Source organism: Mycobacterium sp. (assembly GCF_035633495.1).
GTDB lineage: Bacteria > Actinomycetota > Actinomycetes > Mycobacteriales > Mycobacteriaceae > Mycobacterium.
Window position 1 is genome coordinate 1 of record NZ_DASQEU010000001.1, and the last position, 91,133, is coordinate 91,133.

The following is a 91,133-nucleotide window of genomic DNA, read 5'->3' on the forward strand; positions in this document are numbered from 1 at the left end:
CGTCCACCGGTCGCACGGTTCCGCGTGCCCCGGGGAGCGGCTGGAATCGGCTGCATCCGAACCGCGCGGCTGGGATTCCTGTTTGGGTCGCGGATGTCGATGCTCGAACACATTGCGCGACGCTCCGGCGCCAAACGTCACCTCGTCCTGGAGGTCTTCGACCATCCTGCGTCGGGCGACTAATTGGTGGTCTCCGGGTTCGGCACCCGGGCCCAGTGGTTCGGCAATGTGCAGGTCAACCGGCGAGCGCGCGTCTTCCTCGCTGGGCATACGCCCGCACCCGCGCTGGCGCGCACGCTCACCCAGCCCGAGCCGGACGCGGCGATGGCGGCCTACACGCGGCGACACCGCCGGGCCAACGGTGACGGGTGGCCTTAGGTGAACGCCGCGCTGCGGAGGTGCGTGCCGTCAGTCGCCACGTCCTAGTAGCTGGCGACACCCCTCCAGAAGCACAGGCTCTTGGCCTTGTTCGCGACCAGTACGCCGTCGGCGACGTCGTGTTCGGAGAAGTACACATTGCCTTCGACGACGACGGGGTCGTCGGTAGACGCGATCACGGTGTCTCCCACGCGGGCGTTGTCGGGGCGTAGGCGAGGACTGCGGACAGGCTCCCGCCCCGCCCCGGGCAAGGTGGCAAGGCGGTTGCTCGGCGTGTGAACGGCAACATGGCCAGCGCTGTCGCGAGACCGAACATGATGTGCTCGGTGACGAAGGTGCCGTAGCCGACCATGGACGCCATGTTGGCGATCTGGTCGCCACTCGCGAGGATCGCCGCGGCCAGCGGCAGTCCGATCCACGTGCTGACGGCGAAAACGATTGCACCGTAGATCATTCCGGCGATCAGCAGGTTGACCCCGCGTAGTCTGGCCATCCGCACGATCACCGCGAAGACGATCCCGTACATGGCCCCGACCATCATGTGCACTACGGCGCCGACGACGGCGGGACCGAATGCGAAGTAGAAGTTCGAGCCGGCCATCGCCTGCTGCATGGACGCCATCATGGTCGAGGGATCGATGAGCACCGATCCGATGTGATACAGCGGGGTGAAGAATCCCGAATGCTGATAGGTGGCGGCGGCGATCATGGCGAACATCGCCATGACCAGGGACGCGATCACTCCGGCGATGGCGCCGACGACCAGGGTGCGTCCGAAGCCGGCCTTTGTGTCGGTGTGCGCAGTGGTGCTAGATGACATGGTTCTGCTCCTCGCGGTGCCGTGTCGGGGGAATCCTTGCTCCCCCTCACTGCGGAAACCCGGTGATTGGCGCCAAGCCTTCCCGGTCGGGTCCCCGAGTCGGAACTATTTGTCCTGCAACCGAAGCCAGGACCTACGGACGCGGGCGAGCGCCGCGATGAGCCGCGATGTCGTGGGACGCGCTAGTTGGGTTCGGACGTCGGCGATCGAGGCGTTCCAGGGCCCGTCGTTGTAGGTAGGGTAGGGGTGGGTTGCGCCGGCCAGGTCGCGCGTGCGCATTCCGTGCTTGACCGCCAACACCAATTCGCCGATGGTCTCGCCCGCGTGTGGGCCGACGATGCTCGCCCCCACGATGCGGTGCCGACGGTCGAGGACGAGTTGTGTGTGGCCGCCGGTGTCGGCTTCGGTGACCGCGCGATCGAGGTGGCAGTGGGACAGGGTCTGTACGTGCAGTCCGGGTATCCGCCGGGCGGTTCGCGGGTCGATCCCGACCACGGCGATCTCGGGGTCGGTGAACGTGACGCGGGGTTCGCCGGTCTTGTCGAAGGTGCGGCGCAGTCCGAGGATCGCGTTGGTCGCGGCAATGCTGCCGTGCATTCCCGCCGTGTGCGTGAACTGTGGGTGACCGGTGAGGTCGCCTGCTGCCCAGATTCTCGGGTTCGAGGTGCGCAGATGGTCGTCGACTTTGACGTAGCCGCGGTGATCGAGAGTGACCCCGGCGTTCTCGAGTCCGATCGAGTCGGTCCGCGGGGTGCGGCCGACACTGACGAGCACACGATCGAACCGGACCAGGCGACCGTCGGCGAGCGTGAGCGTCTGCTCGGTGATCGACTGTGCGGTGGTAGCGGTCACCACGTCGACTCCGTCGGCGATCATCGACGCGGTGAGTGCGCGGGCCGCGGCCGGATCCTCCTGTGGGACCAGGGAATTCGCGGATTCTACAATCGCGACCGCGGAGCCCAGCCGGGCGAATGCCTGGGCCAGCTCGCAGCCGATGCTCCCGCCGCCGAGAACGAGCAGACGCCGTGGCAGCTCGACGAGGTCCCAAATCGTTTCGCTCGTCAGGTAATCGACGGTCTCCAGGCCTGGAAGGTCGGGTAAGGCGGGGCGGGCGCCGGTGGCAATCACGGCCTGGGCGAACGTGAGTGCGTCGTCGCCGACGGCGAGCGTGCGCGGACCGGTGAAGCGGGCGGCGCAGTCGAGCACCGTCACTCCCGCCTCGGTGAGCGCCTGCGGGGAGTCGACGGGGGCGATGGTCGCGATCGCGCCCCGAACATGCTCCATCACGCGGGGGAAGTCGACGGTCACGGTCGAGGCGGTGATCCCGAATGTGCGTCCATCACGCATCGCGGCGGCCGCGGATGCCGCGGCGATCAACGCCTTCGACGGCACACAACCGGTCCACAGGCAGTCTCCGCCGGTGCGATCGCGTTCGATCAGGATGACCTTCGCACCGAATCCAGCGGCGGTCTTCGCGGCGACGATGCCTGCGGTGCCTCCGCCGATCACCACCAGATCGGCCACCCCGGGCAGCTCAGACGCATGCCCTGCGTCGGTGTGCGCGGCACTGGTCACTGCAGATCGCCGCGGACGAGGCGATCGATGACGTCGTGCATGTGCGTGACGCTCTGCGGGTCGGGCATCCGCCGCAGAGCCCACCGCGACAGGGCGGTGTCGATCTGGCGGAACTCGATGGCGGCGGCCCGGCACCTGTCGCACTCGGCCAGGTGAGCCTCCAACCGGCGAATCTCGCTCGGGTCGAGCAGCGCCGCGGGATCGGAGTCGAGGTAGCGCTGGATTCGACGCGCCGACCAGTGGCACGTCAGCATCATCCGGATAGCCCTGATCATCGGGGCCCCCGAACGGCGGCGAAGTTGGGTCGGAGATGACGACGGACGCGGGCGCGCGCACGGCTGAGCCTCGACATCACGGTTCCCACCGGCACGCCCAGTGCTTCAGCTGCCTCGGCGTACGTGAGTTGATCGACGTCGACCAACAACAGCACGGTCCGGAACTTGGCATCCAAGCTCTGCACCGCCTCCTCCAGGTCGTCGGTGAGGAAGAAATCCATGACCCGGTCCTCGGTGCTCGGCGGGTCGATCCCGAACGCGGGCCTGGCGTCGGCCAAGGACGCGACATCGTCCACGCTGTCCGGGCGTCGGCGTCGGTGCATGTTCATATTCGTGTTCCTCAGTATGGTCAGCAACCAGGCCCGCGGATATCGGCCGTCGAATCGGTCCATCCCGCGCCACGCGCGCACTAGCGTTTCCTGCACCAGATCATCGACGTCCGCGGACCCTACGAGAGTGTGCGCGACCCGGAGCAACACCACGATCTCGGGTTCCACGAAGCGCCGGAATCCCTCCGCCTGCGCGCTTTGGTCGCCGATCTCAGGTGGGTCCACCATCAGGAAACCCCCGGGACTGCCCCCGGTGTTCCCGTGAGAGACGATTTGTGCTGATTTCGACGAACGGACTGCCCGATGGCACGACCAGCCCGATACACGGCCTCGGCGCGCTTCTACGATCGGATCTCGTTGGAATGGCCCGTCTACGGTGCCGGCCGCGTCGTGGCGATCGATCTTCTGGCCCTACGGCCAGGCCACCATGTCCTCGACGTCGGCTGTGGCACCGGTTTGAACTTCGCCCCCCTGCAGCACAGGATCGGCCCGACCGGGTCGATCACCGCCGTCGATGCCAGCGCGCAGATGCTCGAACAGGCCCGACGGCGAGCGGATTCGGCGGGATGGAACAACGTGCGCCTCATCGAAGCGGATGCGACCACGGTGGATGATGCGACCGTGGACTCGGGCGGCGGCTTCGACGTCGCCATCAGCACCTACGCGTTGTCGCTGATGTCGGACTGGCGACGGGCCGTGTCGGCCATGACGAAGGCGACCCGCGTCGGTGGCCGGGTGGCGGTGGTTGACATGCAGCAACCAGTCGGCTGGGCCATGGTGTGGACCCCGCTCGCTCGGTTGGCCTGCCGGCTCGGCGGATCCGACATCGGCGCTCATCCATGGACCGCGGTCGAATCGCTATCGAATGTTCGTGCGGCATCCGTGCGCGGCGGACACATCCAGGTCCGGGTGGGTTCGGTAACCGATCGCGACCACTGACACCTTCGCTCAGCCGCGGCGGTGGGCGCCGTACCCGCAGGTGCCTGCCCAGCGCGCCGTCATCCGGAGTCGCTCCCGAACGTCCGTGACCACCAGCTCCGTCGTGCCGTGTCCGCCGCGCCGCCGAGCATCTCGGCTGCGCGGTCAGGGAACTCGTGCCGGACCGCGTTGACGACTTCTCGCACACTGGGGTTGACAAGCGCCAGACTGCCGACGAACACCGTGGGGACGGTTTCGTCGCCGCCGGTGACTGCGCGCACCCGCTGAGCAGCGGCGTGGTCCTGCCAGATGTCGATCTCGGTCGTCGTGATGGCCCGGCGCCGCAACCCCCTGCGCAGGCTCCTGCAGAACGGGCAGCCGGGGCGCCACAACACCTCGACGCCGTCGACATAGTGAGCAGTACTCATGGGCCATCTTCCTTCGCCGATACCTGGGTTGGGCGGGTCAACGTTCTTGACGGGGAACACGGCGGACCCGCACCAATCTTCCGCAGCGCGTTCGATTCCCACATCGCAGGGTCCGCAAGAGCTGGGTTCGCCGGCCATCACATCGAGATCGCTTTCGTCCGAGGTGCCACCGAGCGGCCCGGACACGTGCGCCCACGGTGCCTACGTCCGGACGGAGATGGTGAACGAAGCGGCCGCGTTCGCCGCGAACCGACACTAGTTCGCAGCCCGCCACACCGCTGCGGCGATCAGCTCGGGCACCAACACCTCGGCGAGCAGCCGAACGTCGTCGTCGGCGTCGCCGGGGTAGCGGAGTTGCCGCCAAGCACCGGGGACGTCGCCGCCCACGCCCACGACGATGCTGCCGCGTGCGGTGGTCCACTCGGCCAGCTGTGCCTCCCACGCCGAGCCGGCGAAGACGAGCAGTCGGTAGTCCGTGGTCTTGGTCAGGTAGACGTCGACGTGACTCCAGTCCCCGGTCTCGCATCCGACCGCAGGTAGGCGTGGGCCCTCGCGGAGCATGAGGGCGGCCTGCTGGGCCGAGCAGAATCGGTGTGCCGGTGCGGCGAAGTGGGTGCCCGCGGGTCCCAGCAGAAGTTCGGAGAGTGTTGGCCGCCAATCGGACTCGGTGGCGATGAGGTGTTCGCAGGCATCGGCCGCGGCGGCGACGGACGCTGCCAGCGCGGCGGTGTCCTCGCCGAGGAGATGGCATTCGAGGGCCAGCAGCAGGGCCAGGGTGTGCTGGTAGCTGCGGCAGGCCACACCGCCGACTTCCGGCTCGGCGTCGAGGTCGACGACGGCGTGGCAGCGTTCGGTGATCACTGAGCCCGGCGTGTTGGTCAACGCGATCGTGTCGACCGCGTCGGGGAGTCTGCTCAGGGCATCGAGGGTTTCGATCGACCCGCCGCTGGCCGACGTCGCCACGACGAGAGTTCCCCCAATCCAATCGGGAAGCAGCTTCGACGATGCCAGCTCCGACGAGGCGACCAGGCCACGTGCGCGCATCCGGGCCGCGGGCGACGCCCCCCGCATAGGCCGAGGATCCCATCCCGAGTAGCACCACCCGTCCGACGTCCTTCGGAACGGCCTCGGCCCACGGGTTGCGAGCCGCCAGCGTCGCGGCAAGGCGGCGAAGCACGTCGGGTTTGCGATGCAGATCGGCGGCGAAACCGTCGGGCTTCACGATCAATGCCGTTAACTTTAGCGTTACCGCAGTTCAGCGCCTTTTGTTGGGGAAACATGTTGTAGCGGTGGCATTTTGGCTGATGACTTGTGGGTTGATCTGGCGAAGGTGATTCGGTGGACCCGGTCGTTTTCGGGGCTCATATTGCCTCCTAGAATGGTTGTGCAACAACGGATTCCACGTATCATTAGCACCTGTGACCGACAGTGACCCGGGTGGTGAATACGGTCACGCGGACCGGTTGACCGACCGGATCGGCCTGGGTGTGCTGACCAGACTGGTGCACCGCGATCTTGTCGATGAGGTGCTCGCCGACACCGGCCGCACCGAGCGTCGCCGCCGCCTGCTACCGGCCCGGGTGGTCGTGTATTTCGTGCTGGCGATGACGTTGTTCTTCGACGACGCCTACGAAGAGGTGATGCGCAAACTCGTCGAGGGGCTGCGGTTCCTGCGGTCCTGGGACGACGACTGGCAAGTACCCACGTCCTCGGCGCTGTGTCAGGCCCGCGCACGCCTGGGCGCTGAGCCGACGCGCGAACTCTACCTACGGGTGCCCCGGCCGCTGGCCGGGGCGGGCACCCCCGGCGCCTGGCTTGGGGACCTGCGGGTTATGGCCATCGACGGTGTCCAACTTGATATCCCCGACACCGCCGACAACGAAGACGAGTTCGGTCGCGGCGTCAGCCTTGGTCTGGACGCCCCCTACCCGAAGGTCAAAGTGCTCGGCCTGGGCGAATGCGGTACCCATGCCGTGATCGACGCACACCTGGGCGGGGTGCGCGTCGATGAGCGCGAACTGGCCCGCCCACTGTTGGCCAGTGTCGAACCTGGCATGCTCGTGTTGGCCGACCGTGGGTTCTACAGCCGAGAATTCTGGGACGAGGCCGCCGCCACCGGGGCGCAGCTGCTGTGGCGGGTGCAGTCAGCACTGAAACTGCATCCGGTCACCGACGCGCCAGTCGTCGCCGGACTGCGTCGCCGTCGCCGCCGCGTCGTAGTTCAGAGACTTGTTCGGTCCCCACGACCACGAATACGTCAGTTTTGCGGTCTTCTCGTCATCACCCGGCTTGCTGAAGTCGACCTTCAGCGTCGCGTCCTTGCCCATGCCGTTGAACATCGAGGTGATTGCCGCGCTCGCGGCGGTCTGATCGTCCGTGCTCGCGGCTGCCGCGCCGCCGTCCTTGCGGGCCATTGCGTCGGCGAACGCGCGAAACGCGTCTTGCGGGTCCGGACTCGAAAATAGCGAACAACTCGTCGAGCCAAGTAGCAGGACGCAGAGCAGAATCGGTAGTACCCAACGCTTCGTCATGACTCGTCGAGCCTAACCACGAGCATGGCCAGAACACGGGAACCCCCGGGTCGCTAGAGCGTCGTGATCCCCGACAGGTGCTCTATCGGTTCGAGCAGTCCAGCGACACCGTGACGGTGCGGGCGACGACGACCGGAATGACGCGGTCGCGGCCCGCCCCGTCAACTCGGATGATCTCGGTCCGTTCCCGCGGGTTGCGGACGTTGGTGACCACGCACTGGTCCAGCGGCGCGCTCCCGATGCGGTCGAGCTTGACGTCGAAGCCCTGGGCCTCGAGCTGACCGATCGTGACGATCGCGGACTCGGCCGCGCTGGCCGGAATGGCCGGCAGGGCAAGCACTCCGATGGCTGCCGCGGCAATTGCTGCTTGGATGAACAATGCGGTACGCATGACCGCTCCTCTCATTCGTGTCACCTCGGAGATGTTCCGATTCAGTTGGTGATTCGTGACTCGAATGAATGGTGCGGCTCAGCGGTACCTCACTGCATGGAGGTTGTGTGGAGATCAGCTGGAGATTGCCGACGGCGGCGACGCGTTGACCCCTCGACGATGATGGCCGCTCAAATGCCTACGCGACTCCGGAGCCGTCTGCGGGTAGCGCCGGTATAGACCGTCGATCAAACGATGGGCCTCATAGAGCTCGCGCCGCAAAATGCCCGCGATGGGGTCCTTGCGGGTGTTCCCGCGAGCGCGTGCGCGCCGGTTGCGAGATTCGGCGGCCTCGAGCTTGTGCGAGATGTCGTCGACGTGTCCGTACAGCTCACCCAACAGTGCCAGCGCTTGAGCGCTTCCCGCGTCATCGACCACGGTCGGATCCTCTCATCATTCCTTAATGCCCGCATAGTCGTGGGGGCTCTCGACTCCGAAGCGCGGGTGACTCGCCGTGCCGTGACCGCGCGCTCGGCGTGTCGTCGCAGAATCGCGATGCCGAGGTTCCGTTCGGTTGCGCCTGTACTGGCCATGGCGACGCATCAATTCCCTTGATGGCGCCTGTGATTCATGTGCCGGTCGGTGGAGCGGAGAGGCGTGGGCCAAGGACGGGGCAGTGTCGCACCGGGCCCGCTCGTGCCCCGCTCATGAAACGCATAGCGTGCAAACCGTGGCCGCGTCGTGTTCAAAATGTTACTGGAGTAGAGCAGTGTTCCAGAAGTTACAGCAGTGATTCAGTTTCGTGATCCAACTAGGAGATCCCATGACAATCATTTCGGGCTTGATCGACGTCTCGGCGAAGGCCTCGAGCGCGATGGCCATCTCCGTGGGCATCGTGGTCGCAGCCAGTGCCGCTCCAGCGCCGGCGCACGCCGATGCGATGAGCGACAGCTTTCTGTCCGCACTCACCAACTCCGGTGTCTCGGTCGCCGATCCGAACATGGCCGTCACGATGGCGCAGTCCATCTGCCCTCTTCTCGTAAAGCCCGGTGGCAACTTCGCCGCCGTCGCATCCCAGATGGGTGGAACCAACGGGGTTTCGCCGGGGATGGCCAACCTCTTCACCAGCATTGCCATCTCGATGTACTGCCCGTCGATGATGGCGTCGCTGGCCAATGGCAACTGGCTCGGTCAGGGCGCCCAGATGGGTCTGTCCAGACTGCCGGGACTGTCCGGCCTCGGCATCCCAGGCATCTGAGAAGTCAGTATCCGCCTAGCCGAAGTGCGTGCTCGGCCGCGGCAGCCTCACACCGTCGAGCACGATGTCGAGTTTCTCGTTGTAGAAGGCGACCAAACCGGCGATGGCCGCCACCGAAGGCAGCGGGTATTCGTAGGTCCAGGCGAGGTCCTGATGGACGGCGTCTCCGAGGTGCACCGACCAGTAGCCGGTCGTGGTGCCCTTGTACGGGCACAACGTCTCGGTGTCACTGGGCACGAGGTGATCGAAGGACACGTCGGTGCGGTCGATGTAATACCTTGTCGGCAGACCGGTTTCGAAGAGAAGGATCGGACTGTGTGTATCGGCGAGGACCGTGCCGTCGAGTTCGACCCTGACGTGACGGTGCGAGCGCAGGGCATCGACGCGGACGTAGGGGTTGCGGGGGTGACCGACGATCAGCTCGTCCTCTTCGAACCATTGGACGCTTTCCCACTCGAACCGCACGAATCCCGCGACCGGTCCGTCACCGTCGGCGTCGAACACCCGTGCCGCGGGCGTCTCGTCGGAGCTTACGGTGATCGAGTACAGCCTCGATGGCCCGAATTGCACTCGCTGGGGATGGTTTTCGTCGGTCAGCAGCTCGTTGTTCACGTCACCGAGCGGGATGTAGTACTGCGGGTAATACGGAACCTCCCAGACGTAGCGCGCCGCCGTCGTGTCGAAGAGCGAGTGGCCTCCAACGAATCCGCGCACGCGCCGCGGGGCAGGCTCGACGCGGCCGCGCACCGCGGCCATCTGCGGGTAATCCGGAACGCTTCCCGAGGTCATGACTCCACCATAGGATTGCCGCCGTAACTCGTACGTTCATTTGCCCTGACAAGCATGGAGTACCCACATGGACCTCAAGAACGACACCGCGTTGATCACCGGTTCCAGCGGCGGAATCGGCGAGGAGTTCGCGCGTCAACTGGCCAGGCGCCAGGTCAACCTGGTCCTCGTCGCGCGGCGGGCCGACAAGCTGGCCGAGCTACGGAGCAGCCTGCTCGAGACCAGCCCCGGCCTTGAGGTCGACGTCGTCGCCGCGGATCTGTCGCTGCCCGGTTCTGCCGCCGACCTCGCATCGAAGGTGAGCGAGCTCGGGCGCCGGATCGACATCCTGGTCAACAACGCGGGCGTCGGCCTGCACGGCGACTTCGGCGGCCAGGAGGCGGAAGCGAACGCCGCCCAGGTGCAGCTGAACTGCGTGACGTTGGTCGAGCTGACCGCGCTCTACCTACCGGCGATGACGAAGGCCCGCCACGGACTGATTCTCAACGTCGCGTCCACCGCGGCCTTTCAGCCGACTCCGGGGATGGCGGTGTACGGCGCGACCAAGGCGTTCGTGCTGTCGTTCACCGAGGCGCTGTGGAAGGAGAGCAAGGGCAGTGGCGTTCGCGTGCTGGCCCTGTGCCCCGGCGCCACCGAGACCGAGTTCTTCGCGCGGACCGGCGAAGAATTCCTCACCAGCGGCAGGCAGACGTCGAAGCAGGTCGTCGACACGGCGATGGCCGCGATTGACAAGTCGACGCCGACCGTGGTCTCCGGCTTGAAGAACGCTCTCCTGGCCACCGGCTACCGGTTCACGCCGCGACGCGTGATGCTCGAGGTGTCGCATCAGCTACTGAAGTCCAATTAGGTGGCCGCATCGCCGGTTTCACCGAGATGCCCACCGGGGCAGGTGTCGTCGCGTTAGCGTGGGGCTTCCGCAGTACGCCGAGACGGGACGCTGCGACCGGTGATGAGTTGTTGCACCCCCTGATCGTCGGTGCACCGGGGCCGCTGCCGCCACGACCAACAAGCTCCTTGTTGAGAGGTGCAGACTCCCACTACTGGCTCGGGTAATCGTGCTGACACCGCGCCGCCGCCGCATCTGGTGTGCAAGCATCTGCGGATGAGCTCGCAAGACGATCCCGAGGCCCGTATCCGAGACCTGGAACGCTCCCTTGGCGAACAGCCATCGGAACTGACGCAGAGCTCTTACGAGATGGGGTCTGGACAGTACGGCGGGGGCTACACCGCGCCTCCTTCGTACACCGCTCCGCAAGCCCCGTACACCGCTCCGCAGTCCCCGTACACGGCCCCGCAGTCGCCCTACGGCGCGCCGTTCCCGCCCGTGCCAATGGCGACGACCGGGGGAGCCGGCCGTGGGTGGATCGTCTACGCGGTAGCGGCAGCAGTGCTGGTGGCCGTCATCGGCGGCACGATCATCTTGTTCGCGAACGTGTTCTCCAACGTGAACTCGTTCATCGACACGTTTCAGGGCAGCCCGACGGCGTCCGGCGGCGGTGGCGGGCCGTTCGACGGCTCACCGAGTCGCAGCGGCGGCAACCGGTCGCCGGCATTGACCATCGCGCCGACGGCCCCGGTCGGACCTCCCGGCGGCGAGATCAGCGTTGCGGGCGTCGGAGACAACAAGACGATCGCCTGCAATGACAGCGTCGTGAACGTCAGCGGCGTCGACAATACGGTCGTGATCACCGGGCAGTGCCGGAGCGTCACGGTCTCCGGCGTCGAGAACACCGTCACCGTCGACTCGGCTGCCATCATCAGCGCCTCCGGCTTCAACAACCGGGTGACGTACCTGTCGGGTACGCCCGAGATCGAGAACTCGGGCAACTCTAACGTCGTCGAACAGGGCTGAAACCTGAACGCGTGCAACAGATGTGAGTGGCCGGTCCACCGACCTCGGGGATGAATCGCCAACGGACCAAGCCGTGTGGTGTAACGCCGATCGGGTCCCGATTATTCTCCCTATGAGATGCCGAACTCCAGGTGAACACCGGGCAACCAGCGAACGGCTGACCTCGAAGTGTTTACTCTTCCGCGACGCCACAACAGCCTCATCAGCCACTTACGTCAGTTAACGCAGCAGAACTCGAAGAATTTGCTGTCGTGTCGCCTGTGATCTACCGCTCACTTTCAGTGTGAAGAGTAAGGAATCGTTATCTGAACCCTTGCTCACGGGGCCCGCGCGCTCTTCGCCAGCGACGCAAAGATGCAGGCAGGGGCGATCGGAGATGTTGCGAGACAAAGATAACGATGCTGTAACGAAAATTTTCTTAAGCGTGTCCTGAGAGGTTTACGGATACCTCGCTCGGCCCCCTGCAGAGGCAGCGGAATGGCCGACTATTCGTCGCTAAACTCGGTTGCGACCGCGCTTCCACCGGAGCGGCGACCAGATCGAATCGATTGCCGGCCCGAGTGATGCCGGCGGAGGTGCCAAGAAAACATGGCTAATGCTATTGCGCGCTCGAACAGCGTCACCGTAGGAAATCAGGACGTCGCTCTGCTCAAGTCGACGATGGTCGGGCGTGGCCCGATCTCCGACATTGCCGTCGACGCCGACACCGTCGTGGTGTCCAACTTCAGAGACGACTCGATCGCCGTTCTCGACGCCGACACCCTGGCCGTGCATGGCGGAGTCTTTGCGGGCCAACCCACCACGGTCGCCGTCTCCGACGACCGCGCGTTCGTTGCGGTGTCGTCGGCAAGCTACGACGCCATTGCGGTGATCGACACCGTCAACGGTGACGTCCTCAAGGAATACCCGCTCTCCTTCAACGTCACGGCCGTGGCGACCAGCCCCGACGGCAAGCGCATCTACGCGGGCCGGGCAGGCGAGGACGGCGTCGACGTCGCCGTCATCGACGTCCCCGCCGAGCGCGTCGGCACCATCTACGTCTCCAAGGGTGCGGACGCCACCATCGACGCACTGTGCCTCGATGCCACGGGTCGGCGCCTCTACGTCGCCGTGTCGGACGCGCGCAGCAGCCGGCTGTTGACCGTCGACGTCGAATCTTCGCGGGTGCGAAACACTTTGGAGATCGGTGCACCCATCCGTGGTCTCGAGCTCGGCATGGACAGCACCGCCTACGTGTTGACCTCCGACATCGCCGACGGTGGCGCGCTGCACTTCGTCGACCTCATCAAGAACCGGATCACCGGAATGGTCACCGTCGCACAGGCTCCCACGCAGTTGGCCCTCAGCGACGACGGTGCCCACGCCTACGTCGTCGACTACGATCACGTCGCGGTGATCGACACCGATGACCGCAGCGTCGTCACCACGGTGTCGGTGGGCGCGCGACCGTCGGCGATCGCGCTTCGCGGCGATCGGCTGTACGTCGCCGACTACGACGGTGGCGTCAGCGCGTACGCGGTCGCATCGCCGATGCCAATGCTGTACTCGCAGTTCGTCGCAGCCCCGTCGGTCGTCGCGCCGACGTCGCGCGAACTGACACCCGCGGGCGCCTGAGCGACTCCTAGCGCCACAGGTAGCGGGTCTTCGGTCGGTCTGCGCCACCGTAGTCGGTGTGCCGCGTCACGGCGCCGTCGTCGGCCAGTCGCTCGAGATATCGCCACGCGGTGACCCGCGACACGCCAACCTGTTTCGAGACCGCATCGGCGGTCAAACCGTCGGCGCCGTCACGGACGGCACGGGCGATGTCGTCGTTGGTCTGCGGTGCGGCGCCCTTCGGGGCCACGGACTTGTCGGTCGCGATGCGCAACTCCGCCATGGCACGGTCCACCTCGGCCTGGCTTGCCGCGTCGACGCTGGCGGGCAGAGCCGAACGGTAGCGCCGATACCGCTCGAGCCTGTCGCGAAATGCCGCGAACGTGAACGGCTTCAACAGGTATGCGAGCGCACCGTGGGCGACGGCTGCGCGCACCATCTCCAGATCGCGCTCTGAGGTGATCGCGATGATGTCAGGCGCGGGCCGTAGTCCGGCGAGTGCCGATGCCAGACTGATCCCGCTGGCGTCCGGGAGCCCGAGGTCCAGCAGCACGAGGTCGATCGGCATCTCGGCGGCGGCGGCCTGCGCCGCGGTCTGCATGGCGTCGCGCGCCGTGTGGACCACCGCCACCGCCGAGAAGCCCTCCAGCCGAGTCAGATACGTGCGGTGAGCTTCCGCGATCACCGGATCGTCTTCGACGATCAGTACGGAGATCACTGCTCCCCGGGACCGTCACCGTGACGACGGATCCGTACGTCACGTCGGCGGTCAGCGTTCCGTCGTGTCGCCGCACCACTTGGGCGACGAGCGCCGGGCCCAGGCCGTGTTGCTCGGGTTCGATACCGGACTTGGTCGAGTAGCCGCGCTGCATGGAACGCTCGAAGGCGTCGTCATCCATACCCGCACCGCTATCGGCCACGCGCAACGACAACTCCGCCTCCTGCAAGGACACCGTCACCTCGACCCAAGGATCCTCGCGGTCACACGCGTCCATCGAATTGTCGATCAGGTTGCCCAGCGCGGTGATCATCTCCTGCGCCGACAGCGGCACGTCGTCCGTGTCCGACGGCAGATTCGTGTCCTCGGTGATCGTCAGGGCGATGCCACGCTCGTCTGCCTGCGCCGTCTTGCCCAGCAAGAGCGCGACGAGTGCCGGTTCGCCGACGTCGTGCGACAACCGGTCCACCAAGCGCTGGGACAGGGCCAACTCGTCGGTCGCGAATCGGACCGCGTCATCCGGCTGGCCCATCTCGACCATGGTGATCACGGTGTGCAGCTTGTTGGCCGCCTCGTGCGCCTGGGCGCGCAGCGAGTCGGTCAGGATCTGCAGCGAGCTCAATTCGCCCAGCGCACCCTGTAATTCGGTACGGTCCCGGACGGCGACCACTTCCGAATGAGCTGAGTCGGCGACGTCGGTGACGTGCACCTCGTCGCGCGCGCCAGGGCGTAGTCGCGCAGGAACTCCGGCAGATCTGCTTGGGTCACCCGGCCCGGCGCCAGTCCGAGCAGTCGGCGCGCCTCGTCGTTGACCAGAACCACCCTGTCTCGGTCGAGCATGACGAGTCCCTCGGACACCGAATGCAGGATGGCGTCGTGATGTTCGTACATCACCCGCAGTTCGTCGGGCGGAAGCCCGTGAGTCTGGCGCAGGAGACGGCGCCGGATCGCCCACACTCCGATGAGTGAAAGAGCAAGGGCCCCAATGCCGACGTAGGCGATCATCGGCCACTGGTCGCGCTAACGCTCGGCCAGCGTCTGCTGCGTGATGCCCGCGGAGACCAGGCCGATCACCCGGCCGGAGGAGTCAAGCACCGGCACGACCGCCCGGATCGACGGACCGAGTGTGCCGGTGTACACCTCGCTGAACGTCTCGCCGCGCAGCGCGGGTTCGATGGTCCCGAGGTAGTGGCCGCCGATCTGGCTGGGATCGGTGTGCGTGAAACGGGTTCCGCCGGGCGACGTGATCGTGATGAAGGCGATGTCGGTGTTGGTGCGCACCGCCTCGGTGACGGGCTGCAGCAGCTGCGTGGCTTTCCCCGATTCGATCGCCTGCGCCGTCGAGGGGGAGTCGGCCAGCGCCGTCGCGATGCTGACCACCTGCTGGCGTGCCGCGGAATCGCCATCCCGGCGGGCGTCGACCAGGGCCAGCGCGCTGCCGACCAACACCACCACGGCGATCACCGCGATCTGCAGGGCGATTCCTTGGCCGGCCAACGAGCGTGGCCACCACCTGCGGATCGTCACCGATGTAGTTCCTGGGCCGTGACCTCCAGGATGTCGTCCGCGCGGCCGACCGCCAGGAAGTGACCGGCGCCCTCGACCTGATGCCAGACGGCGCCAGGCATGCGGTCGGCCACCGTTTCGTTGATGTACGCGGCGACGAGCCGATCGTCGCTGCCCTGCCACATGTGGACCGGGCGCGTGATCGAGGATACGTCGAAAGCCCAACGCCGATAGAGGAGTTCACTGTCGCGAACCAACCCCATGCTGCCGTGGGCGAAGCACTCCGCGCTCGCCTCGCCGAACGCCGCCGCAACCTCTGGCTGAAGAAGGACACGTCGGTCGTAGTCGTTGACGGCCTTCCGGGCCTGCTCCACGTAGGTAGCGCGGAACCGTTTGGCGACCAGGCCGAGGGTGGCGTACATGAGCCGGAAGCCGGGGCGAAAGCGCAGAGCGAGTGCGCCACCGAGCGCGTCGGCCTTCGACAGGTGATCCGCTGCCCAATTGTCACCGAACGCTCCGTAGCTTCCCCCCGCAATGCTGGTGACGTGGCGCAACCGATCGGGATCGAGGTAGGCGGCCGCCGCCAGTGCCCACGGGCCACCCTCGGACCAGCCCGTCACTCCGAATTCGTGGTGCCCCAGCGCATCGGCGATGGTCGTCAGGTCGTCGGCCCAACCTTGGTAGGTGCGTTCTCGTTGCGGGCTGGACCGTCCCATCCCGGGTCGGTCCACGCATACGAAGCGGAGCCGGTGCTGCGTCGCCGAACGCGCGAATAGGCGAGCTTCGAGGCGGCTACTGGGGCCCCCGTGATTGTGAATGACCAGCGGTCCGTCGGGGTGTCCAACCTGCAGGTAGCTGAGCGTGCGGCCGTCCGCGGTGACGACTTCGCCTCCCCGCTCGTTCACGTCATCCACCACGCTGGTGAACGTACCTCGCGCCGACTGGACCGACCCGGGTTACGGCAGTGGCAAGTGGTTACACGGGTTGCGGTTCGCGACAAGTCCATCACGCGGATTGCGGCGCAAATCCGAACTAAATGAACTAAAGCGTGACCCGCGTCACCTATGGGAACACCATCCTTGCAGACCACATTCGCCGGTCCGACCAAGGAACCTCGCAGCAATTAGGAGCTCAGCCATGACCGACCAGCTGGACACGTCCTCCCCACCGAAGAAGCGTGACCGCACGCACTGGCTCTACATCGCCGTGATCGTCGCGGTCGTCGCCGGCGTCGCCGTCGGACTCCTCGCTCCCGACGTCGGCAAGAGCGTCGGCGTCCTTGGCACGATGTTCGTCAGCCTGATCAAGATGATGATCGTCCCGGTGATCTTCTGCACCATCGTGCTGGGCATCGGCAAGGTGCGGGCCGCCGCGACCGTCGGCAAGGTCGGTGGGCTGGCGTTCGTCTACTTCCTGGCGATGTCGACGGTCGCCCTGGCCATCGGTCTGGTCGTGGGGAACCTGCTGAGCCCGGGAACCGGCCTCAACCTCGAGGCGACGTCGAGCAAGGGTAGTGCGTTGGCCGATACCGCCCACGAGGCCGGCGGCCCGATGGAGTTCGTCCAGCACATCATTCCGACCTCGTTGTTCTCGTCGCTGACCGAGGGCAACGTTCTGCAGGCGTTGTTCGTCGCCCTGCTCGTCGGATTCGCGCTCCAGGGGATGGGTGCCGCGGGCGACGGCATCCTCCGCGGCATCGAGGCGGTGCAGAAGCTGGTGTTCAAGGTGCTCGCCATGATCCTGTGGCTCGCTCCGATCGGTGCGTTCGGCGCGATCGCGAACGTCGTCGGTCAGACCGGCTGGAGCGCCGTCACCCAGTTGCTGACGCTGATGCTGATGCTTCCACATCACCTGCATCCTGTTCGTGTTCGGCGTACTCGGCGTGCTGCTCCGCGCAGTGGCAGGGGTGTCAATCTTCCGCCTGGTCCGCTACCTGGCCCGCGTGTACCTGCCGATCTTCGCCACGTCGTCCTCTGAGTCGGCCCTGCCCCGCCTGATCGCGAAGATGGAGCACCTGGGTGTCGAGAGGACGACCGTTGGTGTGGTGGTCCCGACCGGCTACTCGTTCAACTTGGACGGCACGGCGATTTATCTGACCATGGCGTCGCTGTTCGTCGCGGATGCCATGGGCCAGCCGCTGGCCATCGGTGAGCAGATCTCGCTGCTGGTGTTCATGATCGTCGCCTCGAAGGGCGCCGCAGGCGTCAGCGGTGCGGGTTTGGCCACGCTCGCAGGCGGACTGCAGAGCCACCGCCCCGACCTGCTCGACGGCGTCGGTCTGATCGTCGGCATCGACCGGTTCATGTCCGAGGCTCGCGCGGTGACGAACTTCTCCGGCAAAACCGTGGCGACGATGCTGGTCGGTTCGTGGACCAAGACCGTGGACAGCGAACAGGTCGAGAGGGTTCTCAGTGGCCAGGATCTGTTCGACGAGTTGACCATGCTGGATGACCACGATTCACGCGCCGAAGAGCCTGCGCAGGCGAAACTCCCTGCGCCGGTGTAGGGCGCACCATGCGAAGGACCCGGTCGGAACTCCCCGACCGGGTTCTTCCATGTGGGCCGCCACATACCCGGTGCGGTGAACCATCCGACGACCCGTCTCGTCTATTCCAGTAACGGCTCAGTTCGGCCGAACGAGACGGGTGTGACCGCGAGATCGCCACGCCCCCAACGAGAACGGAGGTCTGCAATGCGTTCGGCACTGTTGACTCTGGTTGCCCTGGCCGCGGTGGCCGTCGGAATTCTGCTCACCCCCGCAGAAGACGCGTCGGCGCAGTCGAGCGGGGCGATCGTCACGATCGGGCAGCTCGAGGCCCAGGGGTTCCACGTCAACGTCGATCGCGTTGGCAGCGCACCACTTTCGGACTGCGACGTCACCAGCGTTCGCAACCCCCAGGAGCAGACGCAGCTTGTCCGGATAAACCGGCGCAGTGGCGCGGACCAATTCATTCAGGTCGTCGTCAACCGCTCCATCACGGTGTCGCTGGACTGTTCCCGCCGCTGAAGCCTCGGCTCAGCGCGTGCAGTCCAGGGATACCGAAATCGTCTGGCTGGTCACCTGGGGAATGAGGACGCGGTCACCGTTGTTGCCGGGACCGACGAAGGGCACGAGCTGCGACACGCTCTGCGGATTGCGCACGCTGGTGACCTGGCACTCCGAAATGGGAGCCGTGCCGATTCTGTCGATGGTGACGGTGTAGCCCTCGGACTGAAGCCGGCTGATGACGTCCTGCGCCGGTTCCGCGCTGGCGAGCACCGCAGGCGCCAGAGCGGCTCCGCATACCCCGATGGCCGCCGCGGCGACCGCCCACTTCGTACGCATCGTGCGCCTTCCTGTCAGGTTGCTGGCAATCATCCACTATCGTCGTGTCAGCGGTATCGGGGCGGCAGACCCGAAACTCAGGCAGTGCAATCCAGCGACACGGAAATCGATCGGCTGACGACGATCTCGACGATCCGATACTTGCGATTGCCATTCTCGTCTCTCCGACCGTAGTAGTCGCGGACGTTGCGAGTCTGGTCCTGCGGGTTGCGGACGCTGGTGACGACGCAGTCGTCGATCCGGCCGCTGCCGACCCGGTCGACGTTCACTGTGAAGCCCTCCGCCTGAAGCTGGGCGATGGTCTCCTGTGCCGTCTGATCGGCGTGCGCGACCGCGGACGGCGCGACGAGGGAAACGCACACCGAAGCGGCGAATGTGACGAAAGTGGCGAGAATCAACGATGGACGCATCTGCGCCCCCTATCTTTGAGGTAATCCTTCACCCATACATCGCCGCTGGCACCGGTTTCGTTGCACTCCCGGCTCCGCCGTCCGAACTGCCAACTTCAGCCGCGGACGCCATTAACATCGCGGCCAACAGGGAGGAACTGAGATGCAGAGCACGATGCAGGACATCCCGCTGGCCGTCACGACGATCATGCGCTACGCCTGCGAGGTCAACGGCGATCGCACCGTCACCACCGCCATGGGTGACGGCCGCTACCGCACGGGCAGCTACCGGGAGCTCGGCGAGCAGGTCGGCCGGCTCGCGAATGCGTTGAGAGAAGTCGGCATCACCGGCGATGACCGCGTCGGCACGTTCATGTGGAACAACGCCGAGCACCTGGCTGCCTACCTGGCGGTGCCGTCGATGGGTGCGGTGTTGCACACGCTGAACATCCGGTTGTCGCCGGAACAGATCGCATACATCGCCAACGAGGCCGAGGACAAGGTGATCGTCGCCGACCTGTCGTTGACGGCCCAACTCGCGCCGGTGCTGCCGCTGCTGGACACCGTGCACACCGTGCTCGCGGTCGGCGCGGGCGATCTCGCGCCGCTGACGGCGTCCGGCAAGACCGTGTTGCGCTACGACGATGCTCTGGCCGCCCAGTCGCCGGACTTCGACTGGCCGGTGATCGTCGAGACCGATGCGGCGGCCATGTGCTACACCAGCGGCACGACGGGCAACCCAAAAGGCGTTGTCTACAGCCATCGTTCGAGCTATCTGCACGCCATGAGCACGTGCAGTGCGAATACGCTGGGGATCGGCGCAGAGGACTCGGTGCTGCCGATCGTGCCGATGTTCCACGCCAACGCCTGGGGACTGCCGTATGCGGCGCTGATGGCGGGCGCCGACCTCGTGCTGACCGACCGCTTCCTGGACGCGAAGTCGATCATCGACGTCATCGAGACGCAACGGCCCACCGTGGCGGGTGCGGTGCCGACCATCTGGAACGACGTGATGCACCGCCTGGAAACGTCTGCCGGCCATGATATCTCGTCGCTGCGCTTGGTGTCGTGTGGCGGATCGGCGGTCCCGGTGTCGCTCATGAAGGCGTTCGAGGAGAAGTTCGACGTCCAGATTCGACAACTATGGGGGATGACCGAGACGTCGCCGGTGGCGACCATGGCGTGGCCGCCGCCGGGCGTGTCCGACGACGAGCACTGGGCCCTGCGGGCAACTCAGGGCAGGCCGATGTGCGGCGTCGAGGTTCGCATCGTCGACGACGCAGGCGGTCCGCTTCCCCACGATGGCAAGGCGGTCGGCGAACTCGAGGTTCGCGGCCCGTGGATCACCGGTTCGTATTACCAGAACCGCGACGAATCCAAGTTCGCCAGCGGGTGGTTGCGCACCGGCGACGTGGGTCGCATCGATCCGCTCAGCTACGTGACATTGACCGACCGCGCCAAGGACGTCATCAAATCCGGCGGCGAATGGATCTCGTCGGTGGACCTGGAGAACCACCTCATCGCGCACCCTTCGGTGTTGGAAGCCGCGGTGGTGGGCGTGCCCGACGAACGCTGGCAGGAACGGCCACTGGCCGCCGTGGTGCTCCACGAAGGTGCCGACGCCACCCCTTCGGAGTTGCGAGAGTTCCTGGCGGACAGAGTCGTTCGTTGGTGGCTGCCCGAACGCTGGACGTTCGTCGACCAGGTGCCGCGGACCAGCGTCGGCAAGTACGACAAGAAGACCATTCGTGCCCGGCACGCCGAGGGCGAGTACGAGGTGCACGAGCACCGCGACTAGCGCCCGACCCGAGGGTGACGGGCTTGACGGGCTACCGCTCGGCGCGCTGGTAGGCCGTGACGACGGCGGCGCCGCCGAGTCCGATGTTGTGCTGCAGGGCGGCGGTGACGCCGTCGACCTGACGCCTGTCGGCGGTGCCGCGCAGCTGCCAGGTCAGCTCGGCGCACTGCGCCAAACCGGTGGCGCCCAGCGGATGCCCCTTCGAGATCAGCCCACCCGACGGGTTGACCACCCAGCGGCCGCCGTAGGTGGTGTCGCCGTCGTCGATCAGCTGGGGCGCGTCGCCGTCGGCGCAGAGCCCCAACGCCTCGTACAGCAGGAGCTCGTTCGCCGAGAAGCAGTCATGCAACTCGATGACCTGGAAGTCCTCTGGACCGAGACCGGACTGATCGTAAACCTGTTTGGCCGCTTGAACATTCATGTCATAGCCGATGATGTTGGCCGCACTCCCGTCGAAGGTGCTGGCGAAGTCCGTGGTCATCGACTGACCAACGATCTCGACGGCTTGGTGGGCCAACCCGTGCTCGTCCAAGAAATCCTCGCTCACCACGATCGCCGCACCCGAGCCGTCGGACGTGGGGGAGCATTGCAGCTTGGTCAGGGGGTCGGAGATCATCCTGGCGCCCAGGATGTCGTCGAGGCTGTACTCCTCCTGAAACTGCGCATACGGGTTGTTCACGGAGTGCTTGTGGTTCTTGTAGCCGATCTTCGCGAAGTGCTCGGCCGTGGTGCCGTACTTCTTCATGTGCTCGCGGCCCGCCGCGCCGAACATCCACGGCGCTACCGGAAATGCGAACTCATCGATCTTCGCGAGCGCCTTGACGTGGTTGCCCAACGGGGACTCTCGGTCCTCGGCGCCGCCGCCGAGTGAGCCCGGCTGCATCTTCTCGAAGCCGAGTGCGATGACGCAGTCGGCCAGGCCGCCGCGGATGGACTGCGCGGCGAGGTACAGCGCCGTGGAACCGGTCGAACAGTTGTTGTTCACGTTGACGATCGGGATGCCCGTCATCCCGAGCTCGTAAAGCGCCCGCTGCCCGGACGTCGAGTCGCCCGAGCAGTACCCGACGTAACCCTGCTGCACGGCGTCATAGGAGATGCCGGCATCCTCGAGGGCCTTGGTGCCCGACTCCTTGGCCATCTGCGGGTAGTCCCAGCCCTCACGGCGGCCCGGCTTCTCGAACTTCGTCATCCCGACGCCGACGACGAACACCCTGTTCTTGTTCCGGACCATGGTCTATCCCTTCGTTGCGCTGCGTTTCCAGCAACGTAACAGCGGAGCAGATCGATCCGGCGTCGCGGTCAGCTGTATTCCAACCACCAGTTGTGCAGGTCGTCCATGTTGTCGCTCTGCACGTCGGCCAGCATCAGATCGTCGTCCTGGGTCCACGTGACGTCGGCGTTGCCCTGGTACGTGCCGCACGCGACCGAACCGGCTACCGCGTCGGGAGTGGCCTTGTAGTGCCACGTGATCGGCGAATTGGAGTCGGCGCCCGGGCAGCGCAGGAGTTCCTCGTTCTCCTTGATGGACGAGTCGAACTGCTGGGCCAGTGTGTCCTTGTTCGCGAAGATCGAGTAGCGCGCAGCTGCAGGCCCACCGGGCTGCGTGGACTGGCGGCAGTCGACGGTCGCCAGTGCGCCCGGCGCGGGCGGGACTGCCTTCTCGCAGACGCTCGTCGGATAGCCCGTCGGGATCAGGGCCATCAACTGGGCGTCGAAGCCGCGGGGATCGCCGGCGTCGGTCGTGCGGGGCGTGGTGGTGCGCGTGGTCGACGTTTTCTCACGCGCCGTGGAGGTTTTCGACGTCGTCAAGATCGAACTGTCCGCGCTGTCCGACCTGGTCAGCAGAAACGTGCCGACGGCGCCCAGGACGAGGATCAGCACCCCGGCCACGACGACGATGGGTACCCACGGAGTCTTCTTGCCGCCCTGAGGGTTTGAGCCCGGTGGAGGCTGGTTCCACGGCGGCGTGCCACCGGGGGGCGGCGGTGGCCCGCCGGTGAAGCCGTACTGCTGCGGCGGTGGCGGCGTCGTCGCGTACGGAGGCGGGGTCACCGGGTACGGCGGGGGAGTCGCGCCGGGTGTCGGCGTCGCCCCGAACGGAGGTGGGTACGACGGGGGTGCGGTCGGGGGCGGGGCCGCCATCGTCGCCCCCTGACCGAGCGGCACGCCTCCTGGTGTCGTCGCGGCCTCGCTGCGCTGCAGGATCGTCGCCGCCTGGTCCTGATCGCGCGGCGTGAGCGCGGCGGTGGCCGCCGTCGCCAGATCCCCCGCGGTGGCGAAGCGTTCGCCGGGCTTCTTCGCCATGCCGCGGGCGATAACGTCGTCGAACGCCGTTGGAATGCCAGGCCTCTCGACGCTGGGCCGAGGGATGGGTTGCATGAGGTGCGCCGTGATGACGACGCTGACGCTGTCGCCGCCGTACGGCTGCGAACCGGCGAGGCATTCGTACAAGACGCAGGACAGCGCGTAGATGTCGGCGCGGTAGGTGACCTCGTCACCGGAGAAGCGCTCCGGCGCCATGTACGCGTAGGTGCCCACGGCGGTACCCAGCTCGGTCAGCTTCTCGTCGGTGGCGGCGTTCGCGATGCCGAAGTCCACTAGGTACGCGAAGTCGTCGCGGGTGATCAGGATGTTCTCGGGCTTGACGTCGCGGTGCATGATGCCGCTCTCGTGCGCGGCGTCGATCGCCGACGCCACCTGCCGCACGATCGCGACGGCCCGTGCCGGCGTCATCGGGCCGAAGTTCTTCAGCAGCTTGCGCAGGTCCGACCCGTTGATCATGCGCATGTCGACGAACAGCACGCCGTCGATCTCGCCGTAGTCGTGGATCGGCACCACGTGGGGTTCCTGCAGACGTCCAGCCGAATGTGCCTCGCGCTGAAGGCGCTTGCGGAACACGGAGTCGTGGGAGACGCTCTCGGGAAGGAGTTTGAGGGCGACGACGCGGTCCTTGACGGTGTCCTCGGCCTCGTAGACCTCGCCCATGCCGCCCTTGCCGATCAGCCGCAAAAGGCGGTAGTGACCAAACATCGTGCCTTCGCGCGACTTCGGCTCGGTCATCTGATGTCTCCTCGCACCCAAACCGCGGCACGTGCCCCGGTGCCAGCAGTCACCTTAATGCGTGGTCGGGGTACCGACAGCGGAACCATCAGCGTCACTGGGAGGGAGACGAACTCGTGGTCGTAGAGGGGGATGCGGTCACCTGGCCCAGCGCTGCCGTTGACGGGCCAACGCGGACCTTCGAAAAGCCATGGTCAGTAGGGCGCAGCCTGGCGGACCTCGAAGACGAACTCGTGGTCGCAGATCCGGATCCGGTCACCGTGGCCGAGCGTCGCGGTGCCGCGAATCCGCTGATTGCCGACGAACACGCCGTTCGCCGAATGTAGGTCGGTGATCACGTAACTCGTTCCCGTGTCGATGATCACCGCGTGGTGCCTGCTGACATTGGCGTTGTCGAGAACGATTTCGTTTTCCGGCAGCCGCCCGATCCTGGTCGCCGCCGCGAGCAGCGGATGGCGGCCCTGCTCAACCGATCTGGGGCCCGACGTCGCGCGGAGGTAGGCCATCGCGATCTGGGTGCCAACCGCGGTCCTGGCGTCGACGCTGTTGATCGTGTGCACCGCGGTGGTCTGGGCGGCCTTCCTGGTGTTCAACGGTTCCTGGCGCAGGATCCGCTCGTGCAAGGCGCGGACGGACGGCCCCGGGTCGATGCCGAGGTCGTCGGCCAGCGTGGACTTCAGTCGCTGATGCGCTTCCAGGGCGTCGGATTGGCGTTCGGAGACGTAGTAGGCGGTGATCAGCTGCGTCCACAGTGGCTCGCGGTAGGGGTGTTCGCCGACCAGTGCCTCCAGTTGCCCGATGACGGCATGACCGCGGTTGCAGGCGATCTCGGCCGCCGCGTGCGCGGTGTGCGCGACGACCTTGTCCTCGACCAACGCCGTGGCGAACGGCGAAACGAACTCGAAGTCACGAAGGTCGTGGAGGACCGGACCGCGCCACTCGGCCAGCGCGTCCGACAGGTGCCTGCTGGCCTGCTCGAACTGGCCCGCGGCGGCGGCCTGCACGCCGGCGGTCCTGTGGGCGACGAACCGGCCGATGTCGCAGTCGGCGTCCGCGATCGCCAGCCGGTACCCCGGCGGCGCGCTGGCCAGCACGGTCTTTGCGTCGAGTCCGGCACCCGCAACGAGTCGGCGCAGATTCGAGATGTAGGAGTGCAGGCTCGCCTTCGGTTCGGGCGGCGGGAATTGCTCCCAGGCCGCGTTGACCAGCGACTCGCTGCTGACCGGGCGGTTGCGGCTCATCACCAGCATCGCCAGCACCGCACGCTGTTTGGGCGTACCCAGAGGCAGATGGACGCCGTTCGCAGCCAGCTGCAACGGACCGAGGATGCCGAAGTCGAGAATCATCACCGGCAATTGTGCAATCTAGCGGTGCCGCGTGGTGTAGATCTTCAATAGAACGTGTTCTAGTTCTCCGCCGAGAGGAATGACGCATGCCGTTGCGAGTGGTGCAGTGGGCAACCGGCGGGGTCGGCATCGCCGCCATCAAGGGAGTGCTCGAACATCCCGACCTCGAGTTGGCGGGCTGCTGGGTGCATTCGGAAGCCAAGAGCGGCAAGGACGTCGGCGAGATCGTCGGCATCGAGCCTATTGGCGTGACCGCCACCAACGACGTCGAGGCGATTCTCGGTCTCGGCGCGGACGCCGTCATCTACTCACCGCTGATGCCCAATCCCGACGAGGTCGCCGCGCTGCTGCGGTCCGGCAAGAACGTCGTCACCCCCGTCGGCTGGTTCTATCCGGGCGAGAAGGAGGCCGCCCCGCTGCGCGCGGCGGCGTTGGAGGGCGGCGTCACGCTGCACGGCACTGGCATCGCGCCCGGCGGCATCAGCGAGAAGTTTCCGTTGCTGTTCTCGATCATGTCGACCGGCGTGACCTTCGTTCGCGCCGAGGAGTTCTCAGATCTGCGCACCTACGACGCGCCGGACGTGCTGCGCTACGTGATGGGCTTCGGCGACACTCCGGAGAAGGCGCTGACCGGTCCGATGCAGAAACTGCTCGACGGCGGATTCATGCAGTCGGTGCGGATGTGCGTCGACGAGATGGGCTTCGCCGCCGACCCGAAGATCCGTGCCACCCAGGAGATCGCCGTAGCGACCGCACCCATCGACTCGCCGATGGGCGCCATAGAGCCTGGACAGGTGGCGGGCCGGAGGTTCCACTGGGAAGCGGTCGTGGGTGACGAGGTCGTCGTTCGCGTCACCGTCAACTGGTTCATGGGTCAGGAGAACCTGGATCCCGCATGGACTTTCGGCCCTGCGGGGGAGCGCTACGAGATGGAGGTCAAGGGCAATCCCGACTTCACCGTCACCATCAAGGGCTTCCAACCCGACACTGTCGAGGAGGGGCTGAAGAGCAACAACGGCATCGTCGCGACCGCTGCGCACTGCGTGAACTCGATCCCGGCGGTGTGCGCGGCCGCGCCGGGCATCGCCACCTACCTCGACCTACCGCTGATCAGCGGCAAGGCGGCGCCGCACCTGCGCTGAAGCTGAGGGTGAGGCGGCCGGCGAAATCGCCGGTGGGCGCAACGCGGCCGGCCCGCCCACGCTTGGTTCACGTGGCCGGCCCGACGGAGAGGGTCAGCAGTAGTAGTAGTAGGTGGTTCCTTCGGTTTCGAGATTCCAGCAGACGTCGGCGTTGGCGGCTCCGGCGGCTCCGACGGCGGCGGCTCCAAAACCCGCGGCCAGTACGGCGGCGCTGGCGGCGGTGACGACGAGGGTGTGGATGCGGTTCATCATGTGGATCACTCCTGGGTGGTGGTTGAGATGACACCCATAGAGTCGCGCCTAGCTCTGGGCGAATTCTTGGAACATTCTGGGCGTGCCCCCCGAGGCTTCGGTGAGGAGTGCGACGCGGCCCCCAAGATCCGTCACGGGCGCACCAGGATCCTGATCGGGTCACCGTCCGCGTTCTCGAGCTTGTCGATGCCCTCGGCGACGTTCTCGAGCGAGACGACGTCGCTGATCGAACGCGACAGATCGAGGCGGCCCCGCGAGACCAGGTTGGCCAGCGTGCCGATGTCGGCGTTCTGGTAGCCGAGATGGCCCAGGACCTGCCTCTTGAAGAGATTGAAGATCGACGTCGGTCCGATGGTGGGCGCATCGGCGCTCATCCCGATGCCGACCAGCCGCCCGCCGACCGTCAAACTGTTCAATGCCTGCTCGAACGTGGACTTAAGGCCGACCGCGTCGAACGCGACGTCGAGGTTGCGGCCGCCGGTGGCTTCGGCGATCTTGGCGTGGAGGTCGCCGTCGCGAGCGTCGAAGGCGTAGTCGGCCCCCACGGCTAGCGCCCGGTCCAGAATGGCGGGCTTGATGTCCACCGCGATGATCGGGGCGGCGCCGACCAGTCGGGCCAACTGGACAACGTGGGTGCCGAGGCCGCCGACGCCCCACACTCCGACGGACTCGCCGATGCCGAGTTTGGCCGTTCGCACCACCGCGCCGTAGGGCGTCGACACCGCGTCGGCGAGGATCGCGGCCTGCTCCAACGGGACGTTGTCCGGAATCCTGGTCAGCCCGAACGCTTGTGCCACGGTGTACTCCGCCCAGGCCCCGTCGTAGGCGAAAGCCATCAGGCGGATGTGCAGGCAGTTCGAGACATCGCCGCGCCGGCAGTTCGCGCACTCCTGACACGGCCGGCCGGCGGCCACCACCACCCGGTCGCCCTCGGCCCATCCCGTGACACCGGGTCCGAGCTTGGCGACGGTGCCCGATGCCTCGTGGCCCTGCGTGACGACCGGCAGTTGAGAAGGGAAGGTGCCGTTGATCAGGCTCAGATCCGAATGGCAGATGCCGCAGAACGCGACCTTGACCAGAACCTCGCCCTGGCCGAGCTCCGGGATCGGAACATTCTCCACCGCAATCGTTTTGGAGTCTGCATAGAAGCGCTGCGCCCTCATCGTGTCGGCCATGCGGATCCCTTCGTCGCGTGTCGCGGTACCCGGGGGTACCATCTCCATCATGGCGCAGCCGTTGGTGGTCGAGCAATCACGGGCGATACCCGTAACCCAGGAGGCGGCGTTCGACGGCACCGTCCCGATTCCCTTGCCTACACTCTTCCACCGCTGGTATGGCCCGATTCCGCCGATCAAGGCGGTGCAGGATCAGACCGGTGACTGGGATGCGGTCGGCAAGACCCGCACCGTGTTCCTGACGGGCGGCGGCAGCATGCGCGAGGAACTCACCTCCTACGACGCGCCCGCATCATTCGGCTACACGCTGTCCGACGTCAAGGGACCGCTGGCGCCGTTGGTGGAGCACGTCGAGGGCCTGTGGGTCTTCACGCCCGTGGGCACCGGGACCAAGGTCACGTGGCGCTGGACGATCCACCCGCGTTCCGCGTTCGCCGCTCCGCTGCTGCCCGTGTTCGGCAAGCTGTGGCTTGGTTACGCCCGTCAGTCGCTAGAGGAACTGTCGAACCAGCTGGTGCGCTGACCGCGTCGCGGTCACGGAATCCGGTAGAAGGGGTTCGGTAGCAGATAGGTCTGCGCAGCGGAACCGCCCGCGAGGTCCGACGGCTGGTCGCCAAGGTTCGCGATGATCGTGTACCCCTGCGCCTCTAGTTCCGCGCGCTGAGGAGCCTTGAAGTCGGCCGCCGAATCAAATTGCGCCCCAACGGGTTCCATGATCAGCTGGCGAAAACCGCTATACCCGACGTCGGCCAGGTTGCGCTCGGTGGCGACCCGCTGCGACTCGTCGCGGCCGGTGATGAAGAAGACCGCCGCGCCGCTGTCCCCGGCGGTGGTGAAGACGTCCAGCGTCGGCGGAATCACCGTCGACTGCGCGGTGAGATCCCACGCCCGCCACCCGCACGGCCCGGCGGGAAGCTCCGTGCATGGACCGTCGATGACGCGTCCGAAGTCATTGGCCCGGATGACCTCCCAGTTCGAGAGCGCCGTTTCGTCGATGTCGAAGACGACCGCGGGTCGGTCCACTCGCGGCGCCTCCTCGGCGATCCAGGTGATCGCCGGCGCCGTGGCAAGCTGCAGATCCGTCAGGTACGCCCCGCTGTCGTAATAGTCGACGGCATCGGCCTTGAGGTCGCCGATGTTGGCGGGCTGCACCGGTGCCGGAACGATCGGCGCCGGTGGAGCCGGGGGTTCGGCGTACGCCGCGGGTGGTCCGCACACGAGCAGGGCGGCAGCGCCGAGAGAGGCCAGCGCGGGGCGTCCGATCACGTAGTGAACCATACGGTGGCACACTCGGCTCCTGTGACGAAACGCGGACTGGTGCTGGCCGGTGGGGGACTCGCGGGCATTGCCTGGGAAACGGGGATCCTTCGAGGTATTGCCGACGAGGCGCTCGACGCGGCCCGCACTGCTCGACGCGGACGTTCTGCTCGGCACGTCGGCCGGGTCGACGGTGGCCGCGCAGATCGGCAGCGGCACCATCCTCGACGAACTCTTCGCGGCTCAGGTGTCCCCGGACACCCTCGAGATCGACCCCGGCGTAGGCATCGACGACATCACCGGGTTGTTCATGACGGCGATTATGACGCCCGACACGGCGACGGAGGAGAAGCTGCAGCGCATCGGCGCTGTCGCGTTGGCCACCGAGACCGTTGCCGAACCGGTCCGCAGGGCCGTGATCGGGCATCGGCTGCCCTCTCGCGATTGGCCCGACCGGGTGCTGCGGGTGACGGCCATCGACGTCGCCACGGGTGAGCTGGTGGTCATCGACCGCCACTCGGGCATAGCCCTGGTCGACGCCGTGGCGGCCAGCTGCGCGGTGCCCGGGGCCTGGCCGTCGGTGACCGACGCCTCGTGGACGGTGGCGTCGGCAGCACCGTGAACATGACGGTGGCGTCGGACTGCGATGCGGTCGTCGTACTGGTGCCGTCGAGCGAGACGACGCCGTCACTGTTCGGCGGTGGCGCGGTGGCCGAGATCACCGCGTTTCCCGGGAAGGCCTTGGCCCTCTTCGCCGACGATGCGGCGATCTGCGCGTTCGGGCCCAATCCGCTGGACCCGGCATGCCGGATCCCATCGGCGAATGCCGGTCGCGCACAGGGGCGGCGGGACGCGGCGCGAATCGTCCGGTTCCTAGGCGCGTGAGGTTCGCGGCACGAGGGTGTCGAGCGCCGCAGCGGCGAATTCCTGGCCGATGTCGATGACCTCCTCGGCGCGGTGGAACTCCAGGCTCCTGGCCGCGGTGCGGGGCACTTCGATGAGAAGGTCGGGCGGATGGGCCGCGAGGGTGTGGCGCATCAGGGCGGACTGCGCGATGTCGATGGCGCGGTTCAGCACCTCGAAACCGCCGAGCTTCGGCACCGACGATTCGGTGTGATCGTCGTGGTCGTCCGTCTCCACGCCGTCGTTGGCGAACCGGCTTGGCACCGTCTTGGCCGCCGGGGTGTCGAGCAGCAAGCGGGCGGTACTGGTGTCGAGCAAAGCCGTTGTGCTGCGCCACATTCGGTTGAGCAGTTCGGTGGCGGGGCCCGCTTCGGGTTCGGCGTCGGCCCGGTGGGGGTCATCGCCGCCCAAGCTCACGGCGATGATCAGGTCGGCGTTCACCGCGGCGAGCGGTGCCATCGGCAATGGATCCAGGATGCCGCCATCGGCGAGTAGTCGGCCGTCCAGAACGTGCGGCTTGATCACGCCGGGAATCGCGATCGACGCACGGATGGCCGTGTCGACCGGTCCGCGCTGCAGCCACACGGACTTGCCCGCGATCAGATCCGTGGTCACCGCCGTGTACGGGATCGGGAGATCTTCGATGACGGCCTCGCCGAGGATCTCGCGGACCGCGTCGAGGATCTTCTCCGCGCGCAGCACGCCCGCGGACGTCAGCGACGGGTCGAGCAGTCGCAGCACCGCCCGCTGCGTCAGGGAGGTCGCCCAGGCCGTGTACTCGTCGAGCTTGCCTGCGGCCTCCAGCCCACCGACGAGCGCTCCCATGGACGACCCGGAGATGCCGACGATCTCGTGCCCGCGTTCGCGCAGCTCGTTGATCACCCCGATGTGCGCATAACCCCGCGCGCCACCGCTACCGAGACAAAGCGCCACTCGCATGGGCCCATTGTCGTCTGGTTACGTCGGCGCCGAAGTGGGAACCCTGCCCGACACGTTGGGAAAACTTCGTTCGGTCGTCCTCGACACGCAGGATCCGCGCCGACTGGCGGCCTTCTATGCGGCCGTCCTCGGTGGGGACGTGGAGGCAGAGGATGACTCGTTGGTCGTGCTCACCGATCCGGCCGGCAGGCGATTGGCGTTTCAGTCGTCGCCCGATCATCAGCCACCGCAGTTCCCGGACCCGCGTGGATCACAGCAGTTCCTCTTGGACGTCGAAGTGGACGACGTAGACGGATTGGACGAAGTGGAGTCAAAGTTGTTGGCGCTGGGCGCAACCCGGGTGATCGACGCGTTCGGCGAAGGCGACTTCCGGGTGTGCCGGGACCCGGCAGGACATCCGTTCTGCCTGGTGTGGAACGTACAGGGCTAGCAGCCCACCCTGGCGAAGAAGGCCGCGGCGACCAAACCGATGATCAGGGCAACGGTGGGTTGTCCGCTGGAGAGAGCCACGACGACGCCCATGACGGCGCCGACGGCGATGACGAACAGGAGAATGCCCAACAACACCCGCATGCCGTTGATCGACCCGTGGGCGGCAGGCGGCATGGCAGTCCGAGACTGGCCCAGCTTGCCGTTCTCTGGTCCGATCATTGACCCTCCAATGGTGACGAGGGTCACATAGTACCCAACTTTGTGATCGAGACCACAACACGTAGACGCGCTAATTGTTTGTGCGCCAAAAGTTTCGAGTCTTCGGCGGGCCGCCTCGTCTGACGGGCGGTGTCATTCCGGCGTTCGCCGACTGTCCAAACACGATGTCATCGAGACGGATTCGTCCCCACGACACCAGCCAGTCCGCCACGCGGACCGATCGGCCGTGGCAGTGTTGGCGCGATGACGGACGGGGCACTGCAGCGGTCCCGACTGCGGGAGATGGCCGGCAAAGTGGGCAGGCCCCGGTTCCAGGACGTCGTCGCCGGTCTCGTCACGGGCCTGTTCTCGACACCCGAGGGCATGGCCTACGCCAGCATCGGTGGCTTCAATCCGGTATCAGGCCTCTACTCGGGCATGTTGTCCACCGTTCTCGGTTCGCTGTTCGCCAGGACCGTGCTGATGGTGACCACGCTGACGAGTGCGCTGGCGCTGACGTCGCGCGGTGTGCTGACGGCCGTCGGCCTGGACCCGACCGACCCGGCGAACGTCGCGGGTCGATCATGAACTTCGTCTCAAACGCGGTGATGACGGGTTTCACGACGGGTATGGCAGTGCAGATCGTCGCCGGGGTGATCACCGACACCACCGGCTACCGACCGCAGAGTCACAATACGATTCTCAAGTTCGTCGAGGCGTTCGGGAACGTGGCGTCGTGACAGACGGCGCCGTGCCTGGTGCCGGTCGCGACGGTGGCCGTGTGGCTGGTGTTTCACCTCGTCAAGCGAGTCGAGGCATTCGCGATCCTAGTCGCCCTCGTGGTGGTGACGGTGGCCGTCGTCATCCTGCACGTCGACGTCGAGGACGTCGGCGACATCTCTTCGATCCCGAATGCGTTCCCGCCCTTGGTGTTACCTAATTTCGAGGCGATACCAGCATTGCTGGGCGGCGGACTTGCCGTCGCGCTGGTGGGACTCGCACAAGCGGCGGGAATCGCTGCGGCAGTGCCGAATCCGGACGGCAGTCGGTCAAACACCTCGAGGGACTTCGTCGCGCAGGGAGCGGCCAACCTGGCCGGAGGCTTTCTCGGCGCGCTGCCCACCGGTGGCTCGCTGTCGCGTACCGGGGTGGCGGTGTCGGCGGGTGCGCACACCCGCTGGGCAGGGATCTTCGCCGGTGTCTGGCTGACTGTGCTCGTCGTGCTCGCCGAGCTAATTCCGATACCGGACGCGGCGGCATGGACGACGTACTGGGACCCGACGGCATCGTGCCCGCGACCACCCGGGTGTTCGGCGCGCTCGACGAGGCGCTCGACCGCGGTCGACGCTGGATCGCCGAGCAGTCGCAAGCACCCGACGGCGGCGTTTCCGACACCCGTGATTAAAAGTGCGTCAGCCGCACAGATCGTCCGCGGCGGCCTCGGCCGCGACGATCACCGCCGACTGCCGGGCAGGGGTAAGTCGAGACCAGGGTGCGTCGAACGTTCCGGGTCCCGCGGCGTCCGACTTCTGCAGGCTCTCCAGATACGGCTCGAATTGCGTCTTCTGGTCGCCGCCCCGCTCCAGCATCCACACCTTCGCAGCGCGGCAGGCCTGGAAGTACTCGTCCTCGGTCGACTCCGCCGGGGCGCCGACCGCGGTCGTGACACCGTTCGGGGACACACCGACGGCTCCCGGCGCCGCCGTGTGAGTCTGCAGGGTCGTCGTGGTCGGCGTCGCGGCGCTGACGGACGCCGATGACGACGAGGGGGAATCAGCGCCGTCGGATCCGGAAGAGCAGCCGGCGAGGAGGGCTGCCACGGCTGCCACGGCGACGATCGGGTAGCTGCGCATGCCGCCAATCTATGCAACACTCGCCATCATGTTGGAGCGGACCATCTGTCGGGAGTGTTGTCGGGCGTGACGCCCGCCCCCTGATCGACCCCTCTTCCTGGTTTACCTGGAGTTCCTTCACATGTCTCTTGCACTTCCGTCCGTCGTCGCGCCCACCCGACTTCGCGTTGCCGACCTGCTGCAGGCGACCGACGTCGCCGCCGACCACGTGCTGTCGGGTCGCTACGACCACGTGCTGCCCGTAGGCGGCCTACCCACCGATGAGCGCTGGTTCACCCGGCTGCACGGCGACGACGAACTCGACGTGTGGCTCATCAGCTGGGTGCCGGAGCGGTCTACTGAACTGCACGACCACGGCGGATCGTTGGGCGCACTCACCGTCGTCTCGGGGGCCCTCGTCGAAACCCGTTGGGATGGCGACGCATTGCGCGAACGGCAACTCGCAGCCGGTGATCAGGCGGGCTTCCCGCTCGGCTGGGTACACGACGTCGTGTGGGCGCCGTCGGAGCCCGTGCGGGTTCAGACGCCTACCCTGAGCGTGCACGCTTATTCACCGCCGTTGACCGCGATGTCGTACTACGACGTCACCGACCGGAACACGCTTCGTCGTGACCGGACCCAGCTGACCGACAAACCGGAGGGGGACTGATGGCGAGCCGCATCGACGCCGTCCTGGAGTCCGCGCGCGCCAGGTTGGCGCGGATCGAGGCCGGTGACGTACCCGCCGCGGTGGCGCGGGGAGCCGTGCTCGTCGACATCCGTCCGGCCGCCCAGCGGGCTTCGGAGGGCGAGGTCGCCAGCGCGGTGGTCATCGAACGCAACGTGCTCGAGTGGCGCCTCGACCCCACCAGCGAGGCCCGACTGCCGCAGGCCGTCGACGACGACGTCGAGTGGCTGGTGCTCTGCTCCGAGGGCTACACGTCGAGCCTGGCCGCGGCGTCGCTGCTCGACCTGGGCCTGCACCGGGCCACCGACGTGGTCGGTGGCCACCAGGCTTTGCGCTCGACGGGAGCGCTCGACCGGCTCAGCGAATCACTCGTCGGAACGCAGCAGCGGCCGTAGCTCGTCGGTCTTCTCGGGCGTCCAACCCGGAGGCTGCATGATCGCCGCCCACGCGTTCGCCACGTCGCGCACGTACACGTGGCCGTGACCGTCCGGGACGTCGACGGCGACGGCCATGTCGGCGGACACCTGGAGGAACGTCACGACCGGGATCCACTCCATCTCCGGTGAGACGTCGTATCCCCGCGGTTCGCGCAACCAGTCCGGTTTGCTGAACAGCAGGTCGGGATTCCACCACGCGATCGGGTCCGACGCGTGCTGCAGATACACGACACGCGGCTGACCCCAGGGGTCCGGCGGTCGGTTGAGATTCTCTGCCTTGGCGGCGAACCGGGCGTTCTCGCCCTTGTCGAAGACGGGCAGCCACTCCGGTGAACCCGCGTCGCGGTTGCGGGTCAGATCAGTCCAGATCGTGTTGTTGAACGTGGGGCCGGAGAACAGGGCGCCGTCGGTGCGCGCGATGAGATTGTTCAGGGACAGGAACGGGGCCTCGCCACCGAACGAGCCGAGACTCTCGCCGAACACCACCAACTTGGGACGCCGGGCCTCCGGCATCGTCCGGACCAAGGCGTCGACCGCTTCGAAGAGAGCCTGACTGGCTTGGCGCGCATTCTCCTTGTCGACGAGGAACGACAACCAACTCGGCAGGAATGAGTACTGCATCGACACGATCGCGGTGTTGCCGTTGTACATGTACTCCAGGGCGGACGCCTCGGCCTCGTTGATCCAGCCCGTGCCCGTCGTGTTGGCCACCGCGACCACCGCGCGGTTCAGTCCACCGGTGCGCTGCAACTCGCGGGCGGCAAGCTCGGCGGTCGCCGTGAAGCCGTCGGCGGAGTTCAGCCCGGCGTAGGCGCGGATCGGCTCGACGGCCTGCGCGCTGTTGAATTTCGTGAGGTCCTCGACCGACGGGCCGCCCGCGATGAAGACGCGACCCTGGTGGCCGAGCGACGGCCAGGTGACCAGTGATTCGGGACCGCCGGAGCGCAACGCCGTGGTCGGGGCGGCGAAGTCCGGATCCTCTTCATTGTTGACCGACTCGAAGGTGTTGTTGAGCGTGCTCATCAGGGCCCGCACCACGATGCCGTTGAGCAGCGCGATCGTCAGAACGAGCAGGAGCGTGACCACCACCACCGCCGAAACCCGCGGTGGCGCCACGCGATTGAGCTGTCTGACGAGGAACCGCACCAGCTTGCCGACCAGCTGGCCGAGCTCGACGAACGCGAACAGGAAGACTATTGCCAGCACCGCCGTCAGCGGATGGTCCCAGAAGTCCAGCCGGGGCACGCCCATGAAATCGCGAACGTCGTCCTGCCACACGTGAAACCAGATGATGGCCAGCGTCTGGCCGATGACGCCGACCACGACGAGCGCGATCCACGCCCACCGCGGCGCCGGTGGACTCGCGTTCTTCGACCTCATGTAGCGGACCAACCACACGCTGAATGCGCCGAGGCCGTAGCCGATCGCGCCCGCCGCGCCACTCACCAGACCCTGAAACAGCGGGCCGCGGGGCAGCAGCGACGGCGTCATCGACAACCAGATGAACACCAGCCCCAACGCGGTGCCGAAAAACGTGTAGTGGCGGACCCACCAGTCCGGCTTCGGCGGAGGCGGAGCAGCGTCCGCCTCAGCCGCGGGTTCTGCTTCGTCTGCCCTCGTGTCCGTGTCTGTCACGAACGCACTTTAGCGGTGCGTGAACCTCGGTGGGCGCTTCTCGGTGAACGCTGACATGCCCTCGGTCTGGTCTTCGGTGGCGAATGCCGAGTGAAACAGGCGTCTCTCGTAGAGAAGACCTTCTGCGAGGGTGGATTCGAACGCGCGATTGACGGCCTCCTTGGCCATCCGCGACGCCGAGAGCGACATCCCGGCGATGGTGGCGGCGGTGGCGTTGGCCTCGTCGAGCAGCGAGTCGGCGGGCACGACGCGTGACACCAGGCCGCTGCGGTCGGCCTCCGCCGCGTCGATGGTGCGTCCGGTGAGGATGAGGTCCATCGCCTTCGCCTTGCCGATGGCGCGGGTGAGCCGTTGCGAACCGCCCATCCCCGGCAGCACGCCGAGCTTGATCTCGGGCTGGCCGAACTTGGCGGTATCGGCGGCGATCAGGATGTCGCACATCATCGCGAGTTCACAGCCACCGCCGAGCGCGTAGCCCGCGACGGCCGCGATGGTGGGGGTCCGGGTGGCGGCGAACTCGGACCACGTCGCGAAGAAGTCGGCGGAGAAGACGTCGGCGAACGACAGGTCGGCCATCTCCTTGATGTCGGCGCCTGCGGCGAAGGCCTTCGCGTTGCCGGTGACGATGATCGCACCCACGCCGGGATCGGCATCGAATTCGGCTGCAGCGGTGGTGAGTTCGACCATCACCTGACTGTTGAGGGCATTCAGCGCCTTCGGCCGGTTCAGGGTGATGGTCCCGACGCGGCCCTCGCGCGTCACCAGGATCGTGTCGTAGGTCTTCTCGGTGCTCAAAGCTCCTCCTTCTATTCGGGGAATGCCAGGTCGGGGTTGGCTGATGTGAAGTACGCCTCGACGAGGTCCTTGGAACACAACGCCAGCGCGGCCGGTGACCACTTCGGATTGCGGTCCTTGTCGACGAGCAGGGCGCGGATGCCCTCCACCAGATCGTGCGACCGCAGGGCTCCGCATGCCGTCCGGAACTCTTGGCGCAGAACGTCTTTCAACGTTTCCAGATGCGCCGCCCGTCGCACCGCCTCCAGCGTGACCGCCAATGCGATGGGGGATTGGCTGGCGATGTGGTTCGCGGCGTCGATGGCGGGGCCCGCGTCGTGCCCGCGCAGTGCGGCGATGATGTCGACGACGGTCTCCCCCTCATAGCACTCGTCGATCCAACGCCGCTGCGCCAGAAGGGGACTCGCGGGCGGCTCGACTGCGAACGCGGACACGGCCGCGTCGACGCCGACCTCGATCACCGAGGTGGTGAACTCGTCGAGACTCGCGTCTGGCACGAAGTGGTCGGCGAAGCCCATCGCGATGGCGTCCGCCCCCGAGAACGGTGCGCCGGTCAGCGCCGCGTGCAGGCCAAGCCGACCAGGGGCCCGTGACAGCAGGTAGGTGCCGCCGACGTCGGGGATGAAGCCGATGCCGACCTCGGGCATCCCCATCTTCGTGGTGTCGGTGACGACGCGGACGCGGCCGTGCGCGGCGACCCCGACACCGCCGCCCATCACGATGCCGTCCATGATCGCGACGTAGGGCTTGGGGTAGGAGGCGATGTGGGCGTTGAGGACGTATTCGTCGTGCCAGAACGACCTCGCCTCGGTACCGTCGCCCTTGGCGCTGTGGTAGATCGCGATGACGTCGCCGCCTGCGCACAGACCGCGTCCACCCGAACCGGACAGCAGCACGGTGTGCACCGAGTCGTCGTTCTCCCAGTTCCTGAGAGCCTTCTCGAGGTCGGTGACCATGCCGTGGGTAAGCGAGTTGATGGCCTTCGGCCTGTTCAGAGTGACGCGGCCGACGCCGTTCTCGACATTTAGTAGGATGTCCTCGTTTTCTGCCACGGCTTGCAATCTAGATCGTGACCCCAGGCCCAGGCGACACGGGTAACCTTTCTCAACAAGTTCACAGTTTCAGCGACGAGGCCGGGAACCGGTCCGAGTCGCCGCACGTTGAGGAATTGTTCGTCAATGTTCGTCACCCCGACGAGTCAAATGCACACGAGAGGAACCGACGGTGCGCGAGAGCAGCAACCCGGTATTCCGTTCCCTGCCCAAACAGCAGGGCGGATATGCCCAATTCGGTACCGGAGCCGCCGGCTACGGCGCGGCAGCGGTACAGGCTGACCCGTACGCGGCTCAGCCCTACCTGGAGCAGTCGAGCACGGTCTCCCGGCCGCTGACCATCGACGACGTCGTCACCAAGACCGGTATCACGCTGGCCCTTCTGACGGCTGTCGCGGCGGTTTCCTACTTCCTGGTGCAGGGCAACATCGCGCTGGCGATGCCGTTCACGTTGATCGGTGGGTTGGGCGGTCTGGCACTGGTGCTGATCGCCACCTTCGGTCGCAAGCAGGACAACCCGGCGATCGTGCTGAGCTACGCCGCGCTCGAAGGCCTGATGCTCGGTGCGATCTCTTTCATCATCGCCAACCTGTACTCCAACGGTGGTGTCGGCATGATCGCCCAGGCGATCGTCGGCACGCTCGGAGTGTTCTTCGGCATGTTGGTCGTCTACAAGACGGGCGCCATCCGCGTCACGCCAAAGTTCACCCGCATGATCATCGCCGGCCTCTTCGGTGTGATGGCCCTGATGCTGCTCAACTTCGTCCTCGCCATCTTCGGCGTCGGCGGCGGCGAGGGCTTCGGACTGCGCAGCGGTGGCCCCATCGCCATCGGCTTCTCGCTGCTCTGCATCGCGCTCGCGGCGTTCAGCTTCCTCATCGACTTCGACGCGGCCGACCAGATGGTCCGTGCCGGCGTTCCGTCGAAGGCGGGCTGGGGCATCGCGCTCGGGCTGACCGTGACGTTGGTCTGGCTCTACCTCGAAATCCTGCGGCTACTCAGTTACTTCCAGAACGACTAGCAGCCCACCCAGAAAGCCCGTTCGCGTTTGCGAACGGGCTTTCTTTATGCCTGGTGTCGCTCGACTCTGCGCTCACGGCGACGGCCACTCGCACTTCTCATCCCTAGGCGCAGAGCGGAGAGTCGGCGTCGCCGGCCTTGACGTAACGACGCCGGAGCGCACCGCATTCGACATCGGCAGACGCGGGAAACTCGGTCGAGCCGTTGCGAGTCTCGACTCCCTTGCCGCTGCGACCAGGATCGCGGCGGACGACGTGATTCAGTTGGCCCTCGAGCATCCCGGTGCCCGTGGACTCCCTCAGCTCCGGGCGGCGCTCGAGTTGGTAGATGCCGGTGCCGAGTCGCCGAAGGAAACATGGTTGCGGCTCTTGCTGATTGGGGCGAACTACCCGCGGCCGAGAACTCAGATCCCGGTGTTGAGCCCCGACGGGCATCGCTGGTACTACCTGGACATGGGATGGGAAGATCGCATGTTGGCAGTCGAATACGACGGCGACCACCACAGATCTGATCCGATTCAGTTCGCCTACGACATCAGACGTTTGGCGGATATCGACGAGCGCGGGTGGCGACTCGTTAGAGTGGCGCCGCGCAGTCGTCAGTACAATGTGTTGCGACGGGTTCAGCGGGCGTGGATGCGCGCTCCGCTCTGCGCTAACGGCGGGCGCTACTGGAACTCTCGCACCGTGAGCGCAGAGTCGGGATGACCGTGGGCGGCCGCGACCGACCGGGCGGAGCGACTAGCTGAGGCGCTCGATGATCATCGCCATGCCCTGGCCGCCACCGACGCACATGGTCTCCAGACCGTAGGTCTTGTCGTACGTGGTCAGGTTGTTCAGCAGCGTGGCCGTGATGCGGGCGCCCGTCATCCCGAACGGGTGGCCGAGGGCGATCGCACCGCCGGACACGTTGAGCTTGTCCTCGTCCATGCCGAGCGCGCGCGCCGACCCGAGCACCTGAACGGCGAACGCCTCGTTGATCTCGTACAGGTCGATGTCGTCGATCGACAAGCCCGCCTTGGCCAACGCCTTCCCCGACGCCTCGATCGGGCCGAGGCCCATGATCTCCGGCGAAAGGCCCGACACACCCGTCGACACGATGCGCGCCAGCGGCGTCAGCCCCAGCTCCTTCGCCTTGGTGTCGCTCATGATCACCACGGCGGCGGCACCGTCGTTGAGCGGACAGGCGTTGCCCGCGGTGATGGTGCCGTTCGGCCGGAAGACCGGCTTGAGCTGGCTGATCTTCTCGTAGGTGGTGCCGGCGCGCGGGCCGTCGTCCTTGGACACCACGGTGCCATCGGGCAGCGTGACCGGCACGATCTCGCGGTCGAAGAAGCCGCTGTCGATGGCCTCTTCGGCCTTGTTCTGGCTGCGCACGCCCCAGTGGTCCTGGTCCTCGCGGCTGATGCCGGTGAACAGCGCCACGTTCTCGGCCGTCTGGCCCATCGCGATGTAGACGTCCGGCATCAGACCGTCCTCGCGCGGGTCGTGCCATTCTCCTGCGCCGAGTGTGGCCTGGTCGGAACGCGCCTGCGCGTCGGCGAACCGCGCGTTCTTGGCGTCCGGCCAGCCGTCGGAACTGCCCTTCATGAAGCGGGACACCGTCTCGACGCCCGCGGAGATGAACGCGTCACCCTCGCCCGCCTTGATCGCGTGGAACGCCATCCGGGTGGTCTGCAGCGACGACGAGCAGTACCTGTTGACGGTGGTGCCCGGCATGAAGTCGTAGCCCAGCTCGACGGCCACCGCGCGGCCGACGTTGAAGCCCGCCTCGCCCGCGGGCTGGCCGCAGCCCATCATCAGGTCGTCGATGTCGCGGGGGTCCAGTGCGGGCACCTTGTCCAGGGCGGCGCGCACCATCTGGGCAGCCAGGTCGTCGGGCCGCATGTCGACCAGGGACCCCTTGTTGGCGCGGCCGATCGGCGAACGGGCGGTCGAGACGATGACGGCTTCGGGCATGACGGCCTCCTAGGTCAGTGGCTTGTGAGAGCGTGAAAGCTAGAGCGAACCTAGCCCGTGACCGAAGCGACGATCGGTGCGGGTACACCCGTCGTGCGCCGCCACAACCGCGTGATCCCGCCGACGCGGGCCAGGACGGAGTCGTCGCCTGTTCGTGATTTCAGCGCGGGCTCGACGTCCGAGTCGGCCGACCACTCGCCGAGCTGCTTGCACAGGGCAGGCAGCAGCTGCTGGGCGGCGAGCGCGTAGCCGGCCGCGGACGGGTGGAACATGTCGTCGGAGAACAACACCTCCGGCGCCTTCTGAAACTCCGGCCTCAGCAGATCCGAGAACGGCACGGGCACACCGCCTGCTGCGCGAACGGCACCCGCCTGCAAGTGGGCCAGACGCAATCCGATCGTCCGGGCCACCAGGCGCAGGGGCTGCGGAATGGCGGTGATGACCCCGAAGTCCGGACAGGTGCCCACCACGACGACGGCACCGCTGCCGCGGAGCCGGCGCACCGCTGCACCCACGCGGCGCGCGGAGGGGCCGATGCCGTTGAGCGCCGTGACGTCGTTGGCGCCGATCATGACGACCGCGACGTCGGGCGGCGGACCGGCCACGAACATGGCGTCGATCTGCCCGGAGAGGCCCTTCGACGTGGCACCGACGATCGCCTTGGTGCTCAACCGGATCCGCTTGCCGGACTGCTCGGCGAGCCCGCGGGCAATCAACACGCCAGGCACCTCGTCGGTGTCGACGCATCCGTAACCGGTTGCCGTCGAGTCGCCGAAGACCATCAAATGGAGATCGAACTGCACTTCACGGCGCCATTTCTCGCATGCGCCACCGCCCGGAAGATAGATACCGTCAGCGCGCGGAGGGACGTCCCACGACTTGGGAATGACCTGACGGGCCTGGTCGGCCTGGACGTGCAGGAGGTTCCGGGCCCCGACGTACGCGGAACCCGTCGATGCGAGCGTGGCGGCCGCTGCCAGGGCAATGATCGACCTACGCGGTGCACGAATGACCACGCGCTCAGTTTAAGGGCGAATACGCGGATGTCGGCGTGGCGGCGGCGCCTGGGCGGTCACGGTGCGGTATCAACTCCGGTACGAAAGAAAAATATTTGTTTCTTGAACATTTCGACGGTGTCAAGCTAAGTTACCTGGGGTTACTTAAGTGTTAACCGCTCTGGGCACGACAACGGCGTAGGAAGTGGTGACGATGACCGCACCCAGTAAAGTCTCAATGTCGTCCGGACCTGCCATCAATGCTGCTAAGTTCCACAAACCGCGTCGATTCCCCGCCAGTGACGGTGCCCCGGTCGAGGTGGTGGAGGACGGTCCGAGCATGGCCGGTCGGTTGTTTGCTCTCGGCGCGATGATGACCATCAAGCCAACTCTTGGAGTCGCCAGCCACGTCCCGCGGATGCCGTGGCCGTTCGGACTGGTCGACTTCGCGTCCCGCGTGATGCGCCCCGCGCCGGGGACGATCCGCGCCACCATCGCCCTTCCGAACTGCACCGCCCAGTTGGTCCGTGCGGCGGGCGTCCTGCCCGCGGATGGCAAACGCAGCGTCATCCTGTACCTGCACGGTGGAGCCTTCCTGACCTGCGGAGTGAACTCTCACGGTCGACTGGTGACCGCGCTTTCCCGGTTCGCCGACAGCCCGGCGCTGGTCGTGAATTACCGCATGATTCCCAAGCATTCGATCGGCCAGGCGATCGACGACTGCCACGACGCGTACAAGTGGCTGCGGCTCAAGGGATACGAGCCCGAGCAGATCGTGCTTGCGGGCGACTCGGCGGGCGGTTACCTGTCACTCGCCCTCGCGGAGCGGTTGAATTACGAGGGCGAACTGCCCGCGGCCGTGGTCACCATGTCGCCGCTGTTCGAGATCGACAACGACGGTCGCGCCCAGCACCCCAACATCGGATCCGACGCGATGTTCCCGCCAAAGGCCTTCGAGGCGCTCGTCGCGCTGGTCGAGGCAGCAGCCAAGCGACGCGTCGTTGACGGTCGGCCCGAGCCGGTGTACGAACCGCTCGACCACATCGAGAGCGGGCTGCCGCGCACCCTGATCCACGTCTCCGGTTCCGAGGTTCTGCTCAACGATGCGCGGAAGGCCGCCCACATGCTCGCCGCAGCGGGTGTGCCGGTGGAAGTCCACGTCTGGCCTGGTCAGATGCACGTCTTCCAGTTGGCGGCGCCGGCCGTGAAGGAGGCGACGCGGTCGCTGAAGCAGATCGGCGACTACATCCGAGAGGCCACCTGGTAACCCGACCGCGCGCCTGACACGATGGACGCATGCGAATCGCGGGTCATGTCAGTGAACTCATAGGCAATACGCCTCTCGTTCGGTTGAACTCCGTGGTGCCCGAAGGTGCTGGCATCGTGGCGGCCAAGGTCGAGTACCTCAATCCCGGCGGCAGCTCCAAGGACCGCATCGCCGTGAAGATGATCGACGCCGCCGAAGCCAGCGGTGAACTGAAGGCCGGTGGCACGATCGTCGAACCGACGTCCGGCAACACCGGTGTGGGTCTGGCCCTGGTGGCGCAGCAGCGTGGCTACAAGTGCATCTTCGTCTGCCCCGACAAGGTCAGCGAGGACAAGCGGAACGTGTTGCGTGCGTACGGCGCCGACGTCGTGGTCTCCCCGACGGCGGTGCCGCCAGATCACCCGGACAGCTACTACAGCGTGTCCGATCGCTTGGTCCGTGAGATCGACGGTGCGTGGAAGCCCGACCAGTACTCCAACCCGAACGGCCCTGCGAGCCACTATGAAACGACGGGTCCGGAGATCTGGGCCGACACCGACGGGAAGATCACGCACTTCGTCGCCGGAGTGGGCACGGGCGGGACGATCACCGGGGCGGGCCGCTACCTCAAGGAGGTGTCCGGCGGCGCCGTGAAGATCATCGGCGCCGACCCGGAGGGATCGGTGTACTCCGGCGGTACCGGCAGGCCCTACCTCGTCGAGGGGGTCGGGGAGGACTTCTGGCCGTTGGCCTACGATCCGACCATCACCGACGAGATCATCGCGGTGTCCGACGCCGATTCGTTCGACATGACGCGACGTCTGGCCCGCGAGGAGGCGCTCCTCGTTGGGGGTTCGTGCGGGATGGCTGCGGTCGCCGCGATTCGCGTCGCCGAGCAGGCCGGGCCCGACGCCGTCGTGGTAGTTCTTCTTCCTGACGGCGGAAGAGGTTATCTCTCAAAGGTTTTCAACGACGCCTGGATGTCGTCCTACGGCTTTCTGCGCGGCAGGCTCGACGGTTCGATCGAGCAGTCCACGGTCGGAGACGTGTTGCGCCGCAAGTCCGGTGCGCTGCCCGATCTGGTCCACACCCACCCTTCGGAGACAGTGCGCGATGCCATCGGAATCCTGCGCGAGTACGGCGTCTCGCAGATGCCGGTGGTCGGCGCGGAGCCTCCGGTGATGGCCGGTGAAGTGGCGGGCAGCGTTTCGGAACGTGAACTTCTGTCGGCCGTATTCGAGGGCCGGGCAACGCTCGCCGATGCCGTTTCGCAGCACATGAGCCCGGCGCTGCCGCTCATCGGAGCGGGTGAACTGGTCAGCTCGGCGGCCAAGGAGTTGCGCGACATCGACGCCGTGATGGTGGTCGAAGAGGGCAAACCCGTTGGTGTGCTGACCCGCCACGACTTGCTGGGATTCCTGTCCGAGGGAAATACACGCCGGTAGGCGCGCTGCCCGCCGAGTGGCACATCCTTCCGCGATGGCCGAAAATCGTTAGCGAAGGTAAGGATTCCAGGTTTGCCGGGCCGCGTGATCGGGTAACCACGTTCGCTTTTTGGTCGTCTTTCTGAGCAACTTCTCGGGTAGGGTAACAGCGCTCAGACCCAGCCAATAGTTCACTGGAAGGCGTCCATGACCGAGTATCCGCCGCCCCCGCCTGGTAATTACCCGCCGCCTCCTCCTGGTAATTACCCGCCACCTCCCGGACCCAGTGGTCCCGGTGGACCCACGGGACAGCCCGACAACAACTTGGTCTGGGGAATCCTGGTCACGGTGCTCTGCTGCCTTCCCCTGGGCATCGTGTCGATCGTCAAGGCCACCCAGGTTTCTGGGCTGTGGGGCCAGGGTCGCTATGCCGAGGCGCAGCAGGCCGCTGACGATGCCAAGAAGTTCGCCATGTGGGGTGCCATCGCCGGCGTCGTCGTCGGCGTCATCTACCTGATCTTCACGCTGGTGGTGGGCGCCAGCACCTTCTCGTATTCGTGACCAGCGAACCGATGTTGGACACGCGCCGGTCGCTGACGCTCGCACCTCTTGGCGCCCCGCTCGGTGTGGCGGTGGTAGCCGGGTTGGTGTGCGGCGCCGTATGGCTGGGCGATCCGATGTCGGTCGGCGGACCGCTCCCGGTGTGTCCGACGAAGGCGTTGTTGGGGATCGACTGCCCGGGGTGCGGAAGTCTGCGCATGATCTACTGCCTCCTCCACGGAGACGTTCTCGGCGCGGCCCGCTTCAACGCTCTCGGACTCGTGTCGGTGTTGTTCCTGCTCTGGGCTTTTGGCGCGTGGACGTATGGCCGGATCGTCGATCGAAGGATCGGCAGCTGGCAGCATCATCGGTGGTCCGCCGTCGTGGCCCTGGTGCTGGTGTCCGTCTGGTTCATCGTCCGCAATCTGCCGATGTCGCCGTTCAGTGCGTTATATGTCTAGCTACCAACGGGATTCCGATCAGCGAGCCCGGACCAAATTCAGCCGAAAGGTAAGACGACCGTGACCAATCCACCGCAGCCGCCCGAGGGTGGCGACTACCCACCTCCGCCGCAGGGCAGCTATCCGCCGCCGCCACCGCCGCAAGGTGGTTACCCACCCCCACCGTCGAGTGGCTATCCGCCACCACCACATGGCGGTTACGGTGCACCGCCGCCGCAAGGTGGGTACGGCGCGCCGCCACCGCCGAGTGGTTATCCACCACCGCCGCAGCAGGGCGGGTACGGGGCACCGCCTCCGCCGCAAGGGGGCTACTACCCCCCGCAGGGCGGTTATCCTCCGCAGGCCGGCTACTCGCCCCAGGGCGGTTTTCCGCCGGCTGGAGGCCCCGGCTTCGGCGGCGGTCAAGAAGTCAACATCGGCGAGGCGTTCTCGTGGGCGTGGAACAAGTTCAGCAAGAACGCGGCCGCGCTCATCGTGCCGACGCTGGTCTATGTCGCGGTCGTCGCCATCGTGTACGGGATCTTCTACGGCCTGGCAATCGCACTGGCGCCCGACCCGGTCAGTTACTACGACTCGTCCGATAGCGGCTTCAGCTACTCGTTCACCTCGGGTTTCGGTGCCGCCAGCCTCGCCATGATCTTCCTCGGCAGCCTGGTGACGTTCGTGGCGGTCGGCGCGATCTCGTCGGCGTACTACGCCGGCCTGCTGGACATCGCCAATGGGCAGCCCGTGACGATCGGCTCCTTCTTCAGGCCGCGCAACGTCGGCAGTGCGCTCGTCGCAAGCCTCATCATCGGCGTCCTGACGTCCATCGGTCAGGCCTTGTGCGTCATCCCGGGACTGCTGGTCTCGTTGTTCACGCTCTTCGCGTTGGTGTCTATCGTCGACCGAAATCTGCCTCCGGTCGATGCGCTCAAGGCCAGTTTCGAGATGGTCAAGTCGAACTTCGTCCAGGTGCTGCTCGCCTGGCTGATCATCGCCGTCATCGTGACCGTCGGCGCGCTGCTGTGCGGTATCGGCATCATCGTCGCCTTGCCTGTGGCAGCGCTGTTCCTGGTGCACACGTACCGGAAGCTGGGCGGCGGCGCGATCGCACCACTCACTCCGTAGGCGCGAGAAGGGTTCCAGCAAAACCATGGAGTCCTCTGCGCCGTCCCACTAAGCTGCCCTCGATCGCATTCGAACCCAATCAAGGACGAACGATGACCAATCCGCCGCCCCCCCCGGGGAATTTCCCGCCCAATCCGCCCGAAGGTGGGGGATACCAGCCGCCGCCTCCGCCACCACCCGGCGGTGGATACCCGCCCCCTCCACCTCCGGGCGGGGGATACGCGCCGACACCTCCCGGTGGCGCGTACGCGCCGCCTCCTCAGCAAGGTGGCTTCGCACCCGCACCCGGTGGCGCCTTCGGGGCGGGGCCCGAGCAGTACACGCCGTGGCTCACGCGCGTGCTCGCATGGCTCATCGACTGGTTGCCCGTCGTCATCCTGTCGGGTATCGGCTCGATCCTCCTGGTCACCATGCAGAAGGTCGAAACCGTCTGCATCACCGATGATTCCGAGTTCCAGCTCGGTGACTTCTGTGCCACCGGCAACAACGGTCCAAGTGGTTTGGCGTGGACTCTCTTCATCGTGCTCGGGCTCATCTCGCTGGCCTACATCGTCTGGAACCTCGGCCTCAAGCAGGGCACCACGGGCTCCAGCATCGGCAAGGGCATCATGAAGTTCAAGATCGTAGGCGAGGAGACCGGGCAGCCGATCGGCTTCGGCAAGTCAGTCGTGCGCGAACTCGTCTACATGGTGGCCTACGGCCTCTGCGGCATCGTGTGGATCGTCGCCGTCCTGTTCCCGTTGTGGGATCCCAAGCGTCAAACCCTGGTCGACAAGTTGATCAAGACGGTCGCCCTGCCGCTGTAATCGCCTCGAATGCGCCGCCTGCCCGCCACGCGCGGGCAGGCGGCGTATTCGTTCGGTAGCGTCGGTACGTGAAACGTCGAGCCCGGGAGGCGGAATCGTGAATCGACGTCATCCCCTTCCTAGTCTTCATCGGCATCGGGCTGAGTACTCGGAAGACGCTGTGCGCTAGCGAGATCACCGAATATGACATCGCTGATTTCTGCGCCACGGGTAACACGACGTTCGGGGCGGCGGCGCTACTGTCCTCCCTCGCGATCGGGCTGGTCTACCTGATCTGAAACTACCGCTTCCGTCAAGGAAGAACGGGACCCAGCCTCGGCAAGACGATGATGAAGTTCAAGGTCGTCGGTGAGCGGACGGGACGGCCGATCGGTTTCCGACTGTCGATCGTCCGCCAACTGACTCACGCAATCGACTCGCTCCCTTGCAATCTCGTTCACCCGTGGCCACCGTGGGATCGCAAGCGTCAGACGTTCCGGGACGAACTGATGTCGACGGTGCGCGTCAGCGAAACGCGCTGACGCCCGTCAGCGCCTCGCCGATCACCAACTGGTGCACCTCCGAGGTGCCCTCGTAGGTCAACACCGACTCCAGGTTGTTGGCATGTCGGATCACCGGATACTCCAACGTGATTCCGTTGGCGCCCAACAGTGTTCGGCACTGGCGGGCGATCTTGATCGCTTCGCGAACGTTGTTCAGCTTGCCGACGCTGACCTGCTCGGGCTTGATCTTCCCGTCGTCCTTGAGCTTGCCGAGGTGCAGGGCCAGCAGTTGCGCCTTGCCCAGTTCGACTGCCATGTCGGCGATCTTGGCTTGAGTCAGCTGATATCCGGCCAGCGGCTTGTCGAAGACCTCACGCGTGCCGACGTACTCCAGGGCTGTCTCCAAGCAGTCGCGGGCCGCCCCGACCGATCCGAAGACGATGCCGAACCGCGCCTCGGAAAGGCATGCCAGCGGTCCCGACAACCCCCGCGCCCCAGGCAGTTTCGCGTCATCGGGCAGACGGACGTCGTCGAGGCTGAACTCCGAGGTGACCGACGCTCGCAGCGACATCTTGTGCGTCATCTCCCTAGCGCTGAACCCCGGCGTCGACGTGGGAACCGCAAACCCGACGATCCCCTCGTCGGCTCGCGCCCACACGATCGCCACGTCGGCGATCGACGCGTTGGTGATCCACATCTTCGAGCCGTTGAGGATCCAGTCGGACCCGTCGCGTCGCGCCGTCGTCCGCATGCCGCTGGGATTGGAGCCGAAGTCCGGTTCCGTCAGTCCGAAACAGCCGATGAGCTCGCCGGCGGCCATCCCCGGCAGCCACTGCTCGCGCTGTTCCTCGCTGCCCCAGTGGTGGATGGCGAACATCGCGAGCGACCCCTGCACCGACACCAAGCTGCGCAGGCCGCTGTCGACGGCTTCGAGTTCCTGGCACACCAGGCCGTACGCGGTGGCCGTCGACCCGCTGCAGCCATATCCCTCCAAGTGCATGCCGAGCAGGCCCAGTTTGCCGATCTCGACGGCCAGGTCGCGGACGGGGACCTCCCCGGTCTCGAACCACTCGCCGATGTGGGGACGCAGCCGTTGCTCACCGAACTGCCGGACCATCGTGCGCAGCTCGAGGTCCTCGGGCGTCAACAGCGAGTCAAGGTCGAGGAGATTTTCGATCGTGGTGGACATGCTTTCGTTCTACACCGGCGCTCGCGCGAAACGGACACCGTTACGCTGATCCATGATGAGTGAGCAGCGTTCCAAGGCAGACGCGTACCGCGCCTACGGGCCCGCGACGAGGGCCATCCACGCCGGCTACCGGCCCGATCCAGCCACCGGCGCGGTCAATGCGCCCATCTACGCGAGCTCCACGTTCGCGCAGGATGGCGTCGGCGGCCTGCGCGGCGGCTTCGAGTACGCCCGCACCGGCAACCCGACCCGCTCGGCCCTCGAGGCGGCGCTGGCGGCCGTCGAAGGCGCCACGTTCGGACGGGCGTTCAGTTCGGGTATGGCCGCCACCGACTGCGCGTTGCGGGCCCAGCTGCGCCCCGGCGACCACGTCGTCATCCCCGACGACGCGTACGGGGGCACGTTCCGACTGATCGACAAGGTGTTCACGCAGTGGGGCGTCACGCACACCCCCGTCGCGCTCGCCGATCTCGACGCGGTGCGCGCGGCGATCACGCCCGAGACCCAGCTGATCTGGGTGGAGACGCCGACGAATCCGCTCCTGTCGATCGCCGACATCGCCGGGATCGTCGAGCTGGCGTCGACGTCCGAGGCAAAGGTCCTGGTCGACAACACCTTCGCCTCACCGGCGCTGCAGCAGCCGCTGGCGCTGGGGGCCGACATCGTCCTGCACTCGACGACGAAGTACATCGGCGGGCACTCCGACGTCGTCGGCGGCGCGCTGCTGACCAACGACGAGGCGCTCGACGACGCCTTCGCCTTCCTGCAGAACGGTGCGGGCGCAGTGCCGGGCCCGTTCGACGCCTACCTGACCATGCGCGGACTGAAGACCCTGACGCTGCGCATGCAGCGCCACAGCGAGAACGCGGGCCAAGTGGCCGAGTTCCTCGCCGAGCACCCCGCGATCGAGACGGTGCTGTACCCCGGCCTGCCCGGCCACCCCAACCACGACGTCGCGGCACGCCAGATGTCCGGCTTCGGCGGCATGGTCTCCGCCCGGCTGAAGGGCGGCCGGGACGCCGCGCACCAACTGTGCGCGCGCACCGACATCTTCATCCTCGCCGAATCGCTCGGCGGGGTGGAGTCGCTGATCGAGCACCCCGCCGCGATGACGCACGCCTCGACGGCGGGGTCGCAGCTCGAGGTGCCCGACGACCTGGTCCGGCTGTCCGTCGGAATCGAGGATGCCGCCGACCTGCTGGGTGACCTTGAACAGGCGCTACGCAAGGGTTGAGCGCAGTGCGGACGCGGTGACCGCCAGATTGATCTCGGGCAGCGCCGTCGGATATTCGTCGACCCAGCTGCCGCTCGCTATCTCGGTGGCCCGGGAGTGCACCCACCGCCAGCCGCGGTCGTTGAGGCTCAGGAGGACGCCCAGGCCGTCCGCAGCATGCAGCACGGTGACGATGGCCGCCGTCGTGGGTGTGGGCGGACGACGGTCGAAGAGGGCCGACAACAGATCGGTGCGTGCCATGGCCACCCGGTCGCGATGGGACAGCGGCCAGGCGTAGAGCGGATTGAACCGCTTCGACGGAAGCCGCACGCGCCTGATCTGCCCCAGGCGCTCCAGGTGCAGGGCCACGTTCTCCTGGACGTCCTTGCTCACCTTCGAGATGGCACGGGCCGGTGACAACGGCTGCCTCTGAAGGAGCTGGAACGCGGGCTCGACGACGGCATCCGTTGGTCCGCCGGCTCTCAAGGCGACAAGCCAGCCCGGTTCGACGGCATCACCCGGGACTGCCGGACGCACGCGACACGCGTACGCCAGGTCCAGCAGCACACCTGCCGCCAGCACGCGTTCCCGCCGCCCACGCTCCAGGGAGGGTTGAGCCGTCGCGTTGTCCAGCAGCAGGAGAAAGAGGTCTTCGGCGATCTGCGCCATGAACGGACCGTAGATCACCCGGCCGTTTCAGCCGCTACGAGTGGTAGGGCTCCGCGCTGATGAGCTCGACCTCGACGGTGCTGCCGTTGGGCACCACGTACGAGCGCTTGTCGCCGACCTTGGCGTCGATGATCGCGCCGCCGAGCGGAGACTTGGGCGAGTAGACCTCGAGCTTGCCGTCGGTCACGCCCTCCTGGCGCGTTCCGATCAGGAAGGTCTCGGTGTCTCCGCCGTCGATGAACTTGACCTTCACGACCGAGCCGGGCAGTGCCACGCCGGACTGCTTGGGCGCCTCGCCCACCTTGGCGTTGTTGAGCAACTCCTGGAGCTGGCGGATCCGGGCCTCTTGCTGCCCCTGGTCTTCGCGAGCCTGGTGGTATCCGCCGTTCTCGCGGAGGTCGCCCTCTTCGCGACGATCGTTGATCTCGGCAGCGATGATGGGTCGATTTGCGATGAGCTGGTCGAGCTCGGCCTTCAGCCGGTCGAATGCCTCTTCGGTCAGCCAGGTGACCTGGGTGTCGGTCATGTCGTCGCGCTCCTGTCTTCGTCTCGCGCTGTCAGCGTGAAAAGTTCTGCGTATTGCCGCGATCGCAGGCTCTGAGGAGCGCATTAAAGTAGCAATACACGGCTCCATCAGGAACCGTGTACGTCATTAATACTAGCACCGCCAGGACAACCGGTCTTCACGTATTGGCTGTTCGGAGTTCGTTCATTGGTTGCCCGACGCGGCCTGGGGTCAAACGTCGTCAGGGCGCCACCAGGTAGCTCGGAACGTCGGTTCCGCAGCCGTAGACGTCGCCGACGACTGGTCGACGGGTCGACTTGACCATGGTGGTCACCTGCACCGTTGCCTGTGCTGACGGCGGGACGAGGATCTCGCGTCGCCCGGTCTCGGCGCCGTCGATGGACTTGGCGCGAACGATGCACACCGCCGGGCGCGACGGGTCCTCGCGGGTGACGCTGATCGTGACTTGCACCGTCTCCGCGTCGACCAGTTGATAGCCCCCGAGTTCGCCCTTGACCTCACTCGTGCCCAGCCGTTGGTAGGCCACCAACGCGAGGGCCACCCCGGCCGCGACGATGACGAGGGAGAGGATCACCACCAGCCGGCGACGGGAGCGGCGGGTCAGCCGTTGCCGCCCGTAGCGGGAGGCGGGGCGTTCGATCATGAGAAGGGGAAGTCCGTCCGTACGAAGGTCTGCGTGGGTCTGAGTTCGGATGGTTCGGCTAGGACTGGAACTATAGGGGCATCCGAAGTGGTTGAACCGTGACGACCAAGGCAAGCGATCAGGTAAGGCACACGTGAGCGAACTGCGTTTGATGGCGGTCCACGCCCACCCCGACGACGAGTCGAGCAAGGGCGCGGCCACGATGGCCCGGTACGCCGACGAGGGCGTCCGCGTGAAGGTGGTGACGCTGACCGGTGGCGAGCGGGGTGACATCCTCAACCCGGCCATGGACCTGCCCGAGGTGCACGGCCGGATCCACGAGATCCGCATCGACGAGATGGCCAGGGCCGCCGAGTTCCTCGGCGTCGAGCACGAATGGCTCGGGTACGTCGACTCCGGGCTTCCCGAGGGTGACCCGCTGCCTCCGCTGCCAGAAGGGTGCTTCGCGCTGGTGCCGCTGGCCGAGTCCGCCGAACGACTGGTCCGCGTGATCCGCGAGTTCAAGCCGCACGTGCTGACCACCTATGACGAGAACGGCGGCTACCCACACCCCGACCACATCCGCTGCCACGAGGCGTCGATGGCTGCCTACGAGGCAGCCGCCGACTACCGGCTCTACCCGGACGCGGGTCCACCCTGGAGCGTCTCGAAGCTGTACTACAACCACGGTTTCCTGCGGAAGCGGATGCAACTGTTCCAGGACGAGTTCGCGAAGAACGGCGAGGTGGGTCCGTTCGAGAAGTGGCTCAAGGACTGGGATCCGGAGCTGGACGTCACCGCCACGCGCATCACCACCAGCGTCGAGTGCGCAAAGTACTTCGCCAAGCGTGACGACGCTCTGCGCGCGCACGCGACCCAGATCGATCCGAAGAGCTTCTTCTTCACCACGCCCATGGAGTGGCAGCAGCGGCTTTGGCCTACCGAGGAGTACGAACTTGCTCGCTCACGCATCCCCGTGACGCTGCCGGAGGACGATCTCTTCGCCGGGATCGACCCGTGACCGACGCCTTCCTCGTGATCGCCGCCCTCCTCGCCGACGAGACGCCGCGTAACACCGGACCCGACTTCGGCAAGGCCAGCCCGTTCGGGCTCGTCGTCGTCGTGGTCCTGCTCATCGGCACGTTCCTGCTGGTGTGGTCGATGAACAAGCACCTCAAGCGACTTCCCGAGTCGTTCGACCCCGAGCACCCCGAGCCGGACCAAGCCGTCGACGAGGGAACGGTCGGTCAGCCCGGCGATCCCGGCGTCGGCCAGGGCGGGCGTCCGGACGGTGGCGGCTAACACTCTCGGGGCGGCCACCAGCCCCTACCTGCGCCAGCACGCGGACAACCCCGTTCATTGGCAGCAATGGACGCCGGAGGCGCTCGCCGAGGCGACCACCCGCGACGTGCCGATCCTGCTGTCGATCGGGTATGCGGCCTGTCACTGGTGCCACGTGATGGCGCACGAGTCCTTCGAGGACGACGACGTGGCCGCGGTGATGAACGCCGGCTTCGTCTGCGTGAAGGTCGACCGCGAGGAGCGCCCCGACCTCGACGCCGTCTACATGAACGCGACCGTCGCGCTGACCGGTCAGGGCGGCTGGCCGATGACGTGCTTCCTGACGCCGGACGGCCGGCCGTTCTTCTGCGGTACGTACTACCCGAAGGCCGGCTTCCTGCAACTGATGGACGCCATCGTCGACACCTGGCGCCACCGTCGCGCCGAGGTGGAACAGGCGTCCGACGACATCGCAGGCGAGCTGAAGGCGATGGCGTCCGGCCTGCCCGGCGGGGGACCGCCAGTCGAACCCGAAGTATGCGACCAGGCCGTCGCGGACGTCCTCCGGGATGAGGACGTCGTCCGCGGGGGCTTCGGCGGCGCACCGAAGTTCCCACCCTCGGCGCTGCTGGAGGCGCTGCTGCGCAGCTACGAACGGGCCGGTGACCCCGGGGTGCTCGCCACCGTCGAGCGGACGTGCGGCGCCATGGCTCGCGGCGGCATCTACGACCAACTCGCGGGTGGCTTCGCCCGCTACAGCGTCGACGCGTCGTGGGTGGTGCCGCACTTCGAGAAGATGCTCTACGACAACGCGCTGTTGTTGCGGGTGTACGCGCACTGGGCGAGGCGCTCGGGAGAACCGTTGGCGCGCAAGGTGACTGACGAGATGGGCAGGTTCATCGTGCGCGATCTCGGCGACGGCGGCATGTTCACCTCGTCCCTGGATGCCGACGCCGACGGTGTCGAGGGCCTGACCTACGCGTGGACTCCCCGCCAGTTGCGCGACGTGCTCGGTGACGATGACGGAGGCTGGGCCGCAGAACTCTTCGCAGTCACCGACGCCGGGACGTTCGAACATGGCACCTCGGTGTTGCAGCTGCCCGTCGACCCCGACTCGCCCGAACGCTTTGGCCGAGTGCGCACGGCACTGCTCGCCGCCAGGCTCGATCGCCCGCAGCCGGGGCGCGACGACAAGGTCGTGACGGCATGGAACGGGTTTGCCATCACTGCCCTCGCCGAGGCGGCGGTCGCACTCGACAGGCCCGAATTCCTCTCGGCCGCAACGCAATGCGCGCGTTCGATCGTCGACCTGCACGTCGTCGACGGCAGGCTCAGGCGGGCAAGTCTCGGCGGCCGGGTGGGTGATAGTGCGGCCATCCTCGAGGACTACGCGGCGCTAGCCACCGGGCTGTTGACGCTGTACCAGCTGACCGGTGATGGCGACTGGCTGACGACGGCCACCGGCCTCCTCGACGTCGCACTCGACCACTTCGCCGATCCCGATCGCGACGGGCGCTGGTTCGACACCGCAGACGACGCCGAGCAGCTGATGGTGCGCCCGTCGGACCCGATCGACGGCGCCACCCCGTCGGGAGCTTCGTTGATCACCGAGGCCCTCCAGCTCGGGACGCACCTGGCCCCGGCCGATCGCGCCGATGGGTACTCCTCGGCCGCCGCGGCGTCACTCGCCGCGGCGACACCGATCCTGGTCGAGCTGCCGCGCTCGGGCGGTCACTGGCTGGCCGTCGCGGAGGCCGCCGTCCGCGGGCCCATCCAGGTCGCCGTGTCGTGCACTGGAACGGACTCCGAATTGCTCTCGGCGGCTAGGGTTCTCGCGCCGGGCGGGGCGATCGTCGTCGGGGGAGCGGTGGATTCGTCCGAGTTGCTGCGCGGCCGCGACCGAATCGGTGGCCGCGACGCGGCGTATGTGTGCCGTGGCCATGCGTGCGACCTGCCCGTCACGACCGCCGGAGATCTCGCTGCCGCGTTGGGTGCTTCCGTGTAGCGTGCCGCACATGTCGAGCGCCGAGCTGATCACGCAGACCGTCAACCGCTACCTGGAGCTCGTCGGTCAGGGCCGCGTCGACGACATCGCCGAGCTGTACGTCGACGACGCGACCGTCGAGGATCCGGTCGGCGGCGAGGTGCACATCGGGCGCCAGGCCATTCGCGGCTTCTACGCCAACGTCCTGGGCGGCAAGGCCGAAACCGACATCGTGACGCTGCGCGCGCTCGGTCACGAGGCGGCGTTCTTCTGGAGCCTGACCATGGATCTCGGCGAGGGCGGCAAGATTCGCATCGAGATCATCAGCACCATGGCGTTCGACGCCGAGGGACACATCACCGCGATGAAGGCCTACTGGGGCCCGGAGAACATCACCCAGCTGTAGCACTCTGCCCCGCTCTGTAGCGATTTCGGCGCGGAAACGTTCGCTAGGCGACAGTTCGCTAGGCGACAGTTAGCGCGCCGAAATCGCGTAACGGATCTCGGCGATGACCCGCTCCGGATACTCCGTCAGGTCCAGCCATGTGAAGCGGAGCACCAGCCACCCCGCCAGGGTGATCGCGTTCTGTCGCACCCGGTCGTTCTGGAAGTCGTCTGCGGTGCTGTGAAAAGCCAGTCCGTCCGTTTCAAGGGCGACTTTGCAGGCTTCGAAGCCGAAGTCAACGAGGTATCCGGCCACCGAATGGTTGGCCAACCAGCCGGTGATGCCCGCTTCCTCGAGTAGGCGTATCAACAGACGTTCCGCGGCCGAGCGTGCTCCGTCCTCCGCCGCGTGCAGCAGTCGGCGGGCGGCAGGCGATCCGTATCGCCCCTTGTTGCGCAGGTGCGCACTCCACAGCGGGTTCAGCTCGACGTGGCGCTGGAGTGCGGAATCCATCAGCTTGGGCCCTCCGCCTCGTCTGACGGCCGCCTCGACGACGGTGAGTTCGATGGCGGTGACCTGCAACCCGCGTCGCTCGACGACGTCCACGCCGTTCAAGTCGCGGCGGCGCACCAGTGACCCGCCGTGGCAGCGGCCGTGGCTGTCGCGCGGCACGGTCACCTCGACGACGTCGGGCGCGTACTTCGTGACACCGTGCCACCACGCGGCGGCCAGACCGCTGGCGACGGCACGCGGGCCATGGCCCCACACCGCCGCCCGGATCCGCGCCGCGTCAGTGAACGGACGGTCGTCGACGAAGTAGACGCACGGTGCGCATCGGCGCCACTGGCCCTGACGAACACGCCGGCGAACGGCTTGATCGCTGAGCCCGACGTGGCGGGCCTGGGCCATCGTGATCACTCCGTCGTTGTCGCGTAGATGGTCGTCGAGCATGTTCGAATGACGCGGCCGACGCCCCGGCGGTTCCACCCCGTGCGGTTTCGGCGCGCAAACTGTCGCCCAACGAACATGTCGCCCAACGAACGTTCGCGCGCCGAAATCGCTAAAAGACGGCGAACCACATCGCGATGTAGTGGCAGATCGCCGCGGCCGCCGTGCACGCGTGGAAGAACTCGTGGTGGCCGAAAGTCGTCGGCCATGGGTTGGGCCACTTGAGCCCGTAGAGCACGCCGCCGACGCTGTACAGCGCCCCACCGACGATCAGCAGCACCAACGCCGCAACGCCGGCGCCGTGCATGATCGGCACGATGAAGAACGCCGCGACCCAGCCGAGCAGCAGATACAGCGGAACGCCGACCCAGGCCGGCGCCGAGGGCCAGCACATCTTCAACAGCACGCCCGCGATCGCGCCGGCCCACACGATCCAGAACAGCACCATGCCCTGGCTCGACGGCAGTGCCAACAGAGCGAACGGCGTGTAGCTGCCCGCGATGAAGACGAAGATCATCGAGTGGTCGAGGCGCTTCATCCACTTGCGGGCGTTCGGTGACGTCCAGGTCACCCGGTGGTAGGTGGCGCTGACCCCGAACATGGCGACGATCGTGAATGTGTAGAGCAGCGTGGCGAGTCCGGCGCGGGTGCCTTCCAGCGCCCACGACACCGACACCAGGGCGGCGCCTGCGATGAAGGCGACGATGGCCGAGTAGAGATGAATCCACCCGCGGGCGCGCGGCCTGCCAAGGATTTGAGCGACGCCGTCGGCGAACGCCTCCGGTAGATCTTCCGCCTCTCGACGTGCGACGCCCGGCGGATCTGAGTCGGTCGTCTCGATCGAAGTGGCCATGTCGCCTCCGCTATCTGGCATGGGTGTACGCGAGCACCACAGTAGTCTTGGTCCTCGTGGAACTCATTCCCCCGCGACTCAAGGAACCGGCCTACCGGGTCTACGAGGCGCGGCTGCGTCACCAGTTGGCGCGATCCAAATCCCAACTGCCTAGGCACATCGCGGTCCTGTGCGACGGCAACCGGCGCTGGGCCCGTGACGAGGGTCACGAGGACGTGAGCTACGGCTATCGCATGGGCGCCGCGAAAATCGCCGAGATGCTCCGCTGGTGCCAGGAAGCCGGCGTCGAGATGGCGACGGTCTATCTGCTGTCGACCGAAAATCTGCAGCGCGACCCCGACGAGTTGGCCTCGCTCATCGACATCATCACCGACGTCGTCGAGGAGATCTGCGCGCCCATCAACCACTGGAGCGTCCGCACGGTCGGCGATCTCGAACTGCTCGGCCAAGAGTCGGCACGACGCCTGCGCGACGCCGTCGACGGCACCGCCCGTACGGCGTCGGGAGCCTTCCACGTCAACGTCGCAGTCGGATACGGCGGACGGCAGGAGATCGCCGACGCGGTGCGCGCCCTGCTGAGCAAGGAGCTCGCCAACGGGGCGACGGCCGAGCAGCTCATCGAATCGGTCACGGTCGACGCCATCTCCGAGAACCTCTACACGTCCGGTCAGCCCGACCCCGATCTGGTGATCAGGACTTCGGGCGAACAACGGCTCTCGGGATTCCTGCTATGGCAGAGCGCCTATTCGGAGATGTGGTTCACCGAAGCGCACTGGCCCGCGTTCCGGCACGTCGACTTCCTGCGCGCGCTGCGCGACTACACGCTTCGACACCGGCGCTACGGCCACTAGTGGTCGCGGTCGTAAGTTCGTCGGGGGGTTTAGCTAATTCTCATTCAATCTAAGGCGCCGCAGCTCACGGCACTGCCAGGATGTTGGTCATGACGGTGGTGCTGGTGCACGGTAACCCGGAGACGGACGCGGTCTGGGACCCCCTCGTGGAGGTACTCGGCCGGGATGACGTGGTCCGGCTCTCCCCGCCGGGTTTCGGTGCGCCCCTGCCGGACGGTTGGTCGGCCACCCACCTGGATTACCGGGACTGGCTGGAGGGCGAGCTGACACGGTTCGACGATCCGGTCGACCTGGTCGGGCACGACTGGGGCGGCGCCCACGTGATCAATGTGGTGATGCATCGCCCGGAGCTGGTGCGCAGCTGGGCCAGCGACATCATCGGGGTGTTCGACCCGGACTACGTCTGGCACGACCTGGCCCAGGTGTGGCAGACGCCCGGGGACGGCGAAGCGCTGGTCGAGACCATGATGGGCGGCACGCTGCAGGATCGGGCCGAACAGCTGGTCGGGCTCGGCGTGACACGCGAGGTCGCCACCAAGATGGCGGCCGGCCAGGGTCCTGAGATGGGCCGGGCGATCTTGCAGCTTTACCGTTCGGCGGCGCAGCCGGCCATCGCTGAAGCCGGCCAAGAGTTGGAGAAGGCCGCCGCGCGGCCGGGGTTGTCGATACTCGCCACCGAGGACCACTACGTCGGCTCGGACGAGATGCGTCGCCGGGCCGCCGCGCGCGCGGGAGCTCGCACCGAGGTGCTGGATGGGCTGGGTCACTGGTGGATGGTGCAGGACCCGTCGCGGGGCGCGGCCGCGCTGATCCGCTTCTGGGACTCGCTCGACTAGAAAGCCCGCGCCGGGCACTGCGTGCGGCTTCCGAGCTCAGCCGACGAGGCAGCCGATCCTGCACGACAGCGCCCAGCTCTTCATCGATTGACGCTCGGGCGCTCGGGTAGGCACTTAACTGCGAAAACTATCCGTGCGTGGACGAAAAATGGTGAATGATCGGTGTGGAATTGGTGCCGGGGGGTTAGGGGTGACTCGTGCCGAAGATCGGTGAGCATGCGGTGGTTCTCGGAGCAAGCATGGGCGGGCTGTTGGCCGCGAGGGTGCTGGCCGACTTCTACCAGACCGTCACGGTTGTAGAACGCGATGTGTTGCCCGACGACCCGGCGAACCGGCGGGGAGTACCACAGGGGCGCCACGTCCATGCCCTGCTGAGGCGCGGCGCGCAGATCCTGGATGAGCTATTCCCGGGATTTCTCGATGAGCTTGCCGCCGCTGGCGCACCCGTTTCGGGGGATGGGGATCTTGCTAAGGGGTATTTCTCCTTCAGCGGACACACGCTAGTCCGATCCGGCAAGGTACCGGATCCCGAAGCACTGGCGATGGTTCTTTCGAGCCGGCCGTTTCTGGAGTGCCATGTCCGGCGGCGGCTGCGCGCCATCGCGAACGTGACGGTCTTGGGCGGCCACGACCTGGTCGAGCTGACGGCGACAGCGGATCGGACCCGCGTCACCGGGGCTCGGGTGGTCAACCGCGACGGCGGCGACCGACGGACGCTGACGGCGGACCTGGTCATCGACGCGATGGGCCGCGGCGCCCACACCCCGGCCTTTCTGGAAAGCCTCGGCTACGGCCGCCCGGTCGAGGACCACATCGTCATGCACATGACCTACGTCAGCCAGCTGCTGCGGATACCTCCCGGCGCTCTGCAGGAGATGGTAGTCATCATTGGCTGCGCGCCGGGCCGGCCAACCGGGATGTTTCTGAGCGGCTACGAGGACGACACCTGGATGTTCACCGTCTTTGGGATGCTGGGACATGAGCCCACCGGTGACCGCGCCGGCATGATCTCATTTGCCGAGGAATACGCCCCCGCCCACATTCTGGCGGCCGTACGCGCCGCCGAACCCCTTGGGGACGTGGCGCGTCACCGCATGCCGTCCAGCCAGTGGCGGCGCTACGACAAGATGCGGCGATTTCCCGACGGTCTGCTGGCGGTCGGCGACGCAATCTGCAGCTTCAACCCGGTCTATGGCCAAGGAATGACGGTCTCTGCGCTGGACGCTGTAGCCCTTCGCAACTGTCTGCGTCGCGGCGGTCACCACCTGCCTCGGCGATACTTCCGCGCCGCCGCGAAGCAAATCGGTGTGGCCTGGCAGATGGCGGCCGGCGCTGACCTGGCTTTTGCCGAGGTGCAAGGGCGCCGGGGGCCGGCGATGCTGTTGATGAACCGGTTTGCGGACTGGGCGCTGACGGCTTGCGAATCCGATCCGATCACCCTCGAACGGTTCTTCAAGGTCAACAGCCTGGTCGACCCCCCGGTTCGCCTGCTGCACCCGTCCTTCGTATTCCGCGCCGCGACGGTCAACCTGAGCCGTCGCCGGCGCCGTCAACCAGCCGCGGTGGCGAGCGCAACGACTCGGTGACGGCGCAAGAGATTTCTTCCGACAAACCAGCTCAACAGGTTGTTGCGCAGACTGCCGGCAGTGCCGCGGATAGATTGGCGTACAACGAGGTTTGCTTCGAAGCGCCGAACCTGGTTGGTGACGGCCAGGAGAATCGGGCCCTCAATGCGGCGATGGTGACGTCGCGGCTTGGAGCCGTTTGGCGATGATTTCCTGGTCGTATAGCCATCCGTTGATTGGCTGTGTCAAGGTAAATCCGCCCAGAGAAATTTGGCCCCGGTGTCGATGTGCCACTGAGGTTCTTGGGGGTGTGCCGCGAGGTGATGCCTGCAGCCAGCCGATGAGGTAACGCGCGTATTCGACGCTAACGCGAAATCCACATGCGCTATTGCGCGGACGGGTAGACATCCGGTGTCGCTGGCTGTCGACCCTCTGTCGGGCACTGTTTACACGGCCAACAACGGGGACCAGTCCCTATCGATCATCCCCCGTGCTTAGTTTAGGTCCAGGCGGTGGGGTCTGCGAGGTAGAGGCCGCAGGCGGTGTCGAGAGCGGCTTCGGCGGGGCCGCCCATGAATCCGGTGGGTAGGTAGGAGTCTTCGTAGTCGTCGTGGCTGGCTCGGTACATCGCAAAGCCCCAGTCTCGTGCTGAACCGCCGTAGCGCAGTCGGCATAGCCGCAGTACCTCCCCGTCGGCCAGGATGCCGTCGACATAGGCGAAACCGGCGCGGTAACGCAGCCGTATTTCGCGCAGCTGCGGCCAGCGCTGGCGGGAACGCTCGGTGAGCCGTTGATGCAAGGAGGCCTTGGTCGAGTCTGGGATCTTCGGCATTTGCCCATGGTGGCGCACCCTGTTGGAGGCGGTGTCAGTGGTCACGGCGTGTCGCATCCGTGTTGAGAACGGGTGCGGAGGACAACGGGTGAATGACACTGAGCAGTCCGTACGTCATCACGTTGACCCTGCTGGATGAGTTTGTTCTGCGTGCTCGGGCCCGGTCATCGATCGCGGCGCATCGCGACGTGATTCGCGCACGGATCGTGCTCGGTGCGGCCGAGGGTGCGGCGAACACCGTGATCGCCGCGCAGGTGGGCGTGCATGTGGACACCGTCCGTAAGTGGCGGCGCCGGTTCGCAACTGCGGGCCTGCCCGGGCTCGAAGATCGACCGCGCAGCGGGCGCCGCCGTGCATTCACACCCGTACAGGTCGCCGAGGTCAAAGCGCTGGCCTGCACGCTGCCCGCCGAGACCGGTCAGCCGTTGTCGCGGTGGTCGAGCACCGAGTTGGCCGCCGAGGTGATCACCCGTGGGATCGCCGAGACGATCTCGGCGGCCACCGTGCGCCGTTGGCTGGCCGCCGATGCGATCAAGCCCTGGCAGCACCGGTCCTGGATCTTCCCCCGCGACCCCGACTTTCCGACGAAGGCCGCCCGGGTGCTCGACCTGTATGCCCGGCGGTGGCAGGGTCAACTCCTGGGTCCCGATGACTACGTGATCAGTGCCGATGAGAAATCGCAGCTGCAAGCCCTGCACCGGCGCCACCGGGGACAACCGCCCGCACCAGGGCGTACCCGGCGTGTGGAATTCGAATACCGCCGCGGTGGCACCCTGGCCTACTTCGCCGCCTACGACGTCCACCACGCCCGGGTGCTCGGCCAGATCGCCCCCAAGACCGGCATCGAACCCTTCGAGCAGCTGGTAGCCCACGTCATGACGACCGAACCCTATGCCTCGGCCCGACGGGTGTTCTAGGTCGTCGACAACGGCTCGTCGCACAACGGGGCGCGCTCGATCGAACGCATGCAGACAGCATGGCCGACCGCGACCCTGGTACACCTACCGATACACGCATCCTGGCTCAACCAGGTGGAGATCTACTTCTCGATCCTGCAGCGAAAAGCCATCAACCCCAACGACTTCGCCAACCTGAACCAACTCTCCGAACGCATCATCGGCTTCCAGGACCGCTACAACACCACCGCAACACCATTCGACTGGACCTACACCCGAGACGACCTCAACGCCTTCCTGAACCGCCTCGACCTCAACGACACCCGCCCTCACGCCGCATGACCCCCGACGAACTTACGACCGCGGCCACTAGTCGCATGGAAGACTGAACAGGTGGCTGCGATGTCCGCAGTGGTGTTCGCCTTGAGCTGGTGGCTCGGGCTGTATCTGTTGGCCCGCGATCCCCGCAAACCCGTGTTGTTCCTTGCCGCGATCGGACTGACCAGTTTCGCCATCGTGGTGGCGCTGGACGCCATTCGCCACCTGGCCACGTCCCTCACCGACGTGCTCAGCCACGTCGAGGTGTACCTCGTCGTCGCGCCGGGGGTGGCGTGGTTCGCGGTGCTGCTGGAACTCTCGCGGCCAGGCGATACGTGGCGCAGCCGGGCGGGCGAGCTGTTGATGGTCGCGGCCGTCGCCGCCCTTGCCCTTGGGGGCGCCGCCATGGCGGGCTCGGTCGAGGGCCCGCTGCGCGCCGGGCACTGGGTGATGTTCGCCGTGATCTCGCTGGCCACCCTCGGTGCCATGGTCAAGGCGCTGACAAGCGGCCGCAGGCCACGCTCGGTGACCGGCGTCGCCGTGGTCGCCACCCTGTTCTTCGCGCTGAGCAACGCCATCCTGGTGATCCCGCTGGGTCTGGTGCCGAGCTGGCTCGCCTTGGCGTCCACCGGCGTCGACGTGCTGCTGCTGGGTGTGGCCGTTGCGCTATGGGATTCGTTCGACGAAGGTCAGGCGCTGCGAGCCGACATGCTGCGATCGTTCACCGCCAGCGTCGTCGTAGCCGTCCTGTTCGGCGGTCAGGTGCTCGTCGGGATGGCGGTGACCAACGAACACGCCGCGCTGTCGGTGCTGCTGTTCACCAGCATCGCCATCGCGATCGGGATCAACGTCATGGCGGACCCGTTGGCGGGGGTGTTGGACCGGCTCGCGTTCTCCAGATCGCCCACCCTGCGGGCCGACCGCGCGACATTGCGTCGCACCGAAGCCGCACTGCCGTTGCGGTCGGACAACCCCCTCGACGACGTCGACGACGAGACGTTCGTCCGGCTGACGCGCCGGGCGCTCGGGCATTACGGGGATCTGTCCAAACTCGTTGCCAGCCCGCTGACGGCGCTGCCGATCGTCGACGAGCGACTGGCCCGCCGCGGAGCGCCCGATCAGCCTCTGGAACGGGCCAATGAGCTCAGGGCATTGCTCGCCGACCGCATCGCGGCGTTGAAGCCACGCGACGGCGGGGACTTCGGCATCACCGAGCAGTGGCGCCACTACAACTCGCTGTACTTCCCCTACGTCGTCGGGGTGCGGGCGTACGCGCAGAACGCGACGGCCGCGGGACTCGATCCCGTCGCCAAGCAGGCATGGCAGTGGTTCGTCACCGAGGTGCCTCAGCGCTCGCTGCACAACTGGCAGAACGCGGCTGCTCGCGTCATCGCCGCCGACCTGCGGGGCACGCCGGTGACGGCGGCCCACCAACCCTCCTGAGCTGCCGCTGGCAGCGATTGGCAGCGTTCGGCGTCGATCTGGCAGTGCTTCCCGAGCATCGTCGGTGGTGTTCGACCAACGACCTCAACGCCGAGGAGTCCGCCATGACCGCCACGATCATCACCCGTCCGCTGTCCGACAGTTCGGACTCGCTGCTGCGCTTCGCGATGCGCGTCGACGCCACGATCTCGGCCCTGCTCGGGTTGCTGGTCGTGCTGGCTGCCGAACCGCTGGGACGACTGACGGGGCTGAGCCCGACCACGGAATGGATCGTCGGGGCGAGCTTCATCGCCATCAGCGCCGCGGTGTACTGCCTGGCATCGCTGCCGAACATCCGCCTCGCTGGAACCGCCTTGATGCTTGGCAACCTCGCGTTCACGGTGGTGCTGGTGGGGACGGTGCTGGCCGGGTGGCTGCCGTTGACAGAGTTCGGCGTGATGATGACCCTCGCGACCGGGCTCTACACCCTGGCCATCGCCTACGTGCAGTACCTCGGAGTGCGCCGCCTGGCGTGGCTCCCACCGATCCGGTGCGCGGCCGCCCGTCGCAAGAGGTTACGGCGTGCGGCCCGCACCGGCCCTTCGAAAACCCCACCAGGAAGGAAAGATTCATGACCACTGTCACCGCCCCCACCGCCACCAAGGACGCATTCCTGCGATTCGCCATGCGACTCGACGCCGTGGTCAGCGGCCTCACAGGCATCGTCGCGCTCGCGATCGCACCGCGGCTCGCAGAGATGTCGGGGACGACGCGAGCACTGGAGTATTCGATGGGCACCATGTTCGTCGTCTACGGCATCGCCGTGTTCGCACTGTCGCGGATGGCGCACGTCCGTACGGCCGGTGTCGTCGTCGTCGTTGGCAACGTCGTCTTCACGGTCGCGGCGGTCGCCGTGGTCCTCGCCGGGGTCTGGCCGCTCACGACCGTGGGCATCGTGCTGACGCTGGGTAGCGGCGCCTTCACGCTGGTGATGGCCGACCTGCAGTACCTCGGCCTGCGGCGTATGCGGGTCTAGGTCGAACAGACGCAAATGTCCCCGACACGCGGCGTGTTCGGGGACGTTTGCGTCTGCTCGCTAAAGGAACTACCTAGAGCTTGCGGAGGCGGAGCCGGTTGATGGCGTGGTCGGCGTCCTTGCGCAACACCAGGGTGGCGCGCGGACGCGTCGGCAGAATGTTGTCGATCAGGTTGGGCCGGTTGATCGAATGCCAGATGTCGCGGGCCGCGAACCCCGCCTGCTCGTCGGTCAGCGTCGAGTAGTGGTGGAAGTGCGACTGCGGGTCGGCGAATGCGCCGACCCGCATCGCCAGGAAACGCGAGACGTACCAGCCCTCGATGTCCTCGATGCGGGCGTCGACGTAGACCGAGAAGTCGAAGAGGTCGGACACCATCAGCGCCGGGCCGGTCTGCAGCACGTTGAGGCCCTCGAGGATCAGGATGTCCGGGTGCTTGATCACCATCTTCTCGCCGGGGACGATGTCGTACAACAGATGCGAGTACACCGGCGCGCACACCTGATCTGACCCCGACTTCACGGCCGTCACGAACCGCATCAGCCCGCGGCGGTCGTAACTCTCCGGAAAACCCTTGCGATGCATCAGGTTTCGCCGCAGCAGCTCGGCGTTCGGGTAGAGGAAGCCGTCCGTGGTGACGAGGTCGACGCGGGGATGGTGCTCCCAGCGCGCCAGCAGGGCCTGCAGTACGCGGGCGGTGGTGGACTTCCCGACCGCCACGCTGCCCGCCACGCCGATCACGAACGGCACCGGACGGTCGGGGTTCTGGTGCGGCTCGCCGAGGAATTCGGCGGTGGTGGCAAACAGTCGCTGGCGCGCGGCGACCTGCAGGTGGATCAACCGAGCCAGCGGCAGATAGACCTCTTCGACCTCCAGGAGGTCCAGCTGCTCGCCGAGGCCGCGCAGACCCAGGAGCTCGTCCTCGGTCAGCTTCAACGGAGTCGACATACGCAGTGAGCGCCACTGACTCCGGTCGAACTCGACGTATGGACTCGGCTCGCTCGTCCGCGCCATGCAGTCAGTCTTGCACTTACGGTTGATGGCATGGCTCACGGGATGGACTCAAGCACCGCGATTCGCGAGTATTTGCTCCTTGGTCTGAGGTTCGATCGGGTCGAGGAGGGGTACGTCGACTCCTTCACCGGCGATCCGGCGTTGCGTGCCGTCGTCGCGGCCGAGCCGCCCCCGGACCCGGCCGACCTCGCGCGCCAGGCGGAGCGGCTGATCGCCGAACTGCCCGGCGTCGACGGACTCGACCCCCAGCGATCGGACTACGTCGAGGCGCACCTGCGGGCGCTGGCGTGTGCGGGCCGCAAGTTCGCGGGTGAGGACGTCGGCTTCGTCACCGAGGTGCACGACTACTTCGACGTCGACATCGTCAAGGGTGATCCCGACACGTACCGCGAGGCGCATCGCAAGCTCGACGAGGCGCTCGGCGGCACGGGCAGCCTCGCCGACCGGATGCAGGCCTACCGCATGGGCGAGGAGATACCGCCGGAGCGCCTCGAGGAGTGCATCCACGCGTTCTCCAGCGCGCTGCGCGACCGGGTCCGCGCCGACTTCCCGCTGCCGGACTCCGAGACCATCGTCTACGAGATCGTCACCGACAAGCCGTGGTCGGGCTTCAACTACTACGAGGGCGACTTTCGGTCCACGGTGGCCGTCAACGCCGACCTCAAGCAGCAGATGTCGGGTCTGCCGAGGCTGGTCGCCCACGAGTCGTACCCCGGTCACCACACCGAGCACTGCCGCAAGGAGGCCGGGCTCGTGGAACGTGACGGCCAGACCGAGCAGACGATCTTCCTAGTGAACACCCCACAGTGTCTGATGGCCGAGGGTCTGGCCGATCTGGCGCTGTACGCCGCGATCGGCCCCGACTGGGGCGCCTGGGCGGCCGAGATCTACGCCGACCTGGGCCTGCGGTTCGACGGGGAACGCGCCGTGGCCGTCTCTCAGGCCGCGGCGGCATTGGCCCACGTCCGGCAGGACGCCGCGCTGATGCTGCACGACGAGCATCGCGACGTCGACGACGTCGTCGCGTTCCTTCAGCGGTGGCAACTCACCAGCGAGGCGCGGGCCCGTCAGTCGCTGCGATTCCTGTCGTCGCCGCTGTGGCGGGCCTACACCAGTACCTACGTCGAGGGCTACCGGCTGCTGCGCGGCTGGCTGGATGCGCGGCCCGCCGAGGTCTCACTGACCGAGCGGTTCGGACGGCTGCTCGACGAGCCGCTGGTGCCGTCCGCCCTGCGGGCCGGTTGAGCGACCGGACCGGCCACACCTGCACCGAGTTTCGCCGACTTCTGCGCCAGGGTCGTGATCTTGCGCCTTGACCACGACCATGTCGCAGAAGTCGGCGCCTTCCGTCCCGACTACGCTGGTCGCATGACTGCTGACTCCGTGACAAGCCCTACTCCAGCGCTGGGCGCCGAGTACGCCGAGACCGCGAGCGCCGCCTATGCCGCCGCCTTGAAGGTCATCGAATCCGTTGAACCGCGCATCGCCGACGCGACGCGCAAAGAGCTTGCCGACCAGCGGGATTCGCTCAAGCTGATCGCCAGCGAGAACTACGCGTCACCCGCCGTGCTGCTGACGATGGGGACGTGGTTCTCCGACAAGTACGCCGAGGGCACCATCGGCCACCGCTTCTACGCCGCGTGCCAGAACGTCGACACCGTCGAGTCGCTCGCCGCCGAGCACGCCCGCGAGCTGTTCGGCGCCCCGTATGCCTACGCGCAGCCGCACTCCGGCATCGACGCCAACCTCGTCGCGTTCTGGGCGATCCTCGCCACCCGCATCGAAGCGCCGGAGCTGGCGGAGCTCGGCGCCAAGAACGTCAACGACCTTTCGGAGGCGGACTGGGAGAGGCTGCGCGCCAAGCTCGGCAACCAGCGGTTGATGGGCATGTCGCTCGACGCGGGCGGCCACCTCACGCACGGCTTCCGGCCCAACATTTCCGGCAAGATGTTCCACCAGCGCAGCTACGGCACCGACCCCGAGACAGGCCTGCTCGACTACGCCAAGGTCGCCGCTGCCGCGCGCGAGTTCAAGCCGCTGGTGCTGGTCGCCGGTTACTCCGCGTACCCGCGGCGGGTGAACTTCGCCAAGATGCGCGAGATCGCCGACGAGGTCGGCGCCACCTTCATGGTCGACATGGCCCACTTCGCCGGTCTCGTCGCGGGCAAGGTGTTCACCGGGGACGAGGATCCGGTGCCCCACGCCCACGTCACGACCACCACGACGCACAAGTCGCTCCGCGGTCCGCGCGGCGGCCTGGTGCTGGCTACCGAGGAGTACTCCGACGCCGTCGACAAAGGGTGCCCGATGGTGCTCGGCGGCCCGATGGCACACGTCATGGCGGCCAAGGCGGTCGCGTTCGCCGAGGCGCGCCAGCCGTCGTTCCAGGAATACGCGCAGCGCATCGCCGACAACGCCAAGGCGCTCGCCGACGGCCTTCTCAAGCGCGGCGCACGACTGGTCACCGGTGGCACCGACAACCACATCGTGCTGCTCGACGTGACGTCGTTCGGGCTCACGGGACGCCAGGCCGAGTCGGCGCTGCTGGACGCCGGCGTCGTCACCAACCGCAACTCGATTCCGGCCGACCCCAACGGGGCGTGGTACACGAGCGGCATCCGGTTCGGCACTCCGGCCCTGACCTCGCGCGGCTTTGGCGCCGACGACTTCGACCGCGTGGCCGAGTTGGTCGTCGAGGTGCTGAGGAACGCCAGTCCAGTTGGGGGCCCGGGAGCGCCTTCGAAGGCCAAGTACGTCTTGGCCGACGGCACCGCCGACCGCGTGCACGCGGCTGCGTCCGAGCTACTCGCCGCCAACCCGCTGTATCCAGGCCTGACCTTGTAATCAGTGACACGCCGCACCCGATTTCAAGGAATGTGTGTCCACGGGTTACAGTTAGTTTCATGGCAGACAAGCCCGTAGCCAACGCGCTGACCCTGGAACTGCACCCGGTCGTCGAGGAGAACCTGTCGCGCCACATCGCGACCGAGGAACTCTGGTACGCGCACGATTACGTGCCCTTCGACCAGGGCGAGAACTTCGCGTTCCTCGGTGGCAAGGACTGGGATGAGTCGTCGGTGACGCTCCCCAAGCATGTCACCGACGCGCTGGAGATCCTGCTCATCGTCAAGGACAACCTCGCCGGCTATCACCGCGAATTGGTCGAGCATTTCATCCTCGACGACAAGTGGGGCCGCTGGCTGGGCAGGTGGACCGCCGAGGAGCACCTGCACGCCATCACGCTGCGCAACTACCTGGTGGTCACCCGCGAGATCGACCCCAGCGCCAACGAGGACGTCCGCGTCGAACACGTGATGAAGGGTTACCGCGCCGACTCGTTCAGCCAGATCGAGACGCTGGCCTTCATGGCGATGCTCGAACGGGCACACGCGGTGTTCGCTCGCAACCTGCAGGCGCAGATCACCGAACCCGTGTTGCAGAACATGGTCGGCCGGATCGCCAAGGACGAGGAACGCCACGAGGAGTTCTTCGCCAACCTCGTCACGCACTGCCTGACCACCCAGCGGGACGAAACGATCGCTGCGATCGCCAGCCGCGCCGCCGCCTTGGAGCCCATCGGCGCGGACATCGACGCCTATCAGGACAAGGTTCGCGTCGTGGCCGAGGCGGGCATCTTCGACGACGCCGCTCTGCGTCAGGCAATCTCGGATCGCGTCACCGCGTGGGGTGTCGCGGACGCTCCCGTACTGGCGAAGTTCGTCGCCCAGTAGTTAACCGAGTGGTCACCTTTCGGCCACGGCGCGCCTGCGCGGCGCAATCCTCGCGACGAGGGTAGCGTCAATCTCGATGGCCGACATGCTCTGCTATCCGGGCGGTATCCGTCGTTTCGACGAAGACGGGACCGGCCCCGGTCCTGGTACCGCGGTATCCGCGAGGGAGTTCGTGCGGTGCCGCACGGGCCTAGGAGCGCCACGTGACTGATTCGTCCGTTCGGACCTATGTGCTCGACACCTCCGTTCTGCTGTCCGATCCCTGGGCGTGCAACCGCTTCGCCGAACATGAAGTGGTCGTCCCGCTCGTGGTCATCAGCGAACTGGAGGCCAAACGCCACCACCACGAGCTGGGTTGGTTCGCGCGGCAGGCACTACGGATGTTCGACGATCTGCGACTCGAACACGGACGTCTCGATCAGCCCATTCCCATTGGCACTCAAGGCGGCACGCTGCACATCGAGCTCAACCACAGCGATCCGACGGTGCTTCCCGCCGGCTTCCGCACCGACACCAACGACGCGCGGATCCTCACCTGCGCCGCCAACCTCGCCGCCGAGGGCAAGCTCGTCACCCTGGTCAGCAAGGACATCCCGCTGCGCGTCAAGGCGGGCGCGGTCGGGCTGCCCGCCGACGAATACCACGCCCAGGACGTCGTGACGTCGGGCTGGACGGGCATGGCCGAGGTCGACGTGGCCGCCGACGAGATCGACGCGCTGTTCGCCGACGGCGAGATCGACCTGGAAGAGGCTCGAAACCTGCCCTGCCACACGGGCGTTCGACTGTTGGGTGGCAACTCGCACGCCCTGGGTCGCGTCAACGCGGAGAAGCGCGTCCAGTTGGTCCGCGGTGACCGCGAGGTGTTCGGCCTGCGCGGGCGTTCGGCCGAACAGCGCGTCGCGCTGGATCTGCTGCTCGACGAGTCGGTCGGCATCGTCTCGCTCGGCGGCAAGGCGGGCACCGGCAAGTCCGCGCTCGCGCTGTGTGCGGGCCTGGAGGCCGTGCTGGAGCGCCGCACGCAGCGCAAGGTCGTCGTCTTCCGGCCGCTGTACGCCGTCGGCGGCCAGGATCTCGGCTACCTGCCGGGCAGCGAGAGCGAGAAGATGGGCCCGTGGGCGCAGGCCGTCTTCGACACCCTGGAGGGGCTCGCCAGCCCCGCCGTGCTCGAGGAGGTCCACGCCCGCGGCATGCTCGAGGTGCTGCCGCTGACCCACATCCGCGGTCGCTCGCTGCACGATTCGTTCGTGATCGTCGACGAGGCGCAGTCGCTGGAACGCAACGTCCTGCTTACCGTGCTGTCCCGGCTCGGCGCCGGCTCGCGGGTGGTGCTCACCCACGACGTCGCTCAGCGCGACAACCTGCGGGTGGGCAGGCACGACGGTGTCGCGGCCGTCATCGAGAAGCTGAAGGGCCATCCGCTGTTCGCCCACATCACGCTGCTGCGGAGTGAGCGGTCGCCGATCGCCGCGCTGGTGACCGAGATGCTGGAGGAGTTCAGCCCGGGCGCCCTTCCCTGATCCGGCTCGGCTCTGCGGCCATGGCGTCCTCTACTCGCACTTCGTCGCCATGGACGCAGAGCCAGGCTTGGTCGGTAGGCTGCCACCGTGCGTAAGCGGCCCGACTCGTCCTGGACGTACTGGCGCGTCGTCATCGGCGTCTGCGCAGGCGTCGCGATCGTCATCGTCGGCGGCTTGACCGGACACGTGCGGATCGCCACCCCCGCCGAAGCGGCCGAAGAGGTCGACTGCTCGGTGGTCAAGTGCGTCGCGCTGACCTTCGACGACGGTCCGAGCCCGTACACCGACCGGTTGCTGCGGATCCTTCAGGACAACGACGCCAAGGCGACGTTCTTCGAGATCGGCAACAAGGTGGCCGCCAACCCCGAGGGCGCCAAGCGCGTCGTCGAGGCGGGCATGGAGTTGGGCAGCCACACCTGGGAACACCCCAACATGACGACGATCCCGCCCGCGGACATCCCCGGGCAGTTCAGCAAGGCCAACGATGCGATCGAGGCGGCGACGGGCCAGCGCCCCAAGCTGGTTCGCACGGCGGGCGGCCTCATCGACGATCAGGTGCTGGCCGAGGCGGGCAAGCAGGGCCTGGCCGACGTCAACTGGGACGTCATCCCGTTCGACTGGGCCAACGACGCCAACACGGGTGCCACCCGCTACATGCTGATGACCCAGATCAAGCCGAACTCCGTGGTGTTGTTCCACGACTCGTATTCGTCGACCGTCGACCTGATCGAGCAGTTCCTCCCGGTACTCAAGGCCAACGGCTACCACATGGTGACCGTCACGCAGATGCTCGGCCCGCGGGCGCCGGGCACCACCTACGGCAGCCGCGACAACGGCCCGCCCGCCAACGAACTCGTCGACATCCCACCCGGCGACATCCCGTCGCTGCCGAACACTCCGTCGCCCCCACCGATGCCCAACTTCCCGATCACCGACATCCCCAACCAGAACTCCGGTGGTCCAAACAATGGGGCGTGACGTCACGTCATGACGACGGACACCGCGTTCGTCCTGACGCTGTTGGTGCTCTGCTACGCGGTCGTCTCGGGACTGGTCAAGCGGTGGTACCTGGCGCCCGCGCTCATCTTCGTCCTGCTCGGAATGATGTTGGGACCATTCGGCTTCAACGTGCTCGAGGGCGATCCAGACACCTCGACGTTCACGGTTCTGGCTCAGCTCGCGTTGACGGTGATCCTGTTCAACCAGGCGGCCGACCTCGACCTGTCGGCGGTGGTGCGTCGCGGCGAAGTGACGTTCCGGCTGTTGGTGATCGGCATACCGCTGGCCATCGCGCTGGGCGTGCTGACTGCCCTCCTGTTGTTCCCCGTGATGCCGCTGTGGGAGGCGGTGTGCCTCGCGGCGATCGTCGCGCCCACCGAGGTGGCGCTCATCGACGCACTTCTGGAGAACGATCGCATCCCCGAACGTATTCGTCATGCGCTGTCCGCCGAGAGCGGCTTCTACGACGGCTTCGCCCTGGCGGCCTTGCTCGCGGCGCTGGCGCTGGCGTCCGAACGCATCGACTCCGAGCTGAACTGGGGCTGGTTCCTCGTCCGCACCGAACTGGTGTCGGTGGTCGTCGGCCTCCTCGTCGGGGCGGGCGGCGGTTGGGTGATCGACAGGTCGCGCAAACGTGGATGGATGAGCGACACCTGGGCGCAGCTCGCGACGCTGGCCGTCGCGCTGGTGTGCTTCCAGGTGGGAGAGATGTTGCACGGCAGCGGTTTCGTCGCCGCCTTCGCCGGCGGTGTCGCGTTCGCGTTCGCCGCCCACCGTGCGGGTTCGAGCCCCGACACCCACGTGTCCGATGCAGCCGGGCAGCTCCTCGAGCTGATGGTGTTCGCGATGTTCGGCGCGTACGCGGTGGTCGTCGGCTGGCGCGACGCGAGCTGGCGCGTCGTGGTGTTCGCCATCGTTGCCCTGTTCCTGGTGCGTCTCGTCGCGGTGTCCTCGGCACTCATCCGCAGCGACATGCCGATGCGCGAGCGGCTGTTCATCGGATGGTTCGGGCCGCGCGGCATCGGCACCCTGGTCCTGGGCCTGCTCGTCGTCGAGCGCGGCCAGATCGAGCAGGAGCCGCTGATCATCCAGGTGGTCGCCGTGACCGTCTCGCTGAGCCTGGTGGTACACAGCCTCACGGCGTGGCCGGGAATCCGCTGGCTCGTCACCACCCCGGAGAGGGCCTAGTGACCAGTCAGATGCGATCGCGCCGTCTGATCTCATTCGGTTGACTAGTGCGGCGTCGCCTGAGATTGTCCGGGTACTTCCACCCGTGTCGAGCGCCATCCTGGCGAGGCGCGCCTCGATCCCTACAGCGTGCATGCTCCGGCAATCGCCGCGCGCCGACTCGTGCGGAACTGACTGAATACTCCGATTCACCTGTCGATACCTCGTGCAGCGGCCGATGATGTATGTGGGTCGGCGCGAACTGCGGGAGACGTGGCTGTTTCGGATGGTCACCGTGGAGGGGAATCGACATGAGCTTCTTGTCCGTTGGCCGACACTAAATGATGGTGGTGCGCAGGCTTGGGGCGGCTGCAGCTGCGCTCGCGCTGGTAGCAGGCGCAACGGTCGTGATTGCACCGGCCGTCATCGCGAAGCCTGAACAGGTCGGCTTGACTTCCTGGCTGCCGCTCTTTCAGGGGCGGCCCGACGCTGACCACGACGGGTTGTACGACGATGACGAGACCGACGTCTACGGAACGAATCCGCATAACCCCGATACCGATGGCGACGGTTCCGACGACGGACAAGAAGTTTACGACGGCACCGATCCGTTGACCCCAGATCAGGGGACGACAGCATGCCCCGACGGCAACACTGTCCCGCAAGGTCAGTTCTGCCCGACGCCGACGCCGACGAAGTGTCCTGACGGGACGGTCGTTCCGCAGGGTCAGTTCTGCCCGACGCCGACGCCGATGAAGTGTCCTGACGGGACGGTGGTTCCGCAAGGTCAGTTCTGCCCGACGCCCGTGCCATGTCCGCCGAATCAAAATCGCGTCGAGGGTGCCTGCCGCTCCGCCATCTCGAGTGGGCCGATCAGGCTTCCGAGCTCCACTTTGGAGCGTGGGAACCAGGCTACCGACCAGAGCGCCGGAGCCAGCCTGTGACCGCGGGTTCACCAATTACGTGAACTAAGGCGCCAGATGTGATCCGGGGGACACGCCCTCGACGATGACTCTGCGGTGCGCGAAGCGCCAGCCGCCGTCGTTTCCATCAAACGCTGGGACGACGACGTCGCGGTAGGTGCCCCAGTGGTCCAGTCCGCGGGTGCCGATGAACTGGAAGCACGAGTAGGCCTTCGCGCTGCCGTCTGGTTGTGCCTCGACGTAGATCGAGCTCAGGTGATGACGGGCGGGCAGGAAGTCGGCGTCGACGAATCGTCCACTGGTGTGACGGAACAACGCGAGGACGCCGTCGACGCCGGTATGCCGGTCGACACCGATCTCGAGGACGCCATCGGGTGCGAACAGCTGTGCAGGCCGCTTTGCCTTGCCCGTGTCTGCGAGGTACTGGTAGGTGGTCAGCAGGTGTGTGACGCCGACGCGGATCAGCAGGTCGTCAGTCACCGTCTTTGACTTTGGCCATCTTCAGCACGTCCAGCCGCTTGTCGAGTTCTTCCTCCGACAGCTTGTCGCCGATCAGGCCGCGATCGATCACGGTCTGCCGAATCGTCTTGCGCTCCTTGAGTGCTTCCTTGGCGACCTTCGCGGCCTCCTCGTAGCCGATCGCCGAGTTGAGCGGCGTCACGATCGACGGCGACGACTCGGCCAGATCGCGCAGGTGCTGCTCGTTGGCGATCAGGCCGTCGATGCACCTCTCGGCGAACAACTTCGAGACGTTGGACAGCAGCATGAAGGACTCGAGCACGTTGCGCGCCATCATCGGGATGTAGACGTTCAGCTCGAAGGCCCCCGACAGGCCACCAACGGTGACGGCGGCGTCGTTGCCGATCACCTGCGCGGCGACCTGCGTAACTGCCTCGGGCAGAACGGGGTTGACCTTGCCCGGCATGATCGAGCTGCCCGGCTGCAGATCTGGCAGCTTCAGCTCGCCGAGACCGGTGAGGGGCCCGGAGCCCATCCAGCGCACGTCGTTGGCGATCTTGGTGAGCGACACGGCGATCGTCTTGAGTGCACCGGACGCCTCGACGAGACCATCCCGCGCGGCCTGCGCCTCGAATGAGTCCACGGCCGTGCGCAATTCGGCGATCCCCGTCTGGTCGGCGAGGACGTCGACGACCTTCGCGCCGAACCCGTCGGGTGCGTTGAGACCGGTACCGACGGCTGTGCCGCCGATGGCCAACTCGCCGAGGCGGGGAAGTGTCGCCTTGACGCGCTCGATGCCTGCCTCGATCTGTCGGGCGTAGCCGCCGAACTCCTGTCCCAGCGTCACCGGCACTGCGTCCATCAGGTGCGTACGACCGGACTTGACCACGGTGCGCCACTGCCTGGCCTTGTTGCCGAGTGACTCGTGCAGTACCTCGAGGGCCGGAATCAGTTGCCGCACAGCAGCTTCCGTTGCGGCGATGTGAGTGGCCGTGGGGAAGGTGTCATTGGAGCTCTGCGACATGTTGACGTCGTCGTTGGGGTGGACCGTCACACCGTTGACAGCGGCGATGCCCGCGATCACCTCGTTGGCGTTCATGTTCGAGCTGGTGCCCGAACCCGTCTGGAAGACGTCGATGGGGAACTGGTCGTCGTGCTGTCCGTCGGCGATCTCACTGGCCGCGGCGATGATTGCGTCGGCCTTCTCCGGCGCCAGCAGGCCGAGGTCCTTGTTCACCTGTGCGCAGGCACCCTTCAGCAGGCCGAGCGCGCGGATCTGGGTGCGCTCGAGGCCGCGGCCCGAGATCGGGAAGTTCTCGACGGCCCGCTGGGTCTGCGCACGCCAGAGCGCGGCGATGGGCACGCGCACTTCCCCCATGGTGTCGTGCTCGATGCGGTACTCGGCGTCGGCTGTCTTATCGACTGCGCTGTCGGCGGACATCTGCTCCCTGTTCGTCGGTGATGTGAGGGTGAAGCGGTGTTACGGCAGTGGGTACGCGGCGGTCTTGTCGCCCGTGAAGTCGACCGCCGAGTACTCGTTGAGCTTGGACAGCCGGTGATAGGCCTCGATCATGCGGACCGTTCCGGACTTGCTGCGCATGACGATCGACTGCGTGGTGCATCCGCCGCCGAAGTAGCGAACGCCCTGCAGCAGGTCGCCGTCGGTGACGCCGGTGGCGGAGAAGAAGACGTTCTCGCCGGACACCAGGTCCTCGGTGTGCAACACCTTGTCGAGGTCGTGACCGGCGTCGAGCGCCTTCTGACGTTCGGCGTCGTCCGTGGGCGCGAGCACGGCCTGGATGGCGCCGCCCATGCAGCGGATCGCCGCCGCGGTGATGATGCCCTCCGGGGTGCCGCCGATACCTGCAAGCATGTCGGTGCCAGAGCCGGGCCGGCACGCCGCGATGGCGCCTGCCACGTCGCCGTCGGAGATCAACCGGATCCGGGCGCCCGCGTCGCGCACGTCGGCCACCAGCCGGTCGTGGCGCGGTCGGTCCAGCACGCAGACGGTGATGTCGGCGACCGTCGACTTGCGGACCTTGGCTACGCGGCGGATGTTCTCACCGATCGGCGCGGTGATGTCGATGACGTCGACGGCGTCCGGCCCGACGGCGATCTTGTTCATGTAGAACACCGCCGACGGATCGAACATGGCGCCACGTTCGGCGACCGCGAGCACCGCGATGGCGTTGGGCATGCCCTTGCTCATTAGCGAGGTGCCGTCGACCGGATCGACGGCGAAGTCGCAGTCCGGCCCGTCGCCGTTGCCGACCTCTTCGCCGTTGTAGAGCATCGGCGCGTTGTCCTTCTCGCCCTCTCCGATGACCACGACGCCGCGCATCGAGACCGAGTTCACCAGCTCGCGCATGGCGTCGACGGCCGCACCGTCGCCGCCCTCTTTGTCGCCGCGTCCCACCCAGCGGCCCGCCGCCATCGCGCCCGCCTCGGTGACACGCACCAACTCGAGGGCGAGGTTGCGATCGGGGGCTTCGCGTCGAGGCGTCATGGCTGCAGATTCTCCCATTAGTGGTTCTGCGTTTGAGAGCTGGGATACTGGCAAGGTGACCACACCCCACGCGGCCCCGGAGCCGAGGCCGGCCAAGGCGCGGCTGTTGCAGGACGGCCGCGACATGTTCTGGTCGATGGCGCCACTGGTGCTGGTGTGCATCGTGCTCGCAGGTGTGCTCGGGATGTGCTCGTTCGCGCCGAACGGGCCAGGTCAGGCGCCTGTGTTGCCCTATGACACCGCGGCCGCCCTGAAGGCCGACGCCGAGACGCTCAAGATCCCGATCCGGATGCCCGAGTTGCCCGACGGCTGGCGCGCCAACTCGGGTTCGCGCGCCAGCATCGACGGCGGCAGGACCGACGCGGCGGGTAAGCCGGCGCGGGCCGTCATCTCCCGCACGGGCTTCTTGGCGCCGACGGGCATGTTCGTCAGCCTGACGCAGAGCGACGCCGACGAGCAGAGCCTCATCAGGTCGATCGACAACGACCTGGCCCCGACGGGCACGCAGGACGTGAACGGCGTTCGGTGGATCGTCTACGAGGGCGGCGAGGACTCGCAGCCCGTGTGGACGACCCGGCTGAAGGGTCCGACGGGTCCGGCGCAGATCGCGGTGACGGGCCCCGCAGGTACCGACGAGTACCGTACGCTGGCGGCGGCCACGCAGTCGCAGCCGCCGTTGCCCGTCCGCTAGGAGCGCCACATGTCCTCACCGGAGGCCGACCTGACCGGATGGACGCCCGAACCGTTCACCGCCGAGGGATTCACCTACGACGTGTACCGCAACGGCGAGGGCCCGGGAGTGGTGCTGATTCCCGAGATGCCCGGACTCCATCCCGGTGTACTCGCGCTCGGTAATCACTTGGTGGACAACGGGTTCACCGTCGCGGCGCCGTCCCTCTACGGCACGCCGGGGGCGCCGGGAGTCAGGCTGGGCGCGGTGCCGGTGATGCTGCGTGGCTGTGTGGCAAAGGAATTCGCCGCGTTCGCGACCAACGCCGACCGTCCGATCGCCCACTACCTCCGCGCGTTGGCCCGTGACCTCAACGGTCGGACACCGGGAAGGGGCGTCGGCGTCATCGGCGAGTGCTGGAGCGGTGGCTTCGCATTGGCGGCCGCCGTGGACGACAGTGTGCTGGCCCCTGTGCTGAGCCAACCGGCGCTGCCGATAGGGCTGACGGCGAAGCAGAAGGCCGATCCTGGCCTGTCCGAAGCCGAGTTGAAGATCGTCGAACGCCGGGCAGCCGAAGAGGGCCTGTGCGCGCTGGGTCTGCGGTTCAGCGAGGACCCGATGTCACCCGGTGCTCGCTTCTCGACGCTGAAGGCGCGGCTCGGTGATGTCTTCGAGGTGATCGAGATCAATTCGAAGAAGGGCAACGAGCACGGCTTCGGCAAGATGGCTCATTCGGTGCTGACCTTGGAGGTACGCGAAGTCGACGGGCACCCTGCCTACGAGGCCCGCAAGCGGGTCGTCGAGTTCCTCACTCAGCGGCTGTTGCCGGCGTAGCAGCGCTCTGCGCCCGTCGGCGTTCTTCGTCGCTCCGAGCCCAAAGCCGATCTCGTGCCTTCGTGATGAGGCGGGCGATGGGGCCCGGGGCCTTCGGCTCGTCCTCGTCCTCGTCAGCGGGGTCGTCGATCGGCACGCCCTTGAAGACCGCGAGGTAGACGCTGATGGTCGTGACGATGACGATCATCAGCACCGGGCCGATGATGATTCCCAGGAACCCGAACATGGTGATGCCTGCGAACACCGCCAGCAGCATCAGTGCGGAATCCAGGCGGGCCTGACGGGGGATCAGGATCGGACGCAGGACGTTGTCGATGTTGGTCACCACGACCAGGTGCCACGCGACGACGAAGATGCCCCCGAAGACGTTGCCGAAGAAAATCATTCCGATGCCGAACGGGATGCTGACGATCCCGCCACCGAGCGGGATCACCGAGAGCGCCGAGAGCAAGATCGCGAAGATGAAGAAACCTTCGTGAAAGCCGGCCAGGTAGATCGAGACCGCGCCTGCGAGGCCCTGGGCGAGGGCGATGACGAACTGGCCGAACACCGCGCCGCGCACCATCGCACCCATCTTCTCCAGATAGAGGTCGGTGACATCCTCTCCCAGCGGGTTGAGCTTGCGGATGAGCGTCTGCACGCGTTCGCGGTTGGTGAGTAGCGAGATGAACACGTAGATGAAGAGGACGGCTGCGGTGATCCCACCGGCGAGCCCGCCCACGGCGCCCTGCAGGAACCCCAGGGCGTACTCGCCCGCACGTTGCGCGACGATGCTCATCCGCTCCTGCAACAGTTCCGGCGTCACGTTCACGTTGGCGAGGAAGGGGATCCTGTCGACGGCGTCGTTGACGAACTTCAGCGCCTGATCGCCGAGCGAGCTGAGGTCGGTCCGAGACACCCAGGCCGAGACGCTGCGGACCATCGCGCTGATCTGCACGACCGCCAGCAAGATGAGCAGACTCAACGGGATGATCACCGCGAAGATCGCCGCCAGCAGCGTGAACGTCACCGAGAGGCCCCGGTTGAAACGACCGAGAAACCAGTCGAAGAGCGGATTGAACAAATAGGCCGCGACCGCAGCCACGACGATGAGCATGAAGTAGCCGCGCAGGAAGTACGCGCCGAACGCCAGCGCGACCAGGGTGGCGATGGCGAGCGCACGCTTCTGTGTCTCGGTGAACTCCGTCTTCATGGCCACGGGGTGATCCTACGGCGACGCCAATTTCATCACGTGGCCGATGATGTCGGGGTAGCGCTTCATGTGGGCGCCGCCGTTGAGGTCGAGCACCTCACCGGTGAGCCACGCCGCCTTGGTCAGGAACAGCACGGCCTCGGCGACGTCCTCCGGCGTGCCCGCCCGACCGAGTGGCGTGTTCTCGACGTACTCCTCGACGACGCCGGGGACCATGGCGGCGCCTTCGGTGAGCGGGGTGTGCACGAAGCCTGGTGCGACGGCGTTGACCCGGATGCCGCGCGGCGCGAGTTCCAGCGCAGCGACCTGGGTCAGCATCGACAGACCTGCCTTCGCGGAGCAGTAGGCGGCCATGCCGACGGCGGGCTGGCGACCGTTGAGAGACGAGATCGACACCAGCGATCCGCCGTCGGTGAGATGGCGGCCCGCGTACTTGGCGACGATGAACGCGCCGGTCAGGCAGACGTCGACGACGGACCGGAACTGTTCGACGGCCATGTCGACGATCAGCCCGATGGTCGAGAACCCGGCGCAGCTGACCACGGCGTCGACGGATCCGGTCTGCTCGAAGAGCGCTGCGACGGAGTCCTCGTCGCTGACGTCGACGAACTCACCGCGGTTCGGGTCGCCCAGTTCCGCCGCGCGGTTCCTGGCGCCCTCGAGGTTCAGATCGGCGATGACGACCCGATAGCCGTCGGCGGACAGCGTCTGCGCAGACGCCCAGCCGATGCCGGAGGCGCCGCCGACGACGATCGCGGTGCTCATGGCGTACCCCTGTCAGGTCGTGGATCGGCCCACTTCTCGGCGATCGCGCCCCACGGGTCGGCGTACGGCGCGGTGCGGCCGTAGTAGGCGGCGCGGCGGGTGAAGATAGCCTTGGTCAGCGGCGCGGCGACGCGCAGGAGGTGGCGTCCGATGCCCGCCTTGTTGGCCGTCTCGATGAGCATCTCGGGCCACGAATGATGTTGGTGGCGAAGCACTTCCTGAGCGCGGGTGGTGTCCATCCAGTCGGTGTTGAACCAGTCCTCGTCGCTGTCGGGGTTGCCCTTCAGCCCGGTGGGCAGACCGCCGACGAGGCCCATCGCGGCCGCCATGGCCGGGGCCACGTCGCCCTGGATCAACCGGTGTGTGTCGTCACCGCCGATGAGCAGGGTCTCGCCGACGGCATCTGCGGTGGTGGCGGCCGCGAAGGCCCGTGCCACGTCTCGCACGTCGACGGTCTGAAGCCTGCCGTCGGTGGGCAGTAGCCCCTCGAAGTACAGGTCGTCCAACTTCATGTAGGCCGCCAGGTCGACGGTGAGCACGCCGCCGAGTCGCAGGATCACCCAATCGAGCGACGATGCGCGAACCAGTTTCTCGGCGGCCACCTTGTGTGCGCCGTAGACGTCGGCGGGGTTGAGCGGAGTATCGGCTGTCAGCACGTCGGGGTGCGTGTGTGGGTTGCGCGCGCCGTACACCGCGATACTGGACGCGAGCACGAACCGGGGAGGGCTGGGTTGCCTCTCGGCGGCCGCCACGAGGGATGCCGTGGCGCCGACGTTGACCTTCTCGGCCAGCGCGCGGCGCATGTAGATGAACGGCGGGATGATCGCGGCCAGGTGGATGATGGCCGTCGGCGCGATGCCCGCGATCAGCGCGTCGACTGCTGCGGGATCGGTGAGGTCGGCGTACTGCACCTCGACACCGGACGGCAGCTTCTCCGCGGCCTTGCGATTGGCTGGGATGTCGAGGTCGGTGGCCACCACCCTGCGGCCATCGGCGGCGAGCCGTTTCACCGTCGACGATCCCACCAGCCCGAAGCCGCCCGTCACCAGTACGGCGTCCGTCATGTAACTCCCTCGTCGTCACTAGAACGTGTTGCAGGCATCATTGCCTAGACCGTTGGTCTTCACCAGGGTCGCCCTTCGGCTGGGGGTGGGTCACGGCCGCTTCGCGCACCGGAACCCGACGTGGCTCATCCCGGTGTCGACCATCTGCGGGCGGCGCGCGGCAGGCCGATAGCGCAGGCAGTAACTGTCCGCGCACAAGAACGATCCACCCTTGACGACCTTGCGGGCGATTTTGAACTGGGGCTGAGCAGGATCGTAACTGTCTGCTGCACAACATGATTCGACGGCCTTGTCCTCGGTCCACCAGTCGGTTGTCCACTCCCAGACGTTGCCTGCCATGTCGAAGAGGCCGTAGTCGTTGGCGGCGAAACCTCCGACCGGCTGGGTGCTGCCGTAACCGGTGTCGGGCAGAAAGGGGAACTCGCCGTGCCAGTAGTTGGCCAGTTTCTGGCCGGGTGCCTCGGGCTCGTCGCCCCACGTGTACGTCGTGCCGTCGAGGCCACCGCGGGCCGCGACCTCCCACTGTGACTCCGTCGGCAGCGCGAGGTTCGCCCACTGGGCATACGCCTCGGCGTCGCCGAATGCGACGTGGACGACGGGGTGCTGCTCGCGACCGCGCACCGACGACCTCGGCCCGCGGGGATGGTTCCAGCAGGCGCCGGGCGTCCACGTCCACCATTGGCTGAGGTGCCGCAGATCGACCGGTCCCGCGGTGCGGTGAAAGACCATCGACCCGGGCTGCAGGTTCTCCGGCGGCGCATCGGGATAGTCGCCGGGATCGGGTGGCCGCTCGGCGACGGTGACGTAACCGGTGGCGTCGACGAACGCGGCGAAGTTGGCGTTGGTCACTTGATGGGACTGCAACCAGAAGCCATCGACGGTGACCTCGCGGACGGGGGCTTCCTCGGAGTAGTGGGCCTCGGAGCCAAGGCGCGCGGTCTGCCGCGGGATCCAGGCGAATCCATCAGTCGAGTCAGGCAAAGACGGTCGTCCAGTCGTTGCGCATGCTGACCACGGTCCAGCCGTGTTGCGCGGCCTGCTCGAGCGCCTGCTCCGCCCCTGTGACGTAATCGAATTCGCGGACTGCGTCGTCGTGAAGAAGCATCAGGCACAGCGACGGTGACGCAGATGCTCTGGTGAATTCCAGCATCTCGACGTCGCCGTTGGAGTTGCCCGCCGCCAGGATGGGTCGCCTGCCGATCCTGCTCCACAGCCGGACCGGCTTTACCGGTCCATCGTCGAAGAACTCCGGTTGGGCGGTGGTGTGCACGTCGTTGTCGCGATAGACGAGACCCACCGAACTGCCGACGACGCGTTCGGGCGGGATGCCGTACATCACCGACGTGACCGGACGCATGAAGTCCCGGCCGCCACCGGAGACGATGTAGTTCGTGAAGCCGTTGGCCTCGAGGTCGCGCAGCAACTCGACCATCGGCGCATAACCCACTGATGTGTAGGGCAGGCCGAGGGTCGGGTGCTTCGCCTCGGCGAAGAACGCCTTGACGCGATCGGCGTGTTCTTCGACCGTGATGTCGCTGTGCGCCGAAAGTACCGCTGCCAGAATGGTTTTGAAACCCGTGTCGTCCCCTTGGTAGTGCTTGGTGACGGCGTCGCCGAACCACTTCAGGTCGCCCGCGGCGGCGGCTTCGTAGGGCTGTCGGTCGGCCAACGCAGGGTCTTCGGTGGCCTGCGCGGCGAATCGGCGGATCAGGAAGTCCAACTGCACGTAGGCGGGCTTCTCGCACCACAGGGTGCCGTCGTTGTCGAATACCGCCACCCGCGCCTCGGGGGCGACGAAGTCGGGCCCGTCGGCCGTGACCCGGGTGACGAAGTCGACGATCGCCGTCTTGGTGGGACCCTCGGTCCAGGAGTCGAGCATCAAACCTCCGTCAGCATGGTGAGTTCCCTCGCTAGGGTGTCGATGAATCGAATCGAACGTGCGGGCGCAACGCTATGCGGGAGCGACCGTCCCTGTCAGGGCTTGCGTCATCTTCGCAACCCCGACTCAAGCCGGTGCCGGAACGGGCAACGCCGCGCCCTTCATCTCGGCGTACAGGTCGGTGTAGTACGGCAAGCAGTCGGCCATGGCGGCTTCGGTGGTGTACATCGGGCGGTAGCCCAGGTCACGCTCGGCCTTGGCGGTCGAGAAGTAGTTGTCGAGGTAGACGCGTTCCACCGCAAGCGGTTCCAGCAGCGGCTGCGGCAGACCGCAGCGGAAGTGCAGCCACTGCCACACCGACATCACCGCGTGGACGAGCCGTCCCGACACCCGGAACCTCGGCCAGCGGTGACCGCACGCCTCGATCACCGGCCGAGAGAACTCGAACATGTTGATCGGCTCGCCGTCGTTGATGAAGTACGCCTGGCCGGGCGCCGATCCACCGGGCACCAGATGCTCGCCGGCGAGGATGAAGCCGTGAATCAGATTGTGCACGTAGGAGTTGTCGAGTTTCACTTCCTTGCTTCCGACGAGCACCTTGACGTGGCCCGCCAGCACGCTCTCGAACAGCTTGCGGAACATGGTCTGGTCGCCGCGGCCCCAGATGCCACTGGGCCGGATGCTGCAGGTGAGCATGCCGTCGGCGCCGTTCTGGGACAGCACGAACTTCTCGGCCGCCACCTTGGTCTCGGTGTAGAGGTCGGCGAATCGCGTGGTGTAGAGCAGGGTCTCGTCACCTCCGGTGATGCGTTGACCGCCCATCACGACGCTGTTGGACGCGGTATAGACGAATCGCTGCACGCCGGCCGCCTGCGCCGCACGCACCAGGGTCTGGGTACCGCCGACGTTGACGGCGAAGCTGCGCTCGCGGGCCGGCGCGGAGCCGCCCATCAGGTCGATGACCGCAGCGGTGTGGATGACGGTGTCGATGCCCTCGACGGCCTGCGTCACGTCGCTGGCGTCGGTGATGTCCCCGACGACCGTCTGGAGCCCGTCACGCGGGGGGAGTGGCGACGGCGCCCGGTCGAAGGACCGGACCTGGTGGCCGCGGTCGAGCAACTCGGTCACGAGGTTGGTGCCGACGAAACCGGAGCCGCCGGTCACGAGCACGCGGCCAAGAGCAGTGGTCAGAGTTGAGTCACCCTTGCGGCGAGAATAACTGAAACGTGTTCCAGTTTCGACCACCTAGGGGTCAGGTGATTCCCTTCTCAAGGCTCCTCGTCGTCCCGGGAGGCCAGCGCCGTCTCCACCTTCTCGCGGGCGCCCGCGAGATGCTCTTCGCACCGTTTTGCCAGCTCTTCGCCCCTTTCCCAGAGTTTGAGCGAGGCGTCGAGATCAAGTCCACCCTGCTCGAGTTGGCGCACCACCTCGATGAGCTCATCGCGGGATTCTTCGTACCCCATTTTACTAATGGGCTTCATTTGATCCCTCGCTGATCGCGGTGATGGCGCCGTCGGCGACGCGTATGCGGAGTCGGGTGCCTGCGGGCGCGTCCACCGTCGACCTGAGGACAGCCCTCGATCCCGACGCGATCTGGACCACGGCGTACCCCCGCGCCAGGGTGGCTGCCGGTCCCAGTGTGGCGAGCCGCGCCGACAGGTGCCCGACGCTGCGGGCTTCTGCCTCGAGTAGCCGGAAGACGTCGCGGCGGGCGGTTTCCCGGGCGCGGTGGATCTCCTCGGCGCGGGCGGTGAGGGCCGCCAGCGGTTGCGCCAACACCGGGCGGCTACGTAGCTGACTCAGCGTGTGCTGTTCCCGATGCACCCAGTTGCGCAGGGCCCGCGCGCTGCGGCCGCACAGATCGGCCACCAAGGCCTGTTCTGCCGCTGCGTCGGGCACCACCCGTTTGGCCGCGTCGGTCGGGGTGGCGGCGCGCACGTCGGCGACCAGATCGCACAGCGGGTTGTCGGGTTCGTGACCGATGGCACTGATCACCGGTGTCGAGCACTTCGCGATCTCGCGGCACAACGTCTCGTCGGAGAAGGGCAGGAGATCCTCGACGCTGCCGCCACCACGGGCGAGCACGATGACGTCGACGTCGGGATCGGCGTCCAGATCCCGAAGGGCGCCGACGATCTGCGCCACCGCGCTCGGCCCCTGCACGATCGTGTTGCGCACGGCGAAACGTACTGCAGGCCAACGTTTTTCGGCGACCGACATGACGTCCCGCTCGGCCGCAGACGCGCGACCTGTGATCAAACCGACCGTGCCGGGCAGAAACGGGATCGGACGCTTGAGGCGAGGGTCGAACAGGCCCTCGGCGTCGAGCAGCTTGCGGAGGCGGTCGATGCGGGCCAGCAGCTCGCCGATGCCGACGGCGCGGATCTGGTTGACCCGCAGCGAGAACGACCCGCGACCGACGAAGAAGCTCGGCCTGCCGTGCATGATCACCTGCGTGCCCTCGGCGAGCTTCACCGGCGCGTTGTTCACCAGCTCCCGCGGACACGTGATCTGCAGCGACATGTCGGCGGCCGGATCACGAAGCGTGATGTAGGCGGTACTGGAGTTGGGCCGAACGTTCAGCTGGGCGATCTGCCCCTCGACCCACACCGTGCCGAGCCTGTCGATCCAGTCCTTGACCATCATCGCGACAGAGCGGACCGGCCACGGATTGTCGGGAGACTTGCCCTTGGCGGGCTCGGTCACTTGGCGGTCGCGCGGGTGATCCTGTTGGCCAGCAGCGTCTGGAACGGCGCGCGCGCCTTGGTCGATTCCTCGAACGCCAACAGCGCCTCGAGATCGGTGACCTTCAGCGACGGCAATCGGGCCCGCAACTGGGCCAGGGTCAGAGACTCGTAGTCCAGTTCGGCGACGACGCCGGGCGCGGCCGCTGCGACCTTGCTCACGGGCCGGTCCTCGCGCGTCTCGGGCTCACCGGTGCTGTATAGCGCGAACCTGCCCTCGGTCAGGCGTTCGCCATTGCGTGGGGCCTGATCGCCGTCGTCGCCGAAGTCGCCGAAGTCGCCGACGGCGGCGTCCTCGTCGTCCTCGTCGAAGGTCGCCCACTCCGGTTGCTCGTCCTTGGGCGGAAAGAGCTGGTCCAGCGTCTCGTCGCCCCTGATGACCAAGTCCGCGACATCCTGCTGCATCTTCATGAACAGGTGTGCGAACTGGCTGATGACGGTCATCGGGTAGGTGATGATGGTCTGCGGAAGCCTGCGAGTTTCCTCCAGCGCGGTCACGGCCGCGCCGACCAGCAGACGGAGTCCATACGGTGCGGTAGCCATGCGTGCCAGAGTACGGGCGCTTGCGTCGGCTGGTCCCGCAAGTGGTCGTGGAAGGCCCCGGTGTCAGTACCCTGGGAGTCATGCCGCCGACGATCAACATGGGTATGCCGGGCGCCACCCGCTCGGTCGTCGCGCCAACCGACGGCAAGCGAGTGCTGCTGGCCGAGCCGCGCGGGTACTGCGCAGGCGTCGATCGCGCGGTCGAGACCGTGGAGAAGGCGCTCGAGCAACACGGCGCTCCGGTCTATGTCCGTCACGAGATCGTGCACAACCGCCACGTGGTCGAGACCCTGGCCAAGGCAGGCGCAGTCTTCGTGGACGACAACGACGAGGTGCCGGAGGGCTCGATCGTCGTCTTCTCCGCCCATGGCGTCGCCCCGACGGTGCACGAGACGGCCGCCGAGCGTGACCTGGTGGTGATCGACGCCACCTGCCCGCTGGTGACCAAGGTGCACAACGAGGCCAAGCGCTTCGCTAACGACGACTACGACATCCTGCTCGTCGGCCACGAGGGCCACGAGGAGGTCGTCGGCACCGCGGGTGAGGCTCCCGACCACGTCCAGTTGGTCGACGGTCCCGACTCGGTCGACAAGGTGACCGTGCGTGACGAGGACAAGGTCATCTGGCTCTCGCAGACCACGCTGAGCGTCGACGAGACGATGGAGACCGTAAAGCGTCTGCGTGAGCGCTTCCCCAAACTGCAGGACCCCCCCAGCGACGACATCTGCTACGCCACCCAGAACCGCCAGGTCGCCGTCAAGGCGATGGCGCCGGAGTGCGAGCTGGTGATCGTGGTCGGTTCGCGCAACTCGTCGAACTCGGTGCGGTTGGTCGAGGTGGCGCTCGGTGCCGGCTCCGACGCCTCGTACCTGGTGGACTACGCCGAGGACATCGATCCCGCGTGGCTCGACGGCGTGACGACCGTGGGCGTGACCTCCGGCGCGTCGGTGCCCGAGGTGCTGGTGCGCGGGGTGCTGGAACGGCTGGCGGAGTACGGCTACTCCACGGTGCAGCCCGTGACGACCGCGAACGAGACGCTGGTGTTCACGCTGCCGCGCGCCATCCGACCCAAGCGCAACGCTTAGACGTCGTACTCCCACGAGTCGGGCGCCGAATGCCGGGGCCGACGCGGTTTCGAGCGGTGCTCGGTCCGCGACTCGCCGTCCTCCGCCCCGCGGTAGCGCACCCGCGAGACCGGGTGATGGGTTCCGTTACTCCCGTTCGTACGGTTGGTCGACGGAGGCTCGTACGTTTCGTAGTCCGCTGAACGGGGCCGCCGCTGCGGACGTTCCGGCCGGTCGGCCCTTTCGAACCCCTCCGAACGCTCGCGTCGCTGAGGGCGGTCGTAGCGCTCCTGCTCCCGCTCGGGTCGTTCGCGGGTGCTGCCCCTGCGGTCCAATGGAGGCAGAGGCCGACGTTCGCGCGGTCCACGGGTTTCACGATCGCGGGGCTCACGTTCGCGCGGGTCGCCGGCGCGGGGGCGGCGCCGCGGCTCGGCGGGAGGATCGACCGGAGGGGTGTTGCGCCGTCGTGGCCGGCTCGGCATGGGTTCGCCGATCTCGGTCTCGGGTGGGCGGGAGTGCCGCGCGCGTCGAGAACCCGTGCCCGCGCCCGCCGCTGCGCCCGTCGACCCCTGCGAGCTGGTGGCCGCCGTTCTCGAGGTCCGACGCGGTGCGCGGGGTGCCTCGTCCTCCATGGCGCTTGCCGCGGCCGCTGCCGAGGCGGTAGCGGCCGTCGCGGCGGCACGTGCCGCCGCGTTGCGGCTGCTGCGGTGCGTCTTGGTGCCCGAGCTCGCCTGATTGGTGGCCGCCGCTACCTCTTCTGGTGCGTCGACCGTCGTGTCGGCGTCCTTCGGCGTGGCCCGTCTGGCCGCCGCGCCCAGGTACCAGCGGATCATGCCGATCAGCAGGACGGTCGCGGAGGTGAACAACATCAGCGGGAACCGCTCGATCAGCGGGTAACCGCAGTTGATCAACGTGTCCTTGATGCCGGTGAACGTGCTGCCGTGAAAGACGAAGTAGGCGAAGGGGACGGCGACGAAGAGAATCAACGGAGGCTGGATCACCGCGGTGAAGATGCCGGACTGACGGACCGCGACTACCGCGGCGAGGCAACCGAGGGCGTAGCACGCCGCGAAGACCCCGCCGAGCGCGTCGCTGCCGCTCCCAGCGTCGAAGGCGACGCCGATGGCCGTGAGGATGACTGCCACGATCGCGGCCGCCCACCAGGGGATTCCGGGGACGCGAGGCAGCACCGATCGATGGTCGGCGGCCACCGCCGACCGTCCGCGCAGTCCTGACACACGTCGACCGTACCGGCAATCGCGCAAAGAGCGCTGACAGCACGCGGTGGCGTGCCCGAGCACGGGGCCTACACTGTCCAATCCGTGGGCCTCAACCTCGGAATCGTCGGATTACCCAACGTCGGAAAGTCAACGCTCTTCAACGCGTTGACACGCAATGACGTGCTCGCCGCCAACTACCCGTTCGCCACCATCGAGCCGAACGAAGGCGTGGTCGCGCTGCCCGACCCGCGGCTCGACAAGTTGGCCGAGATCTTCTCGTCGGAGAAGAGCGTGCCTGCGCCGGTCACGTTCGTGGACATCGCGGGCATCGTGAAGGGGGCGTCGGAGGGGGCCGGGCTTGGAAACAAGTTCCTGGCCAACATTCGCGAGTGCGACGCCATCTGTCAGGTGGTTCGGGTGTTCGCCGACGACGACGTCGTGCACGTCGACGGCAAGGTCGACCCCAAGTCCGACATCGAGGTGATCGAGACCGAGCTGATCCTGGCCGACCTCCAGACGCTGGAGAAGGCAGTGCCGCGGCTGGAGAAGGAAGCGCGGAACAACAAGGACCGCAAACCGATTCACGAAGCCGCCGTGGCCGCGCAGATGACGCTCGACGGGGGGACCACGCTCTTCGCCGCGGGTGTCGACGCCTCGCTGCTGCGCGAGCTGAACCTGATGACCACCAAGCCGTTCCTCTACGTGTTCAACGCCGACGAGTCGGTGCTGACCGACGACGCACGCAAGGCCGAGTTGCGGGAGTTGGTGGCGCCCGCCGACGCGGTGTTCCTCGACGCGAAGATCGAGGCCGAGTTGCAGGAGCTCGACGACGAGTCGGCTGCCGAGCTGCTGGAGTCGATCGGTCAGACCGAGAAGGGCCTGGATGCGCTGGCGCGAGCCGGCTTTCACACGCTCAAGCTGCAGACCTACCTGACCGCCGGGCCCAAGGAGTCACGGGCCTGGACCATCCACCGGGGTGACACCGCCCCCAAGGCCGCAGGCGTCATCCACACCGACTTCGAGAAGGGTTTCATCAAGGCCGAGATCGTCTCGTTCGACGATCTGGTCGCCGCGGGCTCGATGGCCGCGGCAAAGTCGGCGGGCAAGGTGCGCATGGAGGGCAAGGACTACGTGATGGTCGACGGCGACGTGGTCGACTTCCGCTTCAACGTCTGATGACCGCCCCGGCACCCATCGAGAGGGGCCGGGCATGAAGACGAGCGCCGGCCTGCTGGTCTTCCGGATCCGCAAGGAGCGGCTCGAGGTGTTCATCGCCCACATGGGTGGCCCGCTCTGGGCCAACCGGGACAAGCCCGGCTGGTCGATCCCCAAGGGCGAGCTCGACCCGGGCGAAGAACCGCTCGAGGCGGCACTCCGGGAG

General features: G+C 66.8%; 98 protein-coding genes and 7 pseudogenes. 55 read left to right on the top strand and 50 right to left on the bottom strand.

The window, feature by feature from the left end; all coding sequences use genetic code 11:
• Nucleotides 1–183, top strand: a pseudogene (locus VET27_RS00005) (hypothetical protein); the annotation flags it as partial.
• A gap of 3 nt (nt 184–186) precedes the next feature.
• Nucleotides 187–378, top strand: coding sequence for a hypothetical protein (locus tag VET27_RS00010; protein WP_526514342.1), 192 nt, complete (start codon nt 187–189; stop codon nt 376–378).
• A gap of 44 nt (nt 379–422) precedes the next feature.
• On the opposite strand, the gene VET27_RS00015 is transcribed toward VET27_RS00010, so the two are convergent.
• The 5 genes from VET27_RS00015 to VET27_RS00035 all read right to left on the bottom strand — a co-directional run bounded on the left by VET27_RS00015 (nt 423) and on the right by VET27_RS00035 (nt 3,605).
• Entirely contained in the window at nt 423–557 is a 135-nt protein-coding gene (locus VET27_RS00015) for a DUF427 domain-containing protein (protein ID WP_526514343.1), read from the bottom strand.
• On the bottom strand, nt 554–1,198 hold the full coding sequence (locus VET27_RS00020; RefSeq protein WP_526514344.1) for a hypothetical protein: 645 nt from the start codon (nt 1,196–1,198) through the stop codon (nt 554–556). Before VET27_RS00020 ends, VET27_RS00015 begins: the two co-directional genes overlap by 4 nt.
• 105 nt (nt 1,199–1,303) lie before the next feature.
• Nucleotides 1,304–2,773, bottom strand: a complete 1,470-nt coding sequence (locus VET27_RS00025) for a dihydrolipoyl dehydrogenase family protein (protein WP_526514345.1) — start codon at nt 2,771–2,773, stop codon at nt 1,304–1,306.
• Nucleotides 2,770–3,048, bottom strand: coding sequence for an anti-sigma factor family protein (locus VET27_RS00030; RefSeq protein WP_526514346.1), 279 nt, complete (start codon nt 3,046–3,048; stop codon nt 2,770–2,772). Before VET27_RS00030 ends, VET27_RS00025 begins: the two co-directional genes overlap by 4 nt.
• The gene (locus tag VET27_RS00035) at nt 3,045–3,605 is read right to left on the bottom strand and encodes an RNA polymerase sigma factor (RefSeq protein WP_526514347.1); all 561 of its coding nucleotides are present in this window, start codon (nt 3,603–3,605) and stop codon (nt 3,045–3,047) included. The genes VET27_RS00030 and VET27_RS00035 overlap by 4 nt, the downstream gene beginning before the upstream one ends.
• Nucleotides 3,606–3,680: 75 nt before the next feature.
• On the opposite strand from VET27_RS00035, the gene VET27_RS00040 reads away from it, so the two are divergent.
• Nucleotides 3,681–4,316 carry a class I SAM-dependent methyltransferase gene (locus tag VET27_RS00040; RefSeq protein WP_526514348.1) on the top strand — a complete coding sequence of 212 codons (636 nt, stop codon included), beginning with the start codon at nt 3,681–3,683 and terminating at the stop codon, nt 4,314–4,316.
• Nucleotides 4,317–4,375: 59 nt separating this feature from the next.
• Here the strand turns inward: VET27_RS00040 and VET27_RS00045 are convergent, their stop codons facing one another.
• Nucleotides 4,376–4,723 carry a glutaredoxin domain-containing protein gene (locus tag VET27_RS00045; RefSeq protein ID WP_526514349.1) on the bottom strand — a complete coding sequence of 116 codons (348 nt, stop codon included), beginning with the start codon at nt 4,721–4,723 and terminating at the stop codon, nt 4,376–4,378.
• Nucleotides 4,724–4,978: 255 nt separating this feature from the next.
• Nucleotides 4,979–5,794 carry an SIS domain-containing protein gene (locus VET27_RS00050; protein WP_526514350.1) on the bottom strand — a complete coding sequence of 272 codons (816 nt, stop codon included), beginning with the start codon at nt 5,792–5,794 and terminating at the stop codon, nt 4,979–4,981.
• Between the two features lie 347 nt (nt 5,795–6,141).
• Here VET27_RS00050 and VET27_RS00055 point away from each other — a divergent pair, with 347 nt between their 5' ends.
• Nucleotides 6,142–7,188 (top strand): IS4 family transposase, encoded by a 1,047-nt coding sequence (locus VET27_RS00055; RefSeq protein ID WP_526514351.1) that lies wholly within the window; start codon nt 6,142–6,144, stop codon nt 7,186–7,188.
• Nucleotides 7,189–7,336: 148 nt separating this feature from the next.
• On the opposite strand, the gene VET27_RS00060 is transcribed toward VET27_RS00055, so the two are convergent.
• Both VET27_RS00060 and VET27_RS00065 read right to left on the bottom strand, forming a co-directional pair.
• Entirely contained in the window at nt 7,337–7,645 is a 309-nt protein-coding gene (locus VET27_RS00060) for a hypothetical protein (protein WP_526514352.1), read from the bottom strand.
• Between the two features lie 114 nt (nt 7,646–7,759).
• Entirely contained in the window at nt 7,760–8,062 is a 303-nt protein-coding gene (locus VET27_RS00065; protein ID WP_526514353.1) for a hypothetical protein, read from the bottom strand.
• 385 nt (nt 8,063–8,447) lie between these two features.
• Between VET27_RS00065 and VET27_RS00070 the strand changes: the two genes are divergently transcribed.
• On the top strand, nt 8,448–8,882 hold the full coding sequence (locus tag VET27_RS00070) for a DUF732 domain-containing protein (protein WP_526514354.1): 435 nt from the start codon (nt 8,448–8,450) through the stop codon (nt 8,880–8,882).
• Between the two features lie 15 nt (nt 8,883–8,897).
• Here the strand turns inward: VET27_RS00070 and VET27_RS00075 are convergent, their stop codons facing one another.
• Nucleotides 8,898–9,671 carry a DUF427 domain-containing protein gene (locus VET27_RS00075; protein WP_526514355.1) on the bottom strand — a complete coding sequence of 258 codons (774 nt, stop codon included), beginning with the start codon at nt 9,669–9,671 and terminating at the stop codon, nt 8,898–8,900.
• 67 nt (nt 9,672–9,738) lie between these two features.
• Between VET27_RS00075 and VET27_RS00080 the strand changes: the two genes are divergently transcribed.
• From VET27_RS00080 to VET27_RS00090, 3 genes are all read left to right on the top strand, one after another.
• Entirely contained in the window at nt 9,739–10,518 is a 780-nt protein-coding gene (locus VET27_RS00080; protein ID WP_526514356.1) for an SDR family NAD(P)-dependent oxidoreductase, read from the top strand.
• A 255-nt stretch (nt 10,519–10,773) separates the two neighbouring features.
• The gene (locus tag VET27_RS00085) at nt 10,774–11,523 is read left to right on the top strand and encodes a DUF3060 domain-containing protein (protein WP_526514357.1); all 750 of its coding nucleotides are present in this window, start codon (nt 10,774–10,776) and stop codon (nt 11,521–11,523) included.
• 588 nt (nt 11,524–12,111) lie between these two features.
• On the top strand, nt 12,112–13,137 hold the full coding sequence (locus VET27_RS00090) for an MmpL3/TtfA transport complex stabilizer (RefSeq protein ID WP_526514358.1): 1,026 nt from the start codon (nt 12,112–12,114) through the stop codon (nt 13,135–13,137).
• A gap of 7 nt (nt 13,138–13,144) precedes the next feature.
• Here the strand turns inward: VET27_RS00090 and VET27_RS00095 are convergent, their stop codons facing one another.
• From VET27_RS00095 to VET27_RS00105, 3 genes and pseudogenes are all read right to left on the bottom strand, one after another.
• The gene (locus VET27_RS00095) at nt 13,145–13,834 is read right to left on the bottom strand and encodes a response regulator (RefSeq protein ID WP_526514359.1); all 690 of its coding nucleotides are present in this window, start codon (nt 13,832–13,834) and stop codon (nt 13,145–13,147) included.
• A 7-nt stretch (nt 13,835–13,841) separates the two neighbouring features.
• Nucleotides 13,842–15,355 (bottom strand): annotated as a pseudogene (locus VET27_RS00100) (ATP-binding protein); the annotation flags it as partial.
• A 2-nt stretch (nt 15,356–15,357) separates the two neighbouring features.
• Entirely contained in the window at nt 15,358–16,257 is a 900-nt protein-coding gene (locus VET27_RS00105; protein ID WP_526514360.1) for an alpha/beta fold hydrolase, read from the bottom strand.
• A gap of 220 nt (nt 16,258–16,477) precedes the next feature.
• Between VET27_RS00105 and VET27_RS00110 the strand changes: the two are divergent.
• Both VET27_RS00110 and VET27_RS00115 read left to right on the top strand, forming a co-directional pair.
• A pseudogene (locus VET27_RS00110) lies at nt 16,478–17,846 on the top strand (dicarboxylate/amino acid:cation symporter).
• A 186-nt stretch (nt 17,847–18,032) separates the two neighbouring features.
• On the top strand, nt 18,033–18,347 hold the full coding sequence (locus tag VET27_RS00115) for a hypothetical protein (protein ID WP_526514361.1): 315 nt from the start codon (nt 18,033–18,035) through the stop codon (nt 18,345–18,347).
• Between the two features lie 9 nt (nt 18,348–18,356).
• Here the strand turns inward: VET27_RS00115 and VET27_RS00120 are convergent, their stop codons facing one another.
• Nucleotides 18,357–18,665 (bottom strand): hypothetical protein, encoded by a 309-nt coding sequence (locus VET27_RS00120; protein WP_526514362.1) that lies wholly within the window; start codon nt 18,663–18,665, stop codon nt 18,357–18,359.
• A gap of 77 nt (nt 18,666–18,742) precedes the next feature.
• A complete protein-coding gene (locus VET27_RS00125; protein WP_526514363.1) occupies nt 18,743–19,075 on the bottom strand; it encodes a hypothetical protein in 333 nt (110 codons plus the stop codon).
• A 142-nt stretch (nt 19,076–19,217) separates the two neighbouring features.
• On the opposite strand from VET27_RS00125, the gene VET27_RS00130 reads away from it, so the two are divergent.
• A complete protein-coding gene (locus VET27_RS00130; protein WP_526514364.1) occupies nt 19,218–20,852 on the top strand; it encodes a long-chain fatty acid--CoA ligase in 1,635 nt (544 codons plus the stop codon).
• A 31-nt stretch (nt 20,853–20,883) separates the two neighbouring features.
• On the opposite strand, the gene VET27_RS00135 is transcribed toward VET27_RS00130, so the two are convergent.
• The 3 genes from VET27_RS00135 to VET27_RS00145 form a co-directional block, all read right to left on the bottom strand.
• The gene (locus VET27_RS00135) at nt 20,884–22,083 is read right to left on the bottom strand and encodes a thiolase family protein (RefSeq protein WP_526514365.1); all 1,200 of its coding nucleotides are present in this window, start codon (nt 22,081–22,083) and stop codon (nt 20,884–20,886) included.
• A 68-nt stretch (nt 22,084–22,151) separates the two neighbouring features.
• Nucleotides 22,152–23,912, bottom strand: a complete 1,761-nt coding sequence (locus tag VET27_RS00140) for a serine/threonine-protein kinase (protein ID WP_526514366.1) — start codon at nt 23,910–23,912, stop codon at nt 22,152–22,154.
• 194 nt (nt 23,913–24,106) lie between these two features.
• Nucleotides 24,107–25,258 carry a BTAD domain-containing putative transcriptional regulator gene (locus VET27_RS00145; RefSeq protein WP_526514367.1) on the bottom strand — a complete coding sequence of 384 codons (1,152 nt, stop codon included), beginning with the start codon at nt 25,256–25,258 and terminating at the stop codon, nt 24,107–24,109.
• An 86-nt stretch (nt 25,259–25,344) separates the two neighbouring features.
• Here VET27_RS00145 and VET27_RS00150 point away from each other — a divergent pair, with 86 nt between their 5' ends.
• The gene (locus VET27_RS00150; protein WP_526514368.1) at nt 25,345–26,400 is read left to right on the top strand and encodes an NAD(P)H-dependent amine dehydrogenase family protein; all 1,056 of its coding nucleotides are present in this window, start codon (nt 25,345–25,347) and stop codon (nt 26,398–26,400) included.
• 93 nt (nt 26,401–26,493) lie between these two features.
• On the opposite strand, the gene VET27_RS00155 is transcribed toward VET27_RS00150, so the two are convergent.
• Both VET27_RS00155 and VET27_RS00160 read right to left on the bottom strand, forming a co-directional pair.
• Complete coding sequence (locus VET27_RS00155; protein ID WP_526514369.1) at nt 26,494–26,652, bottom strand: hypothetical protein; 159 nt, start codon at nt 26,650–26,652, stop codon at nt 26,494–26,496.
• A 131-nt stretch (nt 26,653–26,783) separates the two neighbouring features.
• Nucleotides 26,784–27,827, bottom strand: coding sequence for a zinc-binding dehydrogenase (locus VET27_RS00160; protein ID WP_526514370.1), 1,044 nt, complete (start codon nt 27,825–27,827; stop codon nt 26,784–26,786).
• A 49-nt stretch (nt 27,828–27,876) separates the two neighbouring features.
• Between VET27_RS00160 and VET27_RS00165 the strand changes: the two genes are divergently transcribed.
• Complete coding sequence (locus tag VET27_RS00165) at nt 27,877–28,350, top strand: SRPBCC family protein (RefSeq protein WP_526514371.1); 474 nt, start codon at nt 27,877–27,879, stop codon at nt 28,348–28,350.
• Between the two features lie 11 nt (nt 28,351–28,361).
• On the opposite strand, the gene VET27_RS00170 is transcribed toward VET27_RS00165, so the two are convergent.
• A complete protein-coding gene (locus VET27_RS00170) occupies nt 28,362–29,093 on the bottom strand; it encodes an HAD family acid phosphatase (RefSeq protein WP_526514372.1) in 732 nt (243 codons plus the stop codon).
• A gap of 33 nt (nt 29,094–29,126) precedes the next feature.
• Between VET27_RS00170 and VET27_RS00175 the strand changes: the two are divergent.
• A pseudogene (locus VET27_RS00175) lies at nt 29,127–29,969 on the top strand (patatin-like phospholipase family protein).
• Here VET27_RS00175 and VET27_RS00180 read toward each other — a convergent pair.
• Nucleotides 29,958–30,926 carry a patatin-like phospholipase family protein gene (locus tag VET27_RS00180; RefSeq protein WP_526514373.1) on the bottom strand — a complete coding sequence of 323 codons (969 nt, stop codon included), beginning with the start codon at nt 30,924–30,926 and terminating at the stop codon, nt 29,958–29,960. The pseudogene VET27_RS00175 and the gene VET27_RS00180 sit on opposite strands and share 12 nt — an antisense overlap.
• On the opposite strand from VET27_RS00180, the gene VET27_RS00185 reads away from it, so the two are divergent.
• Nucleotides 30,925–31,356: a VOC family protein gene (locus VET27_RS00185; protein WP_526514374.1), complete on the top strand. Its 432-nt coding sequence runs from the start codon at nt 30,925–30,927 to the stop codon at nt 31,354–31,356. The genes VET27_RS00180 and VET27_RS00185 overlap by 2 nt on opposite strands.
• Here the strand turns inward: VET27_RS00185 and VET27_RS00190 are convergent.
• Nucleotides 31,353–31,577 carry a hypothetical protein gene (locus tag VET27_RS00190; protein WP_526514375.1) on the bottom strand — a complete coding sequence of 75 codons (225 nt, stop codon included), beginning with the start codon at nt 31,575–31,577 and terminating at the stop codon, nt 31,353–31,355. The genes VET27_RS00185 and VET27_RS00190 overlap by 4 nt on opposite strands.
• Nucleotides 31,578–31,820: 243 nt before the next feature.
• Here VET27_RS00190 and VET27_RS00195 point away from each other — a divergent pair, with 243 nt between their 5' ends.
• From VET27_RS00195 to VET27_RS00210, 4 genes and pseudogenes are all read left to right on the top strand, one after another.
• Entirely contained in the window at nt 31,821–32,144 is a 324-nt protein-coding gene (locus VET27_RS00195) for a SulP family inorganic anion transporter (RefSeq protein ID WP_526514376.1), read from the top strand.
• Complete coding sequence (locus VET27_RS00200) at nt 32,141–32,296, top strand: SulP family inorganic anion transporter (protein ID WP_526514377.1); 156 nt, start codon at nt 32,141–32,143, stop codon at nt 32,294–32,296. The genes VET27_RS00195 and VET27_RS00200 overlap by 4 nt, the downstream gene beginning before the upstream one ends.
• A 48-nt stretch (nt 32,297–32,344) precedes the next feature.
• Nucleotides 32,345–32,731 (top strand): annotated as a pseudogene (locus VET27_RS00205) (SulP family inorganic anion transporter); the annotation flags it as partial.
• An 83-nt stretch (nt 32,732–32,814) separates the two neighbouring features.
• Entirely contained in the window at nt 32,815–32,961 is a 147-nt protein-coding gene (locus VET27_RS00210; RefSeq protein ID WP_526514378.1) for a hypothetical protein, read from the top strand.
• Between the two features lie 7 nt (nt 32,962–32,968).
• On the opposite strand, the gene lpqV is transcribed toward VET27_RS00210, so the two are convergent.
• Complete coding sequence (gene lpqV / locus VET27_RS00215) at nt 32,969–33,409, bottom strand: lipoprotein LpqV (RefSeq protein ID WP_526514379.1); 441 nt, start codon at nt 33,407–33,409, stop codon at nt 32,969–32,971.
• Between the two features lie 121 nt (nt 33,410–33,530).
• Between lpqV and VET27_RS00220 the strand changes: the two genes are divergently transcribed.
• Both VET27_RS00220 and VET27_RS00225 read left to right on the top strand, forming a co-directional pair.
• Nucleotides 33,531–34,058: a cysteine dioxygenase gene (locus VET27_RS00220; RefSeq protein ID WP_526514380.1), complete on the top strand. Its 528-nt coding sequence runs from the start codon at nt 33,531–33,533 to the stop codon at nt 34,056–34,058.
• Complete coding sequence (locus tag VET27_RS00225) at nt 34,058–34,471, top strand: rhodanese-like domain-containing protein (RefSeq protein ID WP_526514381.1); 414 nt, start codon at nt 34,058–34,060, stop codon at nt 34,469–34,471. Before VET27_RS00220 ends, VET27_RS00225 begins: the two co-directional genes overlap by 1 nt.
• Here the strand turns inward: VET27_RS00225 and VET27_RS00230 are convergent.
• Genes VET27_RS00230 through VET27_RS00240 form a run of 3 tightly spaced genes read right to left on the bottom strand, consistent with a single transcriptional unit; the run spans nt 34,442 to nt 37,995 of the window.
• Entirely contained in the window at nt 34,442–36,148 is a 1,707-nt protein-coding gene (locus VET27_RS00230) for an alpha/beta hydrolase (protein WP_526514382.1), read from the bottom strand. The two genes, VET27_RS00225 and VET27_RS00230, sit on opposite strands and share 30 nt — an antisense overlap.
• A gap of 9 nt (nt 36,149–36,157) precedes the next feature.
• Nucleotides 36,158–36,943: an enoyl-CoA hydratase gene (locus VET27_RS00235; RefSeq protein ID WP_526514383.1), complete on the bottom strand. Its 786-nt coding sequence runs from the start codon at nt 36,941–36,943 to the stop codon at nt 36,158–36,160.
• 11 nt (nt 36,944–36,954) lie between these two features.
• A complete protein-coding gene (locus tag VET27_RS00240) occupies nt 36,955–37,995 on the bottom strand; it encodes a 3-hydroxyisobutyryl-CoA hydrolase (protein ID WP_526514384.1) in 1,041 nt (346 codons plus the stop codon).
• A gap of 172 nt (nt 37,996–38,167) precedes the next feature.
• Here VET27_RS00240 and VET27_RS00245 point away from each other — a divergent pair, with 172 nt between their 5' ends.
• On the top strand, nt 38,168–39,016 hold the full coding sequence (locus tag VET27_RS00245; RefSeq protein WP_526514385.1) for a Bax inhibitor-1/YccA family protein: 849 nt from the start codon (nt 38,168–38,170) through the stop codon (nt 39,014–39,016).
• Between the two features lie 46 nt (nt 39,017–39,062).
• A complete protein-coding gene (locus VET27_RS00250; protein WP_526514386.1) occupies nt 39,063–39,722 on the top strand; it encodes an endonuclease domain-containing protein in 660 nt (219 codons plus the stop codon).
• 33 nt (nt 39,723–39,755) lie between these two features.
• Here VET27_RS00250 and VET27_RS00255 read toward each other — a convergent pair whose 3' ends face one another.
• Both VET27_RS00255 and VET27_RS00260 read right to left on the bottom strand, forming a co-directional pair.
• Complete coding sequence (locus VET27_RS00255) at nt 39,756–40,973, bottom strand: acetyl-CoA C-acetyltransferase (RefSeq protein WP_526514387.1); 1,218 nt, start codon at nt 40,971–40,973, stop codon at nt 39,756–39,758.
• Nucleotides 40,974–41,023: 50 nt separating this feature from the next.
• Entirely contained in the window at nt 41,024–41,989 is a 966-nt protein-coding gene (locus VET27_RS00260; protein ID WP_526514388.1) for an SGNH/GDSL hydrolase family protein, read from the bottom strand.
• Between the two features lie 193 nt (nt 41,990–42,182).
• On the opposite strand from VET27_RS00260, the gene VET27_RS00265 reads away from it, so the two are divergent.
• The 7 genes and pseudogenes from VET27_RS00265 to VET27_RS00295 form a co-directional block, all read left to right on the top strand.
• Nucleotides 42,183–43,235, top strand: a complete 1,053-nt coding sequence (locus tag VET27_RS00265) for an alpha/beta hydrolase (protein WP_526514389.1) — start codon at nt 42,183–42,185, stop codon at nt 43,233–43,235.
• Nucleotides 43,236–43,264: 29 nt separating this feature from the next.
• Nucleotides 43,265–44,659, top strand: coding sequence for a cystathionine beta-synthase (locus tag VET27_RS00270; protein WP_526514390.1), 1,395 nt, complete (start codon nt 43,265–43,267; stop codon nt 44,657–44,659).
• Nucleotides 44,660–44,845: 186 nt separating this feature from the next.
• The gene (locus tag VET27_RS00275) at nt 44,846–45,199 is read left to right on the top strand and encodes a CD225/dispanin family protein (RefSeq protein WP_526514391.1); all 354 of its coding nucleotides are present in this window, start codon (nt 44,846–44,848) and stop codon (nt 45,197–45,199) included.
• A gap of 11 nt (nt 45,200–45,210) precedes the next feature.
• Complete coding sequence (locus tag VET27_RS00280) at nt 45,211–45,639, top strand: DUF2752 domain-containing protein (RefSeq protein ID WP_526514435.1); 429 nt, start codon at nt 45,211–45,213, stop codon at nt 45,637–45,639.
• A 60-nt stretch (nt 45,640–45,699) separates the two neighbouring features.
• Nucleotides 45,700–46,749 (top strand): DUF2189 domain-containing protein, encoded by a 1,050-nt coding sequence (locus VET27_RS00285; RefSeq protein WP_526514392.1) that lies wholly within the window; start codon nt 45,700–45,702, stop codon nt 46,747–46,749.
• Between the two features lie 92 nt (nt 46,750–46,841).
• A complete protein-coding gene (locus VET27_RS00290; RefSeq protein ID WP_526514393.1) occupies nt 46,842–47,555 on the top strand; it encodes an Rv1078 family RDD domain-containing protein in 714 nt (237 codons plus the stop codon).
• 311 nt (nt 47,556–47,866) lie between these two features.
• Nucleotides 47,867–48,076, top strand: a pseudogene (locus VET27_RS00295) (RDD family protein); the annotation flags it as partial.
• On the opposite strand, the gene VET27_RS00300 reads toward VET27_RS00295, so the two are convergent.
• Nucleotides 48,060–49,226 carry an acyl-CoA dehydrogenase family protein gene (locus VET27_RS00300; protein ID WP_526514394.1) on the bottom strand — a complete coding sequence of 389 codons (1,167 nt, stop codon included), beginning with the start codon at nt 49,224–49,226 and terminating at the stop codon, nt 48,060–48,062. The pseudogene VET27_RS00295 and the gene VET27_RS00300 sit on opposite strands and share 17 nt — an antisense overlap.
• A 55-nt stretch (nt 49,227–49,281) precedes the next feature.
• Here VET27_RS00300 and VET27_RS00305 point away from each other — a divergent pair, with 55 nt between their 5' ends.
• On the top strand, nt 49,282–50,460 hold the full coding sequence (locus tag VET27_RS00305; protein ID WP_526514395.1) for a cystathionine gamma-synthase: 1,179 nt from the start codon (nt 49,282–49,284) through the stop codon (nt 50,458–50,460).
• Here the strand turns inward: VET27_RS00305 and VET27_RS00310 are convergent.
• The 3 genes from VET27_RS00310 to VET27_RS00320 form a co-directional block, all read right to left on the bottom strand.
• Nucleotides 50,446–51,108: a GPP34 family phosphoprotein gene (locus VET27_RS00310; protein WP_526514396.1), complete on the bottom strand. Its 663-nt coding sequence runs from the start codon at nt 51,106–51,108 to the stop codon at nt 50,446–50,448. The genes VET27_RS00305 and VET27_RS00310 overlap by 15 nt on opposite strands.
• 34 nt (nt 51,109–51,142) lie before the next feature.
• Nucleotides 51,143–51,634, bottom strand: a complete 492-nt coding sequence (gene greA / locus VET27_RS00315) for a transcription elongation factor GreA (protein ID WP_284225076.1) — start codon at nt 51,632–51,634, stop codon at nt 51,143–51,145.
• 220 nt (nt 51,635–51,854) lie between these two features.
• On the bottom strand, nt 51,855–52,277 hold the full coding sequence (locus tag VET27_RS00320; protein ID WP_526514397.1) for a DUF4307 domain-containing protein: 423 nt from the start codon (nt 52,275–52,277) through the stop codon (nt 51,855–51,857).
• 133 nt (nt 52,278–52,410) lie between these two features.
• Here VET27_RS00320 and mca point away from each other — a divergent pair, with 133 nt between their 5' ends.
• Genes mca through VET27_RS00340 form a run of 4 tightly spaced genes read left to right on the top strand, consistent with a single transcriptional unit; the run spans nt 52,411 to nt 55,927 of the window.
• Nucleotides 52,411–53,277 carry a mycothiol conjugate amidase Mca gene (gene mca / locus VET27_RS00325; protein WP_526514398.1) on the top strand — a complete coding sequence of 289 codons (867 nt, stop codon included), beginning with the start codon at nt 52,411–52,413 and terminating at the stop codon, nt 53,275–53,277.
• Entirely contained in the window at nt 53,274–53,558 is a 285-nt protein-coding gene (locus tag VET27_RS00330; protein WP_526514399.1) for a hypothetical protein, read from the top strand. Before mca ends, VET27_RS00330 begins: the two co-directional genes overlap by 4 nt.
• Nucleotides 53,548–55,542 carry a thioredoxin domain-containing protein gene (locus VET27_RS00335; RefSeq protein WP_526514400.1) on the top strand — a complete coding sequence of 665 codons (1,995 nt, stop codon included), beginning with the start codon at nt 53,548–53,550 and terminating at the stop codon, nt 55,540–55,542. Before VET27_RS00330 ends, VET27_RS00335 begins: the two co-directional genes overlap by 11 nt.
• A 10-nt stretch (nt 55,543–55,552) precedes the next feature.
• Nucleotides 55,553–55,927, top strand: a complete 375-nt coding sequence (locus VET27_RS00340; RefSeq protein WP_526514401.1) for a nuclear transport factor 2 family protein — start codon at nt 55,553–55,555, stop codon at nt 55,925–55,927.
• Between the two features lie 69 nt (nt 55,928–55,996).
• On the opposite strand, the gene VET27_RS00345 is transcribed toward VET27_RS00340, so the two are convergent.
• A complete protein-coding gene (locus VET27_RS00345; protein ID WP_526514402.1) occupies nt 55,997–56,857 on the bottom strand; it encodes a DUF559 domain-containing protein in 861 nt (286 codons plus the stop codon).
• A 109-nt stretch (nt 56,858–56,966) separates the two neighbouring features.
• Nucleotides 56,967–57,707: a PAQR family membrane homeostasis protein TrhA gene (trhA, locus tag VET27_RS00350; protein WP_526514403.1), complete on the bottom strand. Its 741-nt coding sequence runs from the start codon at nt 57,705–57,707 to the stop codon at nt 56,967–56,969.
• Nucleotides 57,708–57,763: 56 nt separating this feature from the next.
• Between trhA and VET27_RS00355 the strand changes: the two genes are divergently transcribed.
• The 3 genes from VET27_RS00355 (at nt 57,764) to VET27_RS00365 (ending at nt 60,980) form a co-directional block, all read left to right on the top strand.
• Complete coding sequence (locus VET27_RS00355; protein ID WP_526514404.1) at nt 57,764–58,558, top strand: (2Z,6E)-farnesyl diphosphate synthase; 795 nt, start codon at nt 57,764–57,766, stop codon at nt 58,556–58,558.
• 89 nt (nt 58,559–58,647) lie between these two features.
• On the top strand, nt 58,648–59,394 hold the full coding sequence (locus VET27_RS00360) for an alpha/beta fold hydrolase (protein ID WP_526514405.1): 747 nt from the start codon (nt 58,648–58,650) through the stop codon (nt 59,392–59,394).
• Between the two features lie 197 nt (nt 59,395–59,591).
• A complete protein-coding gene (locus tag VET27_RS00365) occupies nt 59,592–60,980 on the top strand; it encodes an FAD-dependent oxidoreductase (RefSeq protein WP_526514406.1) in 1,389 nt (462 codons plus the stop codon).
• Nucleotides 60,981–61,458: 478 nt separating this feature from the next.
• On the opposite strand, the gene VET27_RS00370 is transcribed toward VET27_RS00365, so the two are convergent.
• Nucleotides 61,459–61,791 (bottom strand): hypothetical protein, encoded by a 333-nt coding sequence (locus tag VET27_RS00370; RefSeq protein ID WP_526514407.1) that lies wholly within the window; start codon nt 61,789–61,791, stop codon nt 61,459–61,461.
• 92 nt (nt 61,792–61,883) lie between these two features.
• Here VET27_RS00370 and VET27_RS00375 point away from each other — a divergent pair, with 92 nt between their 5' ends.
• The 5 genes and pseudogenes from VET27_RS00375 (at nt 61,884) to VET27_RS00395 (ending at nt 65,463) form a co-directional block, all read left to right on the top strand.
• Complete coding sequence (locus VET27_RS00375; RefSeq protein WP_526514408.1) at nt 61,884–62,708, top strand: IS630 family transposase; 825 nt, start codon at nt 61,884–61,886, stop codon at nt 62,706–62,708.
• Nucleotides 62,709–62,720: 12 nt separating this feature from the next.
• Nucleotides 62,721–63,029: pseudogene (locus VET27_RS00380) on the top strand (IS630 family transposase); the annotation flags it as partial.
• A 51-nt stretch (nt 63,030–63,080) separates the two neighbouring features.
• Nucleotides 63,081–64,448, top strand: coding sequence for a hypothetical protein (locus VET27_RS00385; RefSeq protein WP_526514409.1), 1,368 nt, complete (start codon nt 63,081–63,083; stop codon nt 64,446–64,448).
• Nucleotides 64,449–64,552: 104 nt separating this feature from the next.
• The gene (locus tag VET27_RS00390) at nt 64,553–65,062 is read left to right on the top strand and encodes a hypothetical protein (RefSeq protein WP_526514410.1); all 510 of its coding nucleotides are present in this window, start codon (nt 64,553–64,555) and stop codon (nt 65,060–65,062) included.
• Complete coding sequence (locus VET27_RS00395; protein WP_526514411.1) at nt 65,059–65,463, top strand: hypothetical protein; 405 nt, start codon at nt 65,059–65,061, stop codon at nt 65,461–65,463. The genes VET27_RS00390 and VET27_RS00395 overlap by 4 nt, the downstream gene beginning before the upstream one ends.
• 73 nt (nt 65,464–65,536) lie before the next feature.
• On the opposite strand, the gene coaA is transcribed toward VET27_RS00395, so the two are convergent.
• Complete coding sequence (coaA, locus tag VET27_RS00400; RefSeq protein WP_526514412.1) at nt 65,537–66,475, bottom strand: type I pantothenate kinase; 939 nt, start codon at nt 66,473–66,475, stop codon at nt 65,537–65,539.
• Nucleotides 66,476–66,517: 42 nt separating this feature from the next.
• On the opposite strand from coaA, the gene VET27_RS00405 reads away from it, so the two are divergent.
• The 7 genes from VET27_RS00405 to VET27_RS00435 all read left to right on the top strand — a co-directional run bounded on the left by VET27_RS00405 (nt 66,518) and on the right by VET27_RS00435 (nt 74,833).
• Nucleotides 66,518–67,720 carry a DUF885 domain-containing protein gene (locus VET27_RS00405; protein WP_526514436.1) on the top strand — a complete coding sequence of 401 codons (1,203 nt, stop codon included), beginning with the start codon at nt 66,518–66,520 and terminating at the stop codon, nt 67,718–67,720.
• A gap of 123 nt (nt 67,721–67,843) precedes the next feature.
• Complete coding sequence (locus VET27_RS00410; RefSeq protein ID WP_526514413.1) at nt 67,844–69,319, top strand: glycine hydroxymethyltransferase; 1,476 nt, start codon at nt 67,844–67,846, stop codon at nt 69,317–69,319.
• Between the two features lie 59 nt (nt 69,320–69,378).
• Nucleotides 69,379–70,206: an acyl-ACP desaturase gene (locus tag VET27_RS00415; protein ID WP_526514414.1), complete on the top strand. Its 828-nt coding sequence runs from the start codon at nt 69,379–69,381 to the stop codon at nt 70,204–70,206.
• Between the two features lie 203 nt (nt 70,207–70,409).
• Nucleotides 70,410–71,723 (top strand): RNA 5'-3' helicase PhoH2, encoded by a 1,314-nt coding sequence (phoH2, locus tag VET27_RS00420; protein WP_526514415.1) that lies wholly within the window; start codon nt 70,410–70,412, stop codon nt 71,721–71,723.
• 87 nt (nt 71,724–71,810) lie between these two features.
• Nucleotides 71,811–72,701, top strand: coding sequence for a polysaccharide deacetylase family protein (locus VET27_RS00425; protein ID WP_526514416.1), 891 nt, complete (start codon nt 71,811–71,813; stop codon nt 72,699–72,701).
• A gap of 9 nt (nt 72,702–72,710) precedes the next feature.
• Nucleotides 72,711–73,910, top strand: a complete 1,200-nt coding sequence (locus tag VET27_RS00430) for a cation:proton antiporter domain-containing protein (protein ID WP_526514417.1) — start codon at nt 72,711–72,713, stop codon at nt 73,908–73,910.
• A gap of 320 nt (nt 73,911–74,230) precedes the next feature.
• The gene (locus VET27_RS00435; protein WP_526514418.1) at nt 74,231–74,833 is read left to right on the top strand and encodes a hypothetical protein; all 603 of its coding nucleotides are present in this window, start codon (nt 74,231–74,233) and stop codon (nt 74,831–74,833) included.
• Between the two features lie 24 nt (nt 74,834–74,857).
• On the opposite strand, the gene VET27_RS00440 is transcribed toward VET27_RS00435, so the two are convergent.
• The 3 genes from VET27_RS00440 to glpX are packed head-to-tail and all read right to left on the bottom strand — an operon-like array spanning nt 74,858 to nt 77,777.
• Nucleotides 74,858–75,292 carry a nuclear transport factor 2 family protein gene (locus VET27_RS00440; RefSeq protein ID WP_526514419.1) on the bottom strand — a complete coding sequence of 145 codons (435 nt, stop codon included), beginning with the start codon at nt 75,290–75,292 and terminating at the stop codon, nt 74,858–74,860.
• Nucleotides 75,285–76,712 carry a class II fumarate hydratase gene (locus VET27_RS00445; RefSeq protein WP_526514420.1) on the bottom strand — a complete coding sequence of 476 codons (1,428 nt, stop codon included), beginning with the start codon at nt 76,710–76,712 and terminating at the stop codon, nt 75,285–75,287. Before VET27_RS00445 ends, VET27_RS00440 begins: the two co-directional genes overlap by 8 nt.
• Nucleotides 76,713–76,751: 39 nt before the next feature.
• A complete protein-coding gene (glpX, locus tag VET27_RS00450) occupies nt 76,752–77,777 on the bottom strand; it encodes a class II fructose-bisphosphatase (RefSeq protein WP_526514421.1) in 1,026 nt (341 codons plus the stop codon).
• Between glpX and VET27_RS00455 the strand changes: the two genes are divergently transcribed.
• The gene (locus VET27_RS00455) at nt 77,776–78,468 is read left to right on the top strand and encodes a DUF4245 family protein (protein ID WP_526514422.1); all 693 of its coding nucleotides are present in this window, start codon (nt 77,776–77,778) and stop codon (nt 78,466–78,468) included. The two genes, glpX and VET27_RS00455, sit on opposite strands and share 2 nt — an antisense overlap.
• A 9-nt stretch (nt 78,469–78,477) precedes the next feature.
• Entirely contained in the window at nt 78,478–79,281 is an 804-nt protein-coding gene (locus tag VET27_RS00460; protein WP_526514423.1) for a dienelactone hydrolase family protein, read from the top strand.
• Here VET27_RS00460 and VET27_RS00465 read toward each other — a convergent pair.
• The 9 genes from VET27_RS00465 to VET27_RS00505 all read right to left on the bottom strand — a co-directional run bounded on the left by VET27_RS00465 (nt 79,256) and on the right by VET27_RS00505 (nt 87,468).
• Nucleotides 79,256–80,473: an AI-2E family transporter gene (locus tag VET27_RS00465; protein ID WP_526514437.1), complete on the bottom strand. Its 1,218-nt coding sequence runs from the start codon at nt 80,471–80,473 to the stop codon at nt 79,256–79,258. The genes VET27_RS00460 and VET27_RS00465 overlap by 26 nt on opposite strands.
• Nucleotides 80,474–80,488: 15 nt before the next feature.
• A complete protein-coding gene (locus tag VET27_RS00470) occupies nt 80,489–81,238 on the bottom strand; it encodes an SDR family NAD(P)-dependent oxidoreductase (RefSeq protein ID WP_526514424.1) in 750 nt (249 codons plus the stop codon).
• A complete protein-coding gene (locus VET27_RS00475) occupies nt 81,235–82,302 on the bottom strand; it encodes an NAD-dependent epimerase/dehydratase family protein (protein ID WP_526514425.1) in 1,068 nt (355 codons plus the stop codon). Before VET27_RS00475 ends, VET27_RS00470 begins: the two co-directional genes overlap by 4 nt.
• A 90-nt stretch (nt 82,303–82,392) precedes the next feature.
• Complete coding sequence (locus tag VET27_RS00480) at nt 82,393–83,283, bottom strand: formylglycine-generating enzyme family protein (RefSeq protein WP_526514426.1); 891 nt, start codon at nt 83,281–83,283, stop codon at nt 82,393–82,395.
• Nucleotides 83,276–84,181 carry an HAD family hydrolase gene (locus VET27_RS00485; RefSeq protein ID WP_526514427.1) on the bottom strand — a complete coding sequence of 302 codons (906 nt, stop codon included), beginning with the start codon at nt 84,179–84,181 and terminating at the stop codon, nt 83,276–83,278. Before VET27_RS00485 ends, VET27_RS00480 begins: the two co-directional genes overlap by 8 nt.
• A 126-nt stretch (nt 84,182–84,307) precedes the next feature.
• Nucleotides 84,308–85,351 carry a 3-beta-hydroxysteroid dehydrogenase gene (locus VET27_RS00490; protein ID WP_526514428.1) on the bottom strand — a complete coding sequence of 348 codons (1,044 nt, stop codon included), beginning with the start codon at nt 85,349–85,351 and terminating at the stop codon, nt 84,308–84,310.
• 98 nt (nt 85,352–85,449) lie between these two features.
• Nucleotides 85,450–85,662: an exodeoxyribonuclease VII small subunit gene (locus VET27_RS00495; protein WP_526514429.1), complete on the bottom strand. Its 213-nt coding sequence runs from the start codon at nt 85,660–85,662 to the stop codon at nt 85,450–85,452.
• Nucleotides 85,649–86,887, bottom strand: coding sequence for an exodeoxyribonuclease VII large subunit (xseA, locus tag VET27_RS00500; RefSeq protein ID WP_526514430.1), 1,239 nt, complete (start codon nt 86,885–86,887; stop codon nt 85,649–85,651). Before xseA ends, VET27_RS00495 begins: the two co-directional genes overlap by 14 nt.
• On the bottom strand, nt 86,884–87,468 hold the full coding sequence (locus VET27_RS00505; RefSeq protein WP_526514431.1) for a lipid droplet-associated protein: 585 nt from the start codon (nt 87,466–87,468) through the stop codon (nt 86,884–86,886). Before VET27_RS00505 ends, xseA begins: the two co-directional genes overlap by 4 nt.
• 80 nt (nt 87,469–87,548) lie before the next feature.
• Here VET27_RS00505 and VET27_RS00510 point away from each other — a divergent pair, with 80 nt between their 5' ends.
• Nucleotides 87,549–88,553 carry a 4-hydroxy-3-methylbut-2-enyl diphosphate reductase gene (locus VET27_RS00510; RefSeq protein ID WP_526514432.1) on the top strand — a complete coding sequence of 335 codons (1,005 nt, stop codon included), beginning with the start codon at nt 87,549–87,551 and terminating at the stop codon, nt 88,551–88,553.
• Here VET27_RS00510 and VET27_RS00515 read toward each other — a convergent pair.
• Nucleotides 88,550–89,770 carry a DUF6542 domain-containing protein gene (locus tag VET27_RS00515; RefSeq protein WP_526514433.1) on the bottom strand — a complete coding sequence of 407 codons (1,221 nt, stop codon included), beginning with the start codon at nt 89,768–89,770 and terminating at the stop codon, nt 88,550–88,552. The two genes, VET27_RS00510 and VET27_RS00515, sit on opposite strands and share 4 nt — an antisense overlap.
• Nucleotides 89,771–89,854: 84 nt before the next feature.
• Here VET27_RS00515 and ychF point away from each other — a divergent pair, with 84 nt between their 5' ends.
• A complete protein-coding gene (gene ychF / locus VET27_RS00520) occupies nt 89,855–90,928 on the top strand; it encodes a redox-regulated ATPase YchF (RefSeq protein ID WP_526514434.1) in 1,074 nt (357 codons plus the stop codon).
• Nucleotides 90,929–90,962: 34 nt separating this feature from the next.
• A partial coding sequence (locus VET27_RS00525) for an NUDIX domain-containing protein (RefSeq protein WP_526514438.1) occupies nt 90,963–91,133 on the top strand: 171 nt, incomplete at its 3' end.

Excerpts from the sequence above, each read along its gene's own strand:
- VET27_RS00485 (WP_526514427.1), bottom strand. The coding sequence starts at position 84,181 with ATGCTCGACTCCTGGACCGAGGGTCCCACCAAGACGGCGATCGTCGAC.
- VET27_RS00305 (WP_526514395.1), top strand. The coding sequence starts at position 49,282 with ATGAGTGAGCAGCGTTCCAAGGCAGACGCGTACCGCGCCTACGGGCCC.
- VET27_RS00310 (WP_526514396.1), bottom strand. The coding sequence starts at position 51,108 with ATGGCGCAGATCGCCGAAGACCTCTTTCTCCTGCTGCTGGACAACGCG.
- VET27_RS00250 (WP_526514386.1), top strand. The coding sequence starts at position 39,063 with ATGCCTGGTGTCGCTCGACTCTGCGCTCACGGCGACGGCCACTCGCAC.
- VET27_RS00220 (WP_526514380.1), top strand. The coding sequence starts at position 33,531 with ATGTCTCTTGCACTTCCGTCCGTCGTCGCGCCCACCCGACTTCGCGTT.
- VET27_RS00160 (WP_526514370.1), bottom strand. The coding sequence starts at position 27,827 with ATGGCCGACACGATGAGGGCGCAGCGCTTCTATGCAGACTCCAAAACG.
- VET27_RS00145 (WP_526514367.1), bottom strand. The coding sequence starts at position 25,258 with ATGATTCTCGACTTCGGCATCCTCGGTCCGTTGCAGCTGGCTGCGAAC.
- VET27_RS00280 (WP_526514435.1), top strand. The coding sequence starts at position 45,211 with ATGTTGGACACGCGCCGGTCGCTGACGCTCGCACCTCTTGGCGCCCCG.
- VET27_RS00430 (WP_526514417.1), top strand. The coding sequence starts at position 72,711 with ATGACGACGGACACCGCGTTCGTCCTGACGCTGTTGGTGCTCTGCTAC.
- coaA (WP_526514412.1), bottom strand. The coding sequence starts at position 66,475 with ATGGCGCGGACGAGCGAGCCGAGTCCATACGTCGAGTTCGACCGGAGT.
- VET27_RS00375 (WP_526514408.1), top strand. The coding sequence starts at position 61,884 with ATGACACTGAGCAGTCCGTACGTCATCACGTTGACCCTGCTGGATGAG.
- VET27_RS00150 (WP_526514368.1), top strand. The coding sequence starts at position 25,345 with ATGCCGTTGCGAGTGGTGCAGTGGGCAACCGGCGGGGTCGGCATCGCC.
- VET27_RS00275 (WP_526514391.1), top strand. The coding sequence starts at position 44,846 with ATGACCGAGTATCCGCCGCCCCCGCCTGGTAATTACCCGCCGCCTCCT.
- trhA (WP_526514403.1), bottom strand. The coding sequence starts at position 57,707 with ATGGCCACTTCGATCGAGACGACCGACTCAGATCCGCCGGGCGTCGCA.
- lpqV (WP_526514379.1), bottom strand. The coding sequence starts at position 33,409 with ATGCGCAGCTACCCGATCGTCGCCGTGGCAGCCGTGGCAGCCCTCCTC.
- VET27_RS00050 (WP_526514350.1), bottom strand. The coding sequence starts at position 5,794 with ATGCGGGGGGCGTCGCCCGCGGCCCGGATGCGCGCACGTGGCCTGGTC.
- VET27_RS00270 (WP_526514390.1), top strand. The coding sequence starts at position 43,265 with ATGCGAATCGCGGGTCATGTCAGTGAACTCATAGGCAATACGCCTCTC.
- glpX (WP_526514421.1), bottom strand. The coding sequence starts at position 77,777 with ATGACGCCTCGACGCGAAGCCCCCGATCGCAACCTCGCCCTCGAGTTG.
- VET27_RS00255 (WP_526514387.1), bottom strand. The coding sequence starts at position 40,973 with ATGCCCGAAGCCGTCATCGTCTCGACCGCCCGTTCGCCGATCGGCCGC.
- VET27_RS00125 (WP_526514363.1), bottom strand. The coding sequence starts at position 19,075 with ATGCGTCCATCGTTGATTCTCGCCACTTTCGTCACATTCGCCGCTTCG.
- VET27_RS00410 (WP_526514413.1), top strand. The coding sequence starts at position 67,844 with ATGACTGCTGACTCCGTGACAAGCCCTACTCCAGCGCTGGGCGCCGAG.
- VET27_RS00185 (WP_526514374.1), top strand. The coding sequence starts at position 30,925 with ATGGGCCCATTGTCGTCTGGTTACGTCGGCGCCGAAGTGGGAACCCTG.
- VET27_RS00390 (WP_526514410.1), top strand. The coding sequence starts at position 64,553 with ATGACCGCCACGATCATCACCCGTCCGCTGTCCGACAGTTCGGACTCG.
- VET27_RS00060 (WP_526514352.1), bottom strand. The coding sequence starts at position 7,645 with ATGCGTACCGCATTGTTCATCCAAGCAGCAATTGCCGCGGCAGCCATC.
- VET27_RS00020 (WP_526514344.1), bottom strand. The coding sequence starts at position 1,198 with ATGTCATCTAGCACCACTGCGCACACCGACACAAAGGCCGGCTTCGGA.
- VET27_RS00070 (WP_526514354.1), top strand. The coding sequence starts at position 8,448 with ATGACAATCATTTCGGGCTTGATCGACGTCTCGGCGAAGGCCTCGAGC.
- VET27_RS00475 (WP_526514425.1), bottom strand. The coding sequence starts at position 82,302 with ATGACGGACGCCGTACTGGTGACGGGCGGCTTCGGGCTGGTGGGATCG.
- VET27_RS00415 (WP_526514414.1), top strand. The coding sequence starts at position 69,379 with ATGGCAGACAAGCCCGTAGCCAACGCGCTGACCCTGGAACTGCACCCG.
- VET27_RS00090 (WP_526514358.1), top strand. The coding sequence starts at position 12,112 with ATGGCTAATGCTATTGCGCGCTCGAACAGCGTCACCGTAGGAAATCAG.
- VET27_RS00360 (WP_526514405.1), top strand. The coding sequence starts at position 58,648 with ATGACGGTGGTGCTGGTGCACGGTAACCCGGAGACGGACGCGGTCTGG.
- VET27_RS00225 (WP_526514381.1), top strand. The coding sequence starts at position 34,058 with ATGGCGAGCCGCATCGACGCCGTCCTGGAGTCCGCGCGCGCCAGGTTG.
- VET27_RS00510 (WP_526514432.1), top strand. The coding sequence starts at position 87,549 with ATGCCGCCGACGATCAACATGGGTATGCCGGGCGCCACCCGCTCGGTC.
- VET27_RS00460 (WP_526514423.1), top strand. The coding sequence starts at position 78,478 with ATGTCCTCACCGGAGGCCGACCTGACCGGATGGACGCCCGAACCGTTC.
- VET27_RS00040 (WP_526514348.1), top strand. The coding sequence starts at position 3,681 with ATGGCACGACCAGCCCGATACACGGCCTCGGCGCGCTTCTACGATCGG.
- VET27_RS00320 (WP_526514397.1), bottom strand. The coding sequence starts at position 52,277 with ATGATCGAACGCCCCGCCTCCCGCTACGGGCGGCAACGGCTGACCCGC.
- VET27_RS00435 (WP_526514418.1), top strand. The coding sequence starts at position 74,231 with ATGATGGTGGTGCGCAGGCTTGGGGCGGCTGCAGCTGCGCTCGCGCTG.
- VET27_RS00495 (WP_526514429.1), bottom strand. The coding sequence starts at position 85,662 with ATGAAGCCCATTAGTAAAATGGGGTACGAAGAATCCCGCGATGAGCTC.
- VET27_RS00470 (WP_526514424.1), bottom strand. The coding sequence starts at position 81,238 with ATGAGCACCGCGATCGTCGTCGGCGGCGCCTCCGGCATCGGCTGGGCG.
- VET27_RS00300 (WP_526514394.1), bottom strand. The coding sequence starts at position 49,226 with ATGTCCACCACGATCGAAAATCTCCTCGACCTTGACTCGCTGTTGACG.
- VET27_RS00045 (WP_526514349.1), bottom strand. The coding sequence starts at position 4,723 with ATGAGTACTGCTCACTATGTCGACGGCGTCGAGGTGTTGTGGCGCCCC.
- VET27_RS00445 (WP_526514420.1), bottom strand. The coding sequence starts at position 76,712 with ATGTCCGCCGACAGCGCAGTCGATAAGACAGCCGACGCCGAGTACCGC.
- VET27_RS00155 (WP_526514369.1), bottom strand. The coding sequence starts at position 26,652 with ATGATGAACCGCATCCACACCCTCGTCGTCACCGCCGCCAGCGCCGCC.
- VET27_RS00195 (WP_526514376.1), top strand. The coding sequence starts at position 31,821 with ATGACGGACGGGGCACTGCAGCGGTCCCGACTGCGGGAGATGGCCGGC.
- VET27_RS00345 (WP_526514402.1), bottom strand. The coding sequence starts at position 56,857 with ATGCTCGACGACCATCTACGCGACAACGACGGAGTGATCACGATGGCC.
- VET27_RS00075 (WP_526514355.1), bottom strand. The coding sequence starts at position 9,671 with ATGACCTCGGGAAGCGTTCCGGATTACCCGCAGATGGCCGCGGTGCGC.
- VET27_RS00030 (WP_526514346.1), bottom strand. The coding sequence starts at position 3,048 with ATGATCAGGGCTATCCGGATGATGCTGACGTGCCACTGGTCGGCGCGT.
- VET27_RS00120 (WP_526514362.1), bottom strand. The coding sequence starts at position 18,665 with ATGCGTACGAAGTGGGCGGTCGCCGCGGCGGCCATCGGGGTATGCGGA.
- VET27_RS00210 (WP_526514378.1), top strand. The coding sequence starts at position 32,815 with ATGGACGACGTACTGGGACCCGACGGCATCGTGCCCGCGACCACCCGG.
- VET27_RS00140 (WP_526514366.1), bottom strand. The coding sequence starts at position 23,912 with ATGACCGAGCCGAAGTCGCGCGAAGGCACGATGTTTGGTCACTACCGC.
- VET27_RS00130 (WP_526514364.1), top strand. The coding sequence starts at position 19,218 with ATGCAGAGCACGATGCAGGACATCCCGCTGGCCGTCACGACGATCATG.
- VET27_RS00035 (WP_526514347.1), bottom strand. The coding sequence starts at position 3,605 with ATGGTGGACCCACCTGAGATCGGCGACCAAAGCGCGCAGGCGGAGGGA.
- VET27_RS00465 (WP_526514437.1), bottom strand. The coding sequence starts at position 80,473 with ATGAAGACGGAGTTCACCGAGACACAGAAGCGTGCGCTCGCCATCGCC.
- VET27_RS00290 (WP_526514393.1), top strand. The coding sequence starts at position 46,842 with ATGACCAATCCGCCGCCCCCCCCGGGGAATTTCCCGCCCAATCCGCCC.
- VET27_RS00405 (WP_526514436.1), top strand. The coding sequence starts at position 66,518 with ATGGACTCAAGCACCGCGATTCGCGAGTATTTGCTCCTTGGTCTGAGG.
- VET27_RS00165 (WP_526514371.1), top strand. The coding sequence starts at position 27,877 with ATGGCGCAGCCGTTGGTGGTCGAGCAATCACGGGCGATACCCGTAACC.
- VET27_RS00180 (WP_526514373.1), bottom strand. The coding sequence starts at position 30,926 with ATGCGAGTGGCGCTTTGTCTCGGTAGCGGTGGCGCGCGGGGTTATGCG.
- VET27_RS00200 (WP_526514377.1), top strand. The coding sequence starts at position 32,141 with ATGAACTTCGTCTCAAACGCGGTGATGACGGGTTTCACGACGGGTATG.
- VET27_RS00190 (WP_526514375.1), bottom strand. The coding sequence starts at position 31,577 with ATGATCGGACCAGAGAACGGCAAGCTGGGCCAGTCTCGGACTGCCATG.
- greA (WP_284225076.1), bottom strand. The coding sequence starts at position 51,634 with ATGACCGACACCCAGGTCACCTGGCTGACCGAAGAGGCATTCGACCGG.
- VET27_RS00085 (WP_526514357.1), top strand. The coding sequence starts at position 10,774 with ATGAGCTCGCAAGACGATCCCGAGGCCCGTATCCGAGACCTGGAACGC.
- VET27_RS00135 (WP_526514365.1), bottom strand. The coding sequence starts at position 22,083 with ATGGTCCGGAACAAGAACAGGGTGTTCGTCGTCGGCGTCGGGATGACG.
- VET27_RS00455 (WP_526514422.1), top strand. The coding sequence starts at position 77,776 with ATGGCTGCAGATTCTCCCATTAGTGGTTCTGCGTTTGAGAGCTGGGAT.
- VET27_RS00505 (WP_526514431.1), bottom strand. The coding sequence starts at position 87,468 with ATGGCTACCGCACCGTATGGACTCCGTCTGCTGGTCGGCGCGGCCGTG.
- VET27_RS00265 (WP_526514389.1), top strand. The coding sequence starts at position 42,183 with ATGACCGCACCCAGTAAAGTCTCAATGTCGTCCGGACCTGCCATCAAT.
- VET27_RS00080 (WP_526514356.1), top strand. The coding sequence starts at position 9,739 with ATGGACCTCAAGAACGACACCGCGTTGATCACCGGTTCCAGCGGCGGA.
- VET27_RS00340 (WP_526514401.1), top strand. The coding sequence starts at position 55,553 with ATGTCGAGCGCCGAGCTGATCACGCAGACCGTCAACCGCTACCTGGAG.
- VET27_RS00370 (WP_526514407.1), bottom strand. The coding sequence starts at position 61,791 with ATGCCGAAGATCCCAGACTCGACCAAGGCCTCCTTGCATCAACGGCTC.
- VET27_RS00395 (WP_526514411.1), top strand. The coding sequence starts at position 65,059 with ATGACCACTGTCACCGCCCCCACCGCCACCAAGGACGCATTCCTGCGA.
- VET27_RS00115 (WP_526514361.1), top strand. The coding sequence starts at position 18,033 with ATGCGTTCGGCACTGTTGACTCTGGTTGCCCTGGCCGCGGTGGCCGTC.